The organism is Pseudoalteromonas sp. J2K-J599 (assembly GCF_059295115.2).
The window spans coordinates 634,388-749,730 of the sequence record NZ_CM200272.1 but is presented as its reverse complement, the minus strand read 5'-3'; the positions used below and the strand labels follow the sequence as shown (position 1 = coordinate 749,730).

General features: G+C 38.5%; 99 protein-coding genes and 4 pseudogenes (2 of these 103 running past the window's edge). 42 read left to right on the top strand and 61 right to left on the bottom strand.

Features of this window, described 5'->3' with window-relative positions; translation table 11 throughout:
* From AC5NT5_RS20120 to AC5NT5_RS20035, 18 genes are all read right to left on the bottom strand, one after another.
* Window positions 1-1,155, bottom strand: the 5' portion of a protein-coding gene (locus tag AC5NT5_RS20120) for a putative bifunctional diguanylate cyclase/phosphodiesterase (protein WP_494513565.1). It extends 735 nt beyond the left edge of the window; the window shows 1,155 of its 1,890 coding nt (coding positions 1-1,155); it begins with the start codon at window positions 1,153-1,155; its stop codon lies beyond the left edge, outside the window.
* A 338-nt stretch (window positions 1,156-1,493) separates the two neighbouring features.
* Window positions 1,494-2,633 carry an aspartate-semialdehyde dehydrogenase gene (gene asd, locus AC5NT5_RS20115; protein ID WP_494513564.1) on the bottom strand — a complete coding sequence of 380 codons (1,140 nt, stop codon included), beginning with the start codon at window positions 2,631-2,633 and terminating at the stop codon, window positions 1,494-1,496.
* A gap of 203 nt (window positions 2,634-2,836) precedes the next feature.
* A complete protein-coding gene (locus tag AC5NT5_RS20110; protein ID WP_138490090.1) occupies window positions 2,837-5,533 on the bottom strand; it encodes a TonB-dependent receptor domain-containing protein in 2,697 nt (898 codons plus the stop codon).
* 64 nt (window positions 5,534-5,597) lie between these two features.
* On the bottom strand, window positions 5,598-9,686 hold the full coding sequence (locus AC5NT5_RS20105; protein ID WP_182716659.1) for a beta-helix domain-containing protein: 4,089 nt from the start codon (window positions 9,684-9,686) through the stop codon (window positions 5,598-5,600).
* Between the two features lie 296 nt (window positions 9,687-9,982).
* Window positions 9,983-11,311, bottom strand: a complete 1,329-nt coding sequence (locus tag AC5NT5_RS20100) for a tetratricopeptide repeat protein (RefSeq protein ID WP_494513563.1) — start codon at window positions 11,309-11,311, stop codon at window positions 9,983-9,985.
* Window positions 11,312-11,355: 44 nt separating this feature from the next.
* Entirely contained in the window at window positions 11,356-11,961 is a 606-nt protein-coding gene (locus AC5NT5_RS20095) for an energy transducer TonB (protein ID WP_024597386.1), read from the bottom strand.
* Between the two features lie 12 nt (window positions 11,962-11,973).
* The gene (locus tag AC5NT5_RS20090) at window positions 11,974-12,387 is read right to left on the bottom strand and encodes an ExbD/TolR family protein (protein WP_004334764.1); all 414 of its coding nucleotides are present in this window, start codon (window positions 12,385-12,387) and stop codon (window positions 11,974-11,976) included.
* 53 nt (window positions 12,388-12,440) lie between these two features.
* A complete protein-coding gene (locus AC5NT5_RS20085) occupies window positions 12,441-12,968 on the bottom strand; it encodes a MotA/TolQ/ExbB proton channel family protein (RefSeq protein ID WP_010552929.1) in 528 nt (175 codons plus the stop codon).
* A 3-nt stretch (window positions 12,969-12,971) separates the two neighbouring features.
* Window positions 12,972-14,339 carry a MotA/TolQ/ExbB proton channel family protein gene (locus AC5NT5_RS20080; RefSeq protein ID WP_182724726.1) on the bottom strand — a complete coding sequence of 456 codons (1,368 nt, stop codon included), beginning with the start codon at window positions 14,337-14,339 and terminating at the stop codon, window positions 12,972-12,974.
* A gap of 10 nt (window positions 14,340-14,349) precedes the next feature.
* Window positions 14,350-15,102 (bottom strand): DUF3450 domain-containing protein, encoded by a 753-nt coding sequence (locus tag AC5NT5_RS20075; protein WP_004334751.1) that lies wholly within the window; start codon window positions 15,100-15,102, stop codon window positions 14,350-14,352.
* Between the two features lie 250 nt (window positions 15,103-15,352).
* Complete coding sequence (locus AC5NT5_RS20070; RefSeq protein ID WP_182724727.1) at window positions 15,353-15,967, bottom strand: DsbA family protein; 615 nt, start codon at window positions 15,965-15,967, stop codon at window positions 15,353-15,355.
* Between the two features lie 13 nt (window positions 15,968-15,980).
* Window positions 15,981-17,063, bottom strand: coding sequence for a GGDEF domain-containing protein (locus AC5NT5_RS20065; RefSeq protein ID WP_494513562.1), 1,083 nt, complete (start codon window positions 17,061-17,063; stop codon window positions 15,981-15,983).
* A 5-nt stretch (window positions 17,064-17,068) separates the two neighbouring features.
* A complete protein-coding gene (locus tag AC5NT5_RS20060) occupies window positions 17,069-18,958 on the bottom strand; it encodes a methyl-accepting chemotaxis protein (RefSeq protein WP_182724729.1) in 1,890 nt (629 codons plus the stop codon).
* A gap of 256 nt (window positions 18,959-19,214) precedes the next feature.
* Window positions 19,215-20,471: a sugar MFS transporter gene (locus AC5NT5_RS20055; protein ID WP_494513561.1), complete on the bottom strand. Its 1,257-nt coding sequence runs from the start codon at window positions 20,469-20,471 to the stop codon at window positions 19,215-19,217.
* 88 nt (window positions 20,472-20,559) lie between these two features.
* A complete protein-coding gene (locus tag AC5NT5_RS20050) occupies window positions 20,560-21,450 on the bottom strand; it encodes a substrate-binding periplasmic protein (RefSeq protein ID WP_494513560.1) in 891 nt (296 codons plus the stop codon).
* A gap of 78 nt (window positions 21,451-21,528) precedes the next feature.
* Window positions 21,529-22,041 (bottom strand): RNA methyltransferase, encoded by a 513-nt coding sequence (locus tag AC5NT5_RS20045; RefSeq protein WP_494513559.1) that lies wholly within the window; start codon window positions 22,039-22,041, stop codon window positions 21,529-21,531.
* Window positions 22,041-22,553 carry a YcgN family cysteine cluster protein gene (locus tag AC5NT5_RS20040; RefSeq protein WP_149592900.1) on the bottom strand — a complete coding sequence of 171 codons (513 nt, stop codon included), beginning with the start codon at window positions 22,551-22,553 and terminating at the stop codon, window positions 22,041-22,043. Before AC5NT5_RS20040 ends, AC5NT5_RS20045 begins: the two co-directional genes overlap by 1 nt.
* A gap of 97 nt (window positions 22,554-22,650) precedes the next feature.
* Window positions 22,651-24,492, bottom strand: coding sequence for a DUF885 domain-containing protein (locus tag AC5NT5_RS20035; protein WP_494513558.1), 1,842 nt, complete (start codon window positions 24,490-24,492; stop codon window positions 22,651-22,653).
* Window positions 24,493-24,646: 154 nt separating this feature from the next.
* On the opposite strand from AC5NT5_RS20035, the gene AC5NT5_RS20030 reads away from it, so the two are divergent.
* Together AC5NT5_RS20030 and AC5NT5_RS20025 are read left to right on the top strand one after the other, a co-directional pair.
* Window positions 24,647-25,924: a Xaa-Pro dipeptidase gene (locus AC5NT5_RS20030; RefSeq protein WP_494513557.1), complete on the top strand. Its 1,278-nt coding sequence runs from the start codon at window positions 24,647-24,649 to the stop codon at window positions 25,922-25,924.
* 218 nt (window positions 25,925-26,142) lie between these two features.
* On the top strand, window positions 26,143-28,563 hold the full coding sequence (locus AC5NT5_RS20025) for a TonB-dependent receptor (RefSeq protein WP_494513556.1): 2,421 nt from the start codon (window positions 26,143-26,145) through the stop codon (window positions 28,561-28,563).
* Between the two features lie 138 nt (window positions 28,564-28,701).
* Here AC5NT5_RS20025 and adhP read toward each other — a convergent pair whose 3' ends face one another.
* A complete protein-coding gene (gene adhP / locus AC5NT5_RS20020) occupies window positions 28,702-29,712 on the bottom strand; it encodes an alcohol dehydrogenase AdhP (protein WP_494513555.1) in 1,011 nt (336 codons plus the stop codon).
* Between the two features lie 204 nt (window positions 29,713-29,916).
* Here adhP and AC5NT5_RS20015 point away from each other — a divergent pair, with 204 nt between their 5' ends.
* Window positions 29,917-30,462 (top strand): GbsR/MarR family transcriptional regulator, encoded by a 546-nt coding sequence (locus AC5NT5_RS20015; RefSeq protein WP_024596846.1) that lies wholly within the window; start codon window positions 29,917-29,919, stop codon window positions 30,460-30,462.
* Between the two features lie 40 nt (window positions 30,463-30,502).
* Here the strand turns inward: AC5NT5_RS20015 and AC5NT5_RS20010 are convergent, their stop codons facing one another.
* Window positions 30,503-31,519 (bottom strand): lytic murein transglycosylase, encoded by a 1,017-nt coding sequence (locus AC5NT5_RS20010; protein ID WP_494513554.1) that lies wholly within the window; start codon window positions 31,517-31,519, stop codon window positions 30,503-30,505.
* Window positions 31,512-31,799, bottom strand: coding sequence for a YcgL domain-containing protein (locus AC5NT5_RS20005; RefSeq protein WP_008134235.1), 288 nt, complete (start codon window positions 31,797-31,799; stop codon window positions 31,512-31,514). Before AC5NT5_RS20005 ends, AC5NT5_RS20010 begins: the two co-directional genes overlap by 8 nt.
* Window positions 31,800-31,954: 155 nt before the next feature.
* Here AC5NT5_RS20005 and minC point away from each other — a divergent pair, with 155 nt between their 5' ends.
* The 3 genes from minC to minE are packed head-to-tail and all read left to right on the top strand — an operon-like array spanning window position 31,955 to window position 33,739.
* Window positions 31,955-32,659, top strand: coding sequence for a septum site-determining protein MinC (gene minC, locus AC5NT5_RS20000; RefSeq protein ID WP_024596847.1), 705 nt, complete (start codon window positions 31,955-31,957; stop codon window positions 32,657-32,659).
* 5 nt (window positions 32,660-32,664) lie between these two features.
* Window positions 32,665-33,474, top strand: coding sequence for a septum site-determining protein MinD (minD, locus tag AC5NT5_RS19995; protein ID WP_004334708.1), 810 nt, complete (start codon window positions 32,665-32,667; stop codon window positions 33,472-33,474).
* Window position 33,475: 1 nt separating this feature from the next.
* Window positions 33,476-33,739: a cell division topological specificity factor MinE gene (minE, locus tag AC5NT5_RS19990; RefSeq protein WP_004334706.1), complete on the top strand. Its 264-nt coding sequence runs from the start codon at window positions 33,476-33,478 to the stop codon at window positions 33,737-33,739.
* Between the two features lie 161 nt (window positions 33,740-33,900).
* On the opposite strand, the gene rnd is transcribed toward minE, so the two are convergent.
* From rnd to AC5NT5_RS19975, 3 genes are all read right to left on the bottom strand, one after another.
* Window positions 33,901-35,031: a ribonuclease D gene (rnd, locus tag AC5NT5_RS19985; protein ID WP_494513553.1), complete on the bottom strand. Its 1,131-nt coding sequence runs from the start codon at window positions 35,029-35,031 to the stop codon at window positions 33,901-33,903.
* Between the two features lie 51 nt (window positions 35,032-35,082).
* Complete coding sequence (gene fadD / locus AC5NT5_RS19980; protein ID WP_494513552.1) at window positions 35,083-36,735, bottom strand: long-chain-fatty-acid--CoA ligase FadD; 1,653 nt, start codon at window positions 36,733-36,735, stop codon at window positions 35,083-35,085.
* Window positions 36,736-36,850: 115 nt separating this feature from the next.
* A complete protein-coding gene (locus AC5NT5_RS19975; protein ID WP_494513551.1) occupies window positions 36,851-37,702 on the bottom strand; it encodes an alpha/beta hydrolase in 852 nt (283 codons plus the stop codon).
* Window positions 37,703-38,112: 410 nt separating this feature from the next.
* Between AC5NT5_RS19975 and AC5NT5_RS19970 the strand changes: the two genes are divergently transcribed.
* A complete protein-coding gene (locus tag AC5NT5_RS19970) occupies window positions 38,113-39,402 on the top strand; it encodes an alkaline phosphatase (protein ID WP_494513550.1) in 1,290 nt (429 codons plus the stop codon).
* 95 nt (window positions 39,403-39,497) lie between these two features.
* On the opposite strand, the gene AC5NT5_RS19965 is transcribed toward AC5NT5_RS19970, so the two are convergent.
* The 3 genes from AC5NT5_RS19965 to yoaA form a co-directional block, all read right to left on the bottom strand.
* On the bottom strand, window positions 39,498-39,827 hold the full coding sequence (locus AC5NT5_RS19965) for a hypothetical protein (RefSeq protein WP_494513549.1): 330 nt from the start codon (window positions 39,825-39,827) through the stop codon (window positions 39,498-39,500).
* A gap of 83 nt (window positions 39,828-39,910) precedes the next feature.
* Window positions 39,911-40,612 carry a tRNA (adenosine(37)-N6)-threonylcarbamoyltransferase complex dimerization subunit type 1 TsaB gene (tsaB, locus tag AC5NT5_RS19960; RefSeq protein WP_494513548.1) on the bottom strand — a complete coding sequence of 234 codons (702 nt, stop codon included), beginning with the start codon at window positions 40,610-40,612 and terminating at the stop codon, window positions 39,911-39,913.
* Window positions 40,613-40,621: 9 nt separating this feature from the next.
* Window positions 40,622-42,538: a DNA repair helicase YoaA gene (gene yoaA / locus AC5NT5_RS19955; RefSeq protein ID WP_002960248.1), complete on the bottom strand. Its 1,917-nt coding sequence runs from the start codon at window positions 42,536-42,538 to the stop codon at window positions 40,622-40,624.
* 329 nt (window positions 42,539-42,867) lie between these two features.
* On the opposite strand from yoaA, the gene AC5NT5_RS19950 reads away from it, so the two are divergent.
* Both AC5NT5_RS19950 and AC5NT5_RS19945 read left to right on the top strand, forming a co-directional pair.
* Entirely contained in the window at window positions 42,868-44,151 is a 1,284-nt protein-coding gene (locus tag AC5NT5_RS19950) for a cation:proton antiporter (protein WP_149592914.1), read from the top strand.
* Window positions 44,152-44,434: 283 nt separating this feature from the next.
* Entirely contained in the window at window positions 44,435-46,288 is a 1,854-nt protein-coding gene (locus AC5NT5_RS19945) for a cytochrome c/FTR1 family iron permease (RefSeq protein WP_494513828.1), read from the top strand.
* Window positions 46,289-46,403: 115 nt separating this feature from the next.
* Here AC5NT5_RS19945 and AC5NT5_RS19940 read toward each other — a convergent pair whose 3' ends face one another.
* Window positions 46,404-46,640, bottom strand: coding sequence for a hypothetical protein (locus AC5NT5_RS19940; protein ID WP_494513547.1), 237 nt, complete (start codon window positions 46,638-46,640; stop codon window positions 46,404-46,406).
* A gap of 419 nt (window positions 46,641-47,059) precedes the next feature.
* Between AC5NT5_RS19940 and hisG the strand changes: the two genes are divergently transcribed.
* From hisG to AC5NT5_RS19890, 10 genes are all read left to right on the top strand, one after another.
* Window positions 47,060-47,959, top strand: a complete 900-nt coding sequence (hisG, locus tag AC5NT5_RS19935) for an ATP phosphoribosyltransferase (RefSeq protein WP_002960257.1) — start codon at window positions 47,060-47,062, stop codon at window positions 47,957-47,959.
* A gap of 5 nt (window positions 47,960-47,964) precedes the next feature.
* Window positions 47,965-49,266, top strand: a complete 1,302-nt coding sequence (gene hisD, locus AC5NT5_RS19930) for a histidinol dehydrogenase (protein ID WP_024597350.1) — start codon at window positions 47,965-47,967, stop codon at window positions 49,264-49,266.
* A complete protein-coding gene (gene hisC, locus AC5NT5_RS19925; protein ID WP_200220563.1) occupies window positions 49,256-50,365 on the top strand; it encodes a histidinol-phosphate transaminase in 1,110 nt (369 codons plus the stop codon). The genes hisD and hisC overlap by 11 nt, the downstream gene beginning before the upstream one ends.
* Window positions 50,362-51,423 (top strand): bifunctional histidinol-phosphatase/imidazoleglycerol-phosphate dehydratase HisB, encoded by a 1,062-nt coding sequence (hisB, locus tag AC5NT5_RS19920; protein WP_008138596.1) that lies wholly within the window; start codon window positions 50,362-50,364, stop codon window positions 51,421-51,423. Before hisC ends, hisB begins: the two co-directional genes overlap by 4 nt.
* Window positions 51,420-52,010, top strand: coding sequence for an imidazole glycerol phosphate synthase subunit HisH (gene hisH / locus AC5NT5_RS19915; protein ID WP_002960265.1), 591 nt, complete (start codon window positions 51,420-51,422; stop codon window positions 52,008-52,010). The genes hisB and hisH overlap by 4 nt, the downstream gene beginning before the upstream one ends.
* Window positions 52,011-52,043: 33 nt before the next feature.
* Window positions 52,044-52,778 (top strand): 1-(5-phosphoribosyl)-5-[(5-phosphoribosylamino)methylideneamino] imidazole-4-carboxamide isomerase, encoded by a 735-nt coding sequence (locus AC5NT5_RS19910; RefSeq protein ID WP_002960267.1) that lies wholly within the window; start codon window positions 52,044-52,046, stop codon window positions 52,776-52,778.
* A complete protein-coding gene (hisF, locus tag AC5NT5_RS19905) occupies window positions 52,760-53,539 on the top strand; it encodes an imidazole glycerol phosphate synthase subunit HisF (protein WP_002960269.1) in 780 nt (259 codons plus the stop codon). The genes AC5NT5_RS19910 and hisF overlap by 19 nt, the downstream gene beginning before the upstream one ends.
* The gene (gene hisIE, locus AC5NT5_RS19900; RefSeq protein ID WP_007376299.1) at window positions 53,530-54,144 is read left to right on the top strand and encodes a bifunctional phosphoribosyl-AMP cyclohydrolase/phosphoribosyl-ATP diphosphatase HisIE; all 615 of its coding nucleotides are present in this window, start codon (window positions 53,530-53,532) and stop codon (window positions 54,142-54,144) included. The genes hisF and hisIE overlap by 10 nt, the downstream gene beginning before the upstream one ends.
* 108 nt (window positions 54,145-54,252) lie before the next feature.
* Window positions 54,253-54,789, top strand: a complete 537-nt coding sequence (locus AC5NT5_RS19895) for a hypothetical protein (protein ID WP_494513546.1) — start codon at window positions 54,253-54,255, stop codon at window positions 54,787-54,789.
* Window position 54,790: 1 nt separating this feature from the next.
* Window positions 54,791-54,979 carry a DUF1289 domain-containing protein gene (locus AC5NT5_RS19890; RefSeq protein WP_165723885.1) on the top strand — a complete coding sequence of 63 codons (189 nt, stop codon included), beginning with the start codon at window positions 54,791-54,793 and terminating at the stop codon, window positions 54,977-54,979.
* A 40-nt stretch (window positions 54,980-55,019) separates the two neighbouring features.
* Here AC5NT5_RS19890 and AC5NT5_RS19885 read toward each other — a convergent pair whose 3' ends face one another.
* The gene (locus tag AC5NT5_RS19885; RefSeq protein WP_494513545.1) at window positions 55,020-55,568 is read right to left on the bottom strand and encodes a gluconokinase; all 549 of its coding nucleotides are present in this window, start codon (window positions 55,566-55,568) and stop codon (window positions 55,020-55,022) included.
* Between the two features lie 150 nt (window positions 55,569-55,718).
* Between AC5NT5_RS19885 and gntU the strand changes: the two genes are divergently transcribed.
* Window positions 55,719-57,062, top strand: coding sequence for a gluconate transporter (gntU, locus tag AC5NT5_RS19880; protein ID WP_004586388.1), 1,344 nt, complete (start codon window positions 55,719-55,721; stop codon window positions 57,060-57,062).
* Window positions 57,063-57,172: 110 nt separating this feature from the next.
* Here the strand turns inward: gntU and gntR are convergent, their stop codons facing one another.
* From gntR to AC5NT5_RS19860, 4 genes are all read right to left on the bottom strand, one after another.
* Window positions 57,173-58,183, bottom strand: a complete 1,011-nt coding sequence (gene gntR / locus AC5NT5_RS19875) for a gluconate operon transcriptional repressor GntR (RefSeq protein WP_494513544.1) — start codon at window positions 58,181-58,183, stop codon at window positions 57,173-57,175.
* Between the two features lie 195 nt (window positions 58,184-58,378).
* On the bottom strand, window positions 58,379-59,995 hold the full coding sequence (locus tag AC5NT5_RS19870; RefSeq protein WP_494513543.1) for a M56 family metallopeptidase: 1,617 nt from the start codon (window positions 59,993-59,995) through the stop codon (window positions 58,379-58,381).
* An 11-nt stretch (window positions 59,996-60,006) separates the two neighbouring features.
* Window positions 60,007-60,387 (bottom strand): BlaI/MecI/CopY family transcriptional regulator, encoded by a 381-nt coding sequence (locus AC5NT5_RS19865; protein ID WP_004586391.1) that lies wholly within the window; start codon window positions 60,385-60,387, stop codon window positions 60,007-60,009.
* Window positions 60,388-60,645: 258 nt separating this feature from the next.
* Complete coding sequence (locus AC5NT5_RS19860) at window positions 60,646-61,917, bottom strand: O-acetylhomoserine aminocarboxypropyltransferase/cysteine synthase family protein (RefSeq protein ID WP_494513542.1); 1,272 nt, start codon at window positions 61,915-61,917, stop codon at window positions 60,646-60,648.
* Window positions 61,918-62,318: 401 nt separating this feature from the next.
* On the opposite strand from AC5NT5_RS19860, the gene AC5NT5_RS19855 reads away from it, so the two are divergent.
* The 4 genes from AC5NT5_RS19855 (at window position 62,319) to AC5NT5_RS19840 (ending at window position 64,941) form a co-directional block, all read left to right on the top strand.
* Window positions 62,319-63,116: a substrate-binding domain-containing protein gene (locus AC5NT5_RS19855; protein WP_015485957.1), complete on the top strand. Its 798-nt coding sequence runs from the start codon at window positions 62,319-62,321 to the stop codon at window positions 63,114-63,116.
* Between the two features lie 107 nt (window positions 63,117-63,223).
* Complete coding sequence (locus AC5NT5_RS19850) at window positions 63,224-63,748, top strand: hypothetical protein (RefSeq protein ID WP_024603380.1); 525 nt, start codon at window positions 63,224-63,226, stop codon at window positions 63,746-63,748.
* A 117-nt stretch (window positions 63,749-63,865) separates the two neighbouring features.
* Window positions 63,866-64,213: a hypothetical protein gene (locus tag AC5NT5_RS19845; protein WP_024596405.1), complete on the top strand. Its 348-nt coding sequence runs from the start codon at window positions 63,866-63,868 to the stop codon at window positions 64,211-64,213.
* 125 nt (window positions 64,214-64,338) lie between these two features.
* Window positions 64,339-64,941 (top strand): hypothetical protein, encoded by a 603-nt coding sequence (locus AC5NT5_RS19840; RefSeq protein ID WP_054200766.1) that lies wholly within the window; start codon window positions 64,339-64,341, stop codon window positions 64,939-64,941.
* A gap of 481 nt (window positions 64,942-65,422) precedes the next feature.
* Here the strand turns inward: AC5NT5_RS19840 and AC5NT5_RS19835 are convergent, their stop codons facing one another.
* Both AC5NT5_RS19835 and AC5NT5_RS19830 read right to left on the bottom strand, forming a co-directional pair.
* Window positions 65,423-66,466: an IS110 family RNA-guided transposase gene (locus AC5NT5_RS19835; RefSeq protein ID WP_024596140.1), complete on the bottom strand. Its 1,044-nt coding sequence runs from the start codon at window positions 66,464-66,466 to the stop codon at window positions 65,423-65,425.
* Window positions 66,467-66,741: 275 nt separating this feature from the next.
* Window positions 66,742-66,924, bottom strand: a pseudogene (locus AC5NT5_RS19830) (S46 family peptidase); the annotation flags it as partial.
* 157 nt (window positions 66,925-67,081) lie between these two features.
* Here AC5NT5_RS19830 and AC5NT5_RS19825 point away from each other — a divergent pair.
* Both AC5NT5_RS19825 and map read left to right on the top strand, forming a co-directional pair.
* Window positions 67,082-67,288 carry a ParD-like family protein gene (locus AC5NT5_RS19825; RefSeq protein ID WP_024596935.1) on the top strand — a complete coding sequence of 69 codons (207 nt, stop codon included), beginning with the start codon at window positions 67,082-67,084 and terminating at the stop codon, window positions 67,286-67,288.
* Complete coding sequence (gene map / locus AC5NT5_RS19820) at window positions 67,281-68,057, top strand: type I methionyl aminopeptidase (RefSeq protein ID WP_024605997.1); 777 nt, start codon at window positions 67,281-67,283, stop codon at window positions 68,055-68,057. The genes AC5NT5_RS19825 and map overlap by 8 nt, the downstream gene beginning before the upstream one ends.
* Window positions 68,058-68,162: 105 nt before the next feature.
* Here the strand turns inward: map and AC5NT5_RS19815 are convergent, their stop codons facing one another.
* From AC5NT5_RS19815 to AC5NT5_RS19800, 4 genes and pseudogenes are all read right to left on the bottom strand, one after another.
* A complete protein-coding gene (locus AC5NT5_RS19815) occupies window positions 68,163-70,334 on the bottom strand; it encodes a S46 family peptidase (protein ID WP_494513541.1) in 2,172 nt (723 codons plus the stop codon).
* 98 nt (window positions 70,335-70,432) lie between these two features.
* The gene (locus AC5NT5_RS19810) at window positions 70,433-72,478 is read right to left on the bottom strand and encodes an EAL domain-containing protein (protein WP_494513827.1); all 2,046 of its coding nucleotides are present in this window, start codon (window positions 72,476-72,478) and stop codon (window positions 70,433-70,435) included.
* A gap of 219 nt (window positions 72,479-72,697) precedes the next feature.
* Window positions 72,698-73,678 (bottom strand): annotated as a pseudogene (locus AC5NT5_RS19805) (M61 family metallopeptidase); the annotation flags it as partial.
* Window positions 73,679-74,346: 668 nt separating this feature from the next.
* Window positions 74,347-74,521 (bottom strand): annotated as a pseudogene (locus tag AC5NT5_RS19800) (M61 family metallopeptidase); the annotation flags it as partial.
* A gap of 204 nt (window positions 74,522-74,725) precedes the next feature.
* Here AC5NT5_RS19800 and AC5NT5_RS19795 point away from each other — a divergent pair.
* The 6 genes from AC5NT5_RS19795 (at window position 74,726) to AC5NT5_RS19770 (ending at window position 81,818) form a co-directional block, all read left to right on the top strand.
* Window positions 74,726-76,261, top strand: coding sequence for a GGDEF domain-containing protein (locus tag AC5NT5_RS19795; RefSeq protein ID WP_494513539.1), 1,536 nt, complete (start codon window positions 74,726-74,728; stop codon window positions 76,259-76,261).
* 62 nt (window positions 76,262-76,323) lie between these two features.
* Window positions 76,324-77,667, top strand: coding sequence for a nucleotide 5'-monophosphate nucleosidase PpnN (gene ppnN / locus AC5NT5_RS19790; RefSeq protein ID WP_024596931.1), 1,344 nt, complete (start codon window positions 76,324-76,326; stop codon window positions 77,665-77,667).
* A 10-nt stretch (window positions 77,668-77,677) separates the two neighbouring features.
* Window positions 77,678-78,451 carry a flap endonuclease Xni gene (xni, locus tag AC5NT5_RS19785; RefSeq protein ID WP_494513538.1) on the top strand — a complete coding sequence of 258 codons (774 nt, stop codon included), beginning with the start codon at window positions 77,678-77,680 and terminating at the stop codon, window positions 78,449-78,451.
* 69 nt (window positions 78,452-78,520) lie between these two features.
* Window positions 78,521-78,904 carry a DUF3192 domain-containing protein gene (locus AC5NT5_RS19780; RefSeq protein WP_024596929.1) on the top strand — a complete coding sequence of 128 codons (384 nt, stop codon included), beginning with the start codon at window positions 78,521-78,523 and terminating at the stop codon, window positions 78,902-78,904.
* Window positions 78,905-78,915: 11 nt separating this feature from the next.
* Window positions 78,916-80,604, top strand: coding sequence for a hypothetical protein (locus AC5NT5_RS19775; RefSeq protein WP_494513537.1), 1,689 nt, complete (start codon window positions 78,916-78,918; stop codon window positions 80,602-80,604).
* A 206-nt stretch (window positions 80,605-80,810) separates the two neighbouring features.
* A complete protein-coding gene (locus AC5NT5_RS19770) occupies window positions 80,811-81,818 on the top strand; it encodes an isocitrate dehydrogenase (RefSeq protein ID WP_494513536.1) in 1,008 nt (335 codons plus the stop codon).
* 35 nt (window positions 81,819-81,853) lie between these two features.
* Here the strand turns inward: AC5NT5_RS19770 and AC5NT5_RS19765 are convergent, their stop codons facing one another.
* Window positions 81,854-84,904, bottom strand: a complete 3,051-nt coding sequence (locus AC5NT5_RS19765; RefSeq protein ID WP_494513535.1) for an immune inhibitor A domain-containing protein — start codon at window positions 84,902-84,904, stop codon at window positions 81,854-81,856.
* A 489-nt stretch (window positions 84,905-85,393) separates the two neighbouring features.
* Between AC5NT5_RS19765 and AC5NT5_RS19760 the strand changes: the two genes are divergently transcribed.
* On the top strand, window positions 85,394-87,118 hold the full coding sequence (locus tag AC5NT5_RS19760) for an acetolactate synthase 3 large subunit (RefSeq protein WP_193226929.1): 1,725 nt from the start codon (window positions 85,394-85,396) through the stop codon (window positions 87,116-87,118).
* The gene (gene ilvN / locus AC5NT5_RS19755) at window positions 87,118-87,615 is read left to right on the top strand and encodes an acetolactate synthase small subunit (RefSeq protein ID WP_002960314.1); all 498 of its coding nucleotides are present in this window, start codon (window positions 87,118-87,120) and stop codon (window positions 87,613-87,615) included. The genes AC5NT5_RS19760 and ilvN overlap by 1 nt, the downstream gene beginning before the upstream one ends.
* Before the next feature lie 92 nt (window positions 87,616-87,707).
* Here ilvN and AC5NT5_RS19750 read toward each other — a convergent pair whose 3' ends face one another.
* The 15 genes from AC5NT5_RS19750 to AC5NT5_RS19680 all read right to left on the bottom strand — a co-directional run bounded on the left by AC5NT5_RS19750 (window position 87,708) and on the right by AC5NT5_RS19680 (window position 98,988).
* Window positions 87,708-87,983, bottom strand: coding sequence for an HU family DNA-binding protein (locus AC5NT5_RS19750; RefSeq protein ID WP_002962474.1), 276 nt, complete (start codon window positions 87,981-87,983; stop codon window positions 87,708-87,710).
* A 210-nt stretch (window positions 87,984-88,193) separates the two neighbouring features.
* Window positions 88,194-88,733, bottom strand: coding sequence for a DUF3833 domain-containing protein (locus tag AC5NT5_RS19745; RefSeq protein ID WP_494513534.1), 540 nt, complete (start codon window positions 88,731-88,733; stop codon window positions 88,194-88,196).
* Window position 88,734: 1 nt separating this feature from the next.
* A complete protein-coding gene (locus AC5NT5_RS19740) occupies window positions 88,735-89,223 on the bottom strand; it encodes a chalcone isomerase family protein (RefSeq protein WP_494513533.1) in 489 nt (162 codons plus the stop codon).
* Window positions 89,224-89,276: 53 nt separating this feature from the next.
* Complete coding sequence (locus tag AC5NT5_RS19735) at window positions 89,277-89,777, bottom strand: DUF2878 domain-containing protein (protein ID WP_494513532.1); 501 nt, start codon at window positions 89,775-89,777, stop codon at window positions 89,277-89,279.
* Window positions 89,755-91,017, bottom strand: a complete 1,263-nt coding sequence (locus AC5NT5_RS19730) for a class I SAM-dependent methyltransferase (RefSeq protein ID WP_494513531.1) — start codon at window positions 91,015-91,017, stop codon at window positions 89,755-89,757. The genes AC5NT5_RS19735 and AC5NT5_RS19730 overlap by 23 nt, the downstream gene beginning before the upstream one ends.
* A 37-nt stretch (window positions 91,018-91,054) precedes the next feature.
* Entirely contained in the window at window positions 91,055-91,792 is a 738-nt protein-coding gene (locus AC5NT5_RS19725; protein WP_494513530.1) for a DUF1365 domain-containing protein, read from the bottom strand.
* Entirely contained in the window at window positions 91,785-93,041 is a 1,257-nt protein-coding gene (locus tag AC5NT5_RS19720; protein ID WP_188161349.1) for an NAD(P)/FAD-dependent oxidoreductase, read from the bottom strand. The genes AC5NT5_RS19725 and AC5NT5_RS19720 overlap by 8 nt, the downstream gene beginning before the upstream one ends.
* Entirely contained in the window at window positions 93,038-93,748 is a 711-nt protein-coding gene (locus AC5NT5_RS19715; RefSeq protein WP_002962466.1) for an SDR family NAD(P)-dependent oxidoreductase, read from the bottom strand. The genes AC5NT5_RS19720 and AC5NT5_RS19715 overlap by 4 nt, the downstream gene beginning before the upstream one ends.
* A gap of 2 nt (window positions 93,749-93,750) precedes the next feature.
* The gene (locus AC5NT5_RS19710) at window positions 93,751-94,179 is read right to left on the bottom strand and encodes a nuclear transport factor 2 family protein (protein WP_002962464.1); all 429 of its coding nucleotides are present in this window, start codon (window positions 94,177-94,179) and stop codon (window positions 93,751-93,753) included.
* Between the two features lies 1 nt (window position 94,180).
* On the bottom strand, window positions 94,181-95,575 hold the full coding sequence (gene phrB / locus AC5NT5_RS19705; RefSeq protein WP_494513529.1) for a deoxyribodipyrimidine photo-lyase: 1,395 nt from the start codon (window positions 95,573-95,575) through the stop codon (window positions 94,181-94,183).
* Window positions 95,575-96,528, bottom strand: coding sequence for a YbgA family protein (locus AC5NT5_RS19700; protein WP_494513528.1), 954 nt, complete (start codon window positions 96,526-96,528; stop codon window positions 95,575-95,577). Before AC5NT5_RS19700 ends, phrB begins: the two co-directional genes overlap by 1 nt.
* Window positions 96,529-96,536: 8 nt before the next feature.
* Window positions 96,537-97,217, bottom strand: coding sequence for a ChrR family anti-sigma-E factor (locus AC5NT5_RS19695; protein ID WP_182671222.1), 681 nt, complete (start codon window positions 97,215-97,217; stop codon window positions 96,537-96,539).
* Window positions 97,210-97,833 (bottom strand): sigma-70 family RNA polymerase sigma factor, encoded by a 624-nt coding sequence (locus tag AC5NT5_RS19690; protein ID WP_002962457.1) that lies wholly within the window; start codon window positions 97,831-97,833, stop codon window positions 97,210-97,212. The genes AC5NT5_RS19695 and AC5NT5_RS19690 overlap by 8 nt, the downstream gene beginning before the upstream one ends.
* 68 nt (window positions 97,834-97,901) lie before the next feature.
* Complete coding sequence (locus AC5NT5_RS19685) at window positions 97,902-98,480, bottom strand: LON peptidase substrate-binding domain-containing protein (RefSeq protein WP_024596915.1); 579 nt, start codon at window positions 98,478-98,480, stop codon at window positions 97,902-97,904.
* A 235-nt stretch (window positions 98,481-98,715) separates the two neighbouring features.
* Complete coding sequence (locus AC5NT5_RS19680) at window positions 98,716-98,988, bottom strand: hypothetical protein (RefSeq protein WP_494513527.1); 273 nt, start codon at window positions 98,986-98,988, stop codon at window positions 98,716-98,718.
* A gap of 298 nt (window positions 98,989-99,286) precedes the next feature.
* On the opposite strand from AC5NT5_RS19680, the gene AC5NT5_RS19675 reads away from it, so the two are divergent.
* Complete coding sequence (locus AC5NT5_RS19675; protein ID WP_494513526.1) at window positions 99,287-100,978, top strand: alkaline phosphatase D family protein; 1,692 nt, start codon at window positions 99,287-99,289, stop codon at window positions 100,976-100,978.
* A 60-nt stretch (window positions 100,979-101,038) separates the two neighbouring features.
* Here AC5NT5_RS19675 and AC5NT5_RS19670 read toward each other — a convergent pair.
* The 3 genes and pseudogenes from AC5NT5_RS19670 to AC5NT5_RS19660 all read right to left on the bottom strand — a co-directional run bounded on the left by AC5NT5_RS19670 (window position 101,039) and on the right by AC5NT5_RS19660 (window position 105,697).
* Window positions 101,039-102,519: pseudogene (locus tag AC5NT5_RS19670) on the bottom strand (cellulase family glycosylhydrolase).
* Window positions 102,520-102,906: 387 nt separating this feature from the next.
* A complete protein-coding gene (locus tag AC5NT5_RS19665; protein ID WP_121955585.1) occupies window positions 102,907-103,257 on the bottom strand; it encodes a hypothetical protein in 351 nt (116 codons plus the stop codon).
* An 88-nt stretch (window positions 103,258-103,345) separates the two neighbouring features.
* Window positions 103,346-105,697, bottom strand: a complete 2,352-nt coding sequence (locus AC5NT5_RS19660; RefSeq protein ID WP_494513525.1) for a TonB-dependent receptor — start codon at window positions 105,695-105,697, stop codon at window positions 103,346-103,348.
* Window positions 105,698-105,916: 219 nt separating this feature from the next.
* On the opposite strand from AC5NT5_RS19660, the gene trhA reads away from it, so the two are divergent.
* The 3 genes from trhA (at window position 105,917) to AC5NT5_RS19645 (ending at window position 108,520) form a co-directional block, all read left to right on the top strand.
* Complete coding sequence (trhA, locus tag AC5NT5_RS19655) at window positions 105,917-106,546, top strand: PAQR family membrane homeostasis protein TrhA (RefSeq protein ID WP_494513524.1); 630 nt, start codon at window positions 105,917-105,919, stop codon at window positions 106,544-106,546.
* Window positions 106,547-106,808: 262 nt separating this feature from the next.
* Entirely contained in the window at window positions 106,809-107,534 is a 726-nt protein-coding gene (locus AC5NT5_RS19650; RefSeq protein WP_494513523.1) for a restriction endonuclease, read from the top strand.
* A gap of 59 nt (window positions 107,535-107,593) precedes the next feature.
* On the top strand, window positions 107,594-108,520 hold the full coding sequence (locus AC5NT5_RS19645) for a hypothetical protein (protein WP_494513522.1): 927 nt from the start codon (window positions 107,594-107,596) through the stop codon (window positions 108,518-108,520).
* Window positions 108,521-108,823: 303 nt separating this feature from the next.
* Here the strand turns inward: AC5NT5_RS19645 and AC5NT5_RS19640 are convergent, their stop codons facing one another.
* On the bottom strand, window positions 108,824-109,135 hold the full coding sequence (locus tag AC5NT5_RS19640) for an MGMT family protein (RefSeq protein ID WP_096794573.1): 312 nt from the start codon (window positions 109,133-109,135) through the stop codon (window positions 108,824-108,826).
* The gene (locus AC5NT5_RS19635; RefSeq protein WP_002958590.1) at window positions 109,125-110,021 is read right to left on the bottom strand and encodes a LysR family transcriptional regulator; all 897 of its coding nucleotides are present in this window, start codon (window positions 110,019-110,021) and stop codon (window positions 109,125-109,127) included. Before AC5NT5_RS19635 ends, AC5NT5_RS19640 begins: the two co-directional genes overlap by 11 nt.
* Before the next feature lie 122 nt (window positions 110,022-110,143).
* Between AC5NT5_RS19635 and AC5NT5_RS19630 the strand changes: the two genes are divergently transcribed.
* Window positions 110,144-111,226 (top strand): efflux RND transporter periplasmic adaptor subunit, encoded by a 1,083-nt coding sequence (locus tag AC5NT5_RS19630; protein WP_149592959.1) that lies wholly within the window; start codon window positions 110,144-110,146, stop codon window positions 111,224-111,226.
* A gap of 2 nt (window positions 111,227-111,228) precedes the next feature.
* Window positions 111,229-114,297, top strand: a complete 3,069-nt coding sequence (locus AC5NT5_RS19625; RefSeq protein WP_494513521.1) for an efflux RND transporter permease subunit — start codon at window positions 111,229-111,231, stop codon at window positions 114,295-114,297.
* A 109-nt stretch (window positions 114,298-114,406) separates the two neighbouring features.
* Here AC5NT5_RS19625 and AC5NT5_RS19620 read toward each other — a convergent pair whose 3' ends face one another.
* Window positions 114,407-114,739, bottom strand: coding sequence for a PBPRA1643 family SWIM/SEC-C metal-binding motif protein (locus AC5NT5_RS19620; RefSeq protein WP_188162331.1), 333 nt, complete (start codon window positions 114,737-114,739; stop codon window positions 114,407-114,409).
* Between the two features lie 241 nt (window positions 114,740-114,980).
* Here AC5NT5_RS19620 and AC5NT5_RS19615 point away from each other — a divergent pair, with 241 nt between their 5' ends.
* Window positions 114,981-115,235, top strand: coding sequence for a MetJ regulator of methionine regulon (locus tag AC5NT5_RS19615; RefSeq protein WP_188162330.1), 255 nt, complete (start codon window positions 114,981-114,983; stop codon window positions 115,233-115,235).
* A gap of 62 nt (window positions 115,236-115,297) precedes the next feature.
* Window positions 115,298-115,343: the 5' portion of a hypothetical protein gene (locus AC5NT5_RS19610; protein ID WP_494513520.1), read on the top strand. The gene runs 539 nt beyond the window's last position; the window shows 46 of its 585 coding nt (coding positions 1-46); the start codon lies at window positions 115,298-115,300; its stop codon lies beyond the right edge, outside the window.

Genomic DNA, 115,343 nt, shown 5'->3' with positions numbered 1-115,343 from the left:
GCTACGAAGTACTTCTTCTCTTTTAAGCGATTCATGCATTCGCTCGTCAAATACCGATATTTCGTTACGGCTTTTCTTACCTTCATACATAGCAACATCAGCGTATTTAATCGCGTCTTCAAGATTAAAATTTACGCGCGTAAAATAAAGCCCAACCTTAAAAGAGGGATTTACTTGATAGCTATCCATACTCACTGTTTTTGTTAAGGTTTTAACTAATCTAAAAACACAGTCAAAAAGTTCGTCTTCGGTGTTAGTGCGAGAATAAAAAATAAACTCATCACCTCCCCATCGACAAGCAATAAAGTCGCCTTGGGTTTGTGTTTCAACTAATCGTTTACCTGTTTGAGCCAGCACAAAATCACCAAAATCGTGACCGTATTTATCGTTGATGATTTTAAAGTCATCCATATCTAAAAATAAAACAGCTTTAATATCATCATTTTGATTGGCTAAATCAAGTTCAACATTAGAAACAAAGCTCCCCCTGTTAAACAATTTAGTTAGGTTGTCTTTTTGCTCTAAAGAAATTATTTGTTCGGTACGAAGTAGCACTTCGTTTTCTAAGTTTTCAATAAATTGATCTAACTTAAGTTCGTTATTAATTGATGATTTTACATCTTTTGCACTACGTGAAGCCGTTATAAAACACAAAATAAACCATAAAACGAGCCCTAAAACACCTAGTACATTCTCATCTTCAATAGGCTGTAAAAGTAATAAAATACTAAAAGGAACCAATAAGCAGGTTATATACGACAAGGAGGAACGAATATCTGAAGCTAAAACATTAACGCCTCCACCAGCAAGGGAGCTAAAAACAACCAATGATACAAATTTTTCCTGCATTTGCATGTTTTCATAAAACAAAATAGGAAAAGCAGCCCATGTTAAAGCCGTTAATAATAAACCTATAAAATACAGATGATATTTAAAAGCATGGGTGTTGTTAACAAATACATGGCTTGCTATTCGAAGTAATGAAATAAATGATAACGTAAAAAGCCAATAAAGTTTTTCTTGCGAGGCGCTGTGGTTAATACTGCTAAAAATAAGAAAACAAGAAACAACCGTGTTTATAGCAATTGCAGAACTAAAATAGGAGCTAACAAATGCTAATCGCTTATTGGCAAAGTTATTTGTGTGAGAGGTCATTAATGTTACTTGAATAGGCTGTTACACAATGTAAACAGTTTACTTAAGTTCAATAATAAACAAAAGTGAACATTCATAAAAAAGTATTGTTTTAGCCTCTTAAGCGGTTTTATAAGCCATTAAACTAAAAAGGGCTGGCAAATTGCCAACCCCTTTTGTTAATACTGATAATATATTATACCAATTCGCTTAATTAAGTGATCTATTTTGAGGGAAGAAAATCGTGTCGATAACAAGGCAAAAATTTCGTTATTTAGTTGTTCTATATCAAAAATATTTGACGTAGTTAACGTCAGATTTAACCCCTCAAATTGATTAAGTATTATTGCGAATTGGTATTACTCACCATCAACAATTATGCGTAGCATACGACGAAGTGGCTCTGCCGCGCCCCATAAAAGCTGATCGCCAACTGTAAATGCGCTAATGTATTTTGGTCCCATAGCTAATTTACGAATACGCCCAACAGGAATGCTTAAAGTGCCCGTTACTTTAACCGGTGTTAAGTCTGTGGCACTAATTTCACGCTCGTTTGGAATTACCTTAACCCACTCATTATGAGACGCTAAAATTTCTTCAATTTTTTCTACGCTAATATCTTCACGTAATTTAATGGTCATCGCTTGTGAATGACAACGCATAGCGCCAATACGTACACATAAACCATCAATAGGTACTGGTTGCTTAGAAGAGCCTAAAATTTTATTCGCTTCAACCTGTGCTTTCCACTCTTCTTTAGACTGACCGCTTGGCATTGGTACGTCAATCCACGGGATTAAACTGCCCGCTAATGGCACACCAAATTGGTCTTGTGGTAAGTCTTTTGACGCCATTGTTTCACTGACTATTTTATCAATTTCTAAAATAGCAGAACTTGGGTTATCTAATTGCTCAGCAACACTTGCATGAATAGCGCCCATTTGTGCAATAAGCTCTTTCATATTTCGTGCACCAGCACCAGAGGCTGCTTGGTAAGTCATTGGGCTTACCCATTCAATTAGGTCTTGCTCAAACAAACCACCTAGTGCAAGTAGCATTAGCGATACTGTACAGTTACCGCCAACAAACGTTTTAACGCCTTGCTCTAAGCCTTGTTCAATAACATCTTTGTTTACGGGATCTAGCACTATTATGCTGTCCTCACTCATACGCAGTGCTGAAGCTGCATCAATCCAGTAACCATCCCAACCCGACTCGCGTAATTTTGGATATACCGCATTGGTGTAGTCACCGCCTTGGCAAGTAACAATAATATCCATTTTAGCAAGTTCGCTAATGTCACTTGCATCTAGCAATGGTTTTGCGTCGCCTGCTATATTAGGGCCTAGTTGACCCGCTTGTGAGGTGGTGAAAAAGGTGGTGTCGATATGGGCAAAATCACTTTGCTGCTGCATACGTTCTAATAACACAGAGCCAACCATGCCACGCCAACCGGCTAATCCTACTTTTTTCATTGTTTGTTCCACTGTTTGATTCATAAAAGATGCCTTAATACATTAAAAATTAAATTCATTGCGTGAGATTTAATTTTCATTAACGTCAAAATAACACCACCAGCGCGCTAAAACTAGTGAATAAAGTAGAACTTAAATATTTTTCATAGTCATAAAAAAGCCCTGTATTAAATACAGGGCTAATAGGTAATTAGGTTTTATTATATCCCCCTTCCTTGGGTAGAAAATTAAAACTCGTAGCTAAAGCTTAAACTAAACTCAGTGCCTTCTTCTTGACGCCAAAGTGTTAAGTTTTCTTGTTCAATTTCTTTTTCTTGGCCAAGTATATTTTTAACTTTAAAATTAACTTTAGTATTAAAGTTAGGGAAGTAAGAATAAACTAAATCAAGAGAATGAAATGACTTTTCTTCTGCGTCTTCGTTACCACGCGTACCTGGTACGATTATGCGCGGCCCAAACACGTTATAAACAACTGAGGTAGAATGAAAACCATCAGCAGAGTCATAACCCATTTGTAAGTTTGCTACCCATTCAGAATGACCAACTAAACGACGTTTATTATTAGTAACAATGTTAGAAACAGAGTCAGCTTCCAACGCCTCTTTTAGTTGTTGTTCAAATAATGAATCAACCCCATCAGCATCGTTTATGCCAAGCTCAACACTTGAATCCGATAGAGTAACGTTACCTGATAAAAATATGGCAGATAAATCATTATGAATAAAACTAAAGTCAGTTAAAAAGTCTACCTCAATACCTGTTAGTTCACCCGACTGCGCATTTGCTGTTAGTAATTGCGGAGCAGCTCCACCAACACCCGCTAACTCAACCATTTCAATTGGGTTTTCAATATCTTTATAAAACAAAGCAACTGATAGATTGTTTCCTGAAGGCATGTACCACTCAAACCTAAAGTCAGCATTTTTTAGCTTAGAGCTTTGAAGTGTAGGCGAGCCTCGCACTAAAAACTCTGTTAGTGGGTCAACATAATAAGTTGAGCTTACATCACGCATATCTGGGCGAATCGTCGTTTCACTTAAGTTTAAGCGAAACTGCATTTCTTCATCCATAATATAAGTAATTGCTAAAGAAGGAAAAAAGTTATCTTCTTTTATTGCAACTTCGCTCACTTCTTCAATTGTTCCATCAAAGAAATTAGTATGAGCCTGAAAAGGCACTGATATTTGAGAAAAGTCTTCCCAACGAATACCACCGGTTATGCGCCATGTGTTTTCGTAGAAAAAGTCGGCCATAAAATAATAAGCGTCTAACTTATGTGCAGCGCTGTACTTATCACCATCTGCGGTACCATCATCAAAAATACCAGAGCCTGTAATACTTGTATAAAACTCACTATTAGCTAAATTTTCGTCAGAAAAAATTTGGTCTATGTTTGAGCCAAATGTATATTCATCTGTTATACCACGGTGCGTAATACCAAATTGAATATTACTTGCATCACGTTTTTTTTCAGAAAAATCGCCACCCACCTTAAGCTCTAACTCATAGCCATCACCATAAAACGGGATGCCCATATTCCAACCATATGTATCTACGTCATCATGCAAAGTTTGATAATCACGTGTTACGTTTGTTGCAGCAACATCTTGTAACTGCTCTGATTCAAATACACCATCATTTAAGTTAGTTTGAAAAACAACATCCAATGCGCCAGGAGCATCTCTGTTGGCGCGGCTTGTACCGGCATACCAATCAAAAAATAAATTTTCTAATTCAGGAAAGTTATGCGTCCCTTTGAGCTGCGTAGAGAACATTTCACGCTCTTCATACATAACGTCAACACGGCGTAACTCAGTAACACCTTCTTCTGACTCGTTAGCATCGAAAAAGTCACGATTACGCACTCTGTCACTCATATCATGAAGAGCTATATTCGTTAGTTCAAATTTATGGTTATTATTAAATTCATAACCTAAATTTAATGTGCCACTCCAACGAACGGTTTGTTCAGTAGATATGCCATCATAAGTTTGTGCAAAACATTTGTCTTCGCAGCCCAAACTACCTAAATTTGTACCGCTTTGCTCTTTAACTACTTCCCATTCATTGTCATAGGAAACAGCTGCAAGCACGCCAAAAGTACCTACTTCAGACTCAAACCTATCACCTAGTGCTACTGAAAAATTCATGCCTGGATCAACGTCTTTCTCAGTAGGTCCAACTTGCCAATCTAGAGATTGTAGGAGCGCTTGACGCTGCTCAAGCGTAGTACTGCTGTCACCTTCAAGTCCTGCATCACTTTTAAGCGCTGTAGAAATTAATGAAGGTAAAGCACGTGTACCATCATCGCGCCCCATCCAATCATCATCACCACCACTGTAAAAATAACCGGTGTCACTGTTAGAGGTGTTATATGAAGTACCTAACTGTATTTTAAACAAAAAATCAGAAGGAATAGATTTGGTGCGTATATTTACATTACCACCACCAAAGTGCGCTGGCATATCAGGAGAAAACGATTTCTGCACACTTAAGCTTTCAATAATATCCGATGGAAATAAATCCAGTGGAACAACTGATCGAGTGGGATCTGGGCTTGGCACATACATGCTATTAAGTTGGGTACTTGAATAACGCTCACCCAAACCACGAACATAAATATATTTACCATCGACTAAAGTTAAACCAGTCACACGACGAAGCGCTGAAGCTGCATCGCCATCACCTGTGCGTGATATTTGATCAGCACCCATAATATCAGCAACAAATGCCTGATTTTGACGCTCTTGTAGTACTGCGCCTGCACTACCTTTTAGTCGCTGGCCAACAGCAACTACTTCTTCTATTTCTTGCTCTTCGGCTTCGGCTGCTATAGCTGTGTTTACTGATAGCCCCATAATTGCAGCCATAACTGCGCAATTTAGTTTACATAGAACAAGAGAAGAGGGTTTAAAAGATTTCATTTTTATACTCCGAAACAAAACAAGACATTAGCCGAGCTTTCGCTCGGCTATAATGTGGTTTGGATTAAAGACCTACCTTAACCCAACCTGCTGTCCAGTCTGTTTGTGCATCCATTGCACCAATGTAATCTACTGAATCAAAGTAACTATCTAGGCTTGAAGAATCAAAACCATTACCTAACAGTAATGACTCAGCCGAAGGCATATATCCGTTATCTGCTAAACCAAGGTCTGTGGCTGCTTGCACAGAGTTACCTGTTTGGCCTAAGAACCAAGACTCAACATTACCAGTACCAATTGCTTGCGTACCAAAGTTATTTGCCGTTTCACATGCAACAACTGAGTGAGTAACAGTTAATGTACCATCCTCTGCGCGAGGAGCTGAATCTGAACCTACACGTAAACAATTTGAATAATCTGCCCCACCTGTCACAACCACGTTTTTAAGCATACCCGCAGTGCCTGCACGTAGACGTATACCGTTAACCCCTACATTACCAATAATAGTAACATTAGAAATTGTAGGCATTGTGAGTGGTGTTGCACTTGAATCAAACTCAGAGTTATCCGCCTCAATTGCATTATCACCTGTTGATTCGGCTTGCTTGATAAGTACGTATTGCGCTTTACCCGTCCAACCAAATGACCAATCTAGTGAGTCATCACCAATATTAGTTAAAACAAGGTGACTGATGTTTGCAGTACCACCGAAAAATTCAACACCATCGTCCAGGTTTTCATGAACGTGAATGTAATCAAGCTCTGTTTGACTACCAACACCAGCAAGCGTAATGCCGTTTAACTCATCTCCGTTACCTAGCGTTTTACCTGCTTGTTTAACTGCCACGTATTTTAAAGTACCTGAGTTATCTTCTGGGTCATTACCACCAAATTGGCCAGCATCACCTTCAGCAGACACACCACAGTTTGCAAGCTCATCAGCGGTAGCTTCGCCTTCTTGATCGCCACACGAGTTAGCCGGTGCATTACCTAAAAGCACTAAACCGCCCCATTGACCAATAGTCGTTTCGCCACCAGTAACATCTTCAATAGACGTCATAGTAATTGGCTGAGTTGCACTGCCCACGGCCTCTATTTTTGAACCACGACGAACAACTAAAAAGTCATCACCCGACTCGCCAATAAGCGTAGTACCAAATTGAACATATAAAGTCGTTTCATCAGCGCGGTCATTACCTACGGCTGTACGGCCTTTTAGAATCCAATGTGCATCGTTAGTTAATGTTACGTCTGAAGTGAATACAACATCAGAAGTTAACTGATAAACTGGCTTGTCTGTGATTTCAGGAAAGCTTGCTGATACATCAGTAGCAAAACCCTGCTCTAAGGCATTTTGAATATCATCAGGAAAACTTGGCGTAATAGCGACTGTCCAACCATCCATCCAGTTATTATCGCCATCAAACGCACCAATATAATCTGTTTTAGTAAAGAACGAATCAAGGTCTGACGAATCAACACCCGAACCTAATAATGGTGAGCTAGATTTAGGTGTAAAGCCATCGGTTGCTAAACTAAGGCCAGCAGCTGTCAGCGTTTGGTTACCTGTTTGGCCTTCAAACCAAGATTGAACATTACCACCACCAATTGCTTCACTACCAAAGTTATTATCTTCACTACATGCCACTACTGAGTTTTCAATAGAAAGCTCACCAGATTCTGCATTTGCTACAGAGTCAGAACCCACACGTAAACAGTTTGAGTAACCTTCAGGTCCCGTAATTACTACATTACGTAGAACGCCCGCTGTACCTGCACGTAAACGAACACCGTTAGTACCATCAGCACCTACAATTGTTACGTTAGAAATTAGTGGCTTTGTTAAAGGTGTAGCATTTGAATCAAATTCTGAGTTATCCGCTTCAATAGCGTTATCACCACCAACAGCACTTTGTTGAATATAAATATTTTGCGCACGACCTGTCCAACCAAACGACCAATCAAATGCATCATCACCAATGTCAGTAAGTACTATGTTACGAACATTTACAGTACCACCAAAAAACTCAACGCCATCATCAAGATTTTGATGAACTTGGATATATTCTACTTTTGTTGCAGAGCCTACACCCGCGAACGAAATACCATTAAGCTCATCGCCGTTACCAAGAGTTTTACCTGCGTGCTTTACGACAATATAACGAAGAACACCTGAGTTATCATCGCTAATATCGCCACCAAATTGTCCTGCATCACCTTCTGCAGATACACCACAGTTAGCAAGTTCTTCAGCAGTCGTTTCACCAGTTTGATCGCCACACGAGTTAGCAGGAGCATTACCTAAAAGTACTAAACCGCCCCATTGACCAATTGTTGTTTCAGCGCCTGTTACATCTTCAATAGATGTCATTGTAATAGGTGCAGTTGCATTACCATTTGCGTTAATTTGCGAACCACGACGAACAACTAAAAAGTCATCACCTGATTCACCAATTAATGTCGTGCCTGCTTGAACATAAAGTGTTGTAGCGTCTGCACGGTCATTACCTACTGCAGTACGGCCATTTAAAATCCAATGTGCGTCATTTGTAAGTGTTACATCCGCTGTAAACGTTGTATCTTCAGCTAAGCGATATACTGGTTTATCTGTAATTTCCGGAAATTCGCTAGAAACATCTGATGCTAAGCCTTGTGCAAGTGCATTATCAATATCAGTAGGAAAGCCACCATTAATACCAACAGTCCAACCTTCCATCCAGTTAGTTGAGCCATCAAATGCACCAACTTGAGTATTTGCAATAAGGGGCGAGCCAGCAAGTGGTGTATAACCATTGTCATCTAGCATTAAATCAGCTGGAGTAAGTGTTTGGTTAGCGTCTTGGCCTTCAAACCAAGATTGTACATCGCCACCGTTAATAACTTCGCTGCCAAAGTTATTCGCTGCAGTTTGACAAGCAACTATAGAGTTTGTAATCGTAAGTGTGCCATCCTCTGCACGAGGTACTGAATCAGAGCCTACACGTAAGCAGTTTTCATAAGTAGCTGGGCCCGTTACAAATACATTTTTAAGAACCCCAGCAGTACCCGCACGTAAACGAATGCCGTTATTGCCCTCAGCACCCACAATTGTAACGTTTGAAATAGTAGGTAGTGTTAATGGTGTTGCACTTGAATCAAACTCAGAGTTATCAGCTTCGATAGCGTTATCGCCTACGTTAGCCGCTTGCTGAATATAAACGTTTGTAGCCGAACCCGTCCAACCAAAAGACCAATCTAGCGAATCGTCACCAATATTTGTAAGTACAACATTGCTTACATTAACTGTGCCACCAAAGAACTCAATACCATCATCAAGATTTTCATGTACTTGAATATAATCAACCGTAGTTGCAGAACCAACACCGGCAAACGTAATACCATTTAACTCATCACCATTACCTAACGTTTTACCGGCTTGCTTAACAAGTACATACTTTAAAGTACCTGAATTATCATCACTGATATCGCCACCAAACTGACCTGCATCACCTTCAGCCGATACACCACAATTAGCAAGTTCATCAGCTGTTGCTTCACCTTCTTGGTCGCCGCAAGAATTTGCTGGCGCGTTACCTAATAATACTAAACCGCCCCACTGACCAATCGTTGTTTCTTGAGCTGTAACATCTTGAATTGAGGTCATTGTAATGGGCTGACTTACAGTCCCTACCGATTCAATTTGTGAACCGCGACGAACAACTAGGAAGTCATCTCCTGTTTCGCCAATAATCGTTGTACCTTGCTGAATATAAAGCTTGGCGTTATCTGCGCGATCATTACCAACCGCAGTACGGCCATTTAAGATCCAGTGTGCGTCGTTTGTTAACGATACATCAGTAGTGAACACGGTATCTGCAGCTAAGCGATATACGGGCTTATCTGTAATAGATGTAAACTCACTAGAAACATCAGTTGCTAAACCTTGAGTTAGTGCATTATCAATATCAGTAGGAAAGCCAGTGGTAGCATTTTGTGAATCATCACGTGATGACGTTTCACCACTTGTATCGTCACCGCCTTCAATAACGTTAGTTACTGTATCACCTTCATTAATAGTTGTGTCGCCTTCAGATACTACTAAGTCTCCACCACAACCAGCTAAAGATACTGCAGTTGCAATCAAACTTACTTTGAATAAGTCAGATAATTTCATTGTTCACTCCGTTAAAGTATTTAATTATTTTTTAGGTGCTCAAATAAACTCAAGTCACCATAAAACACTTAAATAATGCTTTAAGGTCACTTGAGTTTAGCTGCGGTTACAATACGGGAGACTTATGACAAAGTAGTTACAGTTTAATAACCATAAGATGACAAAAGTAACTTATTTAAAATCAAGCAATTGGATGCTTTTAGAGACGATAAAAACCGCCCTGAGGCGGTTTTAGTGTTGCGATTATGAACTGGTTTTACACGCGTTACTTGTTAATTAGTAAAGCGCTTTAAAATTTACAGTAAAGCTGTTCTAAGTGTTTCTGCATGCACTTTTTCGCGCTTTACATATTTGATCCACTGCTGTGCTAAACGCTGAGATTTTTTATGTTTTTCTGCCTGCTCAAACGCTAAAATTGATGCATCAAAATTTTGCATGTTGTACTGCGCCATACCCAGTGCAACAAATGCATTTGATTCAAAATCAAGACCACCTTTATCAAGTGCTTTACGCGCTGCATCGGCGGCTTCTTCATATTGCTCTGTATTTACAAATACTTCGGCTAAACGTTGATCGTATTTACCGTGCTCAGATAAATCAGCAGCTTTTGCAAAGTAGGTAATAGATTTTTCATCTTCTTTAGCTTGGATCATCGCCTCGGCAACAAAAGCGTAGTTTTTTGCTGTTTTTTCAGCAATATCTTTATCAATGGCATCGCTCATCACTTTTGCAGCTTTAAACGCTAAACCATTGTATAAATACACTTGCGCTAATTGGCGTAAATCAGATTTAGAGGTTAAAAATCCTTGCTGGTAAGCGGCTTCAATTACCGCCAACTGTTGTTTTTCCCTACCTGTTTCACCATACATACCCGATAACTGCACCCAATACTCAGGCTTATTATAAAGCTTTACCATGCGCTCAAGCACTTCAACAACTTTGTCAGTTTGATTAAGCGAGTAATACATTGCACGCTGTAGTACTAACCAGCTTTCCTTAGGGATTTTGCCTTCGCTGTCGCTTAAAGCAATCACTTGAGATATGTACTCAAGCCCTTTTTTATAATCTTTTAACTGATAGTATGTTTGAGCCCTTAACAAGTAGTAGCCTTCTGTTTTAGGCTGAGTGTTAATACTGTCCCAGTCATCTAAAAAAGAGATAACTTTAGTGTAATCACTATTAGCCATAGCCAGTTGAGCCAAGCTAAATGTAGTGCTTAAACGAAGTGACTCAGGAATGGCTTCCTCAGCTACCACTTTTTCAAACGAGGCAATCGCTTTTGGTAAGTCGTTTTCGTTGTAATAAATAAACCCGTAAAAGTTATGCATCATTGCCACTTCGTACGAGTTCATGCTTGCAGCTCGCTCTTGAATGCTATCAAGCGCTTCAAGTCCACCTTTAACATCACCATCGTCTGCAAGTTTTTGGGCACGAGCAAGCTGGCTATAAACCTTTTCACGTAGTGCTGGTACACGTTTCGTTTTTTGTTCTTGCTCTGCATATGCCGTAGCTACATGTAGCCCTGGAATTAGGCTTAGAGCACTTGGTGTAACAATACTTGTACTGATCGCAGCGGTACAAAATAGTGTTAACTTTAAAAGTTTAGCTGTAGGTAGTAATTTCATAATCGCCTCGCATTTCTGTCCGTTTACTCGTGGTTAATTACTAATTAACCGCTAATTTGGAAAGATATTTTGTTCTGAACACCCGCAACTTCAACGGCTTCACCGTTTACTACGCGCGGTTTATATTTAAATTTAAGGGCTGCATCCATCGCAGCTCTATCAAAAAGTGACTCAGGCTCTGCTTTTACTACTTGTGGGTCGCGTACAGTGCCTTGTTTAGTTACTGTAAATTCAACAATCACGTAGCCTTCTATGCCACGTGATAACGCACGGCGCGGATAAACTGGGGCCACCTTTACAATCGGTAAGTATTCACCATCACTTGTTTCAAGTGCTAACCCGCCGGCTAAATTTACATCCGCATCTACATTGGCACCAAAGTCAAAGTTGTTAGCATTTGCTGTAGCATCACTATTTTGCATTTGCGGTGATTCCATTGGTGGTGGCGGCTCTTTTGGTGTTGGTGGCTTTTGTGGCTTACGCTCTTTTTTTTGTACGGTTTCTTCTTTTTTCAAGCGAACAAAATCAAGTACGTTACCCTTTACCGGATCCGTCATAGCGCCTTCACCGCCAGTGATCAGTGCCTGCATGCCTAAAAACAACATAAAGGTCACTACACCGGCTATCACTAATGCAACTAAATATCGCAACATAACTAGCCCTTAAGACGCATCTTGTGCGGCAATTGATACATCAAATGCGCCCGCCGCGCGCGAGGCATCCATCACCTTTATTAACATTTCGGTAGTGGCTTTTTTATCTGCTTGAATCACAACGCTACCTTGTGGATTTTCTGCTTTTAAACGCTCGATATTGGCTTGTACTGCGCGTACATCAATTTGACGTTTATTAATCCAAATCTCGCCTGTATCAGAAATAGCCACTAAAATATTAGCACGCTCTTTTTTAACAGCTGTTGCGGCTTCTGGGCGGTTTACATCAATACCGGCTTCTTTAACAAAAGAGGCAGTTACAATAAAGAAAATAAGCATGATAAATACAACGTCTAACATTGGGGTCATGTTTATTTCTTCAGCTTCGTCTTCTTGAAATAGGTTTCCTAACGGGGCTCTCATTTTTATTCTCCTAGGATAAGTGGCTTTATATAAGCCGCTTATCAAAATTTTGCTTAATGGTCTAAAACCATGCTGTCTTGTAGTAGTTCTACTTCGCGCTTAGCTTTTCGTTGTAAGTACGTTGAGGCAAATACCCCAGATAACGCACCTACCATGCCTGCCATTGTCGGAATAGTTGCTTTAGATACCCCTGATGCCATTGAACGCGCACTACCTGTGCCAGTAATTGCCATTACATCAAACACTTCTATCATGCCCGTCACCGTGCCTAACAAACCAAGTAGCGGGCACAAAGCAACCATCACATTAATCAAAGAAAGATTGGTGTTTAAGCGCATACCAGCTCGCGATATCATAGCTTCGCGTATTTGCTCTGCATTCCAGCTATCACGTTCTGCACGGTTAATCCAATTGGCTTTAAGAGCGTGTTTATAGCTTCTAAAACCATTAAAAAAGTAAATAAATCGCTCGAGTATCAATAACCACATCGCGAAGATTAACACCCCGATGACCAAGAGAACTTGGCCACCAGTGTCGAGAAAATCACGGATAGCATTGATTGAATCAATCAATAGCACCATGGTTTATGCTCCTTTCTCGCTTCGCTCTGCAATAATACCGGCGCTCTGCTCTTGAATAGTTAACAAGATATTTTTAGCGCGCGTATTAAGTAAGGTGTATAAAAATACCGTTGGTATGGCGACCACTAAGCCCAATACCGTTGTTACTAGCGCTTGAGAAATACCACCCGCCATAAGCTTAGGATCCCCAGTACCAAATAAGGTGATTGCTTGGAATGTATTGATCATGCCGGTTACCGTACCTAATAAACCTAGTAGCGGCGCAACAACAGAGATGATTTTGATAAGTGTTAAATTACGCGTCACTTTTGGCATTTCACGTAAAATAGCTTCACTTAGTTTAAGCTCCAGTGTGTCGTGTGAAACACTTGGAAATTGATCTTTTACTTTCATTACGCGTCCAAGCGGATTGTCATCACGTGCAACTGTATCTTTAAGCTGGCGACGAATTTTACCGCCCATAATCAATAGTGAGAAAAAACGCTCAAGTGATATAAGAAGTGCAATAACACCTACGCCTAAAATCACATAACCCACTGTGCCACCTTGATGAACACGTTCTTGTGTATCAGGTGCTTGTACTAATAAACCAAGAATAGAGCCGCCTGTTGGGTCAAGTGCAAATTGCACCACGCCACTTTTAGTGCTTTGTAGCTCTTCTGCTGTTGCAGTAAAGCGCGATACAGGTTGGCGAGTTAATTCACTCAAAGAATTAGTCGAGGAATTAAACTCTAAATACTTACCGTTTGATATAAGGTTAAATGCCCCCACTCGCACAACTTCTTGCTGTGCTTTAGTACCGCCTTCAACAATAACACTTGCGTTAAAACGACTTACTTTACCTTGCTCGGTCATTTCGCGTTGTAATTCAAACCATACTTTTTCAATATCTTCTATTGACGCAAGTTTTGAAGTTGAACCCATCTTTTGAGCAAGGTCATCCATAAACGTACTGCGCCCAGCAATCTGAGCAGATACTATTGATGTCGCAAATTTATTACTAGAATCCCCTGCAACTTGTTGAAGAACGCCAAACAACTCTTTAAGCGAACCCATTCGTTTAGAAAGCGTGTCTGTTAAGTTAGCAAGTTTTACTTCGTTTTCTTCAAATTGCGTTTCTAGACGTTCAGATTCCACCAGCATTTGATTGCGCTTTGCTTGGGTATTTTTAAGTGTTTGTACTTGCTCGTTTTGGCGAGCAGCAAACTCTTGTTCACGTTGTTTATTTTGCTCGCTTTGAGCTAATTTACCATTTTCGAGCGTTTTAAGTAATGAATCTAAGTTCATTGGCTCTGCCGCTATACTTGCACCAGTAATGCTTAGGCTTGCAGCAAAAAGAGCTATTTTTGTCATTTGAGTAAACAATTTCATTTTCAACCTCTTATTCTGCTGCATGTACTGGCAGAGTTAACATATCTGGGGCAAGTTGTTTACGCGCAATGCGTAAACCTTTATTAATTTGGCTTATTGTAGAGTCTGGTAATGCTTCAAATGATTTTGTATCTGCATTCCAACTACCTGCTTTTTTGCCATCGCGTGTTAAGTAAATAAGCTCTAAACGGCCAATGCGTAAAAAATCAACTTCACGCTCTTTGTCATCCACATTTAAAAGTGCGGTATAAGCTTCAATAGTGCGCCCGTAGTCAACTTCTACTTGATACGCTTCAAGTACACGGCGAAATTTTTCACTTGAGTTAATATCAGCACGATTCATCATTTCTTTTAAAGACGTAACGCGCTTAGTGCGCTCATCAGCTAAAAATGGAATATCTAAAGATACAAACTGCTCAAGACCTTCAATCATTCTAAGCATTAGCGGAGTAATTTGACGTTCAATAATAGAAACCTGATCCATTGACAGGTTTAAAGATTCCATCTCTTCTATTTGATTATTTAATTGTTTAGTTAGCTGGGCGTTGTATACAGCTAAACCATCAATCTCTTTATTGAGGGTTTTAAATTGCTGTAAACGTCCTTGCATTGAATCTGCAATCTTGTCTATTTTTGTTTGTGATTGCGCAGCTGATTTATTAATTTCACTGCTTTTATCAATAACCTTATCTAAATCGTTTGCGTGTACTGCTGCACTTGCGGCCACAATACCAGCTAAGATTAATGGTTTAACGCCTTTCATCGCATACACCTTTACTCGTTAGTTAGCGGATTTGCTAGTTTGTTTTTTTAGGTCATAAACTTTGTTATATAAATAATTTATGACTTAATAATTCAATGAGCAGGAGTTTATAGATGAAACATGACAAGGATGTTGCGCAAAAAAGTCGCTTTTATGACAATGGTAACAATTAAGACTTACGAGGAGGTTTTAACGCCAATAAGGGTACTTGCTGGCCAAATACCCCAATTAAGAAGATGCAAGAAGGTGGTTAATCCAAAATTGAATTAATTTGATTAAGGGAATAGTGCCAATCGGTATAATTAATTTCTATAGGGTAAGCTTTATTATCTTTAATAAGCACTAGTGAGGGAAAACCTTGAATTGGTAAAGTACGAACAAACGATAACTCCGCTTTAAATTCATCATTAAGCTCGCTTGACGCTAGCTGCTCCGAAAACTCATCTTTATTTAAGCCAATTTTTTCAGCCAAACTAATTAATGTACTTTCATCAGACGGGTTTTGTGCGTTTAGGTAATAAGCGTGTTGAATGGCAGCCACCATTTGAGCTTCTTTACCCGCTTTACGCGCTATAAGTGCAGCTCTGCATGCGGGATACGTTGAACGCCTTGGCTGGCAGTTGCGCCAAAAATCATAATTAAATTGCGTACCTAACTGCGCTGAAATTTTATGCCAAGTTCCCTCAAGCATCTCTTTCATATTTTGTGGCATTGGGTCTTGGCTATCGGGTGCTAGGCCACCTACTTTATATTCAATTGCCACTTTACCAGCAAGCTCTGATTTTAGCTTAAGCCAGGTTGGTGAGTAACCCCAACACCAACTACACATTGGGTCATGAACATATATTAACTTACTTTGAGACATATTAATCCTTCAACTAGTTTGAGACGACTCTATTGCGACCAGCAGCCTTTGCACTATAAAGAGCTTCATCAGCTTGCTTTAATGAATCATCATAATCAGTTACTTTATTTACTTGGGAAATACCAATGCTACAGGTGATTGAAATACGCTGCTTGTCATCAGTAAATATAACATGCCCTGCCACGGCTTCTCGAAATTTGTTCGCAATTACAGAGGCTGCAGAGGCTGTGAGCTGCGGTAAAATAACAACAAATTCCTCACCGCCATAACGGGCCTTTAACGCAGTTGCCAAAAACTGAGACTCAAGAAGTTTGGTAAATTCTATCAATACCGTATCACCAAAATCGTGGCCATACGTATCGTTTAAAGATTTAAAATTATCTAAATCAATTAACAAAATTGAAAAAGGTAAGTACTGCTCTGGGCGTGTTTGAGCAAGCTTTAAAAAATGAGAGGTAATAAAACGCCTATTTGCTATGCCAGTAAGGGGGTCAGTATAAGCATCTTGTTTTTGCTCTAGCGTAATATCGGCAATAGCCATGTGGCTTTTATGCCTAAAATACTCACCAATAAATGAGAATAAAAACACCATAGAAAAGGACGCTATAAAACGTGTTTTTTCTACGTTGCCATAGCTAACTTGACCAAAGTCAGGGCCGTATAAAATAACAATACAAGAAAACAGTAAGGTACAGCCTAACCAAGCACCTAATCTAACCCCTAAAGATGCAAACGTTACGACAGGATAAAACATTAGCCAATATAGCGCGGTATTATCTTTACCCCCGGTATAAACAAGTGCAACAAACATCATGCACACAATGCTCACACTTATTAATGCCACAACTTGCAGGTTACCCGTTTTTATAAAGTAGATAGAACAGCTTATATTTGTAATGTTAACGATAATTAATGAAGCGGTTAGTAGTGGCGAATAAAGCTTATAATTAAAAAACACTAATACTGCGATCAACACAATTGAAATCCCAATCATGGTAAATAAGGAAAACGCTTTGCGTTGCATGTCTGAGCTATAAACACTGTCGATATTTATCAGACTGAGCCAATTTGGTTTATTCACATTTTTTTTAGTCATTAATTTTATACTTTAAACTTTTGAACCATATTTTCTAAAGCACTAAACTGTTGTTTTAGTTTGGTACATTCGTCAAGCGTGTCATTTAAGTTGGCCTTGCCTTGTATACAAAGCGAATTAATTGTTTGAATATCTGTATCTAATAACTTAACAACTTGGTTTTGCTCATCTGTTGCAGTGGCCACAGAGTGATTTGCATCGTTAATTTGTTGAATCGCTTGTATAACATGGCTCATTAAATTGCCAACAGCATCGGCTTGTTGCACGCTTTTTTCACTGCCTTCAAGGCTTGTTTTCATAAGCTCTACAGCAAGGTTTGAGCCTTTTTGCAACTGACTAACCGTGTCTTCAATCTCTTGCGTTGACTGTTGAGTGCGGTGCGCTAATTGGCGAACTTCATCTGCTACAACGGCAAAACCGCGTCCCGCCTCTCCTGCTCTAGCCGCCTCAATTGCGGCATTAAGTGCCAATAAATTAGTCTGCTCGCTTACACCTTTAATAACTTCAAGCACTTGGCCAATACTGGCTGTATGCGTATTTAAACTGTTTATAGTTTGCTGAGCTTTTTCCATATTACCCGAGAGCTGGTGGATAGTTGCAACACTGTGGCTTAATGCTTCTTGGTTTTGTGTTGAGTGTTCATCTGCATTTTTAGCAAGCTGCGATGCACTCTCTGCATTACTTGAAATATCCATTGATGTGGCAGAAAACTGGTTGATAGCTGCTGCAACGCTATCGGTTCGTTTACTTTGATCATCATACATAGACAGCGAAGAATGTGTTTGTGATACCAAGCTCTCAATAGCTGTATCTAATTGCTTTGTAGACTCTTTTACTTGTTCTATTGAATGCTGAATTTTTTCGATGAAAATATTAAATGAATAGCTTAAATCGCCAAATTCATCGTCGTTTTCAACGGTTAAACGCCTTGTTAAATCGCCCTCACCTTGTGCTATATCTTTAATAGCATCGTTTAAACGATTCATTGGCTGCATTAAATAGCGTAATAAAAGCTGCATCATAATTATAATAGTGATAATTCCTATCACCATAAAAACAGCTGCGGTTTGGCCAAAATTAGAGACACTGGCATACGCTTTATCTTTGTCTATAACAACACCTAGGTACCAATCTACGTTTTCAATACCACTAATTTTTGTAAACGAAATAAGCTTAGACTCTCCGTTTATCTCGTACTGGGTAAACTCACTTTGTAAAGGCGTATTCGTGCCAAATATGTCTGATGTATTTTTTAAGTTTAACTGAGCATTTGGATGGCTTAACACTTGGCCTTTATTATCGAGTAAAAAACCATAACCGAGTCCTAAAAAGTCAATATCGTTGATAATTTTTGTCACGGTCTGCATATCGATATCGGCACCTGCAACGCCGCTAAACTGACTATTTTGGAGTATGGGTACTACCGCTGAAATTGTAAGCTCGTTAGTGGTTACATCAATATAAGGAGTTGTAAAAGCGGTATTTGATTTGTTTTCGACTAATTTATACCAAGGACGAGAAGTCGCATCAAAATCTGCAGGTAATACAACTGATTGATCGTTTAATATAAACGTGCCGCTAGATTTACCTATATACGTATTTTTAAAGCTTCCAGCAAGCTCTGCTGTATTTAATTGTGAAAGGGTGAGTGCTTTAGAATCATTCGCTTTATGGGTTTTAGCAATTGATATTACAATCGCCAACTTTGCATTTAACCAACTCGCTATATTTTGTGAAACAGATTCGGAATTTTGTTGCAATACCAGGCTTAACTGCTGCTCGGTTTGCTTGCGCATCGCAATGTAGTTATTAAAAGTAAATAACCCTAGCACCAAAACCAAAATTAAGGAGGCTGCAATAGTCACTTTGGAAGTAAATTTCAACGAGTTAAGCATATACATCCTTTTTATTATTTATCGTTATTAGCCTTACTGTTTTAGCAAAAATTTAGCTAAATGTCCTAGTAAAAGAGACTTACAGTTAGGTTATTGATGAAAAATAAGAATAAAGGATTGTAAAAAAATAGGCTTTGGTGGGTAGCTGGCTAATATTAAAATAATTAATGACTAGATTTATTTTTTATGGAACGTTCCTATTAACTGTAGCTTTATAAGTGACTGAATACGTATTCAGTCACTCTTGTATAGTCTGTTATTTCCACTTATTTGCTAAGCGAACAACATTTAAACCGTACCATGCAATAAATACATAACATAACATTGGAACAAAAAAGCTTTGCTGTATATTTACTGTATCAGCTATAAACCCTTGCAGTAATGGTACAAGTGCACCACCAACAATTGCTAAACATAACCAGCCAGAACCTTTGCTCGTCAATGATCCTAGTCGCTCGATTGCAACTGAAAATATAGTCGGGAACATAATTGAGTTAAATAAACCAATTGCCAATACTGAGTATAAAGCGACGTCACCTTGAGTAAAAATAGTGATCAATAATAGCGCAATAATACTAAATGCATTAAACGCTATAGCTTTAGAAGGTGCAATCTTTTGTAATAATACAGAGCCAATAAAACGTCCTACCATTGCCCCGCCCCAGTAATAACTAATAAGTGCGGCCGCAGTATGCTCTTCAAGCCCTGCTATGTGCGCCTCACCAAAGTAGTTAACTAAAAAGCTGCCAATGGCAACTTCCCCACCTACGTAGCAAAATATAGCAAGTACACCCATAGTTAATTGCGGTGCTTGCATTAACGAACGAGATTCAATTGCTGTATTATTTTCCTCTTTGTGGGCTTCAATTTCTGGAAGCTTTATAAAGGCAAATACAATAGCGATAAGTAATAAAGCGCCAGCAAGCATTAAATAAGGCACTTTTACAGATTCAGCAGTTGCTGCCGATGCGGCTAAACTACCTGCAGTACCGAAAAATAATAAACCACCAACATAAGGCCCAACGGTAGTACCAAGCGCATTAAGTGCTTGTGCTAAATTTAGACGAGAAGAAGCTGTTTTTTCGCTGCCAAGAGCAGCAACATAAGGATTGGCAGAAACCTGAAGTACTGTTACGCCTGCAGCAAGTACAAATAAAGCGCCTAAAAATAGCCAATATTCATGTACTACAACAGCAGGGTAAAACAACATACACCCCATTGAAGCCACAATTAAACCAGTTAAAATCCCTTTTTTGTAACCAAATTGCTTAACTAAAAGCCCCGCAGGAATAGAAACAATAAAGTAAGCCCCAAAAAAGCAAAACTGTACTAGCATCGCTTCAAAAAAGCTCAAATCAAATACGCCTTTTAAGCGTGGTATTAGTACATCGTTTAAAACAGTAATAAAGCCCCATAAAAAAAATAGGGTCGTCATTGCAGTCAGTGGAAACAGATAATTTTTATTTGGCTGTTCGTTGACCGCGAATGATTGGTTTGTATTTATTTCACTCACGTCGTTTTCACTCCATTAACAAGTTGAAAACGATTTTACATGTTTAAATATAAATTAGTCAGCGCACTTATGGAACGTTCCAACAGGATTATTCACATTGTGTATTTGTCGCTCTAATAATTCGGTCTATTTCGCCACTGTTATTAAACTGATAAAGCCCTTCGTTTATATCCTCTAATACTAAAAGCCAGTTATGCGCACGCTTACTAATGGCAAAATATAACGAGTTATATTGCAAAGGAATGCTTTCTTGCTCAATGGAAGAAAGCAAAGACTGTTTTTCTGGTTTAGTTAAAGAGGAGTAAGCCACAGATGATTTCAAAGCTTGAGGATCGCCTATAACCAAATCAACACGTTTAGCAGTCAGTAGCTTAACAAGCTGTAAATCATCAACAGAGGTGATAACTTCAAACTCGCCATTGTCCATCATGGCATCAAACTCTGGCGTATTTTGATACCCTCGAACAACACCAATCTTAAGCCCTTTGAGCGAGTTCAAGTTTCCTGTGAAATGGTCTGTATCGCCTTTCCTTTTTAAAAAAGCAATTTTGCCACCTTTAAAGGAATTAGATAAGCCGAGTAATTCTCGACGTGTTTTACCATCAACATAATCGGAGGGGGCTGTATCTTCTATAAAGTATTCAGGCATTAGTATGTCAGCCCTGCCTAGTTCTACATTTCGTACCGCTCTTGCCCAAGGCAAAAATTCAATATATACGCTGTAGCCCTTACTATTTAACAAGGCAATTGAAAATTGATAAACCCAGCCTTTATTACATACATTATTACCAATATAGGGAGGCCAATCGAGTGTGGCTAGATGAAGTGTTTGTTTGGAGTTTTTAGCTTCATAGAGCACCCCTGATTTATGGGAATGCCCAGTTAAGGTGTGTTGAGTACCATTTTGAAAATACTCAACCGATGTTTCAGCAAAACTATTACTAGTTGTTAGCAATAATATAAAATAAAACCAGCGCATTTTAGTATCTATTTGTGATTAATAGTGTTTTTAAGTTTAGCTACTACTATCACTTTTGCACAAATAAACCTTAACTAATCAGCTTTTTTGCCACCTCATTTTATTGTTTGTATCACGAGAGCTAATAATAGTATCGTCACTACTCTCAACGCCGCCTAATTTAGCTAAGCGGTCATACAAAACTACATTACAGGTTGCCGCTAAGTTCATGCAGCCAATAGTTGGAATATATACTACTTCATCACACCACTTTAAAACGTCTTTTGGTACAGAGCCATCTTCGGGGCCAAATACATAAAATGCATTTTCAGGATGTTTAAACTCAGGTAAAGGTGTTGCCCCTTCAATAAGCTCAATGACAACAACGGTAGCACCCTCTGGTTTTACCGCTTCTAAACTATCAGTTTCGGTTAAAGGGATACGCTCCACTACATTTTTTGTATCTGTATGAAATTTTTTGGCATTTAAGTAACGATTACCGGTAAAAAACACTTGTTTGGCGTCATAACAGCCTGCTGCTCGCAATACACCGCCAACATTAGTCGGGCTTTTAGGATTGATTAAACCAATTACGGCTTGTTGTTTACTCATTAATCTACGTCCTTTGTTGGCCACTCTGCAATGTATAAATCAAAATCATCTAGCTTTACATCACAATCTTTTACTGTTTTGTCTTTTACAGAAATACCTAGCTCATGCATCTTTGTTTTATCGCCACTATTTAATAATGGGTGCCAAGAAGCCAAACCACGACCTTCATGTAAACGACGGTAACTGCAGCTTTGTGGCATAAAAAAGATGTCTTTAAGGTTTTCTTTTGTGAGTTTTACACAAGAAGGAACAAGCGTTTGGCGGTTTTCATATTCGCTACAACCACAGGTGTTGTTATCAAGATACTGACATACAATATTAGTAAATATTAATTGCTCACCTTCGCGTAACTGATCGGTGGCGGTAAATTCGTCTTCATCTTCGCTATCAATAAACGTATTTAAACAACATTTTCCGCATCCATCACAAATGGCTTCCCATTCGTTTTGACTCATGTCGCTTAAGCTTTTTTTAAGCCAAAATTGTGTATTTGCTAATTGTTGATCAAACATAGTTTACTCGTGCCCCCTAAAGAGCGCGCATTCTAACGTATTGCTGTAAATGGCGCAAAGCCAATACCCTTTCAAAGTACTGGCTTTGCGCTACAAATTAGCTTTGAGATTTAACCCAACGCTTAATTTTTTCCTCTAGAATTGGCATTGGCAATGCGCCATCAATTAATATTTGCGTGTGAAACGCTTTAATATCAAATTTATCACCCAGTTGTTTTTTAGAAAAATCACGTAATTCTTGAATTTTAAATTGCCCTAACTTGTAAGAAAGCGCTTGTCCTGGCCATGCAATATATCGCTCTACTTCAGCAATTACATCGCTCTTTGCCATAGACGAATTTGCAAGCATGTAATCTATACCTTGTTGACGCGTCCACCCTTTTGCATGAAAACCAGTATCAAGCACTAAACGCATTGCGCGTAATTGCTCATCCGATAAACGTCCATACCACATATAAGGGTCGGTAAATAAGCCTAGCTCTTTGCCTAAGCTTTCTGCGTATAGCGCCCAACCTTCTGCGAACACGGTATAACCACCAAATTTACGAAAATCAGGTAAGCCCTCTATTTCTTGCTGAAGTGCTATTTGAAAGTGATGGCCCGGGGCTGCTTCGTGAATCGATAAAGTTTCGAGTAAAAATTTAGGCTGCGCTTTTAAGTTATAAGCATTGATATAAAAAATACCAGGGCGGGAGCCATCAGGTGCCGGAGATGCATATGATGCACCTGCTGCCGACTGCGCTCTGTAGGCTTCAACTGCTTTTACAACGTAAGGTGCTTTGGGTGCTATGTTAAAAAGCAGAGGCAAACGCGCATCTATTTTTTTCTTAACGTTTTCATATGCTGCAATTAACTCCTCGGGCGTGTCGTAGTAAAATTCATCTGAATCACGTAAATGATCAAAAAATTCAGATAGTTCACCTTTAAAGCCTACGGTTTCTTTTACTTTTTTCATTTCGCTTAAAATGCGCGACACTTCACTTAAACCAATGTCATGAATTTCATCTGCAGATAAGCTAAGCGTTGTGTTTTTCTTAATTTGGTATTCGTACCACGCTTTACCGTTTGGTAAATCACTGTAACCTACGCTTTCTCGACTATTAGGAATATACTGATTAGCTAAAAAGTCACTCATGCTTTTATAAGCCGGTACTAAGTGCTGCATAATCAATTGACGATACTGCGCTGTAATTTTTTGCTTTTGCTGTGCGCTAAACGATTCTGGTAATTTTTTAATTGGTCCCCAAAATAGTGAATCCTCGGCATTTTTAACTACATGAGCTGCAAATTGTGGCTGTAATTTTTCAGCAAGTGGTTTTGGTAACGTAATACCTAGTTTAATGCCTTGCGCCATTGAACGCTCTACACTGGCAAGCCACTTTACAAAACCTTCGCTACGCGAGATAAAAGCGGTGTAATCTTCAACGGTATTAAACGGCTGAGCACTTTGACCTGAACCAAAACCTGCAAAGGTGTTATGCGCACCCGCCATTTGATTTATTGGTAGTAAATAATCAGGAAACTGCATGCCTTCTAATTTAAGTGCAAGGTCGCGCTCTAATATTTCAAAACTTAAAAGCGACTGCCCTGTTAACTGTGCTTTATCTATAAAGTTTAAACGCTGTTGATATTTTTTATAAAAAGCCGCTTTTTTAGCTCTATTTTCTTTTGAAATCTCAGGCGTAAATTGATCGTTAAACTCGTTACGACCACTGTACGTTGCGCTGATAGGGCTATATGTGAGCGATTCATCGTAATACTGTGCAACAAGTACATCGAGCTGTTGCTCTGCTGAAAGCTCTGAAACAATACCTGCCGATGCGTTAACTGTGTTTAACTGTGTACTGGTATTAGTCTGTGTACTAAGCTCAGTATTCATACAGCCACTTAAAGCAAACATAACGCCACTGGCAACTAATGCTAATTTAATTGATTTCATGTTAATCCTTTTTAATATCGTTTCTTAATTATGCGCATTAAAGCGTGCTTAATAAAGAAATTACGATAGATTGCATTCATCGTATTAAATTTGCACTTTTATCTGAGCTTGTTACATTTCTATTAATTCAAATATGATTTAAAAGAAAAATAAAATGAAAAAACAACTACTCAGCACCTCTATTGCCTTACTTTGCTTAACCACATTTAATACCCATGCAGTTACATACCTATCGGCTAAAGCCATGGTTGATGTTGAAGATGGCAAGCTAATTAAATCCCCTTTAATTACTATTGATGATGGCGTAATTACAAACATTGAACAAAATAAAAAACCAACGCTGTCTAAAGATGATAAACATATTCAACTCCCTGATTTAACCCTTATGCCAGGTTTAATGGATATGCATGTGCATCTAACAAGCGACCCTACGGTTCCGCGCAGTGAACGTTTAGGCCAGTCAGTTCCTAGAATGGCGATTAAAGCGGCTCATTTTGCTAAAAAAACCTTAGAAGCTGGATTTACAACAGTACGTAATGTTGGCGCAGAAGGTTACAGCGTTATAGCGGTGCGTGACGGCATAAATGCGGGTGACATAGTTGGCCCTCGTATTTGGGCTGCAGGCCCATCACTCGGCATTACTGGCGGGCACTGTGATAACAACCGATTACCTCCTGAGCTTAAATATACTTCAAGTGGCGTCGCAGACGGTCCATGGGCTGCGCGTATAAAAGTACGCGAAAATATTAAATACGGGGCAAATGCTATTAAGTTTTGCGCCACAGGTGGAGTATTTTCAAAAGGGACTAAAGTAGGTGCACAGCAGTATTCTTTTGAAGAAATGAAAGCCATCGTTGATGAAGCCCATATGCGAGATTTACCAGTAGCTGCTCACGCACACGGTACAAGCGGGATTAAAACAGCCATTAAAGCAGGTGTTGATAGTATTGAACACGCCAGCTTTTTAGATGACGAAGCGATAGCGCTTGCCAAAGAGCATGGTACTTGGCTTTCTATGGATATTTATAACACCGAATATACGCTAACTTATGGCGAGCAAAACGGCGTAGACGAAGAAAACCTAAATAAAGAGCGCCAAGTTTCTAAAAGGCAACGTGATAGCTTTAGCCGTGCTGTAAAAGCGGGTGTTAAAATGGTGTTCGGTACCGATGCAGCAATTTACCCGCACGGAGATAATGCAAAACAGTTTAGCCGCATGGTTGAATTTGGCATGACAGAACTACAAGCCATTCAAGCATCAACTATTAATAGCGCCAAGTTATTAAAAATGGATACTCAGTTAGGACAAATTAAAACCGGATTTGCAGCTGATATAATTGCGGTTAAAGCAAATCCTCTTAAAAGTATTAAAACCTTAGAGGCAGTACCTTTTGTAATGAAAGCAGGTGTTGTTTATAAAAACCAATTGTAAATACACGCTATTAAGGCTGAGTTTACTCAGCCTTAATAAAACTCTCACCTATATTGAATATGCCATAAAAGGGTCACCGCCCCCCTATTAGACTTGTTTTTGTTTGTTAATTATTCGAACAGTTTTATTTAATCAAATAAAATGAACTTTCTATTCACTTTAAAAACAATAACCATTATCATTCGCGCAAATTCAATAACGCGAATAGTTATCACTCTATGAAAACGTTTAAGTACTCTCTTATTACTCTTGCTTGTTTAAATGCAAATGTGGCATTTGCCCAAAATACACAAGTTGATGCTGATATTGAACGCATCAGCGTATACGAAAAGCAAAACCGTGTGGTGATGAGCTCTGGTCTTGCTACTAAATCAGACATGTCTTTAATGGAAACACCTGCACCGGTTGTAATTATTGACCGAGAACTGATTGAATCTCAAGGTGTAGACAGCTTACAAGATTTAGTTAGAAACGTAAGTGGCTTAACACAAGCAGGTAATAATTACGGTATTGGTGATAACTTAGTAATTCGTGGTTTAGATGCAAACTACACCTACGATGGTATGTATGGTGGTGCAGGCCTGGGGAATACATTTAACCCAACTCGTTCACTTACAAATGTTGAATCTGTTGAGGTTTTAAAAGGCCCAGCAACAGGTTTATATGGCATTGGTAGTGCAGGTGGCGTAATTAACCTAATTGAAAAAAAACCAGAGTTTGAAGAAAAACACAAAGTATCGGCTGAGCTTGGCCAGTGGGATAGCTATTCATTATCGTTTGATAGCACTAACGCTATAACAGATGATTTAGCTTATCGTGTAATGGCTAAGACAGCGTCAAGTGACGGCTTTCGCGATTTAAAAGAAGATCGCGACGAAATTTATACCTCACTTAAATACGTGCTTAATGACAGACAAAACATCATGCTTTCTGCAGCCTATATAAAAGATGAAATAGCGGTTGATTCTATTGGTCACCCTATTCGTATTTACAACGCAGAAACTGCAAACGGTTTAAGCGCAGGTGAAGTAACCGGTGCCGATTTAGTAAACGATCCGACAGGAAGCGGCGTACAGTTAAGTGATGCACAACGCGACCAACTTGCTAATTCGCTATCTGCATCTGATGGCTTAACACCTTATAGCTTTGGCACAAATGGTATTATTTCACCAATGGCTGATGCCAACGAAGGTGAAGAGCTGCGTTTTAAATTAACGCATAACTACTACATTACTGACGATTTGTTTTTAAACCAGCAGCTACAGTACCGCAACTACACATCTAGTTTTGCACGCCAAACAGGTGCATATAACTACGTCTATTCAACGCGCAGTGGAATTATCAATAACGACCCCCGAGCTCCATTAGTTGAAGACGGTGTACTTTACCCATATGCAGCACGCCGCCAAGAATACCGCCAAGTAGAAGCAGATGAAAAATCATGGCAGTACTTCTTAGATTTACGTTATGACTTTATGTTAGGCGACGTAGATAACGAATTACTAGTTAACGCCAACTACGAAGATAGAGATATTCGTTTTAAACAATTCTCAATATGGGATCAAGATTACGTACTCACAAACAATGATGGTGATGTAACGTACCAAGGTTCTTTGCCGTATATTTACGATATAAGAGAACCAAATTGGCCAACCGGTAACTTTGAAAATTACGATCCTCTTAAAACAAGTGACTACAATAAAAAAGTACAAGCATGGGGCTTAGGCATTCAACATGTTGGTTACATAACTGAAGAACTTACAACGCGTATTGGGGTGGCATATAACCGAATTGAGCAAACTTATGAGCACTTTGGTGTTGATGAGCGTTACAGTTCTAGCCGTGCAGAGCCAACACCTGAAGCGAGTACATCAGATTCTGGCTTAACGTATAATCTGGGGGCAACGTATCAGCCATCTGAAGATTTATCTGTATTTGTAAATCATTCAAAAGGTCGTACAGCGTATAGTGTATTAGGCTCTGTGGCAGGTAATGAAGCTGACCGAGAAGATTCAGAGTCTATAAGTAACGACCTAGGCTTTAGATTTAAAGCATTTGATGACCAACTACTCGCATCTTTTGTTATATTTGAAAGCTCTCGTACTAACTTAGAATATGCAAACCCGCTTTATGACGCTTTAACATCAAGCTCAGATGTACCTGAAAGCTATTATGATGGTAAAGAGCAAACAAAAGGTGTTGAGCTTGATTTAAATGCTTACTTGAACGATAAATGGAAAGTAAACGTAAACGGTATTTATCAAGATGCACGTGACAAAAGTAATCCTAACAGCAGCAGTTACGACACACGCCAAAAAGGTGTGCCTTACGTAACAGCAAGTACATGGGTAACCTACTACGCAGATATGTTTAACTTACCTGAAGCTGTAAATATAAGTGGTGGTATTACGTTTGTAGATAACAGAAGTACTAATTCAAGTTCGTTTTCGATTCCTGATGGTTATGTACCAAGTTACACGACTTACGATACAGCTGTATCGTATACAACTGATAAATGGCATATGCAGTTAAACTTAAATAACTTGTTCAACAAAAAGTATTATTCAAAAGCAATGTTTTTAGGTGGTATGCCAGGGGAAGAGCGTAATGCAAAACTAAGTTTTAGTTACACACTTTAACTAGCTAACCTGAACTCTGGATAATAAATCTATCTCAAGCAGCTATTTTCAGCGCTCAGGTTAGTTAAATACTTAAAAAGCACGGTTTTCTAATTTAGAAGCCGTGCTTTTTTGTGTTTTATAAACGCTTAATCTAAATTAAATAGTAACCACTATGCGACCGTTAATTTCACCTTTGAGCATATCATCAAAAATTTCATTAATGTCCTCTAAGCGTTTTTCTTCAATAATCGCTTTAACTTTACCTTGAGCGGCAAATTCCAAGCATTCTTGTAAATCTTTACGTGTACCAACAATGGACCCTACTACTGACACACCATTAAGCACAGTATCAAAAATAGGAAGCGGCATATCCTCTGGAGGTAATCCCACTAATACACATTTACCGCCACGGCGTACACTTTTATAGGCTTGTTCAAACCCCGCTTTAGACACCGCAGTACACACAACACCATGCGCGCCACCTACTTGTTCAAAAATAGCTTCGCTAGGAACCACCTCTTTAAAATCGAGGGTGATATCTGCGCCTAGGTCTTTAGCAAGCGCGAGTTTTTCTTTACCTGTATCAACAGCTATTACATTAAAACCCATTGCTTTAGCGTACTGTACTGCTAAATGACCAAGCCCGCCCACACCAACAATAGCAACCCACTGCCCTGGTTTAGCACCAGATACTTTTAATGCTTTATAGGTTGTAACACCTGCACAAAATAATGGAGCAGCCTCAGAAAAACCGAGTTCTTCTGGTATTTTTACAACGTAGTCGCCATGCGCTAAACAATATTCTGCATAACTACCGTCAATAGAATAGCCAGTATTGTGCTGCGATAAACACAGTGTTTCTTTACCATCTAGGCAAAACTCACAGTGCCCACATGCACTATAGAGCCAAGGAATACCGACTCTATCGCCAACTTCTAAGTGCTTAATGTTGCTTCCGACTTTTTTGATAACGCCGACACCTTCGTGCCCTGGTACTAATGGCATTTTTGGTTTTACTGGCCAATCCCCATGACAGGCATGTAAATCGGTATGGCAAACGCCACAGGCCGCTATTTTTACTAAAACATCGTTTATTCCCACCTCAGGAATTGGTAAGTCTGTTATTTCTAATTTACCTTTGTATTGAGTATTAATTGCAGCTTTCATAGTCATTCCATCGTATGTGAAAAAAATTAAAATAAGGATTTATCTACGTATTGTTGTGTACAACATATCCCAATATAGATGTATAAATATTAATCTAAATCATATTTTAGTCATTTAAATTAACTTATAAGCTTGCTAAGAACTTGCTATCCATAATGAGCGTGCTAGCATTTACTTTCTGAAATTACTGAAAGTTACTAAGCTATGAGTTTATCCGAAAAGAATTTTGCCTTTGTAATGCATTGTGGTGAGATGGGCAGCCGATGGGGATTCAATCGTACGATCGGACAAATGTGTGGTTTGCTGATTATTACTAAAAACCCAATGACAGCTAATGAGATTGCAGATGCGCTTAGTATTTCTCGCGGTAATGTAAGTATGGGCATTAAAGAGCTGCAATCGTGGCAGTTAATTAAAGTACAGCATATTCCTGGCGATCGTAAAGAGTACTACGCCCCTGCTGGCGATATATGGGATATGGCAAATCGCGTATTTGAAGAACGTAAAAAGCGCGAAATTGAGCCCACCTTAACGCTACTACGCGATAACTTATTAGACGAAGCCAGTAACGATGATGAGCTTTATGCACAAAAACAAATGGGTGAGATTCACAACCTACTTGAAACTGTCACTAAATGGTCATCAGAACTACAGCGTTTAACGCCAGAGCAACTTAATAAGCTAATGAAGCTAGGTTCTGGAATTGGTAAAGTTATTGACCTAAAAGAAAAGATATTCAAAAAAGAATAAAGCCGCAATTGCGGCTTTATTTATAGGTATATTTTAAAAATTAGATTTTTGGATAACCAATTCTATCCGACAAGTAACCTACGCTAGTAGCAAAGTAATACGAGCGATTCCAATGCATAAACACTTTGTAGTTATCGTACGCTAAGTACATACGGCCATTTATATCATCAGGCATAACCAGCGCAGCACGTACGTCTACATTAGGTAAATCAGAGCCATCAGCTTTACGAACACCCAGTGCTTGCCAATCAGCTAATGAGCGCTCTGAGTCGTTCCAATATTCTAACCACTGCTTGCGAGTTTTGGTACCACGCACTAAAACGTATTTACTATCAAAGTTTTCAGGTAACTGAACTTGGCGACCCCACGTAAGAGAGTCGTTCCAGCCTTCTTGCTTTAGATAATTAGCAATTGAGGCAAAAGCATCTTCTTTTGTATTCCAAATATCTTTACGACCATCGTTGTTGTAATCAACCGCGTAAGCATTAAAAGAGGTAGGCATAAATTGCGTTTGCCCCATTGCGCCTGCCCAAGAGCCTTTAAATTTATCAAGCGTTATGTGGCCCGACTTTAAAATATCCAGTGCAGCCCAAAGTTGGCGCTTATAAAGTGCTTCACGGCGTCCATCAAAAGCAAGTGTCACTAATGATGAAATAACGTTATGACCGCCTTGAATTGTACCAAAGTTACTTTCAAGCCCCCAAAGCGCGACTATAAAGCGTGCTTGTACGCCAAACTCTTTCGCTACTTTTTCAAGTACCTCTTTGTTTTCTGCGTAAAGCTTACGTGCGCGGTCAATTTTCCATTGTGGTACACGTTTTGGTAAATACGTTTCAAGGGTTTCTTTTACTTCTGGCTGGTTTTTGTCAGCCGAAACCACTTTTTCTTTATACGTTGCTGTTGCAAACGCATCGTCAATAAGTTTGGCTTCGTAACCTTTTGCGATAGCTTCTTGCTTTAAATTCGCTAAATAATCTTGAAATTCAGCCTGAGTTTTTGCCATAACAGGTGAGCTTAAACATACACCACATAATATAACGATAAGTTTTTTAATCACTATCAACTCCATTGTCTTTTCGTAATTGGCTTAGCAAATTTTGCTCAGGTGGTGGAATTTGTAAGTAGTAGCCTTTATCAGGATTTGATAACGCTGCTTTTACAGTTTCTAAATCTGCCCCACCTAAATGCTCACGTTTTGCTAAATTGATGATCATCACATAAACAGGTTGACCAAACATAGTCATCAAAGGTTCCGGAACTTTGCTAAAATCATCTCTTTTTTCAACAAATAAGAACGTATCCGCTTTTTTCTTACTTTTATATACTGCAGTGAGCATTATGGCCCTATAAATTCTTGCTTAACAATGCCGCACACTATAACATGAGAGTAATAATAAGTTAGAAAAATTAGATTAGAAATTTCAATAAAGGCCCTATTCAGCCTACGTTTATCTAAAATTAATTTCTAATCAGACAAATCAATTGAGCGTGTATGTCGGACCAAATTTTTGAGTTAAAAGGGAATCTTTTTACGTTATCAGTTTTGCATCTTTATAGTACTGATATAAACCTTTTAGCAGAACAACTGTATGTAAAAATAGCCCAGGCCCCTAAGTTTTTTGAGGGTGCGCCTATTGTCGTTAATTTAATAGAAATCAAAAACAGTTCACTTGATTTTGTTCACTTAAAATCATTAATCGAGCGAATGAGTTTTAATGCGGTTGGTGTGTGTAATGGCTCAGATGAGCAACATACTCAAGCAAAGGCCGCTGGCTTATCTGTTTTAAATTATTCACAAGACGTTAAGAGCGAACCTGTTAAACAAGAGCCCAATACATCGATTGTAGAAAAAACGGTGCATTTACCAGCGCAAATTATCAGCGGTACAGTTCGCTCTGGACAACAAGTTTATGCAAAAGATAGAGATTTGATAGTACTTGGCGCAGTTAGTCATGGTGCGGAAGTCATTGCCGATGGGAATGTGCATATTTATGGCACGCTACGCGGCCGCGCTATTGCAGGCGCAAAAGGTTTTAAAGAAGCACACATTTTTTGCCAAAAACTTGAAGCCGAGCTGGTTTCAATAGATGGTAACTACTGGATCAGTGATTCGCTACAAGGTGAACATTGGGGAAATGCAGTGCAAATACAACAAAAAGACGAATCATTAGAAATTTCAGCTTTGGTTAAAGGATAAATCTCATGGCAAAAGTAATTGTCGTTACCTCAGGTAAAGGCGGTGTTGGTAAAACAACATCAAGTGCTGCAATTGGCACAGGCTTAGCGTTAAAAGGCTATAAAACAGTTATTATCGACTTTGATATTGGTTTACGTAACTTAGATTTAATTATGGGTTGTGAACGCCGCGTTGTTTATGACTTTGTAAATGTAATTAATGGTGAGGCAAACCTTAACCAAGCGCTTATTAAAGATAAACGTGTAGATAAATTATTTTTACTACCTGCTTCACAAACTCGTGATAAAGATGCTTTAACACGTGAAGGTGTTGAACGCGTACTAAATGAACTAAAAGAAGATTTTGATTACATAGTATGTGATTCACCAGCAGGTATTGAAGCTGGCGCTATGATGGCAATGTACTTTGCTGATGAAGCAATTGTAACAACAAACCCAGAAGTGTCGTCAGTTCGAGATTCAGATCGTATTTTAGGTATTTTACACAGCAAATCAAAACGTGCTGAAGAAGGCCTAGAAAATATTAAAGAACACTTATTATTAACACGCTATAACCCTGGTCGTGTTGAAAAAGGTGAAATGCTATCGGTAGAAGATGTGCAAGATATTCTGTCAATCCCATTATTAGGGGTTATTCCTGAATCGCAAGCGGTATTAAGTGCTTCAAACTCAGGCCAACCTGTTATATTGGATACAGAATCTGATGCAGGCCAAGCTTATTCTGATGCAATTAACCGCTTACTAGGTGAAACCGTCGATTTTCGCTTCTTAGACGTTGAGAAAAAAGGCTTATTTAAACGGATTTTTGGAGGTTAACGTGTCTTTACTTGACTACTTCCGCTCAGAAAAGAAAAACAGTGCGTCACTAGCAAAAGAGCGATTGCAGATCATTGTCGCGCACGAGCGTTCTCAACGAGGAACGCCGGATTACTTACCACAATTAAAACAAGATATTTTAGATGTGATCCGTAAATACGTGAACGTAAGTACCGATGCAGTTCAGGTTCAGTTTGATCAAAACGAAGACGATTTAGCCGTACTTGAGCTAAACGTTACACTACCTGATGAAGAAAAGAAGTAATTGAAGAAAGGGCGCTTTATAAGCGCCCTCTTTATTTTTATTTACTTTGTAATAATCACTGTGAATATCTACGCTTTATGCCTGCGCTCAACTAAAACTTTTTAACCATGTAATATGAACCAATAGACCCTTATCACACAGTTAAAGGTATATATTTAGCGTTAAGTATCCCACTCTTTTAAAGCATCTTTAACGAAGCTGTATCGCCAAGAGCTTAGTAAATCAGGTTTTATATGACTCTGTTTTTGCTCATTAGTTAACTTCCAATTCCAACTAATCAATTGATTAATTTGCTTTTTAGAGGCCATAACGTCTTCTGGTATATTGTGCTCTTTAGCTACTTTAGTGATCTTTTGTTTAATATCTTTGGCTACTTTTTTATAAGTAGGAAAATCAATTAAGCGCTTAAGTACATCAGGGTGCTCAGCATCTGGTACTGCTTTGGCAACTTCAATACACTTTATTATATCTACACCAGAGCGATTAACTTCAATAGCTTCAACTCCTGGAATTTGTCGTAGACCATTTAAACTTGAAGGACCACGTTTAGCAATTTCAGTCATGTTATGTTCTTTTAACACAAAATTTAGCGCTAAATTTTTCTTAATGGCTTTATTTCTGCGCCATACAGCAAGTTCTTTTAAAACCGCGAGTTCGTGCGGTTTAAGTTGCCATGCATTTTTAATATCTTTATATAAAAGCTCATCTGGTGTTTGAAACGCACGCTTTTTAGCTATCAGCTCACTCTCGTTTATTACAATGTCAAAGAACCCTGCGGCATTAATACGTTCTATAATCAGCTCGAAACACGGCAATAAGTAAAAAGTATCTGCAGCAGCATAATCTAATTGTTTTTTAGTTAACGGACGTTGCAGCCAATTAGTACGTGATTCACTTTTATCTATTTCAATACCTTGCAACTCTTTTACCATAAGGGCAAAGCCCATACAGTTACCTTCACCGAGTAGCTGCAACGCAAATTGTGTATCAAAAAGTGGGGCTGGGACAAAACCTGCGTACTTTTGAAAAACTTCAATATCTTCTGAAGGAGAATGCAGTACTTTTAAAACACTAGGATCTTTTAGTATTTCCCAAAAATCGAATAATGAGAGCTCTGCTAAGGGATCGATAAGCGCCAAATGCTCACCATCAAAAACTTGGATAAGTGCAACTTCTGGATACAAAGTGCGACGACGCATAAACTCAGTATCAATAGCTAAAATAGGCTTATTTTTTATTTGTTCAACAAAAGTGTTCAGTTGATTTTGGGTTTCGATCAATTGGTATTGCACTTAATCTCCTACAATAAAAAAGCCGACATATGTCGGCTTTTTTATAGGTTGCTAATCTTTCAAGGCTCTTCGGAGTATTTTACCTACGTTAGTTTTAGGTAACTCATCCCTAAACTCTACCAGTTTTGGGACCTTGTAATTAGTTAAATTATCACGACAGTGACTTATTATATCTTTTTCAGTTAAAGAAGGGTCTTTTTTAACAACAAAAACTTTAACTTGTTCGCCACTTACATCGTGAGGAATACCAATAGCAGCAACTTCAAGCACACCTTCGTGCATAGCCACTACCTCTTCTATCTCGTTAGGGAAAACATTAAAGCCAGATACAATGATCATGTCTTTTTTGCGATCTACAATAAAGAAGAAACCTTCATCGTCATAAGTTGCAATATCACCTGTTGCAAACCAGCCATCTTTTAAACATTCAGCGGTTGCATCTGGTCGCTTGTAATAACCCACCATAACTTGCGGGCCTTTCACACACATTTCACCCGGCTCACCTTTAGCGGCTTCTTCACCGTTATCAAGTATTAACTTAATTTCAGTATTAGGCGCAGGCAAACCAATAGAACCATTATATGATTCTAAATCATAAGGGCTAATAGTTACCAATGGAGAACATTCTGTAAGGCCATAGCCTTCCATTAATTTTGAGCCAGTCACTTTTTGCCACTTTTCAGCAACAGGACGTTGCACTGCCATACCGCCACCAAGTGACATTTTTAAATGACTGAAATCAAGTTCAGCAAAGCCCGGTGTGTTTAATAAACCGTTAAATAACGTATTAACACCCGTAATAGCTGTAAATTTATGCTGTTCTAGCTCTTTAACAAACCCAGGCATATCTCGTGGATTTGTAATTAATATGTTTAAACCACCGTACTTCATAAACGTCAGGCAATTAGCTGTTAAAGCAAATATATGATAAAGCGGTAAAGCGGTAACAACAACTTCTGTACCACGATTTAACACTTTGTCTAAACAGCCTGAAACTTGTTCAAGGTTACCAACCATGTTGCCATGGCTCAGCATTGCCCCTTTAGATACACCTGTTGTGCCACCGGTGTACTGTAAAAAAGCAAGATCGGACAAGCTCATTTCAGGACGTGTATATTTAGTTTCGTCTGCAGCTAAAACGTCTGAAAAGTTAATTGTGTTTGGTAAGTTGAACTTTGGCACCATTTTTTTAATGTGCTTCACAACAAAGTTAACTATGTGCTTTTTAAGCCCACCAACCATATCGCCTACTTGCGTTACTACAATGTGTTTAACATCAGTGTGTGCAAGTGACTTTTCTAGTGTGTCAGCAAAGTTTGCTAAAATGAAAATCGCAGTAGTGTCAGAATCTTTAAGCTGATGCTCTAACTCACGCACAGTGTAAAGTGGGTTAACATTTACAACCACACAACCCGCACGTAAAATACCTAAAATGGTGACTGGTGTTTGTAGTAAGTTAGGCATCATTACGGCAACTTTGTCGCCTTTTTTAAGACCTAAATCATTTTGAATGTAGGAAGCAACTTTTTTTGTTGCTGTATCTATTTCGCTATAAGACAGCGTTTTACCCATATTAGTAAATGCAGGTAAATCGGTGTAGTCGGTAAAACTTTTTTCGAACACTTCGAGTAACGAGTTGTAATGCTCAGGATCGATTGTTTCAGGCATACCCTCTGGGTAGCGCTTAAGCCAGATTTTTTCCACTCTTAGCCCCTGTTTATAATTATATTTTTATTAACCTTAATCTAAGTAAGGCGCTTTAACAATTGAGCAAATACTCTAATGGAGGAATAATCCCACATTTTACGTAAACTTACAATTAACATGCACCATTTTGCAGCATAAAGTCTTGAATATGCTCAAAACATAGTTCGTTACTTTGCATATGACAATGGTGCCCACCATCTACATTAATTACCTTTAAGCTATTGTAATAACTAATATACTTTGCCAAATTTTGTTTTACAAACGAATAACCTTCGTTACCTAAAATTAATTGGCACGGTGCAATTAAATCTTTTATTGCACCAATACATTGCGCCTCATCAAACCTAAAACCTGAGTGATTTTTAAGCTTTGGATCTGTTGTTAATGCATAACCATCTAAAACCGATTTTATATTTCGCTGCATTAAAAGAGCAATAAGCTCACTATTTAAATCGGTTGCTTGGGCACGTGCTTCATAAATAAGTTCTTTCGATTTATAAACTCTCTGCTTCTTATTTTTTAAGCGCGCTCTATTTAATACAGCACTTTTTAGCTGTTCACATACGCCTTCGCTAGGAGTTGTAACACAACCAATCCCTTCAATAAAGGTAACAGATTTTACATAATCACCAAAGCAACTAGCAAAAAGCCCTGCAACCATAGCTCCCATCGAATGACCAACTAAATGAACTTTTTTAGCACCAAGCGCATTGATAAGTTGGTACACATCATCAATATAATCAACAAAATAATAATGTGCATCGTCGCTTCGCCAAGATGATAAACCATGCCCAACAAAATCAATACAGTACCAAGTGTGCTTTGGCATAACTTTACTTAACATGGGCATATAACTGTGGCAGTTATCTAACCAACCATGCAACGCTATTACTATTTCGTCCCCAGAACCTACTTTTAAGCCATGAATATTTAAGTTATTGGTTTCAATATTAAATGGCTTCACAGCAAGTTCCTTTATAAATTTAAAGAATTATTATTTATAGCATACAAGTTGTCAGACCACTAACCGAGAAAATGGTGCCAAATTCGCTATTTAATTATCTTGGCGATCTAAAGAAATCAAAAAATATAAAATAAAATTTAAACAATATCATAAGTTTAATTACATAAAAAATAAACTGACCGATTTAAATATGTTTACTTTGTATACCTTTTAAACAATTTAAAGGTGATAGCATTATATGTACTTAAGCTATAACAAGTATAATTTAAATAAATAGAACTAACAGTGTTAACTAAAATTCAATTCATATAACCCCAAATTATAAATATCTTAGATATTCATTTATTTATCATCCTATCTGTATACAATATCAGCGGCTATTAAATAAGGTACACTCATAAGGTACAACCATGAAAAAACAGATCAGCTTATTGGCACTTTTATGCACCGCTTCTGGTGCTTACGCAGAATCAGCACCTAAAAATGTAATTTATATGATTGGTGACGGCATGGGTCCGGCTTACACCACGGCTTACCGCTATTTTAAAGATGACCCTGCAACAAAAAAAGTAGAAGGCACAGTTTTTGACACTATTTTAAAAGGCATGGCTCATACCTACCCTGACGACCATACTTATGTAACAGACAGTGCAGCGGGTGCTACAGCGCTTAGTAGCGGTCATAAAAGTTATAATGGCGCTGTTGCTGTAGATACAGATAAAAAGCCAGTTAAAACTATGCTTGAAATAGCAAAAGAGCGTGGTATGACAACAGCGCTAGTTGTAACGTCACAAATAAACCATGCAACGCCTGCCAGCTTTACAGCTCACAATGAATCTCGTTACAACTACGATGATATTGCCAACGATTATATTGATAATAAAATTGCTGGTAAATTACCCGTTGATTTAATGCTAGGTGGCGGTACTAAATATTTTATTCGTGATGACCGTAATTTAGTTGAAGAATTTAAAGCGGCTGGTTACCAATACGGTGATGATATTAATAATTTGGGCCAAATTACACAAATACCTGCCATAGGTTTATATGCAAGCAAAGGCCTGCCATTTGCACTTGATATGAACCCAACTCGCCTTACTCAGTTAACATCTAAAGCACTTGGTTTACTAGATAACCAGAACGAAGAAGGCTTTTTTATGATGATTGAAGGCAGCCAAATTGATTGGTGTGGTCACTCTAACGATATAGCCTGTGCGATGGCTGAAATGGACGACTTTGCTAAATCAATCGAAAAAGCAAAAGCGTACGTTGATAAAAATAAAGATACTATACTTGTAGTTACAGCCGATCACTCAACGGGTGGCTTAACTATTGGTTCGCACGGTCAATTCAAATGGGAAACAGACGTAATTAAGGGTGTTAAGGCAACGGCTAGTAAGTTAACAGACAAACTTATGGAGTCTAAAGACTTAAAACCAGTATGGACTGCTAACACCACTATTGAATTTACAACTGAAAACCAAATAAAACTTGAACAAGCTAAAAAAATGGGTGAAAAAGCGCTTAATTTAGCTGTTAAGAGTATTATTAGCGATGCAAGCTTTACTGGCTGGACAACCGGCGGACACACCGCTGTAGACGTTCAAGTATTTGCCTATGGTAAAGGCAGTGAACAATTTATCGGCTCACAAAATAATACTGATATTGCAGATAAGCTGATTGGCTTTATTAAGCAGTAAGCTTTACGTGGTTTTGAACATAAAAAGCCCGAACACTTGTTCGGGCTTTTTATTGAGTTTTATCGCTGTATTTATATAGAGCGCTTAAATAAGCGTTAAGCGTATATATCAACACCTATTAAATTTTGTACTTCTGCTCTGCGTTCTAAATTAGCAAATTCAGTATAAGTAGAAATCGCTTTGCTTACTTGAGCTGTTGGTTGGTCGTAAATTGTTTGGCTGTATTCATTGCTTTTAGCACTGCTTTTAAAAAGCTGATTAGCAAGTTCAACACCCTCAACACTGCTTTTTACGTAATCGGTATTTGTTTTGTTAGCAGCCGGCTGCTCTAATAAACTCTGTGGCTTATTAGTAACAACTTTAGTAGAGCTAACCCTACCCGGAATATCTCCGGTAAAAAAACCTGAACCAATAGGCAGCGTCATTACGCGTCTCCAACCTTAATAATGCATAAAATTATGATTTAAAAACAACCAATTTGCAAATAATACTTGAATTCAAGATATGATTACTCACGTCCCGGTAACTTTTTCCACGTTACTGTATCGCGCACATATTTAGGTTGAGCGTCGCTCGCTTTTACAACGTCACCCGCTAAAAATGCGGCTTCAACATGCGCTAACATATAACGTGCATCAGGCAATGTAATATCAGTATTAATTGTCACGTTTGCAAAGTCATTAAGCGCATCAGGATAGGTTTTGAAGCCCGTACCCACCGCTACAGATGGCTCCGTGGCTGCTATATACTCATTATTTAGTAAATCAGGTTTTATAACGCATTCTTGATTAACTAAAAGCATTAAATTATTTTGCGCTTGGTAATGTGCAAAGTATATCTCACCCATACGCGCATCTATACTTGGATAAACGCTCAGGCTGCCGTTTTGCTCAAACGCTTGTTGAGCCATAGTAGCCAGAGTAGAAACGCCTACAAGCGGCAAATTAGTTGAATACGCTAAGCCTTGTGCTATTGCTACACTAATACGTACACCGGTGAAACTACCTGGCCCTTGGCCAAAACCGATTACGTCTAAATCTTTTAATTTACAGCTTGCTTTAGTTAAGAGCTCATCTACAAGTGGAAGTATTTTTTGGCTATGCTGCTGCGGACACTCTTCAAAATGATGAAACGTTTGGCCCTGGTAATGTAAAACAATTGAAAGTGCTTCAGTTGAAGCATCAAGGGCAAGAATATTACTTTTGATCATTTTAGTACTCTAATTAATTTGTTTTAAAAATGTATTGGCATCTTCTAAGCTTCGCGTGCGGCGCATCGGCGGTAAGCTTTTCAAAAATACTTGGCCATATTGGCGTGTAACTAAGCGATTATCGCATATTACAAGTACGCCTTTGTCTTTACTATCTCGAATTAAACGCCCTACACCTTGTTTTAGCGCAATAACAGCCTGCGGTAATTGTATGTGTGAAAAAGGGTCTTTTCCTTGCATTTGGCAATCTTGCATTTTAGCTTGTAGCAATGGATCGTCAGGGGCTGCAAATGGCAATTTGTCTATAATAACACAGCTTAATGTACTGCCGCGTACATCAACACCTTCCCAAAAAGAAGCCGTGCCGAGTAATACCGCATTACCATGGCGAGTAAACTTCTCTAAAATAATACGCTTAGACATTTGTCCCTGCATATAAACTGGGTAGTCTATTTGTGTAGTTAACCCTTCGGCCACTAAGTGCATCATTCGATAGCTAGTAAACAGCACAAAACAACGCCCTTGTGCTGATTTTATAAGCTCAAGCGTTAGTTTTACAATCGCATGCGGCATATTATCAGCATGCGATTCAGGTAAGTAGCGGGGTAAACACAGCAGCGCCTGATTAGGGTAATCAAATGGGCTATCTACCATCATGCTTTGTTTTGGTTTTAAACCTAGGCTTGCATTAAAATGCTCTAGTTTATTATCAACCGAAAGTGTGGCAGAAGTGAATACAAATCCTGCGCCCGTGTCTTGCATCATTTGAGCAAACTTAGCTGATACATTTAATGGCGTTATATTAATTGTTAAATAACGGCGCGTTGTTTCATACCAATAACTAAAGCCAGTTTGGGCTGTGTCAAAAACCCGCTCTAACTGACCTTTAAATGCCAAGGCACGCTCAAACGGATGCTCTATTTTGTCGCTTCTATCTAAGCAAAGTTTAAGTACTTGGTAAACAAAATCTAAATCACTGATGACACGATGAAGCGCCGCGCATATTTGTTTATCGCTTAGTTTTTCTCGCCAATCGCCACGACTGCCATCAACGCCAAATTGTAATCGTAAGTCAGCTACGCTTGTCTCAAGCTTGTTTAAGCTTTTACCCAGTTGCAGCATATCGGGAATTTCAGCTCTATAAATAGCACGTAAATCGTTAATTAAATCCACAAGCTTTTTAGTGCTTACACTTTCACCAAAATAATCACTGGCAATTTCGCTTAACTGATGGGCTTCATCAAATATATACGCATCAGCTTTTGGCATAAGTTCAGCAAAGCCACTTTCTTTTACAGCCATATCAGCAAAAAACAAATGGTGATTAATCACAACCACATCGGCATCGGCCGCAGTTAACCGTGCTTTGCGAATATAACAGCTTTGAAAATCTGGACATTCTTTGCCTAAGCAGTTATCAGCTGTTGAATTTACATAAGGCAATACTTTGGCATCATCTTCTATACCAATACAATCGGCTAAATCGCCCGATTGCGTTTCGCTTGCAAACTTAGCTACCATGGCTAGTTGATGCATCACGTCAGAGTCGTCAGTAGGTACATGCGCAACATGTTGATTAAGTCGGTAGGTGCATAGGTAATTGGCGCGCCCTTTTAATAAGGCGGTTTTTTTTGAAGCACTTAAAGCTTTAACTAGTTGCGGTAAATCGCGGTGATAAAGCTGCTCTTGTAGAGCTTTAGAGCCTGTTGATATTATCGTGCGCCCTTTTGACTTAAGTGCAGGGGCTAAGTATGCAAATGTTTTACCAGTACCCGTGCCTGCTTCAACAACTAATTGTGAGCTGTTTTTTAATGCATCCGCAACAGCTACTGCCATATCAATTTGTGGTTGGCGAGGCGTATACCCATCTAAAGATAACGCCAAAGGCCCGGTTGCACTAAACAGCTGTTTGATAATACCAATCACTTTAAAATAAATAATAGCGGGATTTTACGTAAGCAAAGCATTAAGGGCAAGTAATTACAAAACCCACTTTTACTTTACGAATTAGTACGCACTTTAATAGTGTAATTAATCATTCGATTTTACAATATACTGTGTATTTATAACGTACATTTAATTTAATAATGACAATATTTACAAAGCCTAATTTCCTATTAACTCCTACTAAAAATAATCCCTATTAAAAGCTATATTTAGACATAAAAACTGTGACTCTGAAATATTACAGGAGTACCATACGCGGGTTTATAATCCTCTTTTTCGTGTGTCGTTTAAAATAGTAAGGTTAGCCAATGAATGCTTGGTATCTCATTTGTTTTCTCTCTGCCATTGCAATTTTTATTGCTTTTGCAAACCAATATATCCTCAAAATGCAAACTACAATTGCCATTACTACAGGCTCAGTTGTTATTTCTTTATTATTGATTATTGCCGTTAAATTATTAGGCGATCAAAATGCATTAGCCATGACCCAAATTGTTTCCAGTATTAACTTTAACGAGTTATTACTCAAAGGCATGTTGGGTTTTTTACTTTATGCTGGCGCACTGGAAATTAACCTTATGGCGCTTCGTAAACAACGATGGGAAATAACCGCACTAGTGCTATTTTCAACCATTGCTTCTACTTTTATAGTCGGTTATTTAAGTTTTTATCTATTTGCCTTATTTGGCTTTGATGTACCATTTATATACTGTTTATTATTTGGCGCACTTATTAGCCCAACCGACCCTATTGCTGTACTTGCTATTATTAAACAAATGCGTGCGCCAGAGGGTATATCGGTGCAAGTAGAAGGTGAGTCGCTATTTAACGACGGTATTGGTTTGGTAATATTTACGACCATTTTTTCGGTTGCTTTTTATGGTACCGATGCACAATTTGGCGATATAGCAGAACTCTTTTTTGTAGACGCCCTCGGCGGTATTGCATTTGGTTTAGTTATCGCTTTGGTTGGCCACTTTTTAATTATTAATAGCCGCGATGTAAATATTCGCTTATTAATTACCTTAACTATTCCTACCGCAGGTTTTGCCGCTGCAAATATTTGGGAAATATCAGGCGCACTTGCCATGGTAACCAGTGGCATATTAATGGGTAACATTACTCGCTCTAAAGCAACTGAGCGCACGGGGCCTGAAGATACTCGTTACGTAAAAGATTTTTGGCATGCAACCGATAGCTTTTTAAATGCCCTACTGTTTTTAATAATAGGTATGCTAATAGTGACGATGCCAATCACACTTGGTGAAATTGGCTTAGGCTTACTAATGGTACCTGCAGTATTAATAGCACGCTTTATTAGTGTAGGCGCCCCTTTTGTTATTTTTAAACGCTTTAGAACTTACGACAAGCACAGCGTTAAAATTTTAACCTGGGGTGGGCTACGTGGTGGCCTTGCACTGGCAATGGCAGCAGCAATCCCACGCGAGCAAGTTTTTGTAGGCGGCTCTGACCTACATAACCTAATCGTTATTGTTACTTACGTTGTGGTTATATTTTCTATTATTGTACAAGGCTTAACTATTTCGCCGCTTATCCAAAGCAGCATTAAATCAGCTGAGCAAGCAAAGTAATAAATGCTTTGTGAGCAATCAACTCAGTAACCAAGTTATTATATAAATCACTTGGTTACTGTTACTCTCGTGTTACAAAAACACTTTAAAGTTCTATAAATTGTTATCCTTTTTATTTATCTTCTTTGTTTAAATTAATCCGCTTGAAATGCAAATGAAAACAATTATAATTTTGGCTTTTCCTCTGTAGGGCTTTTCAATGTCCAAAAATAATTCTCACGTGTTTTTTAATTTGGTATCTATGGGCAAACGACAATTTCATTGTTTTTTTGTGCTTTTTATAATGGCTATGGCAAGCTTTAATGTGTCGGCCTCACCTAATGAGCAAACAAAAATAAAACAAATTGCACAGCTTGCAGAGTATGTAGGTGTAGATTACGTGGCAGCTGTTGGAAATGGTGAAATACTTGACCCCGACGAATATCAAGAAATGACTGAATTTTCGCACGTCATTATTGAGCAAGCTGGACAGCTATCAAGTCAAACCAATGAGTTTGATACAGTAAAGGCACAAGCTAAAGCACTGCATACAGCGATTGCTAATAAAGCGAGTGTTGCTGATGTACGTGCAGCAAGCTCAGCGCTTCGTGAGTCGCTGCTTACCTTTATGCCACAACTATCATTACCTACATCGTTGCTTCCGGTTGAGCAAACTAAAGCGCTTTTTGCTGCTAACTGCTCAATGTGTCATGGCCTAAGTGGTCAAGGCGACGGTCCGCTTGCAAAAGATTTATCGCCAGAACCTACCAATTTTACCGACGAAGAACGTGCAACTAACCGCTCATTAATGGGGTTATTTGACGCTGTAAGTAACGGTATTGACGACACACCTATGGTTGCTTTTACTCAATTTAACGAACAACAACGTTGGTCTTTAGCTTTCTATGTAGGTAGCTTGGCATTTAAAGATGTTCAAAAACCACAAAATGTAGAACAAAACATTACGGCTTCGCAGATTGTAAACCTAAACCCTGCACAATTATCGGCAGGTCAAAGTGAAGCACAAGCACATTACGTTAAATGGCTTCGTGGTAACCCAGAACAATTATTTAGCGCTAACAAAAATCCGATAACAGTTACTCGCACGCAATTACTAGCAGCACAAGCCGCGCATGCTAAAGGCAATTACTCACAAGCAAGTGATTTAGCAATTAGTGCATACCTAGATGGCTTTGAGCTTGTTGAAAACAACTTAAATGCCTACGACGAAACTTTGCGTAAAAACATCGAAGTACAACTGATGAACCTGCGCCAAACATTCAAAAACGAAAAAGATACAGCCGTCGTTGATGAAAAAGTAAGTGCAGCACTCACACAACTCGCTAAAGCTGATAGCATGCTAAACGAAACCAAACTAACTGATGGTGCTCTACTTTCAGCAAGTTTAATAATATTACTGCGAGAAGGCTTAGAGGCACTCTTAGTTATTATTACCCTTATGACCGTGCTTATTAAAACGAAACGTCAAGATGCGCTTAAGTATGTACATATTGGCTGGGTAACAGCACTTATTGCAGGTGGCTTAACATGGGCTGCTGCGCAAACATTAATAGAAATAAGTGGTGCAAGTCGAGAAGTAATGGAAGGTGCTGGTGCATTGTTTGCCGCTGTAATTTTACTTTATGTTGGCGTATGGATGCACAGTAAAACAAGTGCGCAACAATGGCAAAAATATATAAAAGACAATATAGATAAGCGTCTTGAGTCGGGAACACTTTGGGGATTGGCGGGGCTTTCTTTTATTGCCGTATACCGTGAAGTATTCGAAACCGTATTGTTTTATCAGTCTTTATTAACGCAAAGCTCGCCTGCTCAATATTCATCTATTGCATCGGGTTTTGCGATAGCTGTAGCAATACTGGCTATTATTACGTGGGTATTAATTAAGTACTCAATTAAATTACCGGTTGCTAAGTTTTTTGCAATTACCACTTACCTATTATTCGCACTCTCGTTTGTGCTTATGGGCAAAGCCGTTATTGCATTACAAGAGGCCGATATAATAGGTATTGCGTCGCTACCAATGAGCTTTGATATAGCATGGCTTGGTATTAAGTCAACATGGCAAGGTATTATAGCTCAGGTATGTGTGTTCGCTATATTTAGCTTTTATATATTTAAAAGCAAAAACCAATAGTAATGCCTATCTGCTTAAGAGTTTAAGCTAATTGGCATAAGCAAAATACATAGTAAAAAGGCCCGCAAGGGCCTTTTTGAGTTAATTGCTTATGTATTTAGTAAAGTTGGTATTATCAAGCCCATGTATCTAAATGGGGGTTTTCGTCATCGTCTACGTTAGCGTTTTTTTTATTATTTTGCTCATCAAGCATATTGAGTTTTGTCTTTTTTTGTAGCTCACGCCTTTTTTTATTCTCTAGCTCAACTTTTTCAGCGGCCGATCCACTTTGCACACCCGCAATATGAAAAGCACTTTTTGACTCAACTTCTAGTCTGGTTATTCTTCCTAAATAAGGAATCATGATATCCATACACACTTCCTTAGTTTACTGTTAAATTATCTAAACGCTTGGTTTGGCTAATAAACAAACAAATATATGCAAAAATTGCACTTTCCTTCTTAATATTATCGACAGTTATAAGATATGCTTTAATTAAGCTAAAAAAAACTTGCCATAATATGGCTGTTTATGTTTTTATGAATGCGAAATTTATTTAAACAGATAACAACTGAACGTTACTATAACAACGAGCAGTTAAATAGGATAAAAAATGCGCTTAAACCTGACAACAGTACATCATCACCACCATTCACCGGAATAACCTGTCAGGTCTTTCGCTGAGAGGTTATTCCTAAAAGGAACCTCTGGCGATTCAAAAAACATTGATTCATTTTCGCCCTGAGGTTCCCCTCGGGGTTTTTAGTTTTTAAATTAAAGGAAAATGAATAATGAGTAACACAAATCGTCTACGTATCGCCATCCAAAAAGGCGGCCGCCTATCTAAAGATTGTCAAGATCTGTTAAAACAGTTAGGTGTTAAACTTAACCTTCGTGAACAACGCTTAATTGCACACTCAACTAATATGCCAATTGACGTACTACGTGTGCGCGATGACGATATTCCTGGTTTAGTAATGGACGGTGTATGTGATTTAGGTATTGTTGGCGAAAACGTACTAGTAGAAGTTCAAGCAGAACGTGAACGCCAAGGTGTTCCAAGCGAAGTAAACAAACTTTCAAAACTAGATTTTGGTTACTGTCGTCTTGCACTTGCATGGCCACAAGAGCTAGGCGCTCGCGATAAGAGCTGGTTTGAAGGCAAACGTATTGCAACTACCTACCCAGAAATTTTAACTCAGTGGTTAAAGCGCGAAGGCATCAACGCAAGTACAGTAATGCTTACAGGCTCTGTTGAAGTAGCACCACGTGCAGGTTTATCTGATGCAATTTGTGATTTAGTATCTACTGGCGCAACACTTGAAGCTAACGGCTTAATTCAAGGTGATACAATTTTAGAATCAAACGCATGTTTAATTCAAAATAAAGATCTGCAAGACGCTGACAAACTAGCACTAATCAATAAGCTTATGCCGCGCCTACGTGGTGTTAGACAAGCTAAAGAAAGCAAATACATCATGCTACACGCACCAAAAAACAAACTTGATGAAATTTGTGAAATTTTACCTGGTTCTGGTCAACCGACTCTACTTGCCCTTGCGGGTAATGAAGAATACGTAGCACTGCACATGGTAAGCAGCGAAACATTATTTTGGGAAACAATGGAGCAGTTAAAAGCCCTAGGCGCTAACTCTATTTTAGTTATGCCAATTGAAAAAATGATGGAGTAAGTACCATGCTTCGTTGGAATGAGGAATCTTCACAAGTACAAGCAGCGGCGCTAATGCGCCCTGCAGTTTCTGTAAGCGCAAAGGTTGAAGCAATATGCAAAACTATTTTAGCTAATGTAAAAGAGCAAGGCGATGAGGCCTTACTTAGCATGGCCAAAGAGTTTGATAATAGAGCTAACCCACGTTTGCGCGTACCGCTAGATGAAATTAACGCATCTGAGCAAGCATTAAGTGCTGAGCTTAAATACGCAATTGACACCGCTTATGCAAATGTTAAACGTTTTCACGAAGCGCAGTTGCCAAAAGATATTAAATTATCAACCCAACCAGGCGTTGTATGTGAACTGAAATATCAAGCCATCGAAGCAGTCGGTATTTATGTACCCGGTGGCAGTGCTCCACTGCCATCGTCGGTTATTATGCAAGGTGTATTAGCACAGTTAAGCGGCGCTAAAACCGTTGTACTTGCTACGCCGGTACAAGGTGATAAAGCAATTAACCCTGCTATTTTATATGCAGCTAAGTTATGTGGCATTACTACTTTGATAGAAAGTGGTGGCGCAGGCGCAATTGCAGCAATGGCTTATGGCACCGAATCGGTTCCTAAAGTAAACAAAATTTTTGGCCCAGGTAATAGCTTCGTAACAATGGCTAAACAGCTCGTTGCGCAAACTATTCCAGGTATGGCAATTGATATGCCAGCAGGTCCTTCTGAAGTATTAGTTATTGCAGATGAACGTGCAAACCCAGAATTTATAGCCGCCGATTTACTCTCACAAGCAGAGCACGGCGCAGACTCGCAAGTTATTTTACTATGTAACAGCGAAAGTATTATAGAACAAACTCAGCAGGCACTTACACGCCAATTAGCTAATTTGAGCCGCAAAGAAACAGCCGAGCAAGCGCTCGCTAATTCTTCACTTATTTTGGTTGATTCAGTTGAGCAAGCATTTGACGTATCGGCGCAATACGGCCCAGAGCACTTAATTTTACAACTAGGCGATGCAACACCTTATCTAGATAAAGTTAAAAATGCAGGCTCAGTATTTGTAGGTGACTACACACCAGAATCTGCAGGCGATTACGCATCGGGTACTAACCACGTGTTACCAACGTATGGTTACAGTGCAACATACTCGAGCTTAAACTTACTTGATTTTTTTCGTACATACACAGTGCAAACAATTACCAAAAGTGGTTTAACGCAGCTTTCAAAAGCTATTTTACCACTTGCAGATGCAGAAGGCCTTGATGCCCATGCTAATGCGGTTTCAATTCGTTTAGAGGCAATTAAAAATGAGCAATGAGAGCGCACAAGCGTCTAGCTTATTACCTAAGAATATTGCAGCCCTTGCTGCATACAGCTCTGCAAAAAGTGAAAAGCTAACCGGTACTACGTGGCTAAATGCTAACGAAAGCCCGTATGCTAAAAATCTTGAACTGAGTATTGAGGATTTAAATCGCTACCCTGATCCACAACCGCAACTGGTTATTGACCGTTACGCCGCTTATACAGAGCTTGAAAGCGAAAATGTATTAATGACGCGCGGCGCAGATGAAGGCATTGAGCTTTTAGTGCGCACATACTGTGAGCCAGCTAAAGATAGTATTGCGCTATTTTTACCAACCTACGGTATGTACAAAGTTACCGCCGATACACACAACGTTGGTATTAACGCGCTTACCCAAGAATTATTATTAAGTGGCAGTGCTGACGAAATAGTTGCAGCTGTTGGCAGCTCAAAACTGGTATTTATTTGTAACCCAAATAATCCAACGGGCAGCCTAACACCACTTGATAAAGTAAAAGCGATTGCAACAGCACTTATGGGTAAAGCACTGGTTATTGTTGACGAAGCCTATATAGAGTTTTGCCCAGAGCAAAGCGCCACAAAACTTATTAATGAGTTTAGTAATGTAGTGGTTCTGCGCACGCTTTCTAAAGCCTTTGCGTTAGCGGGGCTCAGAACGGGCTTTACGCTTGCACAAGTGAGCGTACTAGCGCCAATTCGTAAAGTCATTGCGCCATATCCGGTATCAGGTGTTGTAGCAAGTATTGCAGCGCAAGCAATTGCACCCGATGCAATTACATCAATGCGCCGCCAAGTTACTATTTTAAATAGCTTAAAAGCTAAGTTGGTAGATTGGCTAAACGCCTCCCCTGCTGCATTAAAAATTCTCACTGGTGAAGGTAACTTTGTTACTTTAAAATTAGCCGATAAAAACTACTTTAAAATTGCACTTGAGCAAGGTTTGGTTATGCGCGCTTTTACACTATACGGTGAAGACGACTGGCTACGAATTTCAATTGGCAGTGAACAAGAACTTGAACAAGTAAAAATTTGGTTAGATGGCTTACAAACGCCGGCTACCGCAGCATCTTTAGCAGGAAACGAAGTATCATGAGTAACCCCTATTTATTTATAGACCGCGACGGCACTATTATTGAAGAGCCAATTACCGACAAACAGGTGGATAGCCTTGAAAAGCTAGCATTTTTACCTGGTGTTATTCCTGCGTTATTACAATTACAAGCCGCAGGTTACCGTTTAGTAATGGTGTCTAACCAAGATGGTTTAGGCACAGATAGCTTTCCTACTGCTGATTTTGATATAGCACAAGACAAAATGATGGACATAATGCAAAGCCAAGGCATTAGCTTTGACGAAGTATTAATTTGCCCACACTTTGATGAGCAAAACTGTGATTGCCGTAAACCTAAAACGGGCTTACTTACCGAGCTTATGCGCTCAGGCAAAGTAGACTTAGCGCGCTCTTTTGTTATTGGCGATCGCCAGACCGATATTGGCCTTGCTCAAAACTTATGTTGTGAAGGTATTTTATACGACGGCGATTGGAGTGCGATAGTGACAAAGTTGACTACCGCAAACCGCGAAGGTCGTGTTACACGCAACACTAAAGAAACCCAAATTGATGTAGCCATAAACTTAGATCAAACTAAAAATGGCAGTATAGACACCGGCCTTGGCTTTTTTGATCACATGCTTGATCAAATTCGCACCCACGCAAACATTGGCTTAAACATTAAAGCCAAAGGCGATTTACACATAGATGAGCACCACCTTGTTGAAGACATTGGTATTGCTCTTGGTGTCGCACTTAAACAAGCGCTTGGCACTAAATCGCAAATTGCACGCTATGGTTTTGCGCTTCCTATGGACGAGTGTAAAGCTGAAGCACAAATTGATTTATCGGGTCGTGCATCATTTGTATTAAACGCTAACTTTAGCCGCGAAAAAGCAGGCGATTTAGACGTACAAATGGTTGAGCACTTTTTCAAAAGCTTAAGTGATAACGCCGCCATTAGCCTTATTTTATCGGTAAGCGACGGTAACTGTCATCATCAAGTAGAAGGCTTATTTAAAGCGTTTTCACGTGCTCTTCGTATGGCAGTAGCACAAGACACGACCCAACAAACAGCCAGCTCTAAGGGATGTTTATGATTGCCATAATTAATACCGGTTGTGCCAATATAAATTCTGTACGTTTTGCGTTTGAACGCTTAGGGCAAACACCAACAGTAATTACTTCACCAGAGCAATTAGCGGGTTTTGAGCGCGCTATATTGCCAGGTGTAGGTCACGCGTCGGTTGCTATGAAACGCCTAGTAGATAACGGCTGGCAACAAGCTATAAATGAATACCAGCGCCCGCTTATGGGTATTTGTTTAGGTATGCAGTTACTGTGCGAAAGCACCGAAGAAGGTAACGTACAGTGCCTAGGTAAAATACCAGGGCAAGTAAAAGCGCTTGATGTAGGCAATTTAACGTCGCCGCATATGGGTTGGAATAACTTAAGCGTTAACAAAGAGCATGCATTAACTAAAGGGCTAACGCTTGATGAGCAAGTGTATTTTGTTCACAGCTTTGCGCACACCGTAAACGACGCCACACTAGTGAGCGGCGAATATGGTCAAACCTTTTCAGCCATTGTTGCTAAAGACAATTATGCAGGCATGCAATTTCACCCAGAGCGCAGCGCAAAAGTTGGCGCACGTTTATTACAAAATTTTGTTGATTGGCAGTTATAAGCTGCCCATTAACTAACAAAAAAGAGATTATTTGTGATTATTCCAGCATTAGACGTATTACAAAATCAAATTGTGCGCTTGTACCAAGGTAAATACGACACAGCACAGTTTTACCCTTTCGAACTTGGTGCGCGTTTAAAAGAATACGCCGACAGTGGCGCAGGTAAACTACACCTTGTGGATTTAGAAGGTGCACGCGATCCAAGTAAAAAGCAGTGGAAACATATCCAAGCTGCAACCAAAGCACTTAATGTACCGTATCAAGTGGGCGGCGGTATTCGCTCAGAGCAAGATGTAAGTGATTGGCTTAAAGCCGGTGCAAACCAAGTTGTTATTGGTTCAATGGCAGTAGAAAAACGCGAACAAGTAAAAGCCTGGATTGAGCAATTTGGTGCAGAGCATTTTGTAATTGCTCTTGATGTAAATAAAACAGCCACGGGCTGGGCACCAGCAACGCACGGTTGGTTAAGTGAATCTGAATTTGGTTTACTTGAGCTGGTAGATTTTTATGTGAGCTTAGGTGTTATTGATTTTTTATGCACGGACATCAGTAAAGATGGCACCATGACGGGCCCATCATTTGAGCTTTACGAAGACCTAACTCGCCACAACAGCACAATTAAAGTGCAAGCCTCAGGTGGCGTAAGCTCACTAGATGACATTAAAAAGCTTAAAGAGCTTGGTGTGGGCGGCGTTATTTTAGGTAAATCATTGCTTGATGGCGCATTTAGCGTTGAGGAGGCACTGGCATGTTATCAAAACGCATAATCCCGTGTTTAGACGTTAAAGACGGCCAAGTAGTTAAAGGCGTTAAGTTTAAAGGCCATGAAATAGTTGGCGATATTTTAACAATGGCTAAAGCCTACAGCGAAGCCGGTGCCGATGAACTAGTTTTTTACGAAATCAGCGCAAGCGTTGAAAAACGCCTACTCGATGTGAATTGGGTAGAGAGCATTGCACGTAATATCGATATTCCATTTTGTGTAGCGGGCGGTATTAAATCAGTGGCTGATGCAGCGCGTGTACTTGAGCGCGGTGCTGATAAAATAAGCATTAACAGCCCTGCTATTGCGCGTCCTGAACTTATTAAAGAATTACACGATGAGTTTGGTAAGCAATGTGTTGTAGTCGGCATTGATAGCTTTTTTGATGAAATTACCGGCGAGTATTTAGTGTATCAATTAACCGGCGATCCTAACGCATCAAGCCGTACGCGCTATAAAACACAAGAATGGGTTAAACGCGTACAAGACCTAGGCGCAGGCGAAATTGTATTAAACTGTATGAACCAAGATGGCGTTCGTAACGGTTACGACAACGAGCAACTAAGTAAAATTCGCGAGCTGTGTGACATTCCTTTAATCGCCTCTGGCGGTGCGGGTAGTATGCAAGATTTTGTTGATGTATTTAAACAAAGCAAAGTAGATGGTGCATTAGCCGCCAGCGTTTTTCATAAAAATGTGATTAACATTGGCGAACTAAAACAATTTTTAACAGATAACCAAGTGGCAGCAAGATTATGCAAGTAACACAACAAAACCAAGCTCAGGTCGATTTCGCTAAAAGTGACATGATCCCTGCTATTATTCAAGATGCCCGCTCTGGTGTTATTTTAATGCAAGGCTTTATGAACAGCGAAGCACTCGCTGTCACGCTTGATACCAATAAGGTAACGTTTTACTCACGTTCAAAATCGCGTTTATGGACTAAAGGCGAGTCATCAGAGAACTACTTAAACGTAGTATCTGTACATACCGATTGTGACTACGATTCAATTTTAGTACTTGCCAACCCAGAAGGCCCAACGTGCCACTTAGGCACACAAAGCTGTTTTGGTGATGAAGCAAAACCAAGTTTAAGCTTTTTAGCACAGTTAGAAGATGTGATTGTTGCGCGTAAAAACGACGACCCTGAAAAAAGCTACACAGCGTCATTATTTGCAAAAGACTTAAGCCGTAGTTGTCAAAAAGTAGGTGAAGAAGGCGTAGAAGTTGCCCTTGCCGCTATGAAACACGATAACGATGAGCTAACAAACGAGTCTGCTGATTTAATTTATCACCTGACTGTATTACTACAACGCCAAGGCTTAGCCCTTGAAGATGTAGTTAAATGCTTGCAAGGTCGCCATAAATAGCATTAATTGTGACTAACAAAGAGGCTCATATTTATATGGGCCTTTTTATTTTTACAGTAAATCACGTGTGATATAGTGCGTGGCTAAATTAATCGGTTACTGTGAACTATGAAAAACTATATTATTCCTTCTATTGTCGCATTTATTTTAGCAGGCTGTACCAGCAAAACTAATCAGACTACAACTACAACAACCACTACTACAACGAATCAGTCTGTAAAAACCACAGTAACACCCGATGAATGCAGCACCATAAATAACCTTATAAACAGTTATGAGTCTGGTTTTAATTCAATCAAAACAGATAAAGTAAATAACCAGTTTACTAATCAATGGCGTACTAATACTCATATGATTGGAGCAAACTGTACGGTTACTTTAAATAAGTCAGAGCAAGCAAGCTACCAATGCCAAACACCTGTTAAAACACAAACGCAAACAATAAAGTCTCATCAAAAACTGGCTAAGCAATTGCGCCAATGCTTAAGCAAAACAGGTTGGTTGGAAAGCCAAAAAGAAACAGCAAGTTCAATTTACAGCACCTTTGTACTTGATACTAAAACCCCAGTCATTACACTTGCTACCAATCAAGAAGGTATTGGGTTTTCTACTCGCTTTGAAATTGCACCACCGTTAGGACTTTAATATGCGCCAATTAAATCAAAACAAAAAACAATCTAAATTTAAAACTGATTGCCTAGGAATATGCGAAAGGCGCAGCGGTTACTGCACCGGTTGTGGGCGTACTAACGAAGAAATTTTTGATTGGATAATATTATCTGAAGATGAAAAAAAAGCGATTTTAGAAACACCACGAGCAGACGCTAACTCATAACAAATAAAGCCCCTAAATGTTAAAAGTAACAGTTAACTGATTAACTAAAAACTTTTTGCTTGTTGTTGCTATTCATTTTAGTTGCGCTAATACAGCTTTCGACTACTTGCTCAAATGAGTTATTAATATCTATATTTATAACATTGGGCTCATCTTCTTTTGGAACTTCTAGCGCTTCAAATTGGCTTTTGAGTAAATCAACAGGCATAAAATGCCCTTTTCTGTCCTGCATACGGCTTTTAACCAGCTCAAAATCACCAAAAAGATGTAAAAAGGTAATGCCTATATTTCCATCACATATTTGTTTTCGGTATTTCTTTTTTAATGCTGAGCAGACTATTACCGCGACTTCATTTTTCTTTTCAATGCTAAATGCAGCATCACGTATTCTTTCTAGCCAAGGCACACGATCAGCATCATTTAAAGGCTGCCCAGATGACATTTTTAATATATTAGCCTTGGGATGTAAGTCGTCTCCGTCGATAAATTTAGCGCCAATGCGCTTTGCTAATGCATCACCCACACTTGACTTTCCTGTGCTTGAAACCCCCATTACAATATAAATACGACCTACATTTGTGTTACTCATGTATTTACCCTCGCCTTAATTTAATAATTAATTATTTTCAATGTATATATTATATTGAGTTACGGGTAACATGTTACGCGTAACAAATACGAAAGTGAAGTTAAACACACACTAAACATCATAATTCACACTGAATATAAGTAGGGAAAAATGTCAGATTTATCATTAATACTAACAGCGGTAGGCTCCATATTTTTATTGCTTTTTTTAGTAATGAAAGTACGACTACATGCTGTCGTCTCTTTGATCCTTGTTTCTATGATTGCAGGATTATTCTCAGGAATGAGCCCAGAAATAATTGCCGCTACAATTCAAAAAGGAATGGCCGGAACACTAGGCTTTGTAGCGGTGGTGGTCGCTTTAGGCGCCATGTTTGGCAAAGTAATGGAAGAAACCGGCGCGCTGGATCGCATTGCCCACACACTTTTACACCGTTTTGGAGAAAAAAACGCTAATTGGGCGCTTACCTTTACGGGCTTTATTTGTGCCCTCCCCCTCTTTTTTGATGTAGCCGTTGTACTTTTAATCGGTATTGTTTTTGCTGTGGTACGAAAAGGCGGTGGCAGCGTTGTTAAAATTGGTATTGGGCTACTTGCTGGGATAGCGTCTTGTCAGGCGTTTCTTATTCCTGCGCCAGGGCCGATTTTGGTTGCCTCTCAATTAGGCGCTGACTATGGTTATATGATTTTATTTGGCCTTATTGCTGCCATACCGGCAATGATTATAGGAGGTCCAATTTGGGGCTCTATTATTTCTAAATCTATTCATGTAGAACTCCCACAGCACGAACAAATCGACGATAACCAAAGAGTTGGTAAAGGGACGCCTAGTTTTGGATTAGCATTAGGTTTAATTGCTCTGCCGTTAATTATGATTAGTTTAAATACTATTGGTAGCCGCTTTGTTGAAAAAGACTCTGATTTATATAATTGGTTAGCCTTTATAGGTCATCCATTTACAGCAATTTTAGTTGCCTGCCTAATGGCATTTTATTTGCTCGGTGCAAGGCGCGGTGTCCCTAATGCTAGAATCATGGAAATTTGTGGTAGTGCCTTACAACCTGCAGGAATTATTATTCTTGTCACTGGTGCCGGTGGGGTATTTAAACAAGTATTAGTTGATTCAGGAGTAGGTACTGCACTAGGTAATTACTTAGCTGGCTCAGGCTTACCGATTGTAATACTCGCTTTTGTATTATCAGCCGCTGTGCGGGTTATTCAAGGCTCTGCGACAGTAGCTATGCTTACAGCGTGTGGCTTAATTATTCCAATGCTTCAGCCTTTAGGCCTTGATGGAGCGCAGCTTGCCGCTGTCACTATCGCTATTGGTGGGGGCTCTATTGTGCTCTCCCATGTAAACGACTCAGGATTTTGGTTAGCGAGTCGCTATCTCGGTTTGAGCGAAATGCAAACTCTTAAAACGTGGACAGTGATGGAAACCATTATTGGTACTGTTGGCGCACTTGTCGCTATGATTATTTCTCTGTTTTTGTAAATTTACAGTACGTAGATTTATCATCACACATATAAAAATTTACCTGAGCCTTTTGTTATTTAGGCTCAGGTAATTAGGCACAGGTAATTAAGCTCATATAATTAGAGTATTTAAACACTCTCACCTAGATGAACTATATAACCAGAATCAATTACTTGCTTATAATTCATGCTAGTATTCAAATCGGAATTAATCCGGCTCAACAACTCTCTTCCCGCAACATTACCTATCTGATAACGAGGGGTGATCACACTTGCTAATTGAGGCACCATTGATTGGCCAATATCATGACCATGAAAACCCACAATCCCCATTTGGCTAGGCACTAAAATATTGTTTCGCTGGCACTCAAAAATAGCCCCAATTGCTAAATCATCATTAGTACAAAACAAACAGTCAGTATTTGGGTAGTCAGTACGCGCTTTTTGTAAAAGTTCGGCGCCTAAACTATAAGATGAAGCTTGATCAGTCATCACACTTTTAGGCGTAAAGCCTTTAGCTAACATAGCATCTGAATAACCTTGAAATTTTAGACGTGTTCGTACATCGAGCCTTGCACCTATATAAACAATATTGCGATAGCCTTTATTTAAAAGTGCCGTCGTCATATCAAAAGCGGCTTTAACATTATCAAAACCAACCGCTTGCTGCATAGGAGAGTGATGAGTATCCATTATTTCAATCACAGGTACGCCTGACGTTTCAATCATTTTTAGCGTTCTGTCTGTGTGTGTGGTTTCTGATAAAATTAAACCATCAACGTGATACGACAATAGATACTCAACCCGTTTTTCTTCAATTTCAGGGTTGTAACCATAATGGGCTAACATTGTTTGATATCCTGCAGGCCCTGTCACATCTTCAATGCCTTTTATAACTTGAGCAAACACGTGATTCGTTAACGATGGGACTAGTACACCAATAGAGTAGCTTTTAGCATTAGAGAGTAAATCAGGGGCTTTATTTGCAATGTAACCTAGCGTATCAATAGCTGCACTAATTTTAGTGCGAGTAGACTCTGATACTTTTTCGGGATTACGTAAATAACGACTCACCGTCATTTTGGTTACACCAACCGCATCGGCAATATCTTGAAGAGAAGAACGCTTGTTTTTTTTCATCACACACAATTAAATAAAATGTTACTTGTAACATACCAACTATTGTGAAAAATCACTACTTTTAGCCATTTTTATTTAGGTTATCGCTAAGCGATTACCCAAGAGATTTAAATAATCTAGACCTATTTTACTGTATTTGTACCAATAACATTAAACAGAGGCTCAGATACTCCGAGCCTCATCGTAATTGAAAACTTATAGCAATCTCAACAATTGCGAACCAGGTAGGCCGCTTTGTGGTAATAACGCGGGGGTAACTGCAAATGCTTCTGGGATTTTACTTTTGATTTCATCCATCTTTTTACGGTTATTTTGTTTATCATAAACATAATATTTAAGGATATTTCCGTATACATCGTCTTTTGCATCAACCTTCTCTAGGGTTTTTAACGCTTTATCGTAATCATCAAGGTAAATGTATGCCAGTGCTAAGTTATCAGCAGAGCCAACATGTAGTTTCCCTTCAAGCTGTTTTGATAAATCTTCAAGCTCTGCAACAGCAAGCTCATAACGCCCTAGCTGTATATACGCGGTTGCTAGTGAATTTTTTAAAAAGTAAGGCGGGTTACTACCAGGCTCATACCATTTTTCGTAAGCACTCAGTATATCTTCATATTGCTCAAGTTTAGAGTAAACGTGATCTAGCAGCCTAAAGCTTTGTAGTTTAATTTCAGCTTCTTCAAAACCAGCAAGTTTATCTCTATTTAAGTGCCATTGTTGTATGCCTTGCGCAGCTTGGTTTAACAGTTCAGAGTTATCACTTTTTGCCCCTGCTGCACTTTTAAGAAGCTGTGCAAGTTGTTGATTATATTCTTCACTTTTAATAGGAGCCTGAGACGTATTATTACTTTGCTGCTTGTTATCTGAACTACCATCTACAATTTGCGCTGCAGCTAAAGCACTAAAAGACATTGCCGCCGCAACCATAACCAAATATTTACTTTTCATTGTTTTTTCCTTGTTTAACATTTTGATCCTCTGAATATTAAAACTCTTAGAATGAGCAATATTCAAAAGTGGGGGGGTAAAAAAGTTAGGCGAGCTTTTAGCACTTTGCTCTTGTAGCAATAAACTGGCTAAATCCAATTGGTATTTACCTTTTAGCTTTTGCATACACAACTCATCACAGCTAAGTTCGAGTTGCTCTTTTGCTAAACCAGTTAACTTTAAGCAAATAGGATTCCACCAAAAAACGCTTTCTATAAAACAAATAAGCCACGTCCAATAAATATCACCTTGTTGTAAATGAGTTACCTCGTGTTGAATGACTGAATCTAATTCTTCACGATTTACCATCGTCGACTCTAGCCAAATAACAGGCTTTATTAACCCGGTAGCAAAAGCAGGCTCTGTATGGGTTGTTAGTCTAATTGGATACTGATTGTTAATGTGTTTAAGTTCAGGACTTGGCTTTGAGTTAATGTATAAGTTTTTTATAAGCTTTACATATAAGCCCATGCGTAATGAAAACAATCCAAAACCAGCTAAAACTAAAACCATAAAAACATTACTAAGTGATGGCAATAAGTCCCATATACTCATATCGCTTTGTAATTCGTCCTTAGTTGCTACTTGTTCAGCATTTGGTATTAATGCTTTAACATTGGGAATCAATTGCGCCACGTTGAATGTGTAACGATTTGCCCCTTCAAATAAGGATAACTGGGAAAAATATTGCCAAGGGACAAACCAACATACCAAGGCAGTCATTAAAATGTAAAAGTTTAATCGTGCTGGGGCATTTTTTAGCCCTTTTACTGTAAGCAAAATACATAAGCTAATAAGTGTGCAAGTTAGTAAATAATCCGTCATTACCCTCTCCTTTAATCTAACTTCTTATTTTTTAAAAGCGTTTGTAAATATTCTATATCTTCATCATTTAGCTTTTCTTCTTTAATAAAGTGGGCAATTAAACTACGAGAATTACCTTTAAAAAATCGTTGCATAAAACTAGGCATAGCTTGCCCCGATAATGTGTCTTGAGTCACGATTGTTCTAAAAACAATAGCTCGACCTTCATGTCCACAGCGCTCAATCGCCCCTTTGTGTTCTAACCTATCTACGATAGTTTTAACTGTTGTATAGGCTACTTTTTTATCTTTTTGCTTATCAGCTAAAAGCACTTTATGTAGTTGACTCGCGGTACAGGGTTCTTCCTGCCAGAGCAGCTGCATAATATCCATTTCAAAATCACTAAGTTTCATTGTCGCTCCTATTACTACACTTGTAGTGGTACTGTTACAAATGTAGTAGTAACTAATCTTAGTGTCAATACAAAATTGACATGTGAATGAAAAACAAACGATAGAAATATAAAAGTCTTAGGGAGGTTTTATAAAAAAGGTATATAAAATAAGGGTGTATACTTGTTAATTGGTTTTAGAAAAACATAAAAAACGATAGTTTATTTTCAACTAACGCTTTTTATGCTTTAAAGTTTTTTATGAAAGGTAGTGAGGTAACTATGCTTTATCGAGCGCTTGGCTTACATCGGCAATTATGTCAGCAATGTTTTCAATACCGACTGACAAACGGATTAAATCGCGACTTACACCCGCATTAGCAAGCTCTTCATCATTTAATTGGCGGTGTGTAGTTGACGCAGGATGGTACGCAAGCGACTTGGCATCGCCAATATTAACTAAGCGTAAAATCATGTTTAGCGCATCAATAAAACGAGTACCCGCTTCTAGGCCACCAGCAATACCAAAGCTTAAAATACCCGATGCTTTGCCACTGGTAATTTTTTGGCTCATTTCGTTATACGGGCTTGATTTAAGCCCTGCGTAATTAACCCAAAGCACTTTTGGATGATTTTCTAAATACTCAGCTAGCTGCTGTGCATTCTCGCAGTGGCGATCCATTCTTAAGCCTAAGGTTTCAAGGCCAATTAAAATGTCAGATGCGTTTTTAGGCGCAAGCGCTGCGCCAGTATTTCTAAGTGGCACTACTCTACAACGTCCAATAAATGCAGCTTCAGCAAAAGCTTCGGTATAAACCACATTGTGGTACGACGGATCGGGCTCGTTCATCATTGCAAAACGTGTAGCATTTGCTTTCCAATCAAATTTCCCTGAGTCGACAATCATGCCGCCAATAGCAGTACCGTGCCCGTTTATATACTTTGTCAGTGAGTGAACCACTATATCGGCGCCCAGCTCAAATGGACGGCATAAATACGGCGTAGCCACGGTATTATCAACTATAAGCGGCACACCTTTGCTGTGTGCAATACGTGCTAAACGCTCAATATCAACAATATTACCTGCCGGGTTACCAATAGATTCACAAAAAACAGCACGGGTGCTGTCGTCAATGGCATCCTCGAATGCGCTAAAGTCATCAGCTTTAATCATACGTGCTTCAATACCTTGGCGTGGTAATGTATGGGCAAATAAATTATACGTGCCGCCATATACTTGGCTGGTGCTCACAATATTAGTACCTACCTCGCACAAACATTGAATAGCATACGTAATAGCCGCCATCCCTGAGGCAACAGCCAGCGCACCAATTCCCCCTTCCATCGCGGCAATACGTTGTTCAAGTACGGCATTGGTTGGGTTCATTATGCGGGTGTAAATATTTCCAGGTACTTTTAAATCGAATAAATCAGCACCATGCTGCGTATTATCAAATGTATAAGAAGAAGTGTGATAAATAGGCACGGCTGCCGATTTGGTCGTAGGCTCAGATTCGTAACCGTGGTGCAGTGCTAATGACTCTAATTTCATAATTATTTCCTTCAATTAATTTACCACTAACCTAGCACTTCTTGGTTATAAAATGCACATAAAATATATTAAAGGATGTTGAGGTGATTTGATTTAAGTTAAAGGCGGATAAGAGCGAGAAGCGGTCATTGATATTGGCTAAATATCGTCGTTAATTGATTTGTTAAACTGTTCTTTGCGCATATATTCATGAAAATGAGCGATGCGCGCATATTGTTCCATTTAACTTTACTTAAAAGTTTTAGAAAACTTAGTTATAGTAATACCTTAGATAATTTGTTAAAACTATATAAAGTAGATAAATGAGCGTTAAGTCGGCAGAAATATGCGCGCTGAGCGCACTATTAAATTGTTATGCCTCACAGCCAAGTTACAATCTCATTCAAATTAGGAGATAGAAAATGAAAATAGTTACCGTCATAGCACTCTTTTGTGCAGCAGCAGTTGTTCCGTCATTCGCTCAGGCATCACTTTATGACCCATCAATCGAGCACGAGCCGAAGGATGGTGTCGTCAAACTGTATGGTGCTGGGGGGCCGAATACCGCCTTCAAAAAAGTCGCTGAGGTCTGGGAAAACCGTTCGGGTACCAAAGTGGAAATTATCGCCGGGCCTGAAAGCAGATGGTCTGCTGATGCGCAGGCAGATGCCGATATACTTTGGGGTACTTCGGAGCAGTCGATGACGGCATTCCTGCTAACCTACAAGACCTTCGACCCCAGCAAGGTCGAGCCGATCTATATCAGGCCCACCGTTATAGCCGTTAAGGCCGGCAACCCAAAGAATATTCAGGGCTTTGACGCGCTTCTAGTGGAAGGAATGAAAATCGTCGTTACGGAGGGCAAGGGCATCTACAACACCTCCGGAACTGGAACATGGGAAGACGTCGCCGGACGCATGGGCTCGCTGAATGACGTCGCGCAGTTTCGGAAGAATATCGTGTCGTACTCGCTCGGCTCTGGCGCCAGCTTCAATGCGTTCAAGGAGCTGGACGCTGATGCCTGGATTACCTGGCCGAACTGGCCAATCACGCACCCCGATGTATTGGAGCTTGTTCGCTTAGATGAAGGCCGAACGATCTGGCGAGATGTCAATGTAGTCATCTCACCTGACGCAGACCGTGAGGCGCAGATGTTCCTAGACTTTCTGGTTACCGAAGAAGCGCAAAAGATAATGGCCACCGAAGGGTGGCGGAGATAATCGCTATTTATTAGTTGCCCCATAATCCGATGCATAACAAGGCGCTGCACCGGACGGCAATTCCGCTGCGCTCCATTGCCGCCGGTGAGCTTAGTCGTTAGGTTCCTATGAGATTACTCACGATTCTTGCTGTTGGATTTTTAGTGCTGGGGTGTTCTGACGAGTATAATCCTTTCAAAAACAGGGTAGAAAAAAGAGCAGAAGGCTTTTTGTCGAAACATCATAGTAGCTTAGAGCATTTGATTAAGTTGGCTGAGAAAGGAAAATTTGAGCTTGTTCAGTGGATAGATGAAGATGATGGTAAAAACCTGCCGGTAAATGTCGTTTCAATAAAAGGGACTAAAAAGAAAGTAGAAGTTTCTGATGGCCGACTTGACGAATTCATTTCATTCGCTAAAAGTAAAGGAATCAAATTAATTTGGTTTCAGTACTTTGATGGTGTTTGGTTTGTCATGAAGGCATTTTCTTATGAAGACAGCGGAAAGCGTCGAGAAGGCTATTTTTCTTTTGGTAATCCATCAAAAACAAGAATTTGCCATTTCGGCGAAGAAAATATGGGGTTCGCTATGCTTAACGAAAGCGAAAAGAATTGGTTTATGATCAAATGTAACATCCCTAAAACCGGAACCTAACAAGTTGCCAAAGTTCGCCGCAAAAAGCGCGGTTGGGACAAATACTCACTGGGCTTCGCCCAACAACGTTCGCATTTGCCCCTTGGCAAAGCGTTATAAGCCAAAGGAAGTTCGGTGATGAAATCGATAATTGGAAAACTTGATGTGTTAAGCGTGTTTGTAGCGTGGACACTTTTAATAGTTTTCTTTGTATCTCTGGCTTATGGGAAAATGTTTTCTGAACCTAACGCTAGTGCTAGTCATTTAGTTTATTTGTTTGGGGCATTCTTTTGCACAGTTTTAATTCATATTGTTTTGGCATTTTTTAACCGTTGCCCACATTGCGATAAATGTTTAACTGTTCAAGGTTTTAAAAAGCCTCATCCAGCATCAAGTGGTAGCTGGGATAAAGTTGTTTGGCGCTGGTTTTCTGGTTCAATTGTTTGTATCCATTGCGGGCAAAGAGTGGCAACTAATGGCTTATAACAAGTTGCTCAAGTTCGTTCGTAAACTCACTGGGACAATTAACAGTTGGCTTGGCGCTTCGCGCAAGTTTAGCCAACAGTCAATTGCCCCTTAGCAAAGCGTTAGTACCCTCAGAGACTCTGTTTATGAAATCAAAGTTAATTAGGACCGCTGAGAAAAACGGTTTTACCAAAGCGGGAAGTGATGGTGCTCAAGTGCGGTATCTCAAACCCATCAATAATGACTTTTCGTATGGATTTCTGATTGGCCGCACTGGTAAAGATGATATAACTGCTGTTCAATTCGGGCTAATTAACCACCCTATGTGGGAGTTGCAGCAAGAGGTTGAAGGCACTAAAGATCTAAATATATTATTCCTCTTGTTTACTTTACTCCTCAATCCGGTACATGAGGAAAGTGGAAAACCAAGAAGTCTCGATTCCGATACCGTATCAGAGCTAATGCAAACGAAAATAGACTTTTTTGACGCCAACTTGGCTCAAATAATAAAAGATACAGTCCGTTTCCTAACAGAGTTTCGTTATCCGCCCTTATTCGTAACTGAGGAGCACTTGCTTTTTGATGGGCTTGCCCACTATTACGGTTTGCTATATAAGCATCTTTATGTGAGCAAATTGTCGGCTGAAGAAATTGACTCTCACATTGATAGTCTTCTGGAAATGGGGTTAAGTGAAAGAGCTCACCCTATATTTCGTTTGGGGTTGTTAAAGCAGTACGTCGGGTACTAACACATATGAGCCTTAACTCTGTCAATAGGCATTAGTTTTCTTTTTGACCGTTTTTATAAATTGACGGTCAATTCTAAATCAATAAACAAATTCGTTTACTTCGTATGTCGATGCGGCTGTTAAGTAAGTAGCTTACGGCAAACACATATAGAGGCTCTCTTATTGCGATCTCATCGCAGCCAGCTTTTTCCCATATCCTTTTGGGGTTGCTGGGGCACTAGACATTCATCGGTTAACCTCATCATGGCACTATTCAAGGCGGCTGGTTTCATCATTATGATCCAGTTAGTTTCAGGCTCAAGTCAGGTGTAAGCGACTTTGTTTATTGTATTAATGCACGCGTACTGAGCGTCTAATCAAGACAAGTGGCTTAGGTCTGTAGGCATATAATCAGGTTAAACCTTGTTGGTTATTAACTCACCTAATTGATTGATGCTCAGCCTTATATCCAGTTAGATGTTCAGCTCACTCAATACCGTGACTAACTCTTTAAGAATTTTGCTTCATCGAATACCGTCTCTTTTTTAAGCATATAATAAACACAGCGACCAAGCTTATGCGCAAGCGCTGACAGTGCTTTGGCTTTACTCATTCGTTTTTGTAGTTTTTCGAGGTATTTGTTGGCGTTGTGATTGTGACGCAGCAGCAATACAGCGGCTTCGGAGAACGCCCATTTTAGATGTGCATTGCCAATTTTGTTACCTTGGGTGCCATAGGTTTTGCCGGCAGACTCTGCTTTACATTTGACTAACCGACTATATGAAGCGAACTTTTGTAGGCTTGAAAAGCGATTAATGTCACCAATTTCATAAATAATGGTAAGTGCGAGAATGCGGCCTATACCATTTATTGTTTGCAAGATATTAAGGTGAACAGGATTGTGTTGCTTGGCCATTTGTTCAATATAATGCTCTAAAGGCTTAAGCTCGCTGTGATAGCAATCGAGTATGGCCATATTTAAATTAATGGATCGTTGCACAACGCGGTCAGGGAAGTAGTAGCGCATCTTTTCTCTGTCGCAGACGTTCTTTAAATTCACGTTGTGGGCAGGTAAATTGTACTGGCTGGCGGTATTGGCGACATGGGCTTTTAAATCAGCTCCGTGGCGAACAATTTTAGTTCTTCGGCGTAATAAGTCGCGCGTAGCACGCATATCTTTGTCATACACATAAGCAAGTGGGAAGTTTCCCCCACGGATGAGTTTGGCAATTTTATATGAATCTATTTTATCGTTTTTGGCTTTACCGCCATGAATCGCCTTCATATATAACGCATGACCGAGAATAAAGTCGATAGTGTGTTCTTTACAAAAGTCAGCGACCCAATACCAGCAATGCATGCATTCTACGCCAACCACAATGTTACCGGTATACGGTTTAAGTAGTTTTAGTAGTGCTTCTGGGTCATCTTTAATTTTCTTGTGAACAAGGATAAGTCCTGTATTATCAATGATACAGACGTAAAGTAATCGCGCGTGTAAATCGATTCCACAATAATATGGATGCATGTTATTGTAAAAGTTCATTGAGCTTTCTCCTGTAAGGTTGGTTGCCTTTTCTGCGTAGCGAATAATCGCGATGCTAGGGAGGAGGCTCAATGAGTATCAAGTCAATTCAGCAGGACAAAAAACAGTTGGTTTTGCTCCTGCGTCGCTAATTTTAACCAACTATTTTTTGCCTCTGATTGAGGCGTTACGAACGTCCGCTCATGGCACTTAGCAGTCATAAATAAGCGAATCAAACATCAACAAAAAAGGCGCTTCCATTATGGTAAGCGCCCTTCTGTTATCTCACTAATTACTTATTTTACGATTGTCATTTCGTCTAATAAGTTTTGTGCATTATCTACTTTATCCATTACCCACAGCATGTAGCGTGAATCAACGTGGATTGAGCGTTTAAGCTCAGGGTTGTAATTCCAGTCACCAATAATACTTTCGTAAACACCGTCGAACAGTAAGCCTACAGCCATACTATAATCATTAAATTCATTAACCTAAAAATACAGTTTAAAAGTGCTAGCCGTATAATTAAATATAAACACAAAGGGTAGTGAGCAAAAACATACTGTAAAAGGTCTATGTTGACATAACAACCCTCAATGTATACGATTTGCATATAAATCATATACGGTATATATAATGGGAATAGTGAAAATATCAGATGGGCTGCATGAAGAAATTAGAAAATCGAGTAATATCATGTCCAGATCTATCAATTCACAAGCAGAGTTTTGGATTAAAATAGGCATGCTTGCTGAGTTAAATCCGACACTTACCTACCATGAAATAATTAAAAAACAACTCATAAAAGAAAAGCTTACTATTCAGGATCTTTTGCATGAGTAAAGCAACAATAAAGACTGATGCAGAAATTGAGCTCATGAGAGAATCAGGAAAGCTTTTAGCTCAGGTATTTAAAATGCTTGATGATTTTATTTGCGAGGGCATAACTACGTTAGATATAGACACTAAAGTAGAAAGCTATATTACCAATGTGTTACATGCTCGTCCTGCCAGTAAAGGCCAATATGGCTATCGGTATTCATTGAACTCATCTGTTAATGACGTAGTGTGCCATGGTGTACCCAATAATATTTATAAATTAAAAAACAAAGATATTTTAAATATTGATATTACCTTAGAGAAAAATGGTTATATCAGTGATTCAAGTAAAATGTATACTTTTGCAGCGACAAGCTCAGAAGCCAAACGATTGGTTAAAACGACTTATGATGCTATGTGGGAAGGTATTAAGGTGGTAAAGCCAAAAGCAACGCTTGGTGATATTGGCTATGCTATTCAAAAGCACGCTGAATCTTCTGGTTATAGTGTAGTACGTGAATATTGCGGTCATGGTATTGGTAAAGAAATGCATGAAGAGCCGCAAGTTTTGCATTATGGTAAACCTCATACAGGGTTAGTGCTTGAAGCAGGTATGACCTTTACTATAGAGCCTATGATCAACCAAGGTTCCAAGAAGGTAAAAACTAAAAAAGATGGATGGACAGTCGTAACAAAAGACAAGAAACTTTCTGCTCAGTGGGAACATACCGTTCTAGTAACAGAAACGGGCTTCGAAGTTTTAACACTTCGCGATGAAGAGAAGCGTGCTTAGCAAAACTAAGTTATGCTACTGACGTATACAAACCGTAACCCATTATGATTAATAAAAAAGGCGCTTCCTTTACGGTAAGCGCCCTTCTGTTATCTCACTAATTACTTATTTTACGATTGTCATTTCGTCTAACAAGTTTTGTGCATTATCTACTTTATCCATTACCCAAAGCATGTAGCGTGAATCAACGTGGATTGAGCGATTAAGCTCAGGGTTGTAATCCCAGTCACCAATAATACTTTCGTAAACACCGTCAAACAGTAAACCAACAAGCTCTGCTTTACCGTTAAGTGTTGGCGAACCTGAGTTACCACCGGTAGTGTCTACATTTGATAAGAAGTTAACGGGTACTGTATTCATGCCACCCGTGTAATCACCATAAAGCTTGGCTTTAATTTGCTCTTGTAACTTTTTAGGTGCATTAAATGGGTCAACATCGGTGTTTTTAGCTAGTAACCCTTCAAGCGAGGTAAAAGGTGTTGCTACCAAGCCATCTTGAGGTGAGTAGCCGCCTACGGTGCCATAGGTTACTCGTAATGTGCTGTTGGCATCGGCGTATACAGGTTTGTTTTTAGCTTTGTTAAACGCAATGATTGCGCTCATTAACTCTGGGCGAGCTGCTTGTAATTTACCTGCAAGTGCTTTTGATTTATCTTCCTCTGCTTTCATTACTTTAAAGATTGCTTTAGCGTACTGCACAAATGGGTCTTGGCTTTGATTTAGCTGGCTAAACGATTGTTCAAATAATGAATTGCGAACAGTGGCATTATCAAGTCTTGACTGTTCATACATGCTATCAAGTAACGCGCTTTGGGTTGCTTTATCAAACCCATTTTGTACTTTAAATACGTTATCAACCTCGCTAAAACGCTCTTCTTTTGGAAGTGCTGCATACAGCTCTAAAAAGTGCAGTAAAATAGCTTTGTCTACTTTGCTATCATAACGGCGGCTCATACGCTCAAGCCCTGCTTTAATGCGAGGTAGGTCACGTTCTTGATAACCAGATTCACGTTCGCTATTTGGCTGTTGTTTTTCATAAGCTAGGCGGTATAAACGTCGTGCTGTGCTGATCATTTGTGAGCGGTGCACATAACCTAACATACGGTCGCGTTCACTGTGCTCTTGTGATTGCGCAATTAGCTCAGATAGCTCACCTAATACGCTTCCGTATTGCTCTTTACGCTCACTATCGCTATTGATCCATTGTGTTAAGTCTTGTTCAAACTGTTTTTTGCGCTCAAGCATAGTGCCTTTTTTGAAGCTTTCGATCATCGAACCATAGTTTTTAATATAGTTGTTATAACCTGCAATGGTGCTTTCGTAAGCAATACGCGCTTTACTGCCGTCTTCTGAGTTTTCTTCAATAAGCGACACGTATTTTGAGTTATGAACGCGTGCTTTAGGGTAGCTGTCGTTAAATACGTTATCTACCTCTGTTGCAATGCGGTATCGGTTAGTACGCCCTGGGTAGCCTGTAACCATTACAAAGTCGCCTTCTTGCACGCCTTTGGCACTTACTTTTAGGTAGGAGTCAGGTACGTAGGGTACGTTGTCTTCGCTGTACTCAGCTGGTTTTCCATCTTTGCCTACATAAGCGCGGTAAAAACCAAAGTCGCCTGTGTGGCGCGGCCACATCCAGTTATCTATATCGCCACCGTATTTACCTACGCCCATTGCAGGTGCATAAGTTAAGCGTACGTCTTTAATTTCAAGTGACTTAATTAGGTAAAACTCTAAACCACCATGAAACGAATACACATTACAACGATAGCTTTCGTCGGCTTCACACTGGGCTACTAGCGCTTTTTCATTTTTTTCGAGTGCGTCGTAGCGTGCTTTTGCTGTTAACTCGTTAGTACCTTTAATTACTTCATCTGTTACGTTGGTAACCGTTTTTGTTACATAGACGCGTGAGCCCGGCGCTGCAGGTAAATCTTCTGTAGGACTTTTAGCTAAAAAGCCATTTTCTAAAATATTGTTCTCAGGCGTTGAGTTGTACTGAACCGAGCCATAAACACAGTGGTGGTTTGACACAACTAAACCCTTAGGCGATACAAACGATGCTGTACAACCACCTAGGCTAATTACTGCATTCATTGGGAATTCGGTTAACTTAGAAATAGATTCAACATCAATTTCAAGCCCTTTGGCTTTTAAAATTGATTCTAACTCTGGAAGTTGGTGTGGTTGCCACATGCCTTCGTCGGCTATGGCACTACTTGAAAGTGATAGTGCAAATGTGGCTGCTAATGTAGCTACAAGAGGTTTTAAACGCATTATAGAATCCTTTTTATTTGTTTCTATAACAGGTTACTCGTCAGTAGCTAATGAGGTCAATAGCCGTGCAATGAATTGTTACAATCGAGTGTTTAATCTTACTTTTTATCAAAATTCATCGAAAAATCAAGAAACTGTTTTGCTGGTATGGGTTTACTAAAGTAAAAACCTTGCATAAAATCACAGCCTAATTCGTTCAATAAAGTAAGCTGCTCTTTTGTTTCTACGCCTTCGGCTACCACTGTCAGCCCTAAACTGTGCGACATGGCAATAATTGCCTTTACGAGATTACAATCTTCATTGTTTAGTACAATACCGTCAATAAAACTTCTATCTATTTTGAGTACATTAAAAGGGTATTCTCTCAAATAACTTAATGATGAATAACCTGTACCAAAGTCATCCATTGATAAGTTAATGCCTAATGCAGTAATTTCAGTCAGTATATCAACAACATTAGTGTGGCAACTCATCAATACACCTTCAGTTATTTCAAGCTCTAAACTTTCGGGGTTTACGTTTGCTTCACTCAATGAGTTTTGAATAAAACTGAGCAGCCCTACGTCTCTAAATTGGCGAGGAGATAAGTTAACAGCCATTGTATATTTTTGTTGGCGTTTACAGGTACTTTGCCATGTGTTTAAAAAGTGTAATGCTTGGCTAATTACAAACTTGCCAATAGGTACAATTAATCCTATATTTTCGGCAATAGGTATAAACTCATCGGGTGTTACATTACCTAGCACAGGGTTATGCCAGCGTAATAACGCTTCTGCACCAATGATGTGTTTATTTTTGGCGTCAAATTGGGGCTGGTAGAATAACTCAAATTCATTACGCTCAAGGGCGCCACGCATCTGCTCTTCTATTACTAGTCGGCGCTGAATAATTACGTTCATCTTTTTAGTAAAAAATGAATAAGTATTACGACCATATGATTTTGCTTGATACATTGCAGTGTCAGCATTTCGTAATAAATCAGCAACGGTTGTACCATTTTCTGGGTATATGGCTACACCAATACTCGCTGTTAGTATGTGTTCCCAGCCCTCAATTTTAAAAGGGGCTCTAAAGTTATTGACCAATTTTTCAGTGATTTTTAGCGCTGCATGGTGATCAGTTATACCTCGTAGTAATACGATAAACTCATCTCCACCTAGGCGCCCTACCATGTCGTCTTTTCGCAGTGCCTCTTGCAGCCTTTGCGCTGATTCAATTAAAAGTTTGTCTCCTGTTTCATGGCCTAAAGAGTCATTTATTTTTTTAAAATCATCTAAATCCAAAAACAGTACTGCCGCTTTCTCGTTATTTCTTTGTGCTTCAATAAGTAATTGCGACAAACGATCAAGTGCTAAAAAACGATTAGGGAGTAAAGTTAGACTATCGTAATACGCTTGATGTCTAATTAGTTCATCTGATTTATGCTGTTCTGTAATATCTCGAATAATAACCATTAACTGGTTATGTTCTGTTATTTTATTTATTCTTGCTTCAAAAAAAACGAGCCCATGGGGTAAAGCTAGCTCGTATTTAAAGCTCATCATCTGCTCTTTTTCTAATACAAGGCTGATATAGGTTTCAAATTTTTCGGCTACATCGCGCGGGAGTACATCTCCCATTTTTTTACCAATAAATTGCTTGGGCTTGGTATAGAGATCGGTCTCATTACTGGCATGATACTCAATAATAGTTCCATCATTTTCCATCAAGAAAAATAAGTCAGGAATTGCCTCAAAAATAGTTTTTAGCATATCCTCATTAAATGATGCATCTGCTTGTGCCTTTTTAACCTCAGATAAGTCAATATCAATGCAATACATTTGTTTTGTATTATATTGATTTGTAAACATAACATGGCTAGAAAAAACAGATACACTTTCGCCATTTTTACCTTTTAGGGTAATTTCGGATGCTGGAATTTCTATGTCTTTTTCTACCCAATCACTGTGTGCGTCAATTACAAATTCACACATTGATTCTGGAATTATAAGGTCTTCTATTTTTTGCCCTATGGCCTCTTCTTTGGTGTATCCGTAAAGTCGCACACTGCCTTCATTCCCATAAATAACACGACGCTCATTGTCATAACCTTGAACAGAAATTACATTTACCGCATCAAATAACTGGTGCAAATAGTCGTTAATTACAAATTAGTTGGTTAAGTCTGAAGCAACGTCGTCTAATTTCATTTTGAGGCTATATCCATAAGTAATTTTATTTAGTAATAAAAAACACCAAATAATAATTTAATTTTAATATTAAATTTCCATGTACATTATATACGCCATTATAAAAAACAAAAAAAGAGCCGAAGCTCTTTTTTAATAATTGTTAACTGTATTTAAACTCTATAAAAACTGAATTTATTTTTTTGTCACATCATTTGGATGTTCCACGCCAATCCATGCTTTGAATAGTGCTTTTTGCTGTGGCGTTGCCTCTTTATCAGCAACTACTTTTTTAGGCTTATCGAAATCTTCTGATAATACTAATGTTAAGCTTTCAAGTGCATCGCGACGAAGATAGTCAACGGTTACTTTGTCGCCTGCCTTAAACGTTTCTAGGCTAGTTTTTAAATCTTTACCTACGTGATGTTTGTTTATAGCGACAATTTTATCATCGGTAGTTAAACCCGCTTTCCACGCACTGCCACCACGGCGTACATAACTTAACGTCAGTAATTCACCTGTATTTTTGGCGGTAGCATCAATACTTGCAAGTGCTTTTGCTTTTTCAGGACGCTCAAACTTTAAACCTACTTTAGTAAGTAAATCGTCAAAGTTAATACTTGCAGGCGACTCTACATTTTCTTGCCACCAGCTTGAATAATCACGTCCTGTTAAATCTTTTAAGATATTAAGTACATCTGTATCTGTAAATCCAGCGGGCATTTTATGATTGTTATAAAGTGCTTTGTGCACGTCGCGATAGCTTATTTTACCTTGGCTTTTTTCTAGTAAGTCAATATCTAAAGCAAGTGAAAGTAACGAACCTTCTGAATAAATATTGGTGCTGTAGTTACGTGCGTGATCGCCACCTTGATTAATCCATTTATCAAAGCTTGTTTCGCTTGCGCTTTGCACTTCACGGCCCGGTGTTTGCAAATGACGGTTAATGGTTTTACTCATTACTTTAAAAAATTCATCTGTTGTTTGAATGCCTGAGCGCACTAATAAATGATCTTCAAAGTAACTTGTTGAACCTTCTGCAATCCACAGCAGTTTTGAATAGTTCATATTAGTGTAATCGTATGGCACTAAACCTTGAGGGCGATATGCTTTAACATTCCATGTATGAACAAACTCATGCGCAGCGGTGCTAATAAAACCTAAGTAATCTTCCTTTTTTTTTTTTTTTTTTTTTTTTTTTTTTTTTTTTTTTTTTTTTTTTTTTTTTTTTTTTTTTTTTTTTTTTTTTTTTTTTTTTTTTTTTTAAAAAAAAAAAAAAAAAAAAAAAAAAAAAAAAACTTTTTTTTTTTTTTTTTTTTTTTTTTTTTTTTTTTTTTTTTTTTTTTTTTTTTTTTTTTTTTTTTTTTTTTTCTTGATTTTTTTTTTTTTTTTTTTTTTTTTTTTTTTTTTTTTTTTTTTTTTTTTTTTTTTTTTTTTTTTTTTTTTTTTTTTTTTTTTTTTTTTTTTTTTTTTTTTTTTTTTTTTTTCAAGAAGAAGAAGATTTTTTTTTTTTTTTTTTTTTTTTTTTTTTTTTTTTTTTTTTTTTTTTTTTTTTTTTTTTTTTTTTTTTTTTTTTTTTTTTTTTTTTTTTTTTTTTTTTTTTTTTTTTTTTTTTTTTTTTTTTTTTTTTTTTTTTTTTTTTTTTTTTTTTTTTTTTTTTTTTTTTTTTTTTTTTTTTTTTTTTTTTTTTTTTTTTTTTTTTTTTTTTTTTTTTTTTTTTTTTTTTTTTTTTTTTTTTTTTTTTTTTTTTTTTTTTTTTTTTTTTGAAAATTTTTTTTTTTTTTTTTTTTTTTTTTTTTTTTTTTTTTTTTTTTTTTTTTTTGAAAAAAAAAAAAAACTAGAGCTACTGCGCCACGCAGGAAGTTTTATATCAAGGTGTGCTTGCGCTGTTTTTGGAAACTCAACACTTACATCACCTAAATGATGCTGTGGTTGCGAGATTTCTAAAGAATAATTTACATCGGCAAATACAGGCGCTGAACATGCAGCTAAAATTGAAAGGGCTAATAACTTTTTCATAGAGACTCTTAGTGGAAACTTAATTGCTTACAAGACTAACAAGCCCCTATTTAAAAGTGAATTAAATACGATAAATGACCCTATATACGAGTTTATAAGTAGTAGCTTATTAAAATTTCTAAGTTTTTTACTAGATAACTACACATAATAAAAATTTGTTGTAAACTGAAGATAATGAAATTAATTTGATGGCGGTATGCTTAGGTGTCACAAAGATCTAACGCAACAGATAAAAAGCTAAAACAAGCAATTGATGCGCGTATGGCTGTTGAGAGCGCTCGTAAACATCAAGTAGATATTCTATGTGACTTTACAGCTAAACTATCGTTGAGCTGTAAAGGACTAGATATCGAGTTAGATAATCGCCTCGCCAAATTTAGAAGTGCGCTTAATAAAGGCATGAGTTTTGAAAACCTTGCTCCCCTTATTAGTGAAACTTTAATCCTACTTAAAAACCAAGAATCGATTCAACAAGCTCAGCAACGTAATTTATACAACAGTGTGCAAAGTGCCGGTAAACAATTACAAAAAACCAAAGGTTTACCTGACGATACTCGTAGGACTCTAAGAAATTTACTCGATCACGAGATTAATAACGTTCATTCAACTCATGGTTACATTCCGCTACTTGATCAACTTATTAGCTTTTATCATGAAGCGTTGCTTACCAAGCAAAACCCTCAAGTTGATCAGCAGCGCCCAGTAAAACAGGCGCGTGCAAAAAAACTACTTGAGCTCGCAAATGAACTTATACTTGAAGAAGAAGCTACGCTACAAATTAATAATATAAAAAATAATATTACAGAAAGTGACTCAATCGATACATTACTTGATGTTGCAATTAGTATTATTGATGTAGTGGTAAAAAATATAAGTAAAGAGCGTAAATCCGCGCAAAGCTTTTTAGTTTCATTAAATCAAACCCTCGAAGATCTTCATAACTCTATCGTCTCAACTAGCAAGCACTCTGAGTCTATGGAAGTTGAGTTTGACTCACTTAATAAAAGCATTGAACTAAAAATAAAAAATCTTAATGAGCAAACGCAAAAAGCTACATCAATCTCATCTTTAAAAGAACTCGTAGATAACGAATTAAAATCAATAAGCGAAGATTTTATAGCAAAAGAAAAGTTAGAACGAAAAGACAGAGAAATGCTTAGCGCTAGCTTTAATGAAATAAATACTCGAATTGTTACTTTAGAAGATAAGTTAACAACGTATAAAAAACGCTTAAACGAACAGCGCTTTAAAAGCTTACTAGATGGGCTTACAAAACTGCCTAACCGGGCTGCATTTGACGAACGTTACAATCACGAAATGCATTTGTTTAATGTACAGCCATCAGATGTTACGCTTGCAGTTATTGATGTTGACCACTTTAAATCTATCAATGATAGATTTGGCCACACCGCAGGTGATATTACCTTACAAGTTATATCAAAAGCGTTGCAAAAATCGGTAAGAAAGTCTGATTTTATAGCGCGTTATGGCGGTGAAGAATTTGTACTATTAATGCCAGGTGTGTCGCTAGAAAACGCAACATTACCCCTGGATAAAGTAAGGAAGGTAATTAAAAATATACCTTTTAAATTTAGAGAAAAACAAATTGAGATCACTATTTCGGTAGGTGCAACTCAATTTAAAAAAGGCGATACCCTATTAAAGGCATTTGATAGAGCTGATGATGCACTTTACGAAGCCAAAAATTCAGGGCGAGATAGACTTTGTACCAGTAAATAATGTCATAGCCATTATAACTTTTATGACAAGTAGTTTTACGATTTAGTAGTAGGAGCACGTCTATGTTAATACAGTTAAACCCAACTGGGGTTTTAGATTTACTGTCGCAATTAGAAGTTGATTTATTAGAGCAATCGTCTGCTAGTGAGCGTTATAAATTATTTAGAAACTGCGTACTTGCAGTCCTCAATGTAGGTAGTCATACCGACGACAGTAACGATATATACAACAAATACAAAGATTTTGATATTCGTTTAGTAAGCCGCGAACGAGGTATTAAAATTGAACTTGAAAACCCACCCGAAACCGCATTTGTTGATGGCGAAATAATTACCGGTATTCACGAACATATATTTTCTGTTATTCGTGATATTTTGTTTATTTGTCAAAAATACGAAAAAGATTTAAAAGAGCAAAAAGCCATAACCCATATGGTGTTCGATATGCTCAGAAATGCAGGTGCACTGCGTGTTAAAAGCGAGCCTAACATGGTTGTTTGCTGGGGCGGACATTCAATAAACGAGGTTGAATATAAGTACACAAAACAAGTAGGTTACGAACTTGGTTTACGTGGATTAAATATTTGTACCGGTTGTGGTCCTGGTGCCATGAAAGGCCCAATGAAAGGCGCAACTATTGGCCACGCAAAGCAACGTAACACCGATAATCGCTACTTAGGTTTAACAGAGCCAAGCATTATTGCTGCCGAGCCACCAAATCCTATTGTAAACGAACTCGTTATTTTACCTGATATTGAAAAACGCCTTGAAGCTTTTATTAGAACAGCTCACGCAATTATCATTTTTCCTGGTGGCGCAGGTACTGCTGAAGAGTTGTTATATTTATTAGGCATATTGTTGCACCCAGATAATACTAAACAATGTTTACCTGTTATTTTAACTGGCCCCAAACAAAGCGAGGCGTACTTTAAAGAGCTATGCGAGTTCGTTGAAATGACACTTGGTAAGGAAGCGTTGGATAAGTTTGAAGTAATTATTGATAATCCTGAATTAGTCGGTCAAAAACTAAAGTCATCGATGGCTAATGTTCGTGATTACCGTAAAAGTGAAGGTGATGCTTATTACTTTAACTGGACATTAAAAATAGATAACGACTTTCAACAACCTTTTGCACCAACACATGAAAATATGGCAAGTTTAGATTTACACCTTGATCAGCCTAAACAGCTACTCGCGGCTAATTTGCGTAGAGCTTTCTCTGGTATTGTTGCTGGTAATGTAAAAGACGAAGGCGTTAGAGCCATTAAACAAAACGGTCCATACATTTTAAGTGGCGAACCTGCCCTTATGACAAATATGGATAAATTATTACAGGCATTTGTTCTTCAAGGTCGCATGAAGCTCCCTGGTAGTAAATATGTTCCATGTTACAAAATAAAAGCATGAGTTTTATAGTTTGAAACCCCATTTACTTCTTATAGATGCGCTTAATTTAATTAGGCGCATTTACGCCGTTGACGCGAATCAAAAACATCATAGCGACGAGCAAATGATACAAACGTGCTGTGCACGTGTAGCCCACGCCTGTAAAAAGCTTTTAGATACGAGTAATGCAACCCATGCCATTGCTGTGTTCGATGGTGACAAAAGCTGGCGTTATCATTTTTATAAAGACTACAAACATTCACGCGCGCCAATGCCCCAAGTATTAAAAGATGCTCTATTGCATTTTAAAGCCGCAATTGAAGCAACAGGTATTGTAGTATTTGAGCCTATTAACGATGAAGCTGATGATATTATTGCAACGCTTGCCTTTAAGGCATCAAATAATCAAATAACGAGCACTGTTGTTTCTACTGATAAAGGCTTTTTACCTTATATTGGCCCTTACATTACAGTTTACGATTACTTTAAAAAGCTATATTTAGATGAGACAAGTATAAAAGAGCGTTTTGGTGTTGAGCAAAATAAACTCGTTGATTTTTGGGCATTAGCGGGCGATAAAACAAATGATATTCCGGGAGTTAAAGGAATAGGTACTAAATCTGCGCAGCAAATAGTTAATAACTATAACTCAATTGAACAAGCAGCCGAAGATGAGTCTCTAAGCCCGAGTATTAAAGCAAAGTTAGCCGCTAATATGGATATGTACGTAATTTCAAAGCACTTGGTTAGTTTACGCACCGATATAAATTTAGGTTTTAGTTTAAAGCAGTTAAGACTTAATTAGTCGCAAGTTAATAGCCTCTAAACATTACAAAACGTATACTGATAGTAGTTACCGGAGTCAGAGTAAGCCATATTGAAAAAATTTATCCGATATTTAATTTTAGGTTTAGGGCTATATGCACTGATAGCTGCATTGGTGATTACCTTTTATAAAGACGATCCTCAAGCTATGATTTGGCAAGACCGAGAGGCTTTCAATAAACGTTACATCGAAAAACTATCACTTGAGCAGCCAACAACACTAAATAGTGTTCTTGATTACTTAGGCAGCCCCGATCTTACTTATGCCAAACGAGATGGTGAACAAGTATTTCAGATAGTTTTTTATCGTACACAACATAAAACATCTGACGGTATTACCACTATGGATGAATGTACTGGCCTATTATTTAAAAATGGGCAGCTGTTTTTATGGGGCCCGAGTGCATACAATAAATACCAAGAACAAAATTAGGTGAAGGTTTAATGGATGAAGCTGTTTCAACTACCTTAGAGCAGCTGCTTAATAATACGCAGCTGTTTTTAAGTTATTATAACAATAAACAAAAATGGACAGCTCTATATCCAATGGCAAGTAAGCTAGCTGAGCAATATAGAGTGCTCTACAGCAAACAGTCATTCGCATTACAATCCCGATTAACGCTTTATAATCCAAGTTATTCTTATGCAACAAATTTAGTTGTTAGTCAGAGCGTCATAACTGCTGCCCTGTGTAAATCTCAAAATTATAATAGTGCCTTAAGTGAGCTATACATAGCCGCTACACTCATTGAACATTTATGTGTTGGAGCGCAATTAAACAAGCTTTGCGAACAAACACCTTTTCAAGATTCTGATAAAAAAATTTGGAAAATGCGTCATCAGTTAGCAGCAAAAGTAATGTTAGCTAGTGGCGATTCAGCAAAACCTGTTACGCAGTTACTAGCTAAATTAAATAAGTATAAACAAGCATTGGTAAGTGCTCCTAAAATAATGCTTTACGATGGGGGCATAACGCTGATTGCTCTAGCAAATATTATTAGCATGAACATTACGAGCAACACGGCTAATAAACATATTAGCTTATATAAAGCACTTACCGATTTGTACATTCGCACACCTAACTTGTTCGCACTGCAATTAATTAAATCACTAATAGCGCATTTAGGGCCATTATTACCGGGAAGCCGCGTTTTATACGCTGAGCAAACCATGATTTATTTAGCAACTGATGCACAACAACGGCATGTTTTAATTAGTACAGCAAATCCAAATAAATTAACCTGGTACAGAGTAAAAGCAACGCTTAACGATAATCCAAAACAATGGCATTGCACTGATAAAACCATTAGCTTTAAAGTATTTAACAGTGAACATGTAAAACCACAAAGTGAGCTTGAGGTTGATAAGGCACAATCTTTACTTGAGCTAATAAGTAATATTAAGTTACAGCACGAATACAGCTATAAAGGATTAAGCCTGCTGATGGCGCCCCACCCTCTCGTAATTGCTAATTTATGCGAGGCAGTAAAACCATATAATAAAGAACATCAGCCCGCAAAAGACTTAAAACATAGTTTATCTATGGTCGGTTATTATAATGCACCTGCAATAATTCAACGGGTTGTTTTTGAACAATTAGTTAATGTTACCCCACATCCATTGCAAGCCTACGTTACTAACAGATTAAATGGATTAGTAAAAATAATGGCTTTATTGGTTAGTAAAAATGATCACGACCAGTTTGAGCACATCACTTTACCTTTATACGCTTACGCCCATTTTTTATTAACGCAGTGCGGTACACAGCTTTCTCGTAAAACGCTGATTGACGACACACCAAATAAAACATTGAGTGCCCCTATCTGCTCCTTTTTTGGGGTAAATGCAATTAACACCGAACAACTAACACAACAGCTTACTCTTTTATTGAGTGATAACCCATGGACAGCAGCACTCTTAGAAGCAGAGCAAACACCTAAAAAGCACTTAACTGAGGCCCATAAACTTTGGATCACACTTAAGGTTGTTGCTCAAAATGTGTTTAAACCAGAACTTTCGCTAACTCCGTGGCAGCAGCAAACGTTAAATGAACAGCTAAAAATACTCAAGTGGCATAACCAAGCTGATTTTTATCAACAATTAGAATCTCTTGAGTTGTTTAATAGTATTTAGTTTATTAGAAGCTATTTTATGTCTTTATACCCATTATAACTTTCGTGTATACCCAGTATTTTTTGTATAAACTAGCAAAATGGGTGATAAATTGGTATAAATGCGCCCTTAAATTTTCAAGCACGTTCACATAAATGTTCTAACAAGCGGTTACTCTCTCAGAGTAATAATTTATGTGCAAATCAAACTCTTTAAAGGAAAAGTCAATGGCCAAACAAACCATCACAGTGATCAAAGGCGACGGCATCGGTCCGAGCATTATCGACTCAGCACTTGAAATATTAAAAGCCGCAGGTTGCGACTTTGATTATGAATTTGTTGATGCTGGCCTAGCTGCACTTGAAAAAACAGGTGAGTTATTACCGCAAGAAACAGTTGATACAATTGCTAAAAACAAAATCACTCTTAAAGGCCCATTAACTACGCCTGTAGGTGAAGGTTTTACATCTATTAACGTAACACTTCGTAAGCAATTTGGTTTATACGCTAACCTACGTCCAGTTAAATCATTTGTTGGTACTAAAGCACGTTACGACGATATTGATATCATTACTATTCGTGAAAACACGCAAGGTATGTACTCAGGTGCTGGCCAAGTAGTAAGTGAAGACGGTAATGAAGCAGAAGCAAAATCGATAATTACGCGTGAAGGCGCAGAAAAAATCGTAACTTTTGCATACGAGCTAGCGGTACGCGAAGGTCGTAAAAAAGTAACTGCAGTTCATAAAGCTAACATTTTAAAATCAACATCTGGTTTGTTTTTAAAAGTAGCACGTGAAGTAGCTGAGCGTTACCCACAAATTGAATCAAATGAAATGATTGTTGATGCAACATGTATGAAGCTAGTAATGACACCTGAAGAGTTTGACGTAATTGTTACGACTAACTTATTTGGTGATATTTTATCTGACCTTTGTGCTGGTTTAGTTGGCGGTTTAGGTATGGCTCCAGGTGCTAACATTGGTGAAGACGCTGCAATTTTTGAAGCTGTACACGGTAGTGCACCAGATATTGCTGGCAAAAACCTAGCTAACCCAACATCTGTAATTTTAGCGTCTATTCAAATGCTTGAGCATTTAAATATGGGCGATACTGCAGAGCGTATTCGTAGTGCTGTTGCTGATGTAATTAAATCAGGCGACCGTACAACTCGCGATTTAGGTGGCAGCCACGGTACAACTGATTTCACTCAATCAGTAATTGACCGTTTATAATTAATATTTGTTATTAATTTAAATAGCCCGCTAATTTAGCGGGCTTTTTTGTGTTTGCTAACTGCGTTTACTAACCTAGTGTATTTATGCAGGTTAGTATTAAACCTAAATAAACTTAACAGTAATAATCCTAATAAACCCGTCAGTGATCCGCCACTTGAACCCGAACTACTTTGTTGTTTTTGTACAGTAGCAGATAACTCTTGAGTAAAAGTATCATTGGTTTGAGTATCAGTAACATTCAACGTTACGTTATAAGTCCCGTCAGCTTGATAAGTATGCCTTGGGTTTTGTAAATTTGATAACGCACTGCCATCACCAAAATCCCAACTATAAGTGTAACTATTAAAGCCGCCGGTTACTTGGGCATTAAATTGTGCGCTTAAATCACTAACTGTAGCGTTTGCGTTTATGTTAAGCGGAACATTAGCAGTTACATCAATCGCTTTTGATTGCTCAGTGCCTTCGTTATCTGTCACTGTAAGCGTTACTTGGTAATCACCAGAGTACAAATAATTATAAGTAAGCGATTGAGACGCTAAAGTACTTCCATCTCCTAGCTGCCAGTTATAAGTATACGGTGCGACTCCACCTATAAGCGATGCCTCAGCGGTTAAAGTTCCTTGGTTTATTTCATAATCTATTTCATTTACAGTTAATGGTTCAACTAATGTAACTTGTGCTATAGCGACTTGCTGTGAAGTACCATTATCTGCCATAAACTCAACGTTATAAGTGCCATAGTCTTGGTATTCATGAGTAGGCGTTAACTCTGTGCTGGAGCTTCCATCGTCAAAACTCCACGTAAATTTGTCCGCAGGAGTAAGTGCAAAACCTTCTATATTAAAATTAACGGTTAAGCCGTTTTTAGTAAAATTAATTCCCTTAGTAACATCGTAAGTAAGCTCTACTTCTATATCTTCACTGTCTGCTGACTGGCTTATAATACTAAACCCAAAACCAACCTGTGGAAGCACAACACCCGATGGTTTTTGCGCTGCAAAGCTATAATCGGTTTTATCAGTAAACCCGGTGATAGCTGATAAATCATCATCACCTAACCCTGCCCTTTGTTGATATAGGCTAAAAGCAGCATCACGTATTTGAATTGCTGAAGCAGCCGGAGTTTGCGTACTGCCTTTATTTATCGAGCGCTGATCAGCATCTACCACTAATGCAAAACCACTGCCTGGATGCTCGGTAGTGTTATTATCTGCTTGAGATTCATTGCTGTACCACAATAATAACCCCGGTGAGTACTGCTCTGCTTGCAAACTACTGTCAACGCCTGTGTATGAACGCAGTTGTAAATAGTAATGTGATGGCGATGCATATGTGTAACTACCTACTTTTTCAAAGCCATTAAACTCAGTGTTAACTTGATCTTGTGCATTATTTTGCCAAATTAAAGTATCACTTTGCTCAATGCGCATATCATCAACAACAAAACCATAATAATGTATGTTCGCATCTGTTATGTATTCAATTTTTAAATCAATTGTTTGCCCAGCATAAGCTGATAAATCAAACTTATGGGTCAAATAGCCGTTAGGTTGCTTAGCATCACTATTAAGAAATGAATCACCTGAGATATACGGACCAATATCACCGTAGTATGGATTAAGCGCTTGCGTATAATTACTCGCGATTGGCTCGCCATTTACTTTTACTTGAACTAAATCGTAATCGCGCTCAATACTGTAATAAGCAATAAAGCTTAAAGTAAGTGTCTCAGTTGTGCTTGGTAGCGCTATTGTATTAGCTAAGCTGTTGCTAATATTGTCGCCCGTATTTGAATAGTATTGAAAATCACCTTCTACTGGAGCCCTAAATTTTTCGAGCCTTGGTGGTAGTGTTATTTTTATTTGATTTTGCTGTTGTGAAGTACTCGCAGTATTAATTAATGTTTGCTGTGAATTAGCCTCTATCTCATCCATATCAAGCGTAAGCTGGTTAACCCAGTTACCCTGGTACCGCTTTTGTAAATATTCAAGCGCATAAGGGCTAAACATAACTGGCTCTGAGCCTCTTGGCGAACCAACCCAACTTCCTGTCGACATAACTGACCAAGACGCGACAGGCTCACCTACCGTGTTAGATTGTAAGTCGTATTCATCTAATAATCCTAAATCATGCCCAAACTCATGCACAACCACACCAATCCCGGCATCAATAGGGTTAATGGTATAACCAAATAGCTTAATGTTACTGCCTGCAATCTCGCTCGGCCCGCTATTTTCATCAAATACATAGTAGCGGTGCGACCAAATAGCATCGGTGCTTAGGTAACCGCCACCCGCTTCTTCGCCAATACTTGAATGAAATACCATTACATGGTCAATAATGCCATTAGGTTCATTAAGGATACCGTCGCCATCAATATCATCTAAATCAGTTAAGTCATAATCCGCTAAATTAATATTAAACTTTGCAACTGCTTTCTCCACAGCCTCTTTAATTAAAGCAGGTGCATTTATATCCCGTGTACTGCCTTGGCGCTCACCATATATTTTTGCATTGCTATTAGCGGTCACCCAGCCATATACCTGCCCGCTAAAGTTTAAGCTGTTCCCCGAAGCCGCTTTATAATAATCAGCAGCCGTTTTTAAGCTTTGTCCATCAGGGCCTGTATAACCTTGAGTATTAAAAAGCATTTGCTGATAGTGCTCAGTTGAATAATCAGCGTAAAACATGTCGGTGTCTTGCTCTACGAGTTTATTGTCGTCATGTTTAAGATCAGGAAAATCAATTAAGATAGCTAACACTTTTACATCATTAACGCTTTGATCTGGCACTAGCGACGTTGAAAAAGCGACCTGTTGTTTATTTGTATTTGAAAAAACGTTGAAGGAGGATTTAAATTGCCTAAAGCCATTTTTAATTGAGTGATTGGCAACGTCTTTGTTACTCATATATGACTTAAATGAACTATCTAACTCACTTGAAGATATTTGGTCTCTTTTTTTAAGCCAATATAAAATACGCTCTTCGTTAGTTATACCAATATCATGCGGACTTAAGTTATTAGCCGCCACCATAGGGCTTAATAGCGTAGTTAAAAGCGCAATTAACGTCACTTTTTTCACTGTGTTTTCCTCAAACATAATTATGTAGCAATCATACCTAATAATAGAAATTTAAACATGCGATAAAAACATATAGTTAACATATGCAATTAAAGCTAATGGTCTCTCACACTCTTTTATATCTAAAATCGAACTTACGACCTAAAGCGCATAATTTCTGCCAGTAAACTCAATTAAACATAGATTTTCTGCAGGTTTAAATTAAAAAAAGCCACAAAACGAATTTAAAATGCAAAAAACAACTTTCAAGGTTGACATGAAGACTCAAAACCCTTAAAAATAAACCTATACAAAATCTTTAATTTAAAAGCAGTGTTTTGCTAAGTAGAGTAAAAACTATGAACACACACATTAATCTTTTAGTCGTACTCGTACTGGTCTTAGTTATAAGCCCAGCGGGGATGTATTAAAAGGTGATACTGCTTTTTAAAAACCCTCGCACTACGCGGGGGTTTTTTTATGCATAAAAAAGCGCACAGAGGAATGAGGATGAGCAAACAAGAATATAATGGTTCTGAACTAGTAGTTCAGGCATTAAAAGAGTTAAAGGTAAAATACATATTTGGCTATCCCGGTGGTTCGGTTTTAGACTTATATGATGCACTTTTTCAGCAAGATGACATTGAACATATATTAGTACGTCACGAACAAGCTGCAACACATATGGCTGACGGCTATGCCCGCGCTACTGGAGATGTTGGTGTTGTACTTGCAACCTCAGGCCCTGGCGCTACAAACTGTATTACAGGTATTGCAACGGCCTACATGGATTCAATTCCTATGGTTGTGTTATCAGGCCAAGTGCCTACAAATTTGATTGGCGACGACGCATTCCAAGAAACCGATATTGTGGGTTGTTCTCGCCCTGTAGTTAAACACAGTTTTAACTGTAGAAGTGCTAAAGACATCCCTACAATCTTAGCTAAAGCTTTTTATATTGCTAGCACTGGTCGCCCAGGTCCTGTCGTTGTTGAGCTTCCAAAAGATATGCTTAACCCTGCTATTAAGTTTGAATACGAATTTCCTAAAACCACCGAGCTGAGAACTTACAGCCCTAATACTAAAGGGCACTCAAAACAAATTCGCAAAGCCGTAACAGCTATTTTAGAGGCCAAAAAACTGGTTATCTACTCTGGTGGTGGTATTGTTATTTCAAATACATCAGAGCAATTAACGCATTTAGTTGAATCATTAAATGCCCCCATTACAAATACACTAATGGGATTGGGTGGTATTTCAGGTGTGCATCCAAACTTTGTAGGTATGTTAGGCATGCACGGCACGCTTGAGGCAAACAAAGCAATGGCTAACGCCGATGTGATTTTAGCGCTTGGTGCCCGATTTGATGACAGGGTAACTAATAATGTTCAAAAGTTTTGCCCTAATGCCACAATTGTTCATGTTGATGTTGACCCTACTTCAATTTCTAAAACAATTAAAGCACACATACCAGTTGTAGGTTGTTTAGCAACCGTACTTGAACAACTACAAGCGGGTATTGATAAAAGCCCAATTAAAATAGACCGCAGCGCGCAAGAAGATTGGTGGCGACAAATTATCAGCTGGCGCGAACAAAAATGCTTAAGCTACAACACTGATGGCGACAAAATTAAGCCACAAGCTGTAATTGAAGCGGTGTATAAAGCCACTAATGGCGATGCTTATGTAAGTTCTGACGTTGGTCAGCATCAAATGTTTGCAGCGCAATATTATCCATTTAAGCATCCTCGTCAATGGATCAACTCAGGCGGCCTAGGCACCATGGGCTTTGGTTTACCTGCTGCAATGGGCGTAAAGCTAGCCTTTCCTGATAAAGAGTCTGTGTGCATTACGGGTGATGGCTCTATTCAAATGAATATTCAAGAACTATCAACCTGTTTACAGTACAACCTAGCGGTAAAAGTTGTATCACTTAATAACCGCTCTTTAGGTATGGTACGCCAATGGCAAGACATGGTTTACGGTGGACGTCATTCATCATCTTACATGGATTCACTACCTGATTTTGTTAAGTTAGTTGAAAGCTACGGCCATGTAGGCATACAAGTAAACACACTAGATGAGTTACAACCTGCTATCGATAAAGCAATGTCAATTAGCGACCGATTAGTCTTTTTAGATATAAACGTTGATGAAAAAGAACATGTATACCCAATGCAAATTAAGTTAGGCGGCATTGATGAGATGTGGTTACGTAAAGGAGTAAAAGCATAATGCGTCGTATTTTATCTATTTTATTAGAAAACGAACCAGGTGCCCTATCACGTATTGTTGGGCTTTTTTCACAACGTGCATATAACATCGACAGCCTAACTGTGGGCACAACAGACGATCAATCATTGTCGCGTATTACCATTACCACTATGGGTGATGACAGAGTTGTAGAGCAAATTACAAAGCAGGTTAACAAACTAGTCGACGTGCTTAAAATTATCGATTTAACAGAAATGAGTCACATTGAACGTGAGCTATTGCTTGTTAAGGTATTTGCTCAAGACGAGACGACTCGTGCAGCGGTTACGCGAGTAGTTGATGTATTCCAAGGTGCTATTTTAGATATGGGCCGACAAAGCTACAGTCTACAATTAGTGAGCAGTACAGACAAAATAGAGTCGTTTTTAGACACACTTCGTCATGAAACCGATATTATTGAAGTTGTACGTTCTGGCGCTGTTGGCATTGGTCGAGGCGATAAAGCCTTAAAAGCGTAAATTTATAATATAAAGGCATCAATTGATGTCTTTATTAAACATAAAAAAAAAGAGCTAAATAGCTCTTTTTTTAATTTAATTCGTTAAACCTATTAAGGGTTTACTTGGTCTTTAAGACCTTTACCTGCTTTAAAGCTTGGGATAGTTGCCGCTGCGATTTGGATCTCAGCACCCGTTTGTGGGTTACGGCCAGTGCGAGCTGCACGTTCTTTTACTGAGAAAGTACCAAAACCAACTAATGCTACTGAATCACCTTCTTTTAAAGAAGAAGTTACAGCACCTGTAAACGCGTCAAGAGCACGAGTAGCAGCGGCTTTAGAGATTTCTGCATCAGTAGCAATTTTTTCAACTAATTGAGCTTTATTCATTGTTAGATTCCTATTCGTTATTATTTTGCCTTCGCAAAACCTATCTTTATGCATTTTTAAAGAGTTAGCAACAGCAAATTGCATTTTTTGCTTAAATTCTTAAAAAATGAGTAAAATTTAAATAATTCTCTGTAAAATACAGCGTGTTGGGTTAACAAAGACTTAATTTGAGTACAATTTTGGCGCAAGTTAAGCAACTGGGTAAATAAGCTATATTTTTTCGATCACTAAGGTCACTTCCCCGACCTCGACTCCAAACTTAACAATAGATGTGCGGTTTATCAAGCGCGATTGTGTAACCAGGTACATCCAATCATCAAAATTCACTTTTAAAGTACTGCCATCGTATGGAAGCTCTACATCGTAATTCCAATGAAATACGCTGCCATCACTTCTACCTTTTGCTGTACCTATAACATCATCTGCCACACCCGTTAAACTATTGTCTTCATTTAACGTTATTTTCCAAATACGCTTTTGAGTTTCGCCATCGTCATAAACAAAGTCTTCTTCAATAACGCCCTGGTTACCTTCCCAGCTCGCATTCATATCTACGACAAGCTTGCGGGTCAATTCACCCTTAAAGTCTTGTACAACACCGTAGGCTTTCAAATTTCCACTAAAAAATGTTTTAAAGTCAAAGTTTGGCGATGTATTTTTATAATGCTCTACATTTGGTGCCGAACAGCTTATCAGCAACAAAGCAGATAAGCTTACAAGAGCTGTTTTAAACCCGTTAAATACATTCATATTAATTCCCTAATAGTTGCTTTCGTAGTTTCGGCTCTGAGGTTTTTTTATCCAGCCAAATGGCTAAAAAATCACTCGAAAATTGAGGTTCATTTATTTCGCCAATTTTTTCATCATTATGATAAAAAGTACTCATACCCTGCTTATTTGTGACTAACGTTAGCGAATCACCTTGTCTAATATCAGGCCAAATAGACAATAATTTACTGTCGTATTTTTCTGCTAGTTCTTTTTTTCCAATATGCTCCCACTGCTCATTTGTTGCTTTTACGATTTCTTTAGCTTCAAAGTCACGTAAATAGGTAAGTTTAAATTTAATAGGATGCGTTCCTGCGCTGTAATTACCTGAAGGGGTAAATAAAACCGCGTCATATACATCCCAAAATAAATACTCCATTCGTGCTTCGCCTACTTTATTAAATTGTGTGTTAGCTAAAACAATTGAAGTTGTAAGCAAATAAAAAGTAACTGCCTTTAGTAAAAGTTTCAAAATAAGCTCCCTCGGGTCAATGGGTAATGTTACGAAATGGGAATTGTGGGCGATCAGCGATTGATGAATAACTTGATTTTTTGGTTTATAAAAAGAATAAAAGTAAACACTGTAGACCAAAGCGCACCGTAAACGAGCCAAAACTGCCATAAAGGTAAGCCTAAGCTTATTACTTCAAAGCGCGCCCCAGCCCAATAACTTGCTGGCGCAAAAGCCATGCATACTAAAAAGGCCTGCCAAAGCTTTAATTTACTCAAAAAAACCATAGAAGTATTTAAAGAAAGTAATAACGCTGCCCATAAAAAGACGAGCCATAGAGGGAAGGGATAAACTTTAAATTCTAACAAGCCTGACTTTACTGCTATGAATTCTAACAATAGTGCTAAAGGTAGGGCTTTAATTAGAAGTAAGGTGTCTTGTTTTTTTTGTTTTGACAACCAAAACATTAAAACAATAATCAATCCGCTAAAAAGTAGCGAATCAGCTTCAAGCAGCAATGATAAAAACCACACTGCTTGAAATAAAACAAAATTAGTAACCGAGCGCAATATCATCGTTATCGCTAACAAAACGTGGTTTACGCGCCATTAAATGCACCGTACTTGTTGCTCTAGCTCTAAACGCGCCTTCGCAGTAAGCAAAATAAAACAACCATAAACGATAAAAACGTTCATCAAATTTTGAGCGGTCCAAATCAGGCCAGCTTTTTATAAAACGGCTTCGCCAGTCTGCTAATGTTCTTGCGTAGTGAGCACCAATATCATTAACAGTATGAATTACCATGTCAGTATTATTTTTAATCTGCTCACTCATCTCATTAAGTGATGGCAAACACCCGCCTGGAAAAATATACTGCTGGATAAAGTCAGAGTTTTTTAAGTAATGCTTATAACGCTGATCGCCAATAGTAATTGCTTGTATGAGCATGGCACCGTCATCTTTTAACAGTTCACCACATTGGGTAAAAAAGCTAGGTAAGTACTCATGGCCCACCGCTTCTATCATTTCGATAGAAACAAGCTTGTCGTATTTACCTTTTAGTAGTCTGTAATCGAGCTTGAGTAGTGTTATTTTACTTTCAAGACCAAGTTCAACAATTTTGTTGGCGACATAATCATGTTGCTCATCAGATATGGTTGTAGTTGTTACATGGCAGTCGTAATGTGTGGCTGCATATATAGCAAAAGCCCCCCACCCTGTACCAATTTCAATTACTGAATCATTTTCTTGAAGCTCAACCTGCTCACAAATGCGTTTCAGCTTGTATTGTTGAGCCTCTTCAAGTGTCGCTTCTTTTGTAGGATATACAGCACTTGAGTAGAGCATTTCTTTACTCAAAAATGATTCGTACAGCTCATTACCTAAATCATAATGAGCAACGATGTTTTTCTTAGAACCCGATTCAGAATTTTTGTTTTTTATATGATTAAACCGATGTGTGATATTACTAAAAAATGCGAATTTCTTTTCAAACTCATCAAGTTGCTTTTCATTTATAGCAAATATCTCAATGAAAGAGGTTAAATTGTCACAAGACCAATGCCCCAAAATATACGCTTCACCAGCGCCAACGCTACCAGATAATGCAAATGCTTTATACATAGCTTTATCGTTTACTATAATTGTTGCTTTTAGAACTGAAGATGAGTCACCAAAAACTGTACGCTCATTTGCGTCAATTAAAATTATTTGGCCTGTTTCAATTGACGAAAAGGCTTTAGTCACTAATTTTTTATATATGTTAGTTAACCAATTTGTGCTTTGTTCGCAATTTAAGCTCGACACTTTATCCATTGAAATACCTATTAATTGTCCTGACTATCTATGTGCTTTATGGCTTGCCTGAGTGACCTAAAAAAGGAACTCGTTTAATAAACAACTTTAACGCTTGATAATAAATACCTTTGAAAATAGACCATGTCATGGCCGGAAAACGTTTAAATAACTTATTAACTTCTTCTTTAGTAAGCTCTTTACGCTTTAAGCGAAGTGTAGCATCAAATAATAGCTCTTCATTTCGCTTATTTTCAATGTGTATCAATGTTTTATCAAGCGATTGCTTAACATGCCAATGATAGTTCATGTCTAGATTCATAAAAGGTGATACGGAAAAAACCTTTTTAAAGTTCACTTTTTTTTCTAAAGGTACTAAATAATAATGACTTTCGTTCCATGGTGTATTACTAACCTCAGCAATCATGTATTTAAAACGGGTGTCGTTATGACCAAAAAAGTAAAAATTAACAGGACTAAAATACACACCAAAACAACGAAGTTGCCCAAGCATGTAAATATGAGAAAAGGTTTCAGTAATACCTAAATTGGCAAGTTGTTCGTGTGCACGCTCAATAAGGGGACGTTTAGCAAGCTGTGAGGTGCCTGTAAGATAATCATCTTCATTAAACTTTAACGCCTTTAAGCCTGACGTACCTATGTGTTTATGCACACCATTTAGTTGTTGAGGATTATTTAAATCTACCCACATCATATATAAAGGGTAACTAAAGCGATGTTCTTTAACAGCAAAACGGCGATGTTTAACATCGCCTAAATACACTGCACTAGTCAAATTCGACCCCAAGTTGCTTGGCTACATCTACACCACTGTGTACGCCATCCTCATGAAAACCATTGTACCAATAAGCGCCACAATAGTAACTATTGTTGTGTCCATCAATACTGTGTTTAAGTTTTTGAGCCGCAATAGACTCTTGGTTAAATACAGGGTGGTGATAAGTAAACTCGCGCAAAATTTTACTTTGGCTTATTCCTTCAAGATGGTTAAGCGTTACACAGAACTGTGTATCTGATTGTATACCTTGCAAAATATTCATTTGGTAAGTTACAACAGCGGCTTTATCCGTGTTGTTATTAAGTAGGTAGTTCCAGCTTGCCCATGCCGCTTTTCTATCTGGCAAAAGGTTTGTATCGGTGTGCAGCACCACTGAGTTCTCAGTGTAAGCTATTGCACCCAATACTGACTTTTCTTGCTCAGTAGCATCACCCAGTAGTGCAAGCGCCTGATCTGAATGACAAGCAAATATTACTTTATCAAATTTACTTTGCTCACCATTGGCAAACTCTATTGTTACTTCATCATTTTGACGCGTAACTGATTTAATATTTGTATTGAGGTTAATTTTGTCGGCAAAACCTCTGATCAGCGGCTTAATGTACTGACGAGAGCCTCCTGGTACTACATACCACTGTGGTCTATTGGTTACATCTAAAAGCCCATGATTAAAGAAAAACTTAACAAAAAACTCAACGCCTACGTTTTCCATTTCTTTAATACTGGTAGACCAAATAGCCGCGCCCATAGGAAGAATATAATGGTATTTAAAAAAGTCATTAAACTGGTTATCGTTAAGCAATTGCCCTAATGATTGATCAGACTGGTAATCACCTTTTTCATGCATTGCTTTGCACAGTTTGTTAAACCTAACAATGTCGTACAATAATCGCCAAAATTTAGGTCTAAAAATATTACGACGCTGTGCAAATAAGCTTGTAAACGTATGTCCATTGTATTCAAAACCAGTGGCTTCGTTATGCACACTAAAGCTCATCTGGGTTGTTTGTTTATCAATACCGATGCGCGAAAGAAGCTTTTCAAAATATGGGTAAGTTCGGTCATTAAATACAATAAAGCCAGTGTCTATTGCGTATTTGATGCCACACACATCAACATCAACCGTTGCTGTGTGGCCACCTATGTAATCATTTTTTTCAAATACGGTTACATCGTAATGTTTGTGAAGCAAATGCCCACATGTCAAACCAGATATACCAGTTCCTATTATTGCTATTTTTTTCAACGGGCTAATCCTTTTGCGATTTTAAGCCAAATCGGCAGTGGTAAAATGCGTAAAGCTTTTAATATAAGTGTAAAACGATAAGGGAAATGAACGTCTTTGCGGCGTTTTTGAATACCCTTAATCATGTAGTCAGCTGCTTTTTCAGCAGTAACGGCCATAGGCATCGGGAAATCATTTTTATTAGTAAGTGGCGTTTTTACAAACCCAGGATGAACTAAAGTCACATCAACATCATTTAAATCAACCGCTAAGCTTTTTGCTAAGTAACTTACACCCGCTTTTGATGCGCCATAAGCTTCTGAACGAGGTAGCGCAAGATAAGTAACACTTGAGCTGACCAAAACAAGTTGGCCACCTGGATTTATTTTAGGAAGTAACGCCTCAAGGCAATACCCCATAGAAAGTAAGTTAACGTTTATTACACGCTCAAACAGCGCGCTATCAAAGTTGCGCGCATCATCTATATATTCACAATTACCAGCGTTTAAAATAACACGGTCAAAATGAGGAAAGCCAATAGTAGACTCTTTTATATCTTGCAGGTTAGTTGCATCAAATTTACATGCTTGGATATTGTCGTATTTAGCAAGCTCGGCGAGCTTATCACTATTACGGCCGCAAGCTATAACAGTGTCACCTAGCTGCGCATATTTAATTGCTAGCTGCTCGCCAATACCTGATGTAGCACCCGTTATAAGTGTGATCATAATTAACCTGCCCTTTTATCAATTAGCTTTATAACGCTACCAAGTAAAGGAATGTGTTTGTATAACAACTCGCCCACATTAAAGTAGTCTCTGTGCTTAATAATTTTGCCATCTTTAAAAATAAGCTTGCTATGACCGTCTACCGAGATAGTTTTACCTGATGAAAGCTTTGGATGTGCATAATGCATAGTCCAATAAATAAAAGCATTGTTACCGCTATTAAACGAATCACTAATATCAAACTGGCAATGCTTAACATTGCTGTATAAGTTAGCAAAGTACCTACGCAATTCTACAATGCCGTTAATTTCATGCATCGGGTCTATAAACTGTATGTTGTCACAGTAAATATCACTCAATAAATCAAGATTAGTACTATCAAGCTGTTGGTATATTTCAACAAATTTATCTACTGGTAACTGGTTATCCATATCACACCTTAAATGCAGCAAGTGCACGTTCTCGTGCCGCTTTATGATCAACTATTGCTGGCCAGTAACATTCCTTATCTTTGCCTGTTGCGGCTAAATAAGTGTGTGGAAAATGAATGTGTTTATCTGGCACGTTTTCAAGCTCTGGCAAATACTTACGGATAAACTTGCCCGTTGGATCAAAGCGCTCGCTTTGTCTGATAGGATTAAAAACTCTAAAATAAGGCTGAGCATCACAGCCCGTACTTGCAGCCCACTGCCAACCACCATTATTTGAGGCTAAATCGCCATCAATTAAGTGCTGCATAAAAAAGCGTTCACCTTCACGCCAGTCTATTAATAAATGTTTAGTTAAAAAGCTTGCAACAACCATTCGTAAACGATTATGCATCCAACCGGTTTGCTTTAGTTGTAGCATTGCAGCATCCACTAACGGGTAACCTGTACGCCCTTCACACCATGCTGTAAATTCATTTTCGCTTTTACGCCACACTACGGCGTTATACTTTTCGTTAAAGTTATCGCCGCGCGAAAGCTTCGGAAATTCAGCAATTAAATGCCTGTAAAATTCGCGCCAAATAAGCTCGTTAATCCACGTAAACGTTTTACTTTTAGATGTAGTTAAAATATCAGGATAACGCTGCTGAATATTAATAAGCAGTTGCTTTGTGCTTACAATACCTAGTGCTAAATACGGGCTTAAACCCGATGTGCCTTTTACACTGGGAATATCACGCTGGTCGTCGTAACTTGTAAGTTTGTCGCATATAAAGTTATCAACTACGGTAGAGAGTGTTTCGTCGTCAACCGGCCACTTATCTGAGCATCCATCACTTTTTAGTAAGTCGCTTTCATCAAATTTTATTGGCTCAGAAGTTAAAGGCCATTGTGGCAAACTAAAGTGTGTATCTTGATACTGCTTTAACCATGCACGTTTAAATGGAGTAAACACTTTATACATTTCATTACTTTGATTTTTGACCGTTCCAACAGGTGCAATTAAGTCACCTTCGTACAAAGTAAAAGTAATAGAAAGCTCATCGCATTCATGCAAAATTGCTTTATCGCGGTTTGCTTCATTAAGCTCATATTCTGTATTAGCAATTACGTGTTTTACATCGTTTGCTTTACAAAAGTTAATAAGCTCGCGCGTACAATCACTAAAGCTAGGCGCTTCAATAATATGTAAAGTAATACCGTAATCAGCAAGTTGTGATTGAAGATAAGCAACTCGGCGCATGAGTAAGTCAATCTGAATAGGCGCAGCTTGGTGTTGTTGCCACTGCTTTTCAGACACAAAAAAAATGGCGTGTTTAGCGCCATTATTTAGCGCTTGAATTAACGCTTCATTAGAAAAAAGGCGCAAATCGCGCCTAAACCAAAATAATGTATCCATTAAATACCAAATCGTAATTTTAAATCGTGAGGGTATGGGTTAAAAAACACTTGTTTTTCAAGGTACTCATTCGGATGAACTTTCAAATGATGTTTTAACAAAGTAAGTGGTACATACAATGGCACCAATCCTTCGCGGTATTCGTCTATGGCATCACGAAGTTCTTGTTTTTCAACCTTCGATAAATCATTTTTAAAGTAGCCTTGTAAATGCATTAGGGTGTTGCAATTATTTCTTCGAGAAGCTGGCTTTTTCAGACCCGTCATCAAACCTAAAATATATTCATCCGCAACTGCATTTATATCGTCACCTACGAACGTTCCAAGCAGATTACCCAAATCTCGATAAGCTTGGTAATTATGAGCCATCAACAAGTACTTATACTGAGAATGAAATTGAGTAAGCTTGTGAACCGTTAGTGGTTCTTGTACTAACTTTTGCCAATTTTTAAATACGTAAATTCTCATTACAAAGTTTTCGCGTAAATGCATGTCATTTAAGCGACCGTTTTCTTCACATGGCAATAATGGGTTGTGCTTCATTATTTGCTCAGCAAAAAAACCAACGCCTTCAGAGGTATTACCCGTGCCTGCTTCGTTGTATATTTTAATGCGTTCCATGCCACAGCTTGGACTTTTTGCGCAAAATACAAACCCGCTCAACTCTTTAGCTTGTTCTGTTGCAACTTTTTTACCATACTCGGTAAGTTGTTGACCTACATCTCCAGTACCATCTGGGCGGCATACTTTAATAGTGTCTCCCACTTTAACTTGGCGAATAGTTGGTCGAGGTATTGGTAAACCTACCGCTACCTCCGGACAAAACCGTGTATATTCAACGTGTTTACCTAACTCATCCATACAGAAGTTTGACTTTTTATGACCTGTGTCAAATCTAACTTTTTCGCCTGCTAAGCAGGCGCTTATACCTATTTTTATTATATCTATGTGCATAAATTCTCTTAGTAAATCAAATTACCTATTGGATTTAGTAACTTGCTGAAGCCCTTATTAAAATGTAGCGCACTACTGACAACTGTAAAGCACAAACAACCATCTTTTGTTAAAGGAGTATGTTGGTGGCTACCATCTTGCCATATAAAGTCACCTGGTACGTAACTACCATCTTCATCACTAAACTCGCCATCTAGGAGTAAAGTAACTTCAAAGCCAGTGTGTGTGTGTTCTGGTATTTCACCACCAGCATCAATATGTAACAAGCTAGAGCGTAATGGGCCATCATCAAGTGCAATACGCGATCTAGCAAGCTTACCCACTTGGGTAAATTTACTGTGAGAAATACGCGTTAGCGCACGTGGAAGCTGATAGTTATGCTCATTAACTTTAATAGAAACAGGCTCTACTTCATAAACTTCGTCGATAGAATCATCAGACGTGATCATATCAAGCACATTCAATTCAAATTCTTCAAGTAACTCAGGTTGCTCAGCTTGAGGTTTCTCATACTGCGCTGGCTCTTCGCTAAATAATGCGTTTGCGTTGCTTGCCTCAATTTTAGCTACTTTAGCTTGGCACACAGGGCACATATCTACATGTATAGAAACGGCTAAACTCAATGATGTAGCAAGTGATGCATCGCAATACTGTGTCAGTAAAGTTTCACTCGGGTGATGTTTAATCATGCTGATCTCCCATTTCATTACGTAATTTTTGCAAGGCCAAACGTAATCGTGATTTTACCGTGCCTACTGGAATATTAAGTTGATGTGCAAGTTGCTCTTGCGACATGTCTTGAAAATAAACGCCTCTTACCACTTCGCGTTGAGCAATAGGTAATTTGTCTAAATAACGTTTAATTTGTTTATCTTCTAAATGATCACTGTATTCGTGATGTGTATCTTGTGATTCGTTTAATAACGGCCAAATATCTTCGCTTATGTTTTCTTCTTTATTACTTTTCATTTTACGAAGCATATCGAATGAAGCATTACGCATAACGGTATAAACCCACGTAGTAGCCGCACCTTTATCACTGTGATACAAATGTGCTTTACGCCAAACAGATGTTAACGTCTCTTGCACAAGCTCCATTGCTTGAGCTTCAACACCAAATTGCTTAATTCCAAAGCGTTTAATTTTTGGCGCAAAGTATTCAAATAAATAGGAAAATGCTTTTTTATCGCGTGACTGTGCAACATCTATAAGAGCTTGCATGAGTTCTTTACTCGGCGTTTCTGGCATGGCAGTGTACTTACCTGTATTAGGTTCACAACGTGGTGACTGTTGTTGACTTACCATAATAATTTATCCCGTTATTGCTTTTGTATTAAGTAATACGGGCAATAATTAATTTAGGATCATAAAATTTAGGCAAATTCGTTATTAATCACAGTATGGAGGAAATTAAGTAAGTTATCAAAGTTCGTTTCAAACGCAAGTTGCTGTTTTTTCTCAATAGAAATAGGTAGGAGCTCAAGCCAACGAGCTGCAATCCAAGGCAGTTTGTCGAAGTGAGTTTTTTTGTACAGTAAATTAAGTTCCGGGTTACTTTTAAACACGTTTAAAAGCGCATCATGCAATAAGTCATGTTCGCCAACTGAGTTGTTAGAATCCTTATACCAATATGGCGTATTACAAGAAGACACCAAACCATGTCGCAGTTCGTCCTCGTCTTGATAAACATCATTTATTTGAACGCTTTGAGAAGCAAACACATCGATTAATAATACATCGTTGTCGTCTTGGTCAAAATCAATAATATCAACAAGGCAACCTTGCGCGCTTATATTAAATGGCGTGTCGTGCTCAAATGTACAAAGCACAAACCCTGTATTGTTTTTTAATGCGGTTTTAACCATATTTAAATAGCGAGGCTCAAATATGCGTAATCGCGTATAGCCTTCTGGTAACATAAAAATGGGTAATGGAAAAATCGCACGTTTCATAAAGTCTACTTCTTTCAAACACTCTGCCTTTATTTACGTGCGCTTTTGCTAAGTCGATCAGCTTTGTATGAATCGAATTAATTACCAGCTATATAATTGGCTAAAGATTAAACCAACCTCCCATAGCTTTAAACACTTGAACCGAGTAATAAGCGCTAATCATACTGACTACGGGTGCTAACATTAATGCAAATAATCCAAGTTCACTGCTCATCGTTTTAATCCTTTAAATAATTTATTTTGCGTTTTTAATACTAGTGTCAGTATTTTTAAGCGCTGAGCTATCTGTTAAAGCGGGCTCATCTAATAAACCCTCTAAAACAGTTTTAGCATCAAAATAAAGCGTTTCCTTTAGTGATTTTTCAAGCTCGATTGTGGTTTGCTTTACGTAGCTTGCTACACTTTGAGTTAATATATCAGTTACATCTAGGTCCACTTCTGTTGCATGTACTTGGGCAGAACCTAATACTAATAAACTTGCCATAGCGATTTTAATTGAATGTTTCATAATGGTATTCCTTGTTTGTGTATTGTTTAGACGTAGTTACATACTCAAGGGTTGTGCCAACATAAAAATAAATCGTAAGAAACTGTAATTAAACAGCTTTACATGCAACACTTTAATTTAAAAAATTCATGCCTTGTTAATTTAACCATTTAATTTAATTTTTTGACTACTTTTTAGTTAATAAATAAAAGGGTTTAAATGTATTAATACCGTCACACTAAATACATTTAGCGTTTATAAAAACGTCATATCTACCCGCTAAAGTGCACACCACTATAAATAATTCAAAAAGTGCAGTATGACCCTTTCATCACGTCGAAATTTCTTAAAAACCTCAGCAGCAAGCATATTTACCGTCGCAGTATCGAGTGCCATTACAGGTTGTGCTCAAACATTAACAAACAAACCACTATCGGCTATTGAATTTAAACACGGTGTAGCCAGTGGCGATCCGCTCAGTAATGCTTTAATAATTTGGACACGTGCAACTACTTCTCAATCAAATTTTGAAGTTACTGTTGCTTGGGAACTGGCAAGTGACTCTCAATTTAAAAACATCATCCGCAGCGGGCGCGAACAAACAGATAAAAGCAGAGACTTTACAATAAAAATAGATGTGCAAGAACTTGCTCCAAACACAGAGTACTTTTATCGATTTGTGGGTTTAAATACACAAAGCCCAATTGGCCGGGCTAAAACACTACCAATAAACAATGTTGAACAAATAAAAATGGCTGTTGTGTCGTGCTCAAACTACCCTGCTGGGTACTTTAATGCCTACACCGATGCCGCTAAACAAAAAGATTTAGATGTAGTACTGCATTTGGGTGATTACATTTACGAATACCCAATGGGCGGATACGCTACCGAAAATGCTGAAAACATTGGCCGCCAATTAGCAGCCGATAACAGCGGTGAAATTATTACCCTTGGCGACTATCGTAAGCGCTATGCTATTTACAGAACAGACCAAGGCTTACAAGCACTTCACGCTGCAGCGCCATTTATCGCAATATGGGATGACCACGAAGTTACCAACGATACCTATAAAAGTGGTGCTGAAAATCATACCCCTGATGAAGGTGACTTTTTTAAGCGCCGTGCAGCAGCTATTCAAGCCTATTACGAATGGCTGCCAATTAGACCGCCTATGGGTGAACAAAGCCCGCAAATATACCGCACCTTCGATTTTGGTAATTTAATAAGCTTGCACATGCTAGATACGCGCGTAATAGCACGCGATAAACAACTCGCTTACAGCGACTATAAAAACCTAGAGACCAAACAAATGGATGTTGCGCGCTTTGCCAGTGATTTAAATAATCCAAATAGGCAGTTACTAGGTAACACACAACTAAACTGGCTCACCAGTGCAATAACTAAATCAAATGCAAAATGGCAAGTATTGGGCCAGCAAGTATTGATGACTAAAATGTGGCTACCTACTGAAATATTCTCGCAATCCGATCGCACTAAAATACCTCAGGTGTTAAAAGAGCTTGTTACCATTAAAAAAGCCGTGTTAGCTAATAAAGCGGTAACACCCGCGCAACTTGCACGCGTAAATACTTTAATGCCTTACAATTTAGATGCGTGGGATGGTTACCCAAGCGAGCGCGAAGCATTATACAAAAGCGTTACCGCATTAAATAAAAAGTTAGTCGTGATTGCAGGTGATACGCACAATGCGTGGCATGGCACATTAAAAAATGCAAAAGGCGAAAACGTAGGAGTAGAATTTGCAACGCCTGGTGTTACATCCCCGGGTATGGAGCATTATTTAGCGCTTAATACGGCACAAGCAAAGCAAATGGCTGACTCGCTTTCATTGTTAATAAACGATTTAAACTATTGTGACTTATCACACCGTGGTTATATGTTACTGACTATTACTAAAGAGCAAATTACTAGCAATTGGCGCTATATAGATAACATAAATTCCCCAAGCTACAACATCACTGATCAACACCAAAGTGTTTATAAAGGCTAATACTTTTAAAAAGAAGGTGAATGTATTATTTATCTTCTTCGCATATTTTATTTAACGCGCTTAACTACAGCTATAGATAAGCGTCCACGAAGCATCACTTCCGGGAACGCTGTTTGTATACCAATTTGCGCTGTATGCATTACCTTGATATTGCATTTTATCGTCGGTGTTATTGTGAGTAAACGGACCGGCCGAATAATCTTTTTTCAACCAATTAGGATATGTATTAATACCATTACAATCTGTTGAACTTACAACACTGCATCCGTTTGTATCAACACTTGTACCAGCGGGTGTATATGGGCACTGATCAATATCATCATTCACTCCATCGTTATCCACATCGCTTTGAGGATCAACTACTTCAACAACGCAACCTACATTATTAACAGTTTCACCTACAGGTGTATTAGGGCATTGATCAACACTATCGCTAATACCATCGCCATCGCTGTCAGTTACCGCACAGCCAATACTGTCAACCGTTGTACCTGCGGGAGTATTATCGCACTGATCAAGGCTGTTACTTACGCCATCCCCGTCGCTATCTAAATCAACATTGCTACTACCACCCCAACCTTGAATGATCTCTTTAACTTTAGTGCCTGAAGCGGTTAATGAATTCCAACTACCGCCTAGAGTAAATAACGAAGCACCTTCGTTTTTATCGTTTAAAGCCCAGTTAGCGTGGCTAATATTGTTTGTTTTAAAAAATGCCATCCATGCATCAGTTTCATTAATATTAACACCACCATTGCCATCAGCATTAACTGTTCCCCACTCTGTAGCAAATAGTGTAATGCCGTTATCGAGTGCTGTTTGTGCTTTATTTCGATACGATTGACCATGCGTGCCAGCATAAAAATGCAGGGTATAAGCAATATTGGCGCGATCAATTGGATTTTGTGATGCCACATCAACATCTTGCGACCACGTAGGCGTACCAACCACAATTAAGTTATCAGGGTCGATTGCTCTAATTTTATCAATAACTGTTTCTGCGTAAGGCTTAATATCGTTAACCCACGAGATTTATAACGGCTCGTTATAAATTTCATAAATAACATTGTCGTACTGCCCATATTTAGTAGCTACCTCTTCAAAAAAGCGAACTGCAGTTGCTTGATCGGTATGTGCTTCATGGCTATGAAAATCAATAATAACGTACATATCTTCGCTAATAGCTGCGTTTACAACAGTATCAAGACGGCTCATATTGCCCTGCCAATCAAAGTTCAAACTACCACCAGTACTCGTACCATGACCAATAGCTGCACGAATTAATGTTGCATTAAATTCAGTTTTTGCCTTTGCTACTGTTTGTGCTGTATAAAATTTTTCAGCGCCCCAACCGGTGTTACTCCAAAATAGGCTAGGTCCTGCAAGCTTGTGTTTTCTCCACCTACAAGAATTTGATTCCCACTCACCGTTAACTTCTCAACAGCGGCATTGGCCATAGTTGAGCATCCTAATAATAAAGCTAACGATAAGCTCGCCACTTTAAAATCCTTTCTTTTGTGATTATTTGAACTGTTATTCATCGTATTTCCTTAAATTGAAATTAGCAGTCGTCATTGCTTGATGTAATAAATTGACACCAAACCAATACTTAATAGTTAAACAAAGTTAATTTGGCGAGCAGAAAGCATCATTTATTAATTAACATTAAATAAATAAAAAGGCACAAGAAGAAGGGTTTTAATTAACTAAGTACAAACAAGTGAGCAATTTAACGAGGTTTGAGGATTTTACTCTGTATATACAGGTGTTTACACTATGTTTACATGGTGCAGGCAAAAACCTCGGTTACAAAAAATATGTATAAAAATGGAAAAGGCGGTAATAATAATTATTACCGCCATCAATAATAGCTAAATATCGGGGTAAAATATTAATAAGCCAACCAAACCGAGTTCTGATTAAGTGGCTTATTTTTTAGTGGGCAGCGCTTTTCTGCCCAAACGGTATGCATCCATCATGCTCAGCACCCAAATTATAATCATTAAAGGTACGTACTTATATTCAGCGAGTTGGGCGCAAGCGTCAGAAGGTTGTTGCGCGGCTTTTAATATGGCCGTAACCGACATGGGGATTTTTCCGTTTACAATTTCATTTGCAGTACACTGTGCAATCGCAAATATATCTTGAAAGGTTAAAATTAAAAGAACAGAGAATACACCCGCAAAAATAGCGCCTATAAGGTGTTTTTTTAAAGAAAAATGCCCCGCTCCAGGATAAACAATGGCGGTAAGTAAAGCAGCTTTTAGATCTTGTTTCATTTTTACCTAATATAAATTCACTTTAACGTGATCACATAAAAAAGCCACTTTGCAGTGGCTCAATTAAAATATCAAGTAGTTAAATGTATTATTGTCCGCCAAACCCGAGAGTTAACTCAATACCAACAAAACGAGGTGCCCCTGCAACAAATGTTGGATTGCCAAATCCCCCTCCAGTATTACCTGCATCAACTAAGTACTCTTTATCTAATAAATTACTGGCAAATACACTAACGTCCCAATCATCACCACTCGCAATTCCTAAGCGCGCACTGACTAATCCAAGGCCAGGTTGGCTAATATCTAAGCCTGATATTGGCGCATTTGCTGGCTCAAAATACACTTCAGAGCGGTAGCTATATATTAAAGAGCTCGTTAAATTAAGTGAGTTCGACAATTCTGTTGAATAAAACAGCCCCGTACTAAACGTCCACTCTGGTTGTAATCTAAATTTATTGCCTGCGAGGTTACCGTTATTACTATCATCATCTATTTCAGCATCAAGGTAAGCCGCATTGGCAAATACCTCAAACTCATTATTAATTAACGCCCTTACTTCAGCCTCTGCGCCAACATTAGTGGCAGAGCCCGCATCAGCAGAAAACGCAACGCCTTCATCATCCTGTAACGTAACCTGAAAGTTAGAGTAATCTTGATAAAATACAGCGACAGAGTAATCTAAACGCCCGTCAAGTGCTTTACCTTTAATACCGGTTTCGTAGTTCCAAATAATTTCCGCTGGAACTTCTGATAAAGAGGCTTCAACACTTCCTTGTTCGTCGTTAGCCGAACTTACTTCAAGTACTTCCGAACGACGTCCTTTTGAAATAGTCGTATACATATTTGTAGTAGGGTTTATTATATAAAGCGCATTAAAACGTGGCAGCCAATCATCATAATCAGCATCGTCATAAAATGTTTCACCATTTGTATCAACCGTAAACAATGGCGCTTGTGTTAAAACACTATTGGGTGCAGTAGAGCTATAACCACTGCGCTTTTCTTCTTTTATATAACGAAGACCCGCTGTTAACTCCAGTGCCTCAGTTGCAGCATAAGTTACATCAGCAAACGCTGAATACGCTTTGTTTTCACCATAGTTTGTAAACTCTAGTGAATATGGCAACTCGCTTATTGCACCACCTGTTAATGCTGGTGTTAAAATATTAACGCTACCATCATTATTAATACAAGGAACACCTGAACCCAATACGCCCAAGCAATTTAAAAATATAGACTCCTCTGTACTAAATGGAACACGCTGGCTACCATCTTCTTCAAAGTAACTCACACCAAAAATACTAGTAAACTTATTCTGCGTATAAACAGCGCGTAATTCTTGGCTAAATTGGTCGCCCTCAGCAGCTTCTGCAAATTCTAAAAACCATGCTTGCGTACCATCAGCATCAAACACTTCTAAAGAGTCAAAATTACGTCCTGCAGTAATTGAAGTGATTGTTAAATCGTTACTTACATCCCAATTTACAGTCAAATTTAAATCGTTAACTGTGCGCTCCACACCTAAGTCTTTTTTTCCAAACACAGACTCTGCATACGGACTACCTGGCATTTCAACAAAGCTATATGGGCTTGTATCACCACCGGTTGGTGCATAAAGCCCATTTTTAAAAGATGTACCCGAGTCATCATTTTTTTCATACGTATACACCAAATCAATCGTTACATCGTCACTAGGTGTAATACGTAAAGACGGACGATAAGAAAAACGCTCAATAGCATGCATATCATCTTGCTTAAACCCAGCCGGGTTTTGGGAGTTACTATCTCCTGCAATATTTTTTATAAACCCATCACGTTCACGATAAGTAAAAGCAACACGGCCTTGCATTAAATCATTACCACCCGTTACAAAACCACTAACACCTTTGGCCGAGTAATTACCAACGGATGCTTTTAATTGCGCCGAAAAATCTTTTTCTGGTTTACGTGTTGCTACACTAATAGCACCTACAGAAGCTGCTGTTCCAAACAGTGTTGCTTGTGGTCCTTTAACAACTTCAATCCCTTCTACATCAAAAAGCTCAAAGTATGAGCCACGAGAGCGTGATACATCTGCTCCGTTATAATAAATAGACACACGAGGGGATGATTGAGACGACCCGCTATCAGACGTAATACCACGAATTACAAAGCCCGGGTTGTTAGGGCTTTGCTCTTGAATAACAAGCCCTGGTGTTATTTCAGATAAAGTGTCGAGTTCGCCAATACCTAAGCTCTCTAAAAAGTCGCCATCGTAGGCACTTATTGTTACAGGCACATCTTGGATTGATTGCGCACGCTTTTGAGCAACAACCACTATTTCATCAAGTTCTTTATTTATGGTTTGATCTGCAAAACTATTTGTTGATGTAACGCAAATCATCGCAACAGACAATTTAGTAAGTTTAAAAAAAGGCCGTATTGTTAATTTATTTTTCATGTTTTTCACTGTTCGTCCGGTTAATTGTTTTTAGGAATTACCGGTAATCTAACGAACTATTGCGACTTTTTTACGTCTTATTAATTACGCATTGGTTAAATTGATGTTTCAACTTTATGAAAAATAATAAATTATTGTGTTCATATAAAAATTATAACATTGAAAAACTCAGCGTACACTTGTACACTAAAATTCATTCAAATAGTGGTAGGATCTGTCATGTCGTTAGAAGCGCCCTATTCTAAAAAAGAAGAACAACTAAACGTAATTAGTCATGCACTTGGTATAGTATTTGCCGCATTTGTTATGTGTGATTTATTTAGCCAAGCCACCAGCACTAACGCGTATGTTAGTACTGCAATTTATGGCAGCAGCCTATTTGTGCTGTTTTTGTCGTCCACTTTGTACCACGCCAGTATTCAACCGCGCTTAAGAGCCTTTTATAAAAAGTGCGATCACTGCGCCATATACTTATTAATTGCCGGCACCTACACTCCCTTTTTATTAATCTCATTAACCGGTGCTTGGTCATGGGCAACACTTACATTTATTTGGACTGTTGCACTGGCGGGCGTTGCGTACAAAGTATTTGTAAAAAACGGCAATAAAAAAATATCACTCGCCACCTACTTACTCATGGGTTGGTTTGCACTGGCTATTGTTTATCCGCTTTATTCAAGTGTTGATGTAAAAGCACTTTACTGGCTACTTGCCGGCGGTATTTTTTATAGTTTAGGCACTTTTTTTTACAGTGCTAAAAGCACCCAATTTAGCCACGCAATTTGGCACTTATTTGTTATTGCTGGGTGTGTTTGCCATTATATTTCAATTAGTAATTATGTTTATTAAGCTGGTATAGCCAATTAATATGGTCTGGTTTGAGCGAGATATAGTCATTCAGGTGAGCCGCCATTGATTTAGTAAGAATAAGAGGAAGCTTCCCCTTTTCTACATTTTAAATAAGCTACAGTAAGCATAATATTTATAGCTACCAATAGTTTTCACTATTTGCTATTAATATATGCGCATAAAATAAGGACGTTTTCGCGCTAAAAAAGGAAAAGTGTCCTCTGATAAAGTTGTTATACCCCTAAGCGTAATAAGTGAGATTATGAGTATTAAATTTACAAGAACTGTCAGGACATCAAACAGTGAGAGTTATGCTCTTTTCCAAGACTATCAGAATGTAGGCAGCCTAGATATCCACTTCAGCGATTGTGTATATGGGACGTTGATATTTGCGAAAGAGTTTTCAAATGAAGAACAGCAAGAAATTTTTGCTCAAATAGAAGATGAGTTAGTTGATCCTGTCCCACGAGCTGACTTTATCTTTTCTGTATATCAGGGAAAAGAAATTGGAATGTATTCTGATTCCATTACAGAAGAAGAGCGCGCATATGAACCAGTTAAAAAAAGAGACCTTGAAGACATTTCTAAGTTAGTTAAATCAGCAGTGGGTAAAAAAAGAAATATTCAAGGTAAGTTGACAGAGCATATTTCAGTAGAGTTCTTCGAGTCTCTAGGGTATAGAGCTAAGCGTGGTGATTCAGAGCTTGATCATATGAAAATTGACGTAGTCGCTGAATCTGATGAGGAGCTGGTTTTAGTACAAGTTAAATCTGGTTCTATTGGGTTAAAACAAATTGAAAATGCTGTTGAAAGCATAAGTAATTATCCTTCATCAAAACAAAACGTGGCTGCATTCATAGCGAATGATTTCCCAGTAAGAGCAGAAAGCCTACGAAAAGAGCTTGGTTGTAAGTATGGAATGAAAATTCAGTATTATCATACATATCAAGTCCTTAAAAATTTACCAGAATATAAAAGCTCACTTTGACTCGGGGTATAACAAACTGTTTAGTTGCCATGGATAGCTCACCATAAAATGGAGGTTAAATGATTACTAATTTACCTGAACCGAATGAGTTCAAAAATTTGAGTATTCAATATTTAGCTCAAGCGATTGATCATATATTTAAAACCGAACTAGCGATCTCTCCCGCTGCTTTAGTTTCGAGCTTTGGTGATTTAGATGAAGAGTGGGATAGTAGGCAAGGAGTACTTGGTAACTCTTTAATAATGCTTTTCCTTAGTATTGAAAACTTCTTCAAATATGAAGTTAGTACACAAGACCCTCTCGAACTTTTAACAGATGAATCAAGAGATAAAATAGATTCTCCAGAATCGTACGACTTTGAGACTTTATACCTGTTGGGCCTAGATGACCTTGTCTCAAAGTATAAAAAAATTGATGTTAAAAGCCTATCCGGTTCAGCTTTAACGATGTTAGAAGAGTTAAGAGTGAGCAGGAATAAGTTCACACATGGTTTGCACAGGGAGCTTATTAAACCAAACTATATCGTTGAAGTTATCGCGGAGTATTTAACCGATATATGGACACCAACTTGGATATCAGAATTTAGGGAGGTTATGCTAACAGAACCCTTATACGGTCTATTTAATGAAGATGAAGAAAACATGCAACTTCTTCAGTATTATAAATTTTTTGAAGATTATTTATCTCAGAGAAAATTTAAGAAACTTATTGGTATGCCGTTAGAGGGGCGACGCTACTTATGTCCTCATTGTCAAGAAAACGCAATAGAATCGGGAAGTGTGCTTGATGCTAAATACGCATGTTTAGAGCCAAATGAATCTGATTCTACCGAAGTCCATTGTTGGTTGTGCCATGGGTATGCCGAGATTGAAAGAGAATCTTGCCAAGAGCAATCGTGCCCTGCAAATGTGATCTATCCAACTGATTCTTACAAATTACATACTAGCAATACTTGTCTTACATGTGGCAGTGAACAAAGCAACTAACAAGAGATTTAAACAGAACTAAAACCGTGGGTTAGGTTTCGCTTCGCTACAAATTTAACTCACCATTTTAGTCCGCTTAAGCAAGCGTTACGAACGTCCGGAAATGGCACTCTCCAGCCAGACGACAACATAAAATATTGATAATAATTGGCAAGGTATTTTACTGTGTCAGATGGCGTGGCTTCGCCACTTATCCGACCTACGTCAAAAGGTAGGTTGGTTAAGCCGAAGGCGCCACCCAACAGAGTATCAATTCACGCCTTGAAAGTCAGCTATGGCACTTACCTGCCCATAATAGTCATATCACTCCCACCGACACTCACGCATATTTACTTTGTCATTTTTAAACAATACGCCTTCTGATAATAGCTTTTCGCGTTGTTCTTGGTATTTTTCGCTACCTTCAGGGAATGATATTTTACCTTGGCTATTCACGACCCTGTGCCAAGGTATAACCGAGTCGTTTGGCATCATTTTTAATAAGCGCCCAACCAACCGTGAGTTTTGCGGGTAGCCCGCAAGAGCTGCAACTTGCCCGTAGCTTGCCACTTTACCTATTGGTATGCCTGCGATAACAGTATAAATAAGTGTTTCTTTATCAATATCAGCGTTCATTTAAATACGCCTCACTAAGTACTTTAAATTGCTCCCAAATAGTACGCGCTACAGGGCCGTGGTGCACTGCATGTTGTCTAAAGGCTCTAATTTGTGCGCTAAATTTATGCTCTCGGTCAGTTATGTGTATTTCTTGAAGTAAGCCTGCTTTTATTTCAGGAGCGCAGTGTTCTAGGCTCATCATTGCCCAACCTGCACCTGAAAGTAAAAACGATTTTAAGGTCGATACATCATCAATTTTCATCATGGCGGAGCCTTTTGAGTACGATAGTCTGTCGCTGTCGATACTCAAGTCACTTTCAAACATAGCTAAACACGGATACGTTTGTAGTTCGCTATAGGTTAGCTTTTGAGGAAGTACGCCTTTAGCGCTGACAATACCAATATCGAGCCTGCCTATGGGTACGCTTTCTAAATCGCCTGTCGCATGAAATAAATCAAACCACGGGCCAATACCTAATTCGGCTTGCCCACTATTTACTTGCTCTAACGAAATAAAGCGCTTCCCGCTTGTTAAGCTAAATTCGGTGCTGGTAAACAACCTAAAAGTATTACTTATGATCTCGTTGTAACTCTGCGTATGGCAAAGTTGTTCGTAACAAATTCTAAATTGGGGTTCATTACCGAGTGCCAATTCTTTAGCAAGCTGTGCTAGCTCGTCGTTGGCATGCAAAAGTTGCTGCGCCTCGCGGTGAAAAATACGCCCTTTTTCAGTAAGCTGTAATCGGTATTTACTTCTGTCTAGTAACTCAAACCCTATTTTTTCTTCTAAGTTTTTAATAGCGAGTGTAAGCGCGGGCTGCGTTTTATGTAGCTTTAGTGCTGCCCCGCTTAAGCTTGCGCTTTGCACTATGGCATCTAAAATTATTAATTGATTCAGCTTCATATAGCACTCTGCAACATTATAAGTAAAACTTATTGAGTTTCTAAAATTTAATGATTTTTATTTTATATGTTTGCAGCGTATGCTGCACTTAATTATTTTGCCATCATTGCAACGGAGAAGACATGAAACTCTTTCGTCTATGTTTTTTAACTACGACTTTACTAAGCTTAATAGCCTGTTCTGAGCCAGAACAACAAGTTAAAGAAGAGCCCATTCGCCCTGTTAAATTATTCAACATAGGTCATGATTCTCAAACTAACATTCGCAGCTTTCCTGCTGAGGTTGTTGCAAACCAAGGCTCTTACCTTGCTTTTAGGGTAAACGGCGAACTTATTAAGTTTCCTGTGCTTGCTGGTGAACACGTTGAAAAAGGTGATTTATTAGCAAAACTGGACCCTGAAGATTTTCAGTTGCAGTTTGACGAGCGCAAAGCGCGCTTTGAATTGGCAAAATCACAACTTGGCCGCATTGAGCAATTGTTTGAGAAAAAAATCACCAGCCAATCAGAATTAGATCAAGCCACTGCTAATATGCAAATTGCTGAATCTGCATTTAAAATTGCACAAACAAACCTTGAGTACAGCGAGCTACGCGCGCCATTTTCAGGCACAGTTGCAAAAGTATTTGTTAAAAACTTTGAAAACATTCAAGCCAAACAAAATATATTGCGTTTAGAAACACGCGATTTAATGGATGTAGAAATTCAGGTTCCTGAAAAAATTGTCGCTCGTTTTCAAAAAGGCACTGATTACCACCCTACTGTAAAATTCGATGGCTTTGACAATAAAGAATACACACTTGATATTAAAGAGTGGGATACCCAAGCAGACCCTGCAACGCTTACCTATAAAGTTGTGTTTTCGCTACCAGTACCTGAGGACTTTAATTTACTAGCGGGTATGACGGGCAGTGTATTTATTGATTTAAGTAAAGTAACTCGCTCGCAAGTGTCTTACACAATACTGCCAATTGAGTCAGTGTTTTCTGAACCTCAAGAATCTATTAAAGATAATGCCTACGTGTGGCTTTTTGATTCAGAAACTAGCCAAGTACATAAACAAGCAGTAAAAATTGGCCAGCTACACCGCGATGGTATTGAGGTGTTAAGTGGTATTAAAGAAGGCCAAATTGTTGTTTCTGCCGGTGTGCACTCACTAAAAGAAGGCATGAAAGTAAGAGCATGGAATAAAGAGCGAGGCTTATAATTATGAGCTTTGCACAACTCTCCATTGAGAAAAAAGTAATCAGTTGGATGTTTACGCTGCTGCTATTAATTGGCGGTACCGTGTCGTATTTTGATTTAGGGCAATTAGAAGACCCTGAGTTTACGCTTAAAAAAGCCATGGTTATTACCATGTACCCTGGCGCGTCGCCGCAACAAGTAGAAGAAGAAGTAACTTTTCCTCTGGAAAACGCGATTCAGCAATTACCTTATGTTGATTACGTTACGTCTATTTCATCTAACGGTAAATCACAAATTTCGGTAGAGATGAAAAGTACCTACCGAAAAGAGCAACTTCGCCAAATTTGGGATGAAATGCGTCGAAAAATTAACGACCTCTCCCCTTCGCTTCCCAGCGGCGTTTACCCTAGCACTATTTTAGATGACTTTGCCGATGTTTACGGTGTTATGTATTCGGTAACCGGTGATGGCTACTCATATGACGAACTTAAAGACTACGTCGACTTTTTAAAGCGCGAGCTAGTCTTGGTTAAAGGTGTAAGTAAAGTAACGGTTGCAGGTGAGCAACAACCGCAAGTAATGGTTGAAGTATCAACGCGTAAATTGGCTCAACTAGGTATTGCACCAAGTCATATATTTCAGTTACTGCAATCGCAAAATACGGTATCTAACGCGGGTAAAATTCGCGTGGGCGATGAGTCAATTCGATTGCACCCTACTGGCGAGTTTAAAGATGTAAAAGAGCTCGAAACGCTATTAATTTCAAAACCTGGTGCAAGTGAGCTTATTTATTTAGGCGACGTAGCAAAGGTTTACAGAGAGTACGCAGAAGTACCTAACAATGTTATTCGTTATAACTCTCAGCAAGCTTTGCTTATTGGCGTGTCGTTTATGTCGGGAGTTAACGTGGTAGATGTGGGTAAACACATTGACGATCACTTAGCTTCACTTGAGTATCAACGCCCTCATGGTATTGACATAAATTCGGTATACAACCAACCACAAGAGGTTCAAAAATCGGTTGATGGTTTTATTATCAGCTTACTTGAAGCTATTGCGATTGTTATTGTAGTACTGCTGTTATTTATGGGTTTAAAAAGCGGTGTTTTAATTGGTGGTATTTTACTGCTTACTGTATTGGGTACGTTTATATTTATGAAGTTGTTTGCTATCGATTTACAGCGTATATCACTTGGAGCACTTATTATTGCGCTTGGTATGCTGGTTGATAACGCAATAGTTGTAACCGAAGGGATACTAATCAACCTTAAACGTGGGCAAACAAAACTCAAAGCGGCGGTTAATATTGTTGAGCAAACAAAATGGCCCTTACTAGGTGCAACAGTCATTGCAGTGACTGCATTTGCGCCAATTGGTTTAAGCTCTGATGCCAGTGGTGAATTTGCCGGTAGCTTGTTTTGGGTGTTGTTTATTTCGCTTTTATTAAGCTGGATAACAGCCATTACGCTAACGCCATTTTTTGCCAATTTAATGTTCAAAGAAAACGAATTTAAAAACGAAGAAGGCCAAGAAGATGAAGACCCGTATAAAGGTTTTATTTTTAATGGTTATAAAGCGGTTTTAGATTTAGCGCTGCACTTTAGAAAAACCACGCTTATATTAATGGTTGTTTTACTGTGTACTGCGGTTGTTGGTTTTGGCTCTGTTAAACAGTCGTTTTTTCCTGCTTCTAATACACCTATGTTTTATGTTGATTACTGGCAAGAGCAAGGAGCTGATATTCGCTCAACCCTAGAGGGCGTTAAAAAGCTTGAAGAATTTTTGCAAAAAGAAGACCTTGTTGAAGAAGTAACAAGTACAACAGGCCAAGGCGCGCCACGCTTTATGCTTACCTACGCACCAGAAAAGTCATATCCCGCGTACGGGCAATTAATTATTCGTGTGGCCGACAGAGAAGCCGTAGCAACTGTAATGCAAACTGTACGTGATTACTCAAATAATCATGCGCTCTCTGCGCAGCTTAAAATTAAGCCAATGGAAATTGGCCCCTCTACTGATGCAAAAATAGAAGCGCGTTTTTCAGGCCCTGATCCTGTTATTTTAAGACAATTGGCTGCTAAAGCTGAAGAGCTTATTGGTAATGATGATGGCGCATACAATATTCGTGATGACTGGCGTGCACGTACTAAAATGATTCGCCCACAGTTTAACGAGCAAAAGTCACGCCGCTTAGGTATTAGTAAATCTGACTTAGACAATGTATTACTAACAAGTTTATCGGGTAAACAAGTGGGCGTATATCGCGATGGTACACAATTGCTGCCTATTATTGCCCGTTCACCTGCTAACGAGCGCTTAAACGTGGAAAGCGTACACGACCTTCAAATATACAGCCCTGTATTGGGTGTATTTGTACCAGTAACCCAAGTGGTAGACGAGTTTATTGTACAGTGGGAAGATAGCCTAATAATGCGCCGCGATCGCAAACGTACAATTACGATTATGGCCGATCACGATGTATTAGGAGATGAAACCCCTGCTAAACTATTTGCACGTATTCGCGGACCAATAGAAAACATGGAATTACCGCGCGGTTACGAACTGGAATGGGGCGGCGAGTTTGAATCTTCAAGCAAAGCTCAAAAAGCAATATTTGGCTCATTACCGCTGGGTTACTTAGCGATGTTTGCAGTAACCGTATTACTTTTTAACTCGCTTAAGCAACCACTGGTTATTTGGGCAACGGTTCCGTTAGCTATTATCGGTGTAAGCGCGGGCTTGTTAGCTATGAATGCGCCGTTTAGTTTTATGGGATTACTTGGTTTATTGAGCTTAAGCGGTATGCTTATTAAAAACGGTATTGTATTGGTTGATCAAATAAATCTCGAATTAAGGGAAGGTAAATCGCCTTATGAAGCCGTATTTGACTCTGGTGTGAGCCGTGTACGCCCAGTTGCTATGGCAGCTATAACTACTATTTTGGGTATGATCCCGCTGTTATTCGACGTGTTCTTCCAGTCAATGGCGGTAACAATTATGTTTGGTTTAGGCTTTGCTACAATTTTGACTCTAATTGTAGTGCCAGTACTTTACACGGTTATATTTAGAATTGATTACGAACCGCGTAAGTAGTTAAGCATATAATTGGTTAACATTAAAAAATGCCACTGGCTCAAGGTCAGTGGCATTTTTATTTAATACCGATGAAAAAAGAAAGGCTACATATTTAGTTGTTAAGAAACTAACCGCAACACTTCTTATATTTTTTGCCGCTACCACATACACAAGGTGCGTTACGCTCTGGTACTTTATCAAATACTTGTGGTGTTGACTTGCTAAGTGCAAAGTCTAGTTCGCGAATATCTTCTGGTACTTCAGCTTTAACTTCAATTGAAGCAAACAGCGAATGCTCTTCTAGTATTGCTTCTATTTCTGATTGTCGTGCAACTGAGTTTACAATTAACGTGAGCGGGTGTGACTCTGTGCCTGGCTTGGCAGTACGTTTTGGTGCAAATCCATTACTGTTATTTTTACCCATTATATCGGGCTTACCCATAAAGAAAAATTTTGACATGTTACTTCTATAACCTTTCTACATTATTAAGACGGCGCATCTTAACAGCTTAACCTTCATATAACTAAGTGTACTTGATAATGCACAATATAAATCAGGCTTTAGCGCATATACGCCTAATATAGCGACATAATGAGGCCAATTAATGGATTTAGGCAAAATTTAAATTCGAAATATAGTAAAATTATTATGACTCAACTTAGTGCCGTTTTAGTATCTAACTCAATATTATGGAAAAGCCTTGGAAAATTTTAAAACCGCGATACTAATAGCGGGCAGCGTTTTTATACTTTTTGGTTATTTACGCTTTATAACTGACGATAATGGTAACGTGAACTTAAACAACTACCGTTTTACAGGGGGCATACTACTGGTTATTTCCGGTATGTTCGATGGCACACGCGACCTTGTTAAGCGCCTGCGCTCTAAAAACTCGTTATCGGCGATTGCAGTTTATTTAGGTATACTCTTATTTTATATTGGCTTTAGCATTTAATAGCGAAACATTAAGCGCTAATTTGGGCTTTATACAAGCAACATTTTATAAGTGAATACCCTTTGACCTTTAAGCAACTCTTCAACAGCGCCCTATTACTTTTAGTAA

Bases quoted from the DNA above. Each gene is read 5' to 3' on its own strand.
- AC5NT5_RS19770 (WP_494513536.1), top strand. From the start codon at position 80,811: ATGGCCAAACAAACCATCACAGTGATCAAAGGCGACGGCATCGGTCCG.
- AC5NT5_RS20025 (WP_494513556.1), top strand. From the start codon at position 26,143: ATGAAAACGTTTAAGTACTCTCTTATTACTCTTGCTTGTTTAAATGCA.
- tsaB (WP_494513548.1), bottom strand. From the start codon at position 40,612: ATGATCAAAAGTAATATTCTTGCCCTTGATGCTTCAACTGAAGCACTT.
- asd (WP_494513564.1), bottom strand. From the start codon at position 2,633: ATGAATCAAACAGTGGAACAAACAATGAAAAAAGTAGGATTAGCCGGT.
- AC5NT5_RS19760 (WP_193226929.1), top strand. From the start codon at position 85,394: ATGAGCAAACAAGAATATAATGGTTCTGAACTAGTAGTTCAGGCATTA.
- AC5NT5_RS19885 (WP_494513545.1), bottom strand. From the start codon at position 55,568: ATGAGTAACACAAATGTAGGTCGTATTTATATTGTAATGGGGGTTTCA.
- hisH (WP_002960265.1), top strand. From the start codon at position 51,420: ATGATTGCCATAATTAATACCGGTTGTGCCAATATAAATTCTGTACGT.
- AC5NT5_RS20100 (WP_494513563.1), bottom strand. From the start codon at position 11,311: ATGAAATTACTACCTACAGCTAAACTTTTAAAGTTAACACTATTTTGT.
- AC5NT5_RS19850 (WP_024603380.1), top strand. From the start codon at position 63,224: ATGAGATTACTCACGATTCTTGCTGTTGGATTTTTAGTGCTGGGGTGT.
- AC5NT5_RS20110 (WP_138490090.1), bottom strand. From the start codon at position 5,533: ATGAAATCTTTTAAACCCTCTTCTCTTGTTCTATGTAAACTAAATTGC.
- AC5NT5_RS20085 (WP_010552929.1), bottom strand. From the start codon at position 12,968: ATGGTGCTATTGATTGATTCAATCAATGCTATCCGTGATTTTCTCGAC.
- AC5NT5_RS19940 (WP_494513547.1), bottom strand. From the start codon at position 46,640: ATGGATATCATGATTCCTTATTTAGGAAGAATAACCAGACTAGAAGTT.
- AC5NT5_RS20060 (WP_182724729.1), bottom strand. From the start codon at position 18,958: ATGCTTAACTCGTTGAAATTTACTTCCAAAGTGACTATTGCAGCCTCC.
- AC5NT5_RS20065 (WP_494513562.1), bottom strand. From the start codon at position 17,063: ATGACTAAAAAAAATGTGAATAAACCAAATTGGCTCAGTCTGATAAAT.
- AC5NT5_RS20070 (WP_182724727.1), bottom strand. From the start codon at position 15,967: ATGTCTCAAAGTAAGTTAATATATGTTCATGACCCAATGTGTAGTTGG.
- hisC (WP_200220563.1), top strand. From the start codon at position 49,256: ATGAGCAATGAGAGCGCACAAGCGTCTAGCTTATTACCTAAGAATATT.
- AC5NT5_RS19660 (WP_494513525.1), bottom strand. From the start codon at position 105,697: ATGAAAAATAAATTAACAATACGGCCTTTTTTTAAACTTACTAAATTG.
- hisIE (WP_007376299.1), top strand. From the start codon at position 53,530: ATGCAAGTAACACAACAAAACCAAGCTCAGGTCGATTTCGCTAAAAGT.
- AC5NT5_RS19745 (WP_494513534.1), bottom strand. From the start codon at position 88,733: ATGAATGTATTTAACGGGTTTAAAACAGCTCTTGTAAGCTTATCTGCT.
- AC5NT5_RS19890 (WP_165723885.1), top strand. From the start codon at position 54,791: ATGCGCCAATTAAATCAAAACAAAAAACAATCTAAATTTAAAACTGAT.
- hisD (WP_024597350.1), top strand. From the start codon at position 47,965: ATGCTTCGTTGGAATGAGGAATCTTCACAAGTACAAGCAGCGGCGCTA.
- AC5NT5_RS20005 (WP_008134235.1), bottom strand. From the start codon at position 31,799: ATGCTCACTGCAGTATATAAAAGTAAGAAAAAAGCGGATACGTTCTTA.
- hisF (WP_002960269.1), top strand. From the start codon at position 52,760: ATGTTATCAAAACGCATAATCCCGTGTTTAGACGTTAAAGACGGCCAA.
- AC5NT5_RS19750 (WP_002962474.1), bottom strand. From the start codon at position 87,983: ATGAATAAAGCTCAATTAGTTGAAAAAATTGCTACTGATGCAGAAATC.
- AC5NT5_RS19640 (WP_096794573.1), bottom strand. From the start codon at position 109,135: ATGAACGCTGATATTGATAAAGAAACACTTATTTATACTGTTATCGCA.
- ilvN (WP_002960314.1), top strand. From the start codon at position 87,118: ATGCGTCGTATTTTATCTATTTTATTAGAAAACGAACCAGGTGCCCTA.
- AC5NT5_RS19860 (WP_494513542.1), bottom strand. From the start codon at position 61,917: ATGAAATTAGAGTCATTAGCACTGCACCACGGTTACGAATCTGAGCCT.
- AC5NT5_RS19825 (WP_024596935.1), top strand. From the start codon at position 67,082: ATGGGAATAGTGAAAATATCAGATGGGCTGCATGAAGAAATTAGAAAA.
- AC5NT5_RS19945 (WP_494513828.1), top strand. From the start codon at position 44,435: ATGGCTATGGCAAGCTTTAATGTGTCGGCCTCACCTAATGAGCAAACA.
- map (WP_024605997.1), top strand. From the start codon at position 67,281: ATGAGTAAAGCAACAATAAAGACTGATGCAGAAATTGAGCTCATGAGA.
- AC5NT5_RS19735 (WP_494513532.1), bottom strand. From the start codon at position 89,777: ATGATATTGCGCTCGGTTACTAATTTTGTTTTATTTCAAGCAGTGTGG.
- AC5NT5_RS19680 (WP_494513527.1), bottom strand. From the start codon at position 98,988: ATGAAACATTCAATTAAAATCGCTATGGCAAGTTTATTAGTATTAGGT.
- AC5NT5_RS20045 (WP_494513559.1), bottom strand. From the start codon at position 22,041: ATGAGTAAACAACAAGCCGTAATTGGTTTAATCAATCCTAAAAGCCCG.
- trhA (WP_494513524.1), top strand. From the start codon at position 105,917: ATGTCGTTAGAAGCGCCCTATTCTAAAAAAGAAGAACAACTAAACGTA.
- AC5NT5_RS19675 (WP_494513526.1), top strand. From the start codon at position 99,287: ATGACCCTTTCATCACGTCGAAATTTCTTAAAAACCTCAGCAGCAAGC.
- ppnN (WP_024596931.1), top strand. From the start codon at position 76,324: ATGTTAATACAGTTAAACCCAACTGGGGTTTTAGATTTACTGTCGCAA.
- AC5NT5_RS19700 (WP_494513528.1), bottom strand. From the start codon at position 96,528: ATGCACATAGATATAATAAAAATAGGTATAAGCGCCTGCTTAGCAGGC.
- AC5NT5_RS19870 (WP_494513543.1), bottom strand. From the start codon at position 59,995: ATGACGGATTATTTACTAACTTGCACACTTATTAGCTTATGTATTTTG.
- AC5NT5_RS19715 (WP_002962466.1), bottom strand. From the start codon at position 93,748: ATGATCACACTTATAACGGGTGCTACATCAGGTATTGGCGAGCAGCTA.
- AC5NT5_RS20075 (WP_004334751.1), bottom strand. From the start codon at position 15,102: ATGAAAGGCGTTAAACCATTAATCTTAGCTGGTATTGTGGCCGCAAGT.
- gntU (WP_004586388.1), top strand. From the start codon at position 55,719: ATGTCAGATTTATCATTAATACTAACAGCGGTAGGCTCCATATTTTTA.
- AC5NT5_RS19645 (WP_494513522.1), top strand. From the start codon at position 107,594: ATGATTACTAATTTACCTGAACCGAATGAGTTCAAAAATTTGAGTATT.
- AC5NT5_RS20090 (WP_004334764.1), bottom strand. From the start codon at position 12,387: ATGAGAGCCCCGTTAGGAAACCTATTTCAAGAAGACGAAGCTGAAGAA.
- AC5NT5_RS19625 (WP_494513521.1), top strand. From the start codon at position 111,229: ATGAGCTTTGCACAACTCTCCATTGAGAAAAAAGTAATCAGTTGGATG.
- AC5NT5_RS19685 (WP_024596915.1), bottom strand. From the start codon at position 98,480: ATGAAACGTGCGATTTTTCCATTACCCATTTTTATGTTACCAGAAGGC.
- AC5NT5_RS19710 (WP_002962464.1), bottom strand. From the start codon at position 94,179: ATGGATAACCAGTTACCAGTAGATAAATTTGTTGAAATATACCAACAG.
- AC5NT5_RS19635 (WP_002958590.1), bottom strand. From the start codon at position 110,021: ATGAAGCTGAATCAATTAATAATTTTAGATGCCATAGTGCAAAGCGCA.
- AC5NT5_RS19695 (WP_182671222.1), bottom strand. From the start codon at position 97,217: ATGATTAAACATCACCCGAGTGAAACTTTACTGACACAGTATTGCGAT.
- AC5NT5_RS19840 (WP_054200766.1), top strand. From the start codon at position 64,339: ATGAAATCAAAGTTAATTAGGACCGCTGAGAAAAACGGTTTTACCAAA.
- AC5NT5_RS19650 (WP_494513523.1), top strand. From the start codon at position 106,809: ATGAGTATTAAATTTACAAGAACTGTCAGGACATCAAACAGTGAGAGT.
- AC5NT5_RS19865 (WP_004586391.1), bottom strand. From the start codon at position 60,387: ATGAAACTTAGTGATTTTGAAATGGATATTATGCAGCTGCTCTGGCAG.
- AC5NT5_RS19665 (WP_121955585.1), bottom strand. From the start codon at position 103,257: ATGAAACAAGATCTAAAAGCTGCTTTACTTACCGCCATTGTTTATCCT.
- AC5NT5_RS20080 (WP_182724726.1), bottom strand. From the start codon at position 14,339: ATGAAATTGTTTACTCAAATGACAAAAATAGCTCTTTTTGCTGCAAGC.
- AC5NT5_RS19620 (WP_188162331.1), bottom strand. From the start codon at position 114,739: ATGTCAAAATTTTTCTTTATGGGTAAGCCCGATATAATGGGTAAAAAT.
- AC5NT5_RS19965 (WP_494513549.1), bottom strand. From the start codon at position 39,827: ATGACGCTGCCTATTGGTTCAGGTTTTTTTACCGGAGATATTCCGGGT.
- hisG (WP_002960257.1), top strand. From the start codon at position 47,060: ATGAGTAACACAAATCGTCTACGTATCGCCATCCAAAAAGGCGGCCGC.
- AC5NT5_RS19690 (WP_002962457.1), bottom strand. From the start codon at position 97,833: ATGGTAAGTCAACAACAGTCACCACGTTGTGAACCTAATACAGGTAAG.
- AC5NT5_RS19895 (WP_494513546.1), top strand. From the start codon at position 54,253: ATGAAAAACTATATTATTCCTTCTATTGTCGCATTTATTTTAGCAGGC.
- adhP (WP_494513555.1), bottom strand. From the start codon at position 29,712: ATGAAAGCTGCAATTAATACTCAATACAAAGGTAAATTAGAAATAACA.
- AC5NT5_RS19845 (WP_024596405.1), top strand. From the start codon at position 63,866: ATGAAATCGATAATTGGAAAACTTGATGTGTTAAGCGTGTTTGTAGCG.
- AC5NT5_RS19835 (WP_024596140.1), bottom strand. From the start codon at position 66,466: ATGAACTTTTACAATAACATGCATCCATATTATTGTGGAATCGATTTA.
- AC5NT5_RS20040 (WP_149592900.1), bottom strand. From the start codon at position 22,553: ATGTTTGATCAACAATTAGCAAATACACAATTTTGGCTTAAAAAAAGC.
- AC5NT5_RS19630 (WP_149592959.1), top strand. From the start codon at position 110,144: ATGAAACTCTTTCGTCTATGTTTTTTAACTACGACTTTACTAAGCTTA.
- hisB (WP_008138596.1), top strand. From the start codon at position 50,362: ATGAGTAACCCCTATTTATTTATAGACCGCGACGGCACTATTATTGAA.
- AC5NT5_RS20105 (WP_182716659.1), bottom strand. From the start codon at position 9,686: ATGAAATTATCTGACTTATTCAAAGTAAGTTTGATTGCAACTGCAGTA.
- AC5NT5_RS19970 (WP_494513550.1), top strand. From the start codon at position 38,113: ATGAAAAAACAGATCAGCTTATTGGCACTTTTATGCACCGCTTCTGGT.
- minD (WP_004334708.1), top strand. From the start codon at position 32,665: ATGGCAAAAGTAATTGTCGTTACCTCAGGTAAAGGCGGTGTTGGTAAA.
- AC5NT5_RS19775 (WP_494513537.1), top strand. From the start codon at position 78,916: ATGGATGAAGCTGTTTCAACTACCTTAGAGCAGCTGCTTAATAATACG.
- phrB (WP_494513529.1), bottom strand. From the start codon at position 95,575: ATGGATACATTATTTTGGTTTAGGCGCGATTTGCGCCTTTTTTCTAAT.
- AC5NT5_RS19815 (WP_494513541.1), bottom strand. From the start codon at position 70,334: ATGCGTTTAAAACCTCTTGTAGCTACATTAGCAGCCACATTTGCACTA.
- AC5NT5_RS19730 (WP_494513531.1), bottom strand. From the start codon at position 91,017: ATGGATAAAGTGTCGAGCTTAAATTGCGAACAAAGCACAAATTGGTTA.
- minC (WP_024596847.1), top strand. From the start codon at position 31,955: ATGTCGGACCAAATTTTTGAGTTAAAAGGGAATCTTTTTACGTTATCA.
- AC5NT5_RS20015 (WP_024596846.1), top strand. From the start codon at position 29,917: ATGAGTTTATCCGAAAAGAATTTTGCCTTTGTAATGCATTGTGGTGAG.
- AC5NT5_RS20030 (WP_494513557.1), top strand. From the start codon at position 24,647: ATGAAAAAACAACTACTCAGCACCTCTATTGCCTTACTTTGCTTAACC.
- gntR (WP_494513544.1), bottom strand. From the start codon at position 58,183: ATGAAAAAAAACAAGCGTTCTTCTCTTCAAGATATTGCCGATGCGGTT.
- AC5NT5_RS19950 (WP_149592914.1), top strand. From the start codon at position 42,868: ATGAATGCTTGGTATCTCATTTGTTTTCTCTCTGCCATTGCAATTTTT.
- AC5NT5_RS19855 (WP_015485957.1), top strand. From the start codon at position 62,319: ATGAAAATAGTTACCGTCATAGCACTCTTTTGTGCAGCAGCAGTTGTT.
- AC5NT5_RS20050 (WP_494513560.1), bottom strand. From the start codon at position 21,450: ATGCGCTGGTTTTATTTTATATTATTGCTAACAACTAGTAATAGTTTT.
- AC5NT5_RS20035 (WP_494513558.1), bottom strand. From the start codon at position 24,492: ATGAAATCAATTAAATTAGCATTAGTTGCCAGTGGCGTTATGTTTGCT.